Below are 89980 nucleotides of genomic sequence, written 5' to 3' on the forward strand. Positions count from 1 at the left end.
CCTAACTGATAGGCCTGCTCTGGAAATTCAGAGCGTTCGATTAGAGGTCTGCTGCCGCAACCTACGGCTAATACCGTGCCGATATCTTCCCAGCCGAGATATTTCATTAGGGTCTGGTAATGATGGGTTAGCGCCGACATAGTCCAATCCTTGGAATCATAGGCAGTTGCCATGAGAATGGCTTTTTTACCGCTGCCGCATAATTTTATGTTGCTGGCATAGAAACGGTCAATGACGGTCTTTAATTGGGCTGATATACCCCAATAATAGAGTGGCGTGACGAATACAACGAGGTCGGAAGCAATGAGATTAGACTTCAGCTTCTTGTCGATGGCATCCTGATGCACGCAAGGGCCGTTCATCCCGCAGCGATCACAGCCAAGGCATGGATGAATGTCTTCAAAAGCCGCATTGAAGCGGAAAACTTCATGGCCTGCTTGTTGCGCTCCTTCAATGAATTTGTCGGCTAATAGAGCCGATGTCCCGTTTTTATGCGGGCTGCCGGTGATTACCGTGATTTTCATTTTGTTGCCCCCTTTAAAAGTGTTATCAGCTATCTGAGCAGTCGTCGATCCTGCGGACATATTCTGCAGTTTAAGGCCGCAGCCGCTCAGTAGGAGTGTTATGAATCCCGCGGCGGTTCCTTGGATGAAAACTTTCCTATCCATAGTGGTCCTCCTTTTTGCTTAAGTTCAGCGACCAAAGAATTCATTGGCTTCGCGCATGCGTTTCAGTATATCCACATGGAACGGATAGCGCGGTACACATACGCCACAGTACGTGCAGTCCCTGGCTGTCCGCCTCAATTTGAAATAGTGGTCTCTAGCCAGTGCGTCACCGGATTTGGCGAGGTAAATGCAGACGCCGTTCATGTCCTGATGTTGTGCACTAGCGATAAAGGAGTAGTCGCGCTCCTCTCGTGAGGTTTTATAATAGGCGAGCACACCAGTGAGATCATCCATATTGCGCACACCTGGCAGACAGGAGACAACGGCTGGACAGTCCAGCGTACTGGATGCACTGCGGCACTGACATAGCGCGCCCGAATGGCGAGGAACTGGCATTTAACAGGCGACCGCCACCATAGGCCTTCATGACAGTAATGGCTGCGCCTCGTTTTCAGCCGCGCTCTTCGGACAGCATCAGCTTGCCATCAACCGGAACAAAGTCATAGGCCGGGTTGAGGTTAAACATAAAGACATCCATGACACCGGTTTCAAGAAAACGGCGGGAGATATCCACCGAATGCGAAGAAAAACCGAGATAACGGATGGTTCCATCCTGCTTGAATTTCTGGGCGTAATCCAGGATGCCGTCGAACATTATACTCTCAAAATCATCGGAATGGTCGACATAATGGATGAGTCCGATATCGCTGTAATTCGTGCCGAAGCCTTTGAGCTGCTGCTCGAAGCCCTGCTGTACCTCTTGTAAATCACGCGTTCTTGTATAGATTTGGCGCGGATATATGACGCCGATATGCATCTGTGTCATTAGTTTGTCGCGCCGTTCCTTTAGTGCACGGCCCATAGTTTCTGCCGGTCCAAAGTTCGACATGACGGTGTCGATCAGATTGATGCCTTGGTCGGAAGCATAAGCAATCATTTTTTCAATCTGAGCCGCAGACGACTCATGCAGGGCACTGGCACCGAGTCCGAGGGTGCTGATTTTTGCTCCGGCCTCCATTTCTTTCCTGATAAATATACCGTATCACTTAAAGTCAACTCAAGGTCAAGCTATTTTTCAAAAAAAGTTTAAAACGCCGAAGCCTTTTATAATGGCTCCGGCGTAGTCGAGCTGTAAAAAAAATCTTAAAAAAACCTAAAAGGTTCTTGACTTGGAGTTAGATCAAAGTGATAACCTGTGACCGTAGAATAAATCCCAAGCTTGTGAGGTGATATCAATGAAGAGACTTTTGACGGTTTTTCTTGCCCTGACGGTATTCTGTATTATGGTGGCAGGCTGCGGCATGGAGGCAGCGAAAAGCACTGCCGGAGCTGAAAGCTCTGGCAGTGTACAATCGGCTTCTGGCAAAGTACAAACTACATCTTCTGATGATGTAAGACCTTTCCAAACCACCAAAATAAGGCTGATTTTTGATGGCGGCGATGCAGTTGCAGAACTGTACGACAATCCGACGAGCCGCGACCTTGTGTCCATGCTGCCGTTGACACTGAGTTCAAGGACTTCAACGCTACAGAGAAGATTAGTTATCCGCCACGTAGCCTTTCTACGGAAAGGGCACCGGAGGGATTTGAACCGTCAGAGGGCGACTTGACTTTGTTCACTCCATGGGGCAACCTGGCGATCTTCTACCATGATTTCCGCTATTCTAAAGGGCTAGTCCCGATAGGACATTTCACGTCCGGACTTGAGACATTGGCAAAGATGAACGGCGATTTCACTGTCAGGATTGAAGCTGCAAAGGAATGAAAGGAGTTTATTAGATGAGCAAAAAGATTTTGATTGTGTATTATTCTCATTCTGCGAACACGCGTAAGCTGGCGAAGCTGATCGAGCAGGAGACCGGCGGGACGCTCTGCGAGTTGCTGCCGGAAAAAGCCTATCCTGTCGACTACAACACGGTTGTGGAACAGGCGAAAAAAGAAATCCAGGCGGGCTTCCGCCCGGACCTTAAAACAAAAGTCAAAGATATCGCATCTTATAATACGGTCCTTATTGGCACGCCGAACTGGTGGAGTACGATTGCCCCACCGATTGCTACTTTTCTGGAAAGCTATGATTTGTCAGGAAAGAACGTTGCTCCGTTTTGCACCCACGGCGGAGGTGGCTCCGGTCATATCGAAGCTACAGTCAAAAAACTCTGTCCTGATTCGACCGTGCTGTCTGCCCTTTCTGTTTACGGTGATACGGCAAAGGGCGCACAGGTAGAATCCTGGCTGAAAAAAATTGGCGTAAAATGAGCTGAAGGAGAGACTGAAATGAGTGATTTAAACAATAGTGTAATTTTTCCAAAAGGTAACAAAATGCCGGAGCCATTCAGCAAAAACTTTATCGGTCAGGCATATCTTCATATGCTGGTACCGGGCGACAAGGAATTCAATTGCCCAATCGGAAACGTAACATTCGAACCGGGCTGCCGCAATAACTGGCATAAGCATCTAGGAGGACAGATCCTCTTAGTCACAGGCGGCAGAGGCTGGTATCAGGAAGAAGGTGAAACAGCGCGCGAGCTCAAGGCAGGAGACGTTGTAAAGATTCCGGCAAATGTGAAACATTGGCACGGTGCTGCGAGAGACAGCTGGTTCGTACACCTTTCCGTTGAAACCAATAGCCAGGCAGGTCCAGCAGAATGGTTGGAGCCTGTTGCTGATGATGAGTACAATAAATTAAAATAATCCTTTTATATGTCGATGACAGTATGACGGGGTGCTGTGCTGATAAATTTTGTAAGCACAGCACCCCTTTTTAAGAATAAAAGATGGATAAAAACTATTGACTTTAAGCTGACTCAAGGTGATAGGTTTTAGAGATAGAAAAAAGTGCAAATTTGCAGGAGTGAAGGGAAGATGCTTGCATTGAAAAAGCTGTTCCGTGCTGTTGCTGTTATAGTGGTGATTAGTGTAGTCAGCCTGTTTTGCCTGATCTATTATGCTCGGAGTAATTATGTGTCAGACAAGGAGTATGCCCGAATGGAACAGAAAATTGTAAACCAGAACATAGACTATAGTACTGATCAGAACAAGAAAGATAATTGTTTGGGCATGCTGAGATATTGAAATGTAGGGCGGTTTTCCATATGAATGGGGGATGAAATTTGATTAGAAATATATTGCATATAACAATGACGGTGCTTTTGCTATTGATCCTGGATTACCGTTTTACGGGAAATGCCTTCCATGAAATCGGCGGGGTGGTACTCACTTTACTGATCATTTTCCATAATGTGCTGAATCGACGCTGGTATGAGGTCTTCTTCAAGGGCAGGCAGAGCCTTAGTAGTGTGCTCTTGACTCATGTCAATTTGCTATTGGCTGTTGCGATGGTCACGGTATTCGTTACCGGCGTGCTGATTTCGGTGACGGTGTTTGCCCCGCTAGGCATGCGGAGCGGCGGTCTCTTCTTGCATGATTTGCATCAGGGGGCAACCTATGCGAGCCTTATTCTCGTAGCAATACATCTGGGGATGCATTGGGAGATTCTCATGGCGAAGCTGAAGAACTGGCTGCATATTGATAGTTCCAGTCTTGGTTGGACCATCACAAGCAGAGGAGAGAGATAATACTAAAGCCGGACCCACGGCGGTAATGTTTCCGATGATAGCGTGATTACGAAAGAAAGTTATGTAGGGTAGGGGGAAGTATTTATTTTTGTGATAAGTGTCAGATAGTTTAAAGAAACAATGGTCCAGTGTGGTCCAAAATTATATACTGAACATACCAAAAAGAAAGCCAGGAGGACGCAAAATTGCGCCAGGCCTGGCTTTTGTAATTCAGTTTTTCTTTTATCCCACTTTCGTGAGCCTCTGTCATTTGGCAATTTTCTCCCGCGAAAGATGAACTAAAGGAATTTGCCTTTATCAAAGCGACGCCGGCTGATAAAAGACCTATGTCCGGATCTATTTTAATAAAATAAATAAAACAGGGAAACTTTTTTCGGTTGTAGTATTAATAGAGACATGCGTCCTTATAAATTGTCCGCTGGATATTTTATAATAAAGGAGAACGTTATGAATATTCATAATATCATTCAAATTATGGAAAGGGAACCGGAAATTTATCGAATGCTGAAAGGTTGTCCGTACCATTTGCTGCAGCAATGGGAAATACATTCTTACACCAAAGGAAGCATGATTGGCTGCCAAGGAGAAAAACAGGAGTATTTTTATATTATCATTTCGGGAAAAGTTGATATTTACATAATTGCTCCAAATGGTAAATGCTACTCGCAAGCCATTTATGAAAAAGGCGATTATATTGGCGAACTGGAGCTATTTGACAAATTGCCATATATTTGCTCGGCAAAGGCGATTGATGATGTCTTAACTTTTCGGATAAAACGGCAATACTTTTTGGAATGGCTGGAACAGGATCATAATATTAATAACCATATTCTGCAAACATTGTGCAGAAAATTTTATAAACTTTCCTTAAAGGCAGGTGAAGACATCTTATACCCGCTAAGATGGCGTGTATGTAAGTATTTGCTGCAGATCAGGGAAGAAGGAAAACGAACAGAGCAGGGGATTGAAGTAAAAGTGAATAAAGAAAAACTGAGTGAAAAACTGGCCGTTACCGAAAGAAGTATCAATCGAATTCTGAGTTCTTTGCGCGAGTCCGGAATTTTGGATATCCGAAATAACTGCATCCTTATAAAAAGTGTGGAAAAACTGGAAGAAGATTTAAAAAACAGCTGCTATGATTGAGTATTCGGAGGTTATACAGTGGAACAAAATACAATGCAGCCGCATATTCGCTGCAGTAAGGAAGTTGGAGCCGCCTATGCTATTTTACCGGGCGACCCGCAAAGAATAGACCGGGTTCTCCCGTTCCTGGACAACCCCGCTGAGATATCATACAACCGGGAGTTCAGAACCGCGGTTGGATTTTTCCGGGGAATCAAGGTCATGATTACTTCCACCGGAATTGGCGGTCCTTCCCTGGGAATTGCAGCGGAAGAACTTGGAAAAATCGGCGTAGAGACACTAATTCGTATTGGCAGTTGCGGCGCCTTGCAGCCTGGAATCAAATTGGGTGATTTGATTATACCGGCCGGGGCCGTACGGGATGAAGGCACCTCCGCAACTTATATTGACAAAGGTTATCCGGCAATTCCCGACCCTGTATTAATGCAGGCTTTGCTTTATTGCGCTGAAGAACTGGGTTACACTTATCATTGCGGCCGTATTCGAAGCCATGACAGCTTCTACACAGATATCGAATCCGAGGTGGACCGTTTTTGGGGGGAAAAGGGAATTCTTGCCTCAGATATGGAGACAGCTCCTTTATTTGTAATTGGCGGCCTGCGCAACTTGAAAACCGCTTCTGTTTTAAATGTTGTAGTGGAGAAAGAGGGGGAACTGGAGAAAGCAATTAATTCCTATGTGGATGGTGGACAAGCAATTTTAGGGGGGGAAGAAAAGGAAATCAGGCTTGTTTTGGAAATGATTTACTATCTTGAGCAAAGAAAAAGGGATAATCAGCAAATATACGAGGAGTGATTGAATATGAATAAGAAAAACATGTGGTCCTTTCAATTTTCAACAGCTTCTTTGGTATTGATTCCAGCGGCAGTTGGCATCAACTATCTCGGTAAATTATTTGCGGGCGTTTTAAAACTTCCCCTGTGGCTTGATTCGATTGGCACCATGCTATCGGCAATGCTGGCTGGTCCCATTGTAGGCGCTCTTTGCGGAATCATCAATAATGTAATTTACGGCCTGACAATGGATCCGATTTCCTTCATTTATGCTTTAACCAGCATGGGAATCGGCCTTGCGGTCGGCGTTATGAATTATAAAGGCTATTTAAAGAATATCGGCAGTGTAATTGCCTGCGGTTTCCTTGCCGCTTTGGTTGCCGCGGTTATTTCCACTCCGATCAACGTAAGTTTTTGGGGCGGGCAAACCGGCAATGTCTGGGGAGATATCATCTATGCTTATTTTATCGCCCACGGTTCGCCGGTATGGATCGCATCGTTCCTGGATGAAGTGATTGTGGACATTCCGGATAAGATTGCCACAGTGCTGATTGCTTATGCCATTTTTAAGGGCTTGCCGCGCAGCCTGACGGTCTTATATAGAAATGACCAGCAAATTGAAAAGTTATAGTAAATGTCCATGCGCGCAGGAGTGTGATATTGGTTGAAGTCTTTGAGCTTGTTTGTTGAAAAAAATACCATGTTGCATCGCCTGAACCCGCTCAGCAAGTTATTGTACGTTTTTGCCGCTATCATTGTTCCGCTGCTGAGCGGCAGCAATGCAGTGTCGTTATTGGTCGCTGTTGTTAGCTTGTTTCTTTTGCTGTGGGGAAAGATATTCAGGAAAATTGTTCCCCTGATGGGTTTTAGCCTTCTTATTTTGCTTTCTATTGTTGTAATTCAAGGCATGTATAAAGCGGGCAATCATACTCCTCTCTTGACACTGGGGTCTGTTGTTTTTTACAAAGAAGGGATCCGGTTTTCCGCAGAGATTTGCCTGCAAGTCCTCAATATGCTGGAGGCTTTTTCGCTGCTTGTACTGACAACAAAACCGACCGATTTGATTGAAGCTTTGGTAAGCAAGGGATTATCCGCAAAGTTGGGTTATGTATTAAGCTCCGTTCTGCAAATTATCCCGCAAATGGCAGCCTCCATGGATACCATTATTGATGCGCAGCGTTCGCGCGGCATGAAGATGGAAGGAAATCTGCTAACGCGGGTACGTGCCTTTATTCCGCTTATCGGGCCGGTTGTCATGACTTCTTTAATCAGTGTCAAGGAAAGAGCCATGGCATTGGAAGTGCGCTGCTTTAACTCCAGCCATAAAAAGACATTTCTTACGATTTACCAAGTTACCCCGCAGGATCAATGGTTCCGGGGAATGGTGTTTCTCAGTATGGCCGGAGCCCTGGCGTGGAGGATAATGAAATGACAAAAATCACAGTGAACGACTTAAAGTACAAGTATCCCCTGACAAATGAACTTGCGCTCAAAGGCTTTTCCTTCACCGTGGAAGCAGGTGAATTTATCGGCATTATCGGCAAGAGCCGTTCTGGGAAATCCACCCTTTGTCAGGCTCTGGTCGGTCTGGTACCTCATTTTTTTAAAGGTGCTTACGGCGGGTCAGTTCATATCGGCACCATGGAGGTGGCAACAAGTAAAATTGCCGATCTGGCCTTAAAAGTCGGACTTGTTTTTCAGAATCCATTCACTCAGGTTACCGGCTCGAAACTGACCGTATATGAAGAAATCGCCTTCGGTCTAGAAAATATGGGGATTGACCGTGGGGAAATGAAAGAGCGGATTGACCATGCTTTGTACTTATTAGATATTTATAAATTTAAAGAAAGAAATCCTTTCGATTTATCCGGCGGGCAAATGCAGCGTATGGCAATTGCCGGAATTATTGCTATGCGTCCGGAAGTTCTCGTTTTGGATGAACCCACCTCCCAGCTTGATCCACAAGGATCGGAAGAAGTGTTTAAGGCCATTCAAACCTTAAGCAAAGAGGGCATGACGGTCGTTATGGTTGAACACAAGATGGAAAAAATGGCGAAATATTCCGACCGGGTCATATTGATGCATGAAGGGGCAATCATTGACATTGACACCCCCGGGAAAATTTTTTCGCGCAGTAATCTAATGACTTATGGTGTTGAAGCACCGATTTTCACTCAGATTTGCCAGGGATTAGGATTACGTAACCAGACGGACAGTCTCTATCCGGTTACATTACAGGAAGCGCATTCAGCGGTGGTGAACAACAGAAAATGATTTATATTACAATCAACGATTTACATTTTTCTTATCCGGTTGGCGAGGAAGTTATCCGAGGAATAACGCTTTCTTTTGGTGAGGAACCAACTGCAATTATCGGGCAAAACGGCGCAGGCAAAACGACCTTTGTGAAGCTGTTAAAAGGTTTATTGCAACCTTCCGGCGGGGAAATTACTGTTTGCGGCCATAACACAAAAAATACAACAGCGGCGGAGCTGGCAAAACATATCGGACTTGTTTTCCAAAATCCCAACGATCAAATTTTCAAAAATAAAGTGCTCGATGAAATTATGTACGGCCCGCGCAATATCGGCCAGACGGAAATGGAAGCCCGTGAAAACGCACTGCTTGCCCTGGAGTGGGTAGGACTGGCTGAAAAAGCGGATGCTAACCCGTATGACCTTAGCCTCAGTGAAAGAAAAATGGTTACGATTGCCTCCATTATCGCAATGAATACGAAAATTGTCATTTTTGACGAGCCTACCATTGCCCAGGACTATGGCGGCAAACAAAAAATAAAGTCCATTATCCGGCGCCTGCAAGAAAAAGGGACCCTGGTGCTGACCATTATTCATGATATGGATTTCGTAGCCGAAGCCTTTGAGCGAGTTATCGTTTTTCAACAGGGGAAAGTGCTGTTGGACGGCCATAAGAAAGAAGTTTATGCGAAAGCCGCTTTGTTGAAACAAGCCTATCTGGAGCAGCCCCATGTCACTCAATTGTGCAACGAATTGGGGTGGAACGACATTTACCTGACCGTGGAAGAGTTTTTATCTAATCCATCAATAGTACCCTAAATCAGATAGCCCTCCGAAATGGAAGCAACTCCTGTCAAGTAGACAGAAAATAAGAACACAAGATGGTATGCTCCCTCGAAAATCCTGCCTTAATATGTATGAGTTTGGCAGGATTTTTGTATTTTATGGGAAATAAGATTGTTAAAAGGTAATTTGAAATAAATGTCACAATTATTGGGGTTAGCTTTACGTTGTATACAAGTAATACTTCGGGCGTAGGCGCAGCCGCTGCTTTAGATTTAAGCAATTCTTCCGCCAATAGTAATGTAACGAAAGCAAGCTCAGATTCTCAAATGGGTGGCTTATCTACTAATCAATGTCCGCGAGGTAATATTTTTATGGGGTGAATCCTGATTGGAATTGTCCAACAGAAGATGGGTTCATTCCAGACTGCGGTTCTATTAAAGAAGATGAAATTGCGATAATTGGCGATAGGCTATATACAGATATAGCTATAGGGCACGGCAATAAGATGGTCACGATTCTTGTGTTGTCAGGCGAAACTAAACTGGAAGACGTGCCTCAATCTACAGTAAAGCCAAAAATGATCTTTAAATCAGGAAGCCCTGGAAGAAATTTATCATGGTCCAGTAAAGAACCCTTGGAGCAGTATTAAAGACAGAGGGCGTTATTGACTGTGATGAATAAGGCTGTTTTATGAGCAACATATAGGCCATCGGGGAGAGCCCTTGGCCTATATGTTGCTTTAATCTGAGCCTGCCGGGATAATTAAAATTGGTAGCTTGACAAGTGAGAATATTTCAATTTATAATTGAATCATAATATGAATACGTATACAAAAACGTTTTTATATTTAAAGGGGTTGGTATAATTAACTCAAAAGAATTTGCTAAAATATTGGGTGTTTCCCAAGCGACTGTTTCCAGAGCGCTGAACAACAGCTCCTTAATAACAGAGGGTAAGAAGAAATACATCCAACAAAAAGCGGCTGAATATGGGTTTGTTCTTAACAGTCAGGCCCAAAGTCTTAAAACAAACCGTACAGGTACTGTGGGTATTCTTTTTCCTAAACATTATGATAGTATGAATCATAATCTTTTGCTTGCCCACATGTATGATCTAATACAACAAGAACTTATTAACTATGGTTATGATATTATGGCAATTTATGATAACGAAAACTGTCATAATATGAATAACGGCATTTCGACTTTTGAACGTGTTATCAGAGGGCGTAAAGTAGATGGGGTTATTGTGTTGCGGGTTGGCGGGGTAACCCAAAGAGAGATGGAACTACTAAGATATTATAATACTCCTTGTGTGTGCATGCTTCTTCCTGCCCAAAATACGAATTTTGTTAATTATTTTACTTCCGATACCGAATATAGCGCTTTTGTTGCGGGGACATATCTTGGCAAGTTTAAGAACTATTTACCCATATTGTTGATTAGTAAAATTAAAGATGAGATGGCTGAAACGAATAGAAGAATTGCCGGTTTTCGCCGAGGACTCTTTGAAGCAGGCGGGACTTTACCGGACAAAAATATTATGACCTGTGATTTGTCGATTGAATCTGCCTATAATTATGTTGTGGCTAATCAGGATTTTTTTAAAAGACAGAAGATTGCAATTTTCGTATCAAGCGACGTTATGGCATTAGGTGTTTGTAATGCAATGATTTCTATTGGGCTAAAAATGCCTGAAGACGTTCAAGTTTTGGGTACGGATGATGTTCCTATGGCGGGTTGGTTACATCCGCGCCTTTCCACCATGCATATTCCGGTAGAAAATATAATACCTAGGGGTTGCTCGGTGTTGCGTCAACTAATTGAAGGCGAAGAGAATCAAAATTTAAATGAAATCTTTAAACCTTACCTTGTTATTCGCGATACAACTTTACCTGTGTAGACTCGTAAAATTCTTCTGAATTTTAATAATTTACTTTATCATTTATGAATACGTATGCACGACTGTGAATTTAAAATGTTTTTAGCTGGAATGATGAGTGCAGCTATAAATTCCAATTGTATTATAATTCCTTTAAATTTTAAAATAATTTTTTTATCATTTATGTATACGTATTCATGAACCGTTTGAGTGGAAATTTTAATAGTTTATATCAATTTGAAAGTGTTTAGGTTTGCTTGTTTTCCGATAGCACTAGATACAGGTAACATTTAGGTTTTACATAGCCCGGGATTGTGAATTTCCCTTTTTAAGGATGTGATATATGGCAGTAAGTAACAGTCATCCGAAAGACATAATAGCACGTTGGAGGGGGGATAGTGCACTATGTAGTTGCCTGTTATCTGAAATTCTAAAATATAAATAAAAAATGCTCAAGGACAATAGGCTTTTTATCATTTTGTGCTTTGAGCGGATCGAAAGGGATGGACATAAATGAATGTAATTTTAGTAATTTCCGACACTTTCCGTCGTGACAACCTTTCCTGTTATGGGCCGACTAAGGTTAAAACTCCGAATCTTGATAAAATGGCCAGTGAATCGTATGTTTTCGATAACGCCTATATGGGGTCATTCCCAACATTGCCGAACCGTATGGATATTATGAGTGGGCGCTTCAGTTTTATTGAACATCAATGGTCGCCGCTTCCAGCCGGTATGATAACTCTTCAACAGATTTTGAGCGCTTCCGGTATTGTTACTCAAGCAGTTGTCGACAATCCACACTTGGTTGAGAGCGGCTTCAATTATGAACGGGGTTTTGACGGCTGGGAATGGATCCGGGGGCAGGAATCGGATCATTGGCAAGCTATGCCGATAGATATTCAATTACCTGCAAATCCTGATAAATTAAATAGAGCCGACTGGTTGTTGCCCAACTACTTACGTAACACGTCGTGGTGGAAGTCTGAAGAGGACCGCTTTGCACCAAGAACTATCAAAGAAGCTTGCCGGCGATTAGAACAAATGGAAAATGGCGAAAATTTCTTTATGTATATCGATCTTTTTGATCCTCATGAACCTTGGGATGCACCGCAAGAATATCTCGACATGTATGAGACGAATTATACCGGCGAAAATGTGATGTATCCTTACAGTGGTTATTGGAAGGAATACCTTACAGAGGAAGAACTGAATCACATTCGTGCACTTTATATGGCGGAAGCCAGTATGGTTGATCACTGGGTTGGCGTACTTCGAGACAAGATGGAGAAATTAGGTTTGGAAGAAGATACAGCGCTAATTTTCACTAGTGATCACGGTTATTTATTTGGCGAACATGATCGGATTGGAAAAGGGTTTAGTTCTAAAGACGATCATTATGAGTCATTCAGGATGTTCAGTGAACTACGTAGACTTCCTTTGTTGATTCATCTTCCCGGCCAAAAGTCTAACAAACATATTTCAGCGATGGTACAGCCGCCAGATTTAATGCCGACAATTCTCGAAATGTGCGGTCTGGTAACGACTGAATCGGTAGGTGGTAAGGCAAACGTCCAGGCACTACAATGTGGCGTATTTTATTCTGAAAAATGGCAATTCGATCCTAATTTTATTCATGGAAAATCTTTGATACCGATTATTCGTGGCGAAACTGAGAAGTTGCGGGATATAACTGTCAGTTCGCAAACAATTATTCACCATACGGAAGTATTAGCAAAGTGTGCGATAGTTACTGAGGATGGCTGGTGTTTACATTATTCCGGCGCATACGAAGAGGAATTGAAGGAACCTGCTAAGTTGGATGTCACATTGATCGAAGCAAAGCCGCGATATGAACAAATTGAACCGGCATTATTTTACCTCCCGGATGATCCCAAGGAAGAAAACAATTTGATCAAAGGTAACGAGAAATTAGCCGAAGAGATACACCGAAGATATGTTGAGTGGCTTGAAGAGGTTGGTACGCCCGAAGAACACCTGGCAGGCCGCCGCAGGCTTGTACTAAAAAAGTAAACTGTCTATACGGAACAGGCTCCTATATAAAAACTGGTCGTCCAGGGGGTATATGCCATGAATGAAATTGACCATAGGTTAGAAATGATTACTCGCCAACTGTCCGTGGATACAGCAGTTCTTAACACTATGGCGGCCAAGTTTACCGTAGCATTGGAAAGTGGGCTGAAAGGAGACCAAAGTTCACTGAAAATGTTGCCTTCTTATTTGGCGACGCCGACAGGGGATGAAACGGGATCATTTCTTGCTCTGGATTTTGGCGGCACAAACGTGCGAGCGTTGCGTTTGAATTTGCTTGGGCGGGGACAATATGTCCTTCAAGAACAACTCAGCCGTCCTTTACGCGATACCGAGGGCGAATATGACTACTTGTCGTCAAACACTACCGCAAGTCAATTATTCGATTTCATAGCGCAGCAAATTGCGACCATTTTACCGGTTGCGTGCGAGAATTGCATTTATCCATTGGGACATACCTTTTCTTTTCCTTGTCTTCAGGAAAATGTAAATAAAGCTGTGCTTATGCATTGGACCAAGGAAATTCAGACAATGGGAGCGGTAGGTGAGGAAATCACTGGATTGCTTAATGCCGCTTTATCTAGACAGCACTTATCACAAATAGTGCCCAAAGCAGTTATCAATGATACGGTGGGTACCCTGTTGACCGCCGCGTACGGTAATACTACGACTGACATTGGTTCTATCTGTGGTACCGGCCACAATACCTGCTATCTTGAGAAGAGTTCACCGCTTACAGGAAAACCTATGATTATCAATCTTGAGTCAGGTAACTTTGATCAAGTGCCGCAGGCAGATGTAGATAAATTAGTGGATGCCGGCAGCGAACGGCCGGGAGAACAATTGCTTGAGAAAATGACTGCCGGCCGCTATATTGGAGAGATATTTCGCGTTCTTGTTGCGGGGTTAGTAAAAGACCGGTTGCTTTTTGACGGTCAGATGGACCGGATGGATATACCCTATAGCATCAGCGGTGCAGAAGTAGCGCTTTTTATTAATGAGACTAGCCGTTGGTTAGCAGAACGTTACAGGATTGTTGAGTGCCCAGCAAACTCCTGGCAAGCACTATGCCGCATAGCCGAATTGGTGGTTGCCCGTTCGGCGCGACTGGTAGCTGCCAGTTATCGAGGTATTCTTGCCCATATCGATCCTGATCTGGCTGAACAACATACGATTGCCATTGATGGTTCCTTATATGAAAAAATGCCGGGTTATGCCAGGCATTTGCAGGAGACGTTAGCGAATTTGCTGGGGAATAAAGCGCGGCAAGTAAAAATTCAGCTAAGCAAAGATGGTTCAGGTATTGGAGCGGCCATCGCAGCTGCTATAGCCAAAGGAGGGTAATCTAAAGTGACCCGTAAACCGGTTTTGGAACCCGGAGTTAAGGTACCCAAGATTATATTGACCGCCGTTAATAATGCGCAAGAAGTCGCTGTAGGCGGTGAATCTGAAAATATTAGAGTTCTGGTGTGTGTTCAACCTAACCTTACCGATGAAGTTGCTGATTACTTTACCGATTACCAGAACCGCATGGAAGATTATGCTGCAAAAAAAATCGAAATTATTGGTCTAACGGCTGCTGCCGCTGACGAAGTAAAGAAACTGGCAGAAGCCGGAAAAATTAAATTTCCTATGGTTAGTTCTGGAGAAGCGGCAGCCAGCTATGGGATAGTTGATAATCTATCGGCTGTATTTGTTGTCGACCAGGATGCATTAATCCGCAGGGTGTTTAGCGCCGGCAAGGTTACCGATTTGGCTAATCCGGCGGCTGTACTCCGTGCTGTAAATTGTCTTAATAATACGCCCAAACCACCTGCGCCGAGAGCTGACGACTGGCGGATGGGTTCACCGGATGCACCGATTGTTTTCATTGAATACGGTGATTATCAATGCACCCACTGTGGCGACCTTTTCGCTGCTATTCAGCAAGTAATGCCGCTGTACAAAGATAAATTCCAGTTTATTTTTCGACATTTCCCAATGCGTCAGCGCCATCCGTTCGCCATTCAAGCCGCCCAGGCTGCTGAGTTTGCCGGTGCGCAAGGAAAATTTTGGGAGATGCACGTTCGAATGTTCGAGGCCCGCAATGCTTTGGAGACGGAAAACCTGCTCTGCTATGCCAGAGACGTCGGCTTGGATGCTGATAAGCTGGCCGCTGAACTTAAAAAAAGTACTTATGAAGAAACGGTCATAGAGGAATATCGCGAAGCGGTTAAGCACAAGGTAAAATCTCCTCCGACGCTATTCATTAATGATATCCTTTTTGAAGGACAGCATAATGTGGAGACTCTGAAAGCCAAAATCGACGGACTTCTCGCCTGTTTGGACTAGAAATATTTTTAAAAAGGAGAGGGGAGCGAATTTTCCTCTTCTCCTTTTAAAAGAAACAGAGAAAGGAGGGAACGCCATGGCTGATAAGAAAAAAACTGTAGAAGAATTAGTTTTCCTTGATCTCTACTACCATCCGGAACATACCTGGGTTCGGGTTGAAGGCGATATAGTTCTGGCTGGAATCACTGATTTTGCTCAAGACCAATTAGGCGATATAGTATTTCTGGAATTACCTAGTGTTGGTGATACTTTTGCCAAAGACGATGTGTTTGGTCAAGCAGAATCAACAAAATCCGTATCAGCGCTCTACATGCCAATTAGTGGAGAAGTATTTGCTGTGAACGATAATGCTGAGGAATCTCCGGATTTAGTTAACAAAGATTGCTACGGCGAAGGCTGGATGCTTAAAGTTAAGCCGCGAGACTTGGAAGAGCTCAAAGAACTGCTGTCCAGGGAAGAATACTTGGATTTATTAAAAGAATCCTAATCAACCTTTGGCTGAATACACCAAAAGACTCAAGCAAAAGAATGTGGCCTTATTTCTATGCCACAGAGTACGGCTTTAATGGGACCGAAGGCTATGCTGGTTATGACGTGCTATGCGAATCATGAAACCGGATGCTATGCAGAAAACTGGGAACATTCTGCAAAGTTAATAAAATAGGAAACAAAGGGGGAGAGATAAGAAGAAGGTAATCTCCAACCATTTTAAGGAGGGATGAGGATGACTGATTACAAAGTTAGGCAAGGCATTACAGTCTTAGTATTTGTTTTCAGCTTGTTATTGTTTTTCACAGGCAATGCTGAGGTTTGTGGAGTACAGACAATTTCAGGACGTACAATTACTGTAAAGCAGGATGGCACCGGTGGTTATACCTCGATCCAAGCTGCTGTTTATGCCGCTCATCCGGGGGATACCGTAGTAGTCTACGGCGGTACATATAGGGAAACTGTAGTATTTCCTCATGGGGGAAAGGACGCGAAATCGAGGATAACTTTGAAAGCAGCTCATGATGAAAAGCCGATCATCACCGGTTCTAATATTGTACAGCCTAAAGAATGGAGGCCCGACAGCGGGAATGTGTACACTCTCGTAAAAGATAACACATATTTCGGAGATTTCAATCCTTTTGCAGAAAAGTGGATGGCTAAAGGCAGTCAGTATTCCGACTTTTTCACCTGCGGCTGTGTTTACATCAATGGGAACGTTCTGTCACAGGTTTTTAAGAAGGCAGATGTTTATACAACTTCCAATTCTTGGTATGCAGATGTAAGCGGCGGCAAGACTACAATTTGGGCTAACTTTAACGGACTGGATCCTACCAATATAGCCAACTCCACGGAAATCAACGTAAGAAAGCAGTGTATTACGGCTGCGTGGAACCAAGGCTATATCACCATTGACGGTATGACCGTTATTCATGGTTGCGGTCCCAAGACCATTGACTTCTGGATGTCCACTGCAAAGCCTATGGCTGGCGCAATCAGCACCAATGGCGGCTATTACTGGATCATTCAAAACTGCGAAGCGTATCAGAACCGTGGGGTGGCCATTGATTTTGGCAATGGCTCCCATATGCAGGAACTTATGAACGGCGGTGAACCCAAACTGTACGGCCACCACATTATCCGTTACTGCAATGTTCATGACAACGGTACCAACGGTATGATGGCATACCGGGGCGCATATACCGAGATTTACGGATGTACTCTTGCCGATAACAACACCTTGAATACCGGACTGCTGTCTGAAGCGTATATCAAGGACGTTAGCGGTGGCTTCGGCATCTACATCCATAATAACTACTTCTACAGCGATCAAGATTGGGCCGTTTTTCCCATTTGGCTTGACAGCGAATGTGATGGCTGCCGTGTTTCCAAAAACTTATTTTACTGCAAGGGGAATGGTCACGGATTTACCTACCTTGCTTCAGAATGTAACAGTGGTTGGCAGTTGTATGATAACAATATCTTAGTCGGTGTCGGATGGGATATCATGGAGTCCAGCCATAACTATTTTGTTCACAATCTTTGGCTAAATACACCAAAAGATTCAAGCAAAAGAATGTGGCCTTATTTCTATGCCACAGAGTATGGCTTTAATGGGACCGAAGGCTATGATGGTTATGCACGTGCTATGCGAATCATGAAACCGGGTACTCTGAAACCAATTACTACCATTCAGAACTCAACCAGTCGTTTCGAGACTTTTTCGAGATTCAACAAGATGCTGAATAACATCTTCTTTGACTATGGTCCGTATGGCACTAGATCGGCTAATGAAGTAAGGGCAGATAAATACAATGGCGTATATGCGGAAGTTTATCTTTCAACTGCACCTGGAGTTGACCCCGATTATAGCGGTGGTTCTTGGAAAGATGAAAACCATAAAAATTATCCCATCGCATGGGTCGAAGCATACCCCGGCACTGTAGGCAAAGGTACGATCTACTGGGGCAACGAATGCGATTATAACGTATACTACGGCGGCGCAAATAAGATCGACTACCAGTATGCGACTGCTCGCGGTTATGAAGCAGACAAGAACAGTAAAGTCGTGGCAGGTTCAGGAAATAGCTACAAAGTTACGGCTACCAGAAATTCCTTTAAGCTGACGCTGAATGTTGATGATAGCGCTTCTACCCTCAATGCTCCGGCGATCACCGGTACATATCTTGGTAATACAACAGCCTACAAGCAGCTAGGCTATGACTTCTATGCCCCTGGCGTTGACACCGACTTCTTCGGCCATAAAAGGAACAGCAAAAATACAGTGGCAGGTCCTTTCGCAAACCTGAAGGCAAGAATCAATACGTTTGAATTATGGCCCGGAATACAGCTAGACAAGTAGCAGATTAACTATAAGGAGTGTAATGAATTGCAACACTTTCAAGTCGTATTCTTAGGCGGGGGTCCTGGCGGATATGTTGGCGCACTGCGGGCCGCACAATTGGGACTTTCTGTTGCTCTTATAGAAGAGTTTCGTGTAGGTGGAACTTGCCTGAACCGTGGCTGTATTCCAACGAAGACTTTATTGAAGAGCGCTGAATTATGGAATGAAGTCAAGAAAGCCAAGGAATTTGGCATTCATTTAGGCGAGATTTCCTTTGACTACGCTGCGGTAATGGAACGTAAAGAGACAGTTGTTAACAATTTGGTTATCGGGATTGAACAACTGTTAAAGGCAGCAAACGTGGCCGTGTTCAGAGGCGCGGGCACAATTTGTGAACCTAGCCGCCTGGAAGTCAAAACCGAAGAGGGTGTTGAAACAATAACCGCTGATAACGTTGTTTTGGCCACTGGATCTGTGCCGGCAAGGCCACCTATCCCCGGAAGTGATCTGCCTGGTGTAGTAACCAGCGACGAGCTTCTAAGCGAGAGCTCCTTGCCCGAAAGCCTGGTTGTTATCGGTGGGGGGATAATCGGCTTAGAAATTGCCTGCCTGTATCAGACTTTCGGGGTTAAAGTATCAATTATAGAAATGCTGCCGACTTTATTACCAAATATTGATGCGGAAATAGTGAAACGGCTTGTACCGCTATTAAAGCGTAGCGGTATTGACATTTACACAAAAACTGTGGTCAAAAAGATAATTAAAGAACAATCACTTGCTATAGTAGTAGAGGAAAGTAACGGCGCTATTAAAGAGATTCCGGCTGAGCGGGTTCTGATTGCCACCGGTCGCAGACCTAATTTGCGTGGTATTGATGTTGAGGTGCTTGGACTTAAAACAGAACGTGGCGCAATTGTTGTTAACAACCAAATGCAAACTAGCATCCCCAATGTGTATGCGATCGGTGATGTTGTTGGCGGTATTATGCTTGCTCATGTTGCTTCGGAAGAAGGGATTGTTGCTGCCGAAAACATTGCGGGGTATAAGGCTGCAATGGATTATCGGGCAATCCCCAGCGTTGTTTTCGTATCGCCGGAAGTTGCAACGGTAGGAGTTAGTGAACAGCAGCTTAAAGCAGATGGTGTTCAGTACAAAGTTAGCAAGTTTCCGTTTTCCGCCATTGGCAAAGCGGTTGCGATGGGTGAGACCCTTGGTATTGTGAAGATTGTTGCCGATGAACAAGGTGTTATTCTTGGCGGGCATATCATGGGACCTCAGGCCGGCAACCTAATTCAGGAACTAACCGTAGCTGTAGAGAAAAGGCTTACTGCCGATGAGCTGGCAAGAATGGTTCATGCTCATCCTACCTTAGCAGAAACGGTTATGGAGGCTGCATATGGGATAAATGGAAAACCACTTCATATAAAATAGTTTAAGAAACTTAACAATAAAACGAAGATAGGGTTGTTTGGGTGTAAATTTTTTCGGTGAAATATTTATAATGTTCGCGTAATTATGACTCTAGTTCTATCTCTCTGCTAGAACGGAGGAGGGGGAATCACACTGATATATTTCTAACAGAGTGCGAGATATAAACCTAACCGGTAAGAAATTCTCAACTCAATAAAATTTGTTCGAGGAGGAGAAATTGTGGAATCTGGAATGACTAAACGTGATGAATTAGATGGAAAAATGACTTCAATGAGAAAACTTGCGGTGGTATTAATTGCTTTAGGTGAATTTGTTGATGGCTACGACCTATTAATAATTGCCAGTGCACTAATTATGCTTAAGCCGGCATTCAATTTAACAGCCAGCATGACTGGTTTGCTTGGTTCAATAGCTTTTATTGGAGCAACAGTAGGTTTAGTTATTTTTGGTGATCTTACTGACAGATTAGGAAGGCGTTGGGTTTATACTTTTAATTTGGGGTTTTTTGTTATATTTTCACTCCTTTCAGCATTTATCACGAATGTAACTGAACTTTTTGTTTTACGTTTTCTAATTGGAGTAGCGATTGGAGCAGACATTTCTGCAAGCATGGCTTTATTGGCAGAGATTTCTCCGAGCAGTAAACGCGGAGCATTGAGTGGGGCGCTACCTCAAATTTTTTGGACAATTGGAGCCATGGCATCGCAAATAGTAGCGATATTCTTATATATGAAGTTTGGTAATGAAGCATGGCGTTGGATGTTTGGGGTTTCTGTTCTTCCCGCTTTTCTTCTCTTAATCGGCCGCAGTTTTTTGCCTGAATCTCCACGCTGGTTAATTCTAAAGGGGAGAACAGAGGAAGCGATTCAGGCATTTGACAGACTTGGATTACCAGGAGAAGCATTGGTTCAATCTTATAGTAATATAAAAGAGGAAAAGAAGGCTTCCTATCTAGATCTATTTCGGCCTCCTTATACTCGGCAAGCGATACTTGCCTTTGTTATAGTTGGGTTTTCGCCCTTGTTTGCAGGCGCAAGCAGCGTGGTTGGACCGTATGTGTTTCGTTATGTCGGTGCACTGTCACCTATAGCTTCCCTTTTAAGCGGTACCATGATTTGGATTGGGGGGCTAATTGGAGCGATTATTGCGTTTTTCACTGTGGATAAAATTGGGCGTATTCCATCAACAATTATAGCATGTCTGGGGTCCTTCCTATGCTCGGTTATGTTAGCATATTCGATTAACATACCGTTGATATTTGTTACTACATTTATAGTTTTAGCCGTGTTTACTTGGTTCGGTGCATCTTCATTCTGGTTGTTTCCGACGGAATTACTGCCGACACATTTACGAGGAAGAGCGCAAGGATTTGGTAATGGGATAGCGCGATTAGTTGTAGCTGCAACAGCTGTTTTAGTAACATATGGGACAGCACATTTCGGTTTTAAAACTACAATCATTGCACTAGGCTCAACAGCTATTCCTATTTGCCTATATGCATTAACGTGTACCCAATTCGAGGCTAAAAATAAAGATCTGGAAGAGGTTAGTTTAGATACAAATTCGTATGTAAATGAAAAGAAGATTTCTCGAAATTAGATTTAATATTTTTCGCAATTGGGGATTTTGTTTCAGGTAGGGTTAATCTGATTCCGAAAATATCGATTATAACGGCAGCAATGTTTTTCATGTATCTTTATCTTTGTGGATGTTACGGTATGCGTGCTGCCGTTATAGTCGGTTAAGGTTTAGCGGTACTGGAGGCTGTAAGGGAAAATGGCATATTTAAGAAAGCCCGATTGGTTAAGGATGGAATTAGGAGAAAGAAAATTTTTTAGTAATGTGAACCGTGTATTAGATAGATACTCGTTGAACACGATTTGTAATGAAGCAGACTGTCCGAACAAAGGGGAATGTTTTAATAAAGGTACTGCAACTTTTTTAATTATGGGTAAAAATTGTACAAGAAATTGTCGCTTTTGCAAAGTTACAAAAATACTATCGCCTGAAGAGTTAAATCCTATGGAACCCTTAAATATTGCCAATGCCATCAAAGAAATGAAATTAAAACATACAGTGATCACCTCAGTAACCAGAGATGACATTCCGGATGGTGGAGCAGAGCATTTTGTAAACACTATATTAGAAATTAAAAAGCTTTGCCCAGACGTAGTTATTGAAGTGCTTATACCTGACTTTAGTGGTGATCATAAGGCCTTGAGTAAGGTAGTCAATGCAGCCCCTGACATAATTAGTCATAATGTTGAAACAGTGCCTAGTCTTTACTCCACAGTGAGACCAATGAGCCTGTTTGAACGTTCGGTTAAATTATTAGGGAGAGTAAAAAAAATTAATAGTAACATATTTACGAAGTCTGGATTTATGGTCGGGCTTGGCGAGAAAGAAGAAGAGATTGTCGATTTATTATGCGTTTTACGAAACGTAGATTGTGACATCGTTACTATCGGACAGTATCTTCAGCCCTCAATAAAGCATTATAATGTGAAAGAATATGTTCATCCGCTTCAATTTCAAAAGTATGCAGAAATTGCCAGAAATCTAGGCTTTAAATATGTGGCCAGTGGTCCATTGATTAGAAGTTCCTATCATGCTGAAGATGGGTTTAACTATTTAAAAAGCGGTATATGAGATTTGGCAAAAACCTCCATTGCCGATTTAACATTATTTTTCATCGCTTCACAGCCCCAGATTGCAATATTATGGTAAAATGCAATCTCATTAGAGTGTTCAAGAAGCTTAGTTTTAACTGTTTCACCACCGGCTTTAGACATATAGGTATAATAATTTATTTTTCTTATACCTTTTTCGATCGCAACCAGATAGTCTTCATCACTGACACCCGAGCCGCCATGCATAACTAAAGGTATATTTACCTTTTCTTTGATTTTTCCTAATAAATTCATATCTAATTTAGGCTTCTTCAGATAGATGCCATGTGCAGTGCCAAAAGAACAAGCCAACGCGTTTACCCTTGTTTCCTGTACAAATCGAAACGCCGTATCGGGATCTGTATAAATATCTTTTGCATCCTCTGGAAGTTCACTGCTGTTCCCGGTTTCTCGTCTGCCCAGAACACCGATTTCTCCTTCTACAGATACGCCTGCTTTCGAAGCCATGCCTACAACAATTCGGCTATTTGCCGCATTTTCTTGATAAGGCAGTTGAGAACCGTCATACATAACAGAGGTAAACCCCAGAGAGATTGCTTTATTAATCAATGCCAGATCGCTGCCATGATCAAGATGTACACACACCGGCACACTGGCATTGCGAGCTAATTCGAGCATAATTGGACCAATAATTGACAATGGAATTAACTCTTCGTGGACCTGTGCATGCATAATAATAACCGGTGTCTTAAGCTCCTCGGCAGCGTCAATAACGGCCAATATACTTTCCAGATTGGGGGTGTTAAACGAACCGATTGCACATTTTTTTGCTTCCGCAATGCCAAGAATATCTGATAAATTTACCAACATTTTATTTTCCTCCCTTATATTTATACTCATTTTCTATTATACGAAGGTTGACATGATAAGTAACTTCTTCACCTGGGCGAATAAATTTTAATTGTCCTTTTTTCCGCATTACATCACGACCGTCCGGTAAGCAATTACCCGGCTCTAATCCCATAACGTAGTCTCTGATGCCCATCATCTTCCATTGAGTAAAACAATCCAATTCTTGAGTATCAAAGTCAATGGCTAAACCCGCTTTGATGTTAGGGTTATAAATAGCTGCAAATGCTTTATTTGAATTCTTAGCAAAAGAATGATAGTAGCATTGTTCTTCAAAATCTGCTTGCGGCGGTAATACTTGATTCCATATTGCAATATCTTTTTCAGCATGTTCGTTTCTTGGCAACACCGAATCGGAAGGAATAAATAACCGGGCCTGTTCGGCTAACAACGGGTACCCGATATTAAAATGATAAAGAATCATTAACGGAGATGGTTTGCAGCCGTTATTTTTTACTATGTCAGTTATTTTAATTTCATTCACCGCAGTACTACAGCGAATTTCCCGTCTTAACTCTAATTTTTCAGCAAATATCTTTGCTTGTCTGATGGTAGCCCGTAAGACAAGTTCGGGAATTTGGTTTTCCCGGTCAATATAATAATATGCTTCTTCGGAAGGTATATTGCTGATTTCACCATGCAGCGGCAATTCCTCCCCCTCATCAACACAGGGACTGCCGACTGCCGTTAATCCGCAAGTTGTTAAAAATCCAGCAGTAAATGATTTCAAAAACCCGGCCTTGTTATCATCATAATACTGTGGCCCAACGTAGCCGCACGGTGCAAAATAACCCAAGTTATTTCCTTTAAAGCTCATTCTTGATATGTCAGCACAGCGGTCCAATGAAATTGTGAATTCTAATCCTTTACCATTTTTAGCCTGAAGCAGGCGCATTCCGTCGCCGCGGCCACCACACAACCGGTGTTCTTCAAAACCGAACAACTGCGAGTCATGACCGAGATAGCTATGTAAATAATCTGCCATGTTCCTCATCCCATCACTGCAAAATTTTTAGATTATATCCCAGATAGGTTGTAAACGCATCTTCGATTGCCACTAAATAATCGCCGGGAGTAGTTGTAACATGATGCCGGTAGCCGTTTTTCCCTATATAAATTAACTTTTCTTGCAGATTCTTAATCTTGACTACACCGCCACAGCCAAAATATTCCTGCTCAATGGGCTCACCGGTAAATTCTCCTTTACCGGCATAAAAATACATTTGACCGTTATCTGTTCTCATACTGGCGTAAGTCATTGGTGTTGCCGCAATTCTACCTTCATTAACACCCCAGCCATAATCGGAACCGTTGCCTTTCGCAAACATCTTGTGGATACCAACCGTTCCCTTTCCGTCCATGAGAGTTTGCGCAACCGGCCCACAGTGAAACAGAATACACCTATCAGGATCATCACCATAGTTGTTATTCCAATCCAGACAAGCTGCCGGCAATTGAGAGGCCGCACTAAGCGCACGCATAGCGACTGCATTACAAATGTCCATTTCGCAAGAAGCTGCAATTCCTCTGTCATTTAATTCGCTTAAAAGTACACACGGAGCTATCCCAAACTCTTGATGCATCTCATTCCAGCAGCGAATCGATACTGCATCCAACTGATACTCACCAATCATATCGTCAATAGCTACCGCCATTTTTGACAACACATTCATTTTATCCACCGGTACTTTGGTAAAGTTGCAATATTGATATAAGACTTCTTGTTTCATCGCTATTTCTTTACGGCTGTCACTCATTTTTCTTATCCTGGCGAATAATTCACTCAGGTCATAGGATTCCATCGTAATTCCTGCTTTTTGCATCGCTAATTCGTCAAACCGCACGGTTTTAAATGCCGTTGTACGCGCTCCAATCCCACCAATCGTAAAACGTCGCATACTTTTCACGATTCTACAGACCGCTGCGAAATCACGCAGATTTTGGGCAAATGCATCGGAGAGAGGATGAACTACATGGAGCGGGTAGACGGAGAAAGGAATATTGTATTGGCAGAACATATCTTCCATACTAAACTTACCGCAGTAGGAATCCCGGCGCGACGCAAAATCCATTTTTCCGATTTCGTCCGGATAAGCTTGAATCAGTATGGGAACACCGGCATCTCTCATAGCAGGGACAGCACCGTTTTCATCGCCAAAATTGGGCAAACAGAGAATAATCCCATCATAGGTCCCTTCATGTTGTTTGAGCCAAGCAGCATATTTTCTACCTTCTTCTGCTGTTTCAATCGCTCCATTCCGTGTTTCATTTGGTTCCATAGCAATATATTCAAACCCCGCCTTAGTGACCGCATCCGTCATTTCTTTTCTGGCCCCGGCGATTAATGTTTCCGGGAAAAATCCCCGGTTAGCAAAATACAATGCAAATACTTGTTTTTTCATTTAAAGTTCCTCCTCCAATTCAGCCGTTATCTTACGAATAGCCGTATACATCTTTTTATATTTTTGATAAAGTTCCCTATACACTTTATGTCTTTCTTGACAGGGGATAAATGTCTTCGTTTCACGAACAAATAGTCTTGCTGCCGCTTTCAAATCTTTATAAATGCCGCAAGCCGTACCGGCTAACATGATGCAGCCCAAAGTTCCCGCTTCTTTTGCTTCCATTGCAGTAATTGGGATATTTAATATATCTGCTTTCAGCTGCAGCCACTCTTGAGAACTTGCCCCGCCTCCGGTTGCCAGCAATCGTTGAATTTCAATGCCGGCTTTCCGCAGCCACTCGATATTTACCAACATTTCAAAAGCGACTGCTTCCATAAGTCCCTGGTATATATCTTCTGAAGTCGTTTCCAGCGATAAACCAACGATAGCACCTGTGGCTTTTGGATCCATATAAGGGGTTGCCGCACCTGCAAAATAGGGTAGGATAAGTATCCCGGACGGTTTTTCTTTTACCTTCCGGTTGAAAGACTCATAAGGATTTTCTCCTCGCGTAATAGCAGCCGCTGCTTCCGCCTTTGCAAGATTATCCCGGTACCATTTTAGCAATGCACCTCCGGTAAACGAAAATGCATAACAAACATAACTACCTTGTTGCGCATGGGGAACAACGGCGTAGTTTCCTTCGAATAAAAATCGATTCTTGGGAAGGGTATTCAACACAGGAGTAATACATTCTACGGTTCCGGCGCCATCTACAGCCACTCCTTTTTCCAGTGCACCGACTCCAATTGCGGCGGCTACTTGGTCATGACAACCGGAAACAATCGTTATGTAATTACTCAACCCCAACTTTTCGGCCCATTCTCGCTTGATTAAAGCTGCTCGGGTTCCCGAAGGAACTACTTCGGAAAATAAATTCTTATCAATACCTGCCTTTGAGAGAATTTCGTCACTCCACTGCAATGCATTGATATCAAAAGCCATGGTTCTTGATGCCAGGGAATAATCAATTTGCGTTTTTCCCGTCAGCATATAGACGATGTAATCTTCGAATAAAACAATTCTTTTTACCTGTTCAAATATTTCCGGGCGATTTTTTTTTACCCACATAAGTTTAGGCAGGGTATACATAGGATGTGGTTTTACGCCGGTGATTCCGCCAATTCGTTTTGCGCCTAATAACCCGCATAATTCCTTACATTCTTTTTCCCCTCTTGTGTCGGTATACAGCATCGAGTTGATAAGGGGATGATCAAACTCATCCAATAAAACTGCTGTTTCTCCAAATGACGTGACTCCGATTGCCTGTAACGCACCGCACTTTGGCGCAATATCCGACAACACTTTTTGTACGCTATCCCAGACTACTAACGGATCTAATTCATGCTCGCCGGCATTCCGGCTCAAATCATATTCTTGATACGACTGAGCCAAAAAGACACCCGCTTCATCATAGACGGTACATTTGCACCCGGTTGTTCCAATATCTATTCCGCCAATTGACACTTTTTCGATCTCCCTTCCTTGTATTTCTTTAAGTACTTGCTTTCATTATAAAAATTTGTTCGATATACTAATAGTAAGAATAGTTTTAAAAATAGTGAATTTGTTTTAATGGGGGACAAATGTTATCTAAATTTGATATTCCCAAACTGGAAGAATTATTGGCTGACTTTTATACATTGACCCAAGTGCGGATTGTAGTTTTTGACGATAATTTTATTGAAATTGCATCCTATCCATCGAATCCATGTAGTTTTTGTAAGATCATACGTAAAGATAAGCTTGCAAATCGCCATTGCGTAAATTCGGATGAATATGCCTGCAAGCAATGCAAAATAACAGGAAAGCCGCTCATTTATCAATGTCATGCCGGATTAACGGAAACGGTCACTCCAATCAAACATGATCATATGATCATCGGCTATATGATGTTTGGTCAAATTATTGCATCAGAAAATAAAAGCGACTATTGGAAAGTTATTTATGATCAATGTAAAAACTATCATTTGGATATGAAGGAATTAGAAGAAGCCTATAAGCAAAATAAGTACATTAACATACATCAGATAAAGTCGGCTGCAAAAATTTTGGAAACCTGCGCGGCTTATGTTTGGTTGTCTAAGCTTGTTGCGTTAGATGAGGACAACTTAGCTAAGCAACTGGAAGAATATATAAATACCCATATTTGTGAACCAATAACGGCGCACCAAATTTGCAAAGCACTAAAAGTCAGTAAAAACCGGTTATATAAAATAGCCGGACATAGTTATGCTGCAGGAATTGCAGAACATATACGAACGAGACGGATTGAAATTGCCAAAGAACTATTAAAAAAAGACCGACAGGCAATTGCAGAGATTGCAATTCAAGTCGGTCTGCCAGATTATAATTATTTCTCTAAACTTTTTAAAAAATATACCGGATATACACCTCGACAATATCGAAAGAAAAATATTGAAGAATAGTTAAACGGGGATAGGGTCTCGGATTACGTACTAATCTCTAAATTTTTTATTATCGCTTCGATCGCTTGGCCATTATGGATGATTTCCTTTTGTACTTTATCCGGGTTATCAACCAATACATCATCCGGATTTTTATAAAGTTTTTTATATTCAGCAGGAGTACAGCCGAATTCTTTAAGAAACAATTTATTTAAATACCTGTAGTCGGAAAAGCCGCATTCAATACTAATGTCTAAACACTTTCGATTCGTACCAAGCAGTAACCCTACCGCTTTTTCCAGGCGAACTTTATTTAAATACTCTTGAAAAGATATTCCCAAATGTTTTTTAACAAAACGGGATAGATAGAACATATCAAGATTTTCTTTTTCGGCTAGTTCCTTAAGCGATAATTTATGCATATAGTTTAGTTTTACATATAAAATAATACGATTTAATCGGTCAAGATTCTTTTGCAGCGAAGTTTGTTCTTTTTCTGTTGCATCTTCATAATCAAGATTTTCAACCAAACAGCAAATAACTAAATGAAGAGTGCTCATCAATTTTAATGTGTACCATTTTTCCTTCAGGTAACAATCCTTAACAATTTGCAAAAAGTAGCGTTTGAGCTGGGTCCAACATTTTAAATTGTTTTTATCAGTAATATATTGACTTCTGAAATATATTTGCTGGAGCTGTGGAAAATATGTCTTGCAAAATTTAGGATCAAATTGAATAGCCAAAATTGTGTTAGTCTCATTTGTTTTAGTAAGGCTATGAACTTCGTTTGAGTTCAACAAAAAAATATCATTCTTTAATAATTTGAATTTTTGGTTTTTTGTTTCTAGTGTTACAGAGCCATCAACAACTAATAATATTTCAATATCATTATGCCAATGATATAACCTATGTATCATGCTGACAAAGAAAAATTTAAAGGAAGTAGCTTCTATATGTCTTATAAATTCGTATTCATAGTTCATAACTTGACCTCAATATTGCTATAAAATTACTTATAAAAAAGCAAAATGATCCTATATCGGATTGTTTATCATAATATAAACTTATATTCAGTATAAGACAGTATTTCAGCAAGATCTACTGTTTTTTGTTGTTTTTAAGATTGTAAAAATGCACAAAGTTATCGTATAAAAGTGGCAAACTTATACGGTATTTTAAAAGGTATCGATGCTACAATGAATTCAGGTGCACATCTAAATCGAAGAATAGCATATTTATTAAATGGGGAGGAATTGAAATGTCAAGATTTAAATTTTCGGTAGGTCCATGGAATGTACATAGCGGAGCCGATGCGTATGGTCCTGCAGTTAGAAACGAAATTTCTCTCGGAGAAAAATTCAAAAAATTTAGTGAACTTGGATTTTCAGCGATTCAGTTTCATGATGATGATGCAGTCCCCAATATCAATGATTTATCCGAGAATGAGATTAAAGCTGAGGCTGGAAAAGTTAAACAACTGCTAAATAAATACAACCTTGCTGCTGAATTTGTAGCACCAAGATTGTGGATGGATCCGCATACAACCGATGGCGGTTATACCTCTAACAGTAAAGAAGACCGTGAATTTGCTATCTGGCGTTCCCTTAGAAGTATTGATATTGCCAAAGAATTAGGCTGTGACAAAATTGTATTATGGCTGGCGCGGGAAGGTACATTATGTTCAGAAAGTAAAAGTGCAGTGGATGCAGTCAATCATTTAATCAGCGCCATTAACAGTATGCTAGACTATGATAAAGACATCAAAATATTGATTGAGCCTAAACCAAATGAGCCGGTTGACCGGTCTTTTTGCGGTACGATAGGCCATGTTATGGGTGTGTCCGCAGCTACAAAAGATCCTAAAAGAGTGGGTGGCTTGTTAGAGTCTGCTCACGCGATTTTAGCAGGGCTTGATCCGGCTAATGAAGTTGGTTTTGGCTTGGCTATGGGGAAATTATGGAGTGTTCACTTAAATGACCAGAATGGCATGAAATTTGACCAGGATAAATCCTTCGGTGTAGAAAACCTCCGGCAAGCATTTAATCAAATAAAGATTTTGATGGAAAACAATTATGGTGCAAATGGAGAATACATTGGTTTGGATGTTAAAGCAATGAGAACTACGAGAGATGCAGACAGCTATAAGCATCTGGAGAACAGCTTAAGGATTGCAAAAATGCTGGAAGCAAAGGTGGAAAAATACGATTATCAATTCCAGAAACAATGTATGGAAAACAGAGATTACGAAGCTCTTGAAATGTATGTACTAGAACTTTTAATGCAGGGATAAACATAATTTTATCAAGGCTATAACGAATCTGTTATAGCCTTATTCTTCAAAATAAAGAAATAATTTTAGGGAAGGATGAACTATGAGAAAAGGAATTGCAGTTGCCGGCAATATGGTTGTTGATACCATTTATCCCATAGAACATTATCCGAAAAGCGGCGATCTTACTTCCATTGAAGATAATATTACAAAGGCTACAGGAGGTGCGGTTTGTAATGTTATCATTGACTTGGCAAAATTGGACGAAACGTTACCGTTAACTGCTTTGGGTGTAATTGGGAATGATGATAACGGAAGATTTATCGAAGAAAATTTATCAAACTATAAGCATATTGATTTATCGCAAATTGCCCATGACGGTACAACCTCTTTTACCGTGGTTATGAGCGATAAAACCAGTAAACAGCGGACTTTTTTTCATTATCGCGGCGCCAATGCCAATTTTGCAGAGAAACATATTGACTTAGACCATTTAGATATTGATCTTCTTCATATAGGCTATATTTTATTATTAGATGAGCTTGACAAGCCGGATAAGGAATACGGAACTAAAATGGCGCGGCTCTTGGCGTCGGCGCAACGTAGAGGAATAAAAACATCCATAGATGTAGTAAGTGGTTCAGAAGAATTCTTTAAAACAATTGTTCCTCCATCCTTAAAACATACAAACTATTGCATTATCAATGAAATAGAAGCCGAAAGAACAACAGGTATTACCTTGCGGGACGGCAGTGGAATGATAGACGAAAATATTGCCTTAGCTCTTACTGCGTTAAAAAATATGGGAGTTTTAGAATGGGTTGTTATCCACGCGCCGGAGGGAGGATATGGATTGAATTGCCAAACAGGTGAAATCGTTTTGAAGCAAAGCCTATGTTTGCCGGAAGGATATATAAAAGGAGCGAATGGCGCCGGGGATGCTTTTTGTTCCGGTGTCCTTTATGGAGCTTACTTTGAAAAATCATTGTCAGAAGCAATCGAAGTGGGTATTGCCTGTGCTGCTTGTTCGTTATCTGAACCGGGAGCATCGGAAGGTATGCGAAATTATGGTGAAGTAATGCAATTGTATGAAAAAATGAAATAATGGAGAGGAGAGGTTATCAATGCTTGTTACATTAAATGACGTTTTAATAGACGCGCAAAAAAACAAATATGCGGTGGGACTTTTTAATACTGTGAACTTGGAAATGGCCAAAGGCGTTCTTGCTGCCGCTGAAGAAACAAGATCCCCGGTTATTATCGGAACGGCTGAAGTATTGCTTCCCTATGCGGGGTTGGAGGACTTATCTTATTTTCTGGTGCCAATGGCTAAGAAAGCAAAGGTTCCTGTAGTGCTGCATTTCGATCACGGTTTAACGCCGGAACTGATCATTAAATCAATGAGTTTGGGCTTTCGCTCTATTATGTATGATTGCTCCGTAAATACGTTGGAAGAAAACATTACAAAATGTAGAGAAATGGCAAAAATAGCTAAGATTTTCGGGGCTTCTATTGAGGCTGAATTAGGCCACGTCGGAGCAGCAGGCTCCGATGCCGCTGAAGCGGATGGTCATGACAGCATATATACGGATCCATTACAAGCTAAGGAATTTGTTGAATCTACCAATGTCGATGCTTTGGCTGTGGCTATTGGCACGGCTCATGGCGCATATAAAAGTAAACCCCAATTAGATTTGAAAAGGTTAAAGGAAATTGCCTCCACAATAAATACCCCGCTAGTATTGCATGGCGGATCTGGTCTATCTGATGAAGACTTTAAAAATTGTATTAATAATGGGATTGCTAAAGTAAATATTTTTACCGATATTAACTGCGCTGCGGCGAAAGCCGCTGCTGACGGCTATAAAAAGGGATGCGGAATGACAGATTTAATGGGAAATATAATAGACGAGATTAAAGAAGCCACAATGAAAAAAATGAATATATTTGGCTGTGTCCGAAAAGCCTGATAGTAAGCGTCTAACTTGAATCGGTTATAGACGAAGAATACAATAGGTTAAAATGACAGGTTGAATTTTTGAGACTGGTGCTGTTTACAAGCTACCGGTCTCATTCATTTTTAAGAGGAGTAATTATAATGCTTTGCCACTTCAGGATTGAAAATATTAATACGGCGTGATAAGGGGAATTTGGTGATATTTTTAAAATGTTGGGACTGGAGTTATGAAAATTTTTAAAAAGCCCTTGACCTTGAGTTAACTCCAGAGTGTAATATTGTTTCTGTAGACGGAGAAATGAGAAAAGTATTAACCATAAAAAACATTGATAAATGTTAAAAAATTAAAAGGGGAAGAGTAGCATGGAAAAAAAGTTGGGTTTTGGCTGTATGAGATTACCGCTTCTGAACAAAGAAGACCAAACGTCTTTCGACACAGATACATTGAACAAACTGGTAGATACGTTTTTAGAAAGAGGATTTACTTACTTTGATACAGCTTATACGTATCATGGATATCATGCTGAAGAAGCAATGCGTAAGGCCTTAGTAGAACGTCACCCCAGGGCTTCATTTCAATTAGCTACAAAATTGCCGCTGCGGGACTTCAAAGATAGTGCGGATATGGAACGCATCTTTAACGAGCAGCGCACGAACTGTGGGGTTGATTTTTTTGATTACTACTTGTTGCATAACATGGGCTCCAATGTTTATGAAAAGTGTCGCAAATATGGTGCGTTTGATTTTGTTGCGAAAAAGAAAGCAGCGGGGAAAATCAAAGTTGTTGGTATGTCTTTTCATGACATGCCGGAGCTATTAGATGAAATTTTATCAAAGTATGGCGATGGATTGGATTTCGTCCAATTGCAAATTAACTACATTGATTGGGAACAGCCAAATGTCCAATCCCGCCGTTGTTTGGAAATTGCCAACAAATACAATAAGCCGGTCATTGTTATGGAACCTTGCAAAGGTGGCACTCTTGTCAATGTACCCCAAGAAGCTGAAAAATTGATGAAAGCTTATAATCCTGCCGCTTCTACCGCAAGTTGGGCCCTTCGTTTTGCAGCCAGTCAGCAGGGAGTATTTCGCGTGTTGAGCGGAATGAACAGTATGGAACAGGTAGAGGATAATACTTCCTTCATGGCCAATTTTCTGCCTTTGAATGAAGAAGAAAATGCCATTATTGAAAAGGTTACTAAAATCATTAACGAAAAAACAGCCGTCCAGTGTACCGCCTGTGAATATTGTACGCATGGATGTCCCAAGAACATTCCTATACCTAAATATTTTGCATTATATAACAGCATTATGCGTACAACAGGTAGTTTCTCAAGTCAGATGGTATATTACAACAATATTGCTATTAATCATGGAAAAGCTAGTGAATGTATTGGCTGTAAACAGTGTGAGCGTGCTTGTCCGCAACATCTGCCCATTACTAAGTATTTGAATGATGTGGTAGAAAAGTTTGAAAAGAACAGCATGATCCCTATTAGAAAATGATTTATTGTTGATCTCTACGGCACCGGCGTAACGTGTACGGTTGCCCGTTTATGGGAAAAGCTACGCAAGGGCAGAAAGTTTAATTTTGGGAGGAATTTATCTATGGCAATCACAGAAAAGGCAAAGGCATATCACGAAAAACTGTTTCCCGGCTATGTGTCCGGCTTCCTCGTCACCGACCCGGAGTTTATCGAACGTTTTGACAACTTCGCCTTCGACGAGGTGGTAAACTGCGACGACTTGGACGACCGCACCCGTTTTATGGCGATTTTGGCGACGCTGCTGGGCTGTCAGGGAACGGACGAGTTCCGCGCCATGCTTCCTGCAGCCATGAACTTCGGGGTAACACCGGTGGAAATCAAGGAAATCGTCTATCAGGCGACAGCTTATCTAGGCATCGGACGAGTTTTTCCATTCCTGAAAATTACAAACGAGGTATTGGCTGAAAAAGGAATCTCTCTGCCGCTGGAAGGTCAGGCAACTACCACGACGGAAAATCGTCTGGAGGCGGGCAGTCAGGCGCAGGTGGATATTTTCGGTGAGAATATGCGGGAATTTTACAAATCCGGCCCCGGGGAGAGCCGCCACATCAATTACTGGCTGACGGATAACTGCTTTGGCGATTATTATACCCGCAAGGGGCTAAACTACAGGCAGCGGGAGATGATCACCTTCTGTTTCCTTGCGGCTCAGGGCGGCTGTGAACCGCAACTTACTAGTCATGCGGCGGCAAACATGAGAATCGGTAATGACAAGGCGTTTCTGATAAAAGTCATATCTCAGTGTCTCCCCTATATTGGCTATCCCCGAAGCTTGAATGCGCTCCGGTGTGTCAATGATGCCTGCAAATAAAGGCGGATTTAAAATGAACAAACAAAGAAGCGAACTTTTTAAGACAGGCGCTCCGCTGCCTGAAATGTTTTCCCAATACTTCATCGGCCAGGCTTATTTGCAGCCGCTGACGGATAAGGGTGGCCCTATTTTCAACGTGACTTTTGAGCCGGGCTGCCGTAACAACTGGCATATCCATCACAAGGGTGGGCAGATTTTGCTCTGTACCGAGGGGCGCGGCTGGTATCAGGCGTGGGGGGAGGAACCCCAAGAACTGCATCCCGGCGATGTGGTTAACATCCCGCCTGAGGTCAAACACTGGCATGGTGCGGCAAAAGATAGCTGGTTTGCCCATCTGGCGATGGAGATCCCCGCCGAGGGCGCTGCCAACGAATGGCTGGAACCGGTGGATGATGAAACATACGGCAAGCTGAAGTAATCAAGAGGTGCGCCCATGGACAGACCGTATATCATATGTATCATATGCCATATGATGACATCGCTATTGACTCGCGGGGCAAGCTTTGGCGGGATGACCGCGCTATTGTCGACACGGACGACGGTTATGATGGTGCGCACATCATCGAGGTATTGATACAGATCGTTTCCGACGCCTTTTTAACGCATTTGCGGAAAAAGGGCGTTTCCTATCTCTTCGACGGTAAAACTGAGCTGACATAAGAAGAAAACAGTTGTCTACGGAAAATCAGTTGATTGGCGGCCGAATTATCTTAGAACTCAAGTAGTTGCTATTTTACGTTAGACAAAGTAAATGTAAAACGGAGTGAATGTTCATTTCGATGGATGGATAATACAAATTAGGAGATCATAACGGAAAAGCACTTATGAGTTCCGTTTAATGTCTACGCTTATGAGAAACCAAAAGTTACAGTTTTTTAGAGATAATAAATCTAGAAAATATAGTTTAGAAGGAGTTTTTAAATGCTATCTTTCAATAATATATTAGAACCGCACTATTTTCAAAGCTTTCACTGTATCGCAGCCGAATGTCATGATAGCTGCTGTATTGGCTGGGATGTTGTTATTGATCAAATTACCTACGAGGCTTACCAAAAGTGTCAAGATACAATTCTAAAAGCGCTCTTTCGTGAACATATTTCAATTAATGACAAGTGTGTTGGGAATTCTACGTATGTCCCGTATGCTCTCGTAAAATTGAACCATCATATTTGTCCGTTCCTGACAGATGAAAGGCTTTGTATTATTCAAAGGACATTAGATGAGGAATCATTATCGATTACCTGTGCTACCTATCCGCGTACTTTCAATGATGTTGACGGGGTATTGGAACGGTCACTGTGTGTATCGTGCCCGGAAGCAGCCAGATTGGTACTTTTGAATAAAGAACCAATGCAATTTGACAGTAGTGAAAGCATGGTTACTGTTCGCAGTCCTCAAATACCTGTGTTAAATACATTATATGATGCTCATAATAAACCATATCGTTATTTTGGGAAGGTACGAGCCTTTATTATCGCTCTTTTGCAAGATAGAACATATCCATTGTGGCAACGCTTAATTATTCTCAGTACTTTCTGCAATAGGATTGATCAGGTGACGGCGGAAAAATACGAAAAAGATATTCCTTATCTTATTTCGTATTTTGCGGACAAAATTCGGGGGGGTGAATTCCGGGAGCCAATGGATAATGCCGCTACGAACTTAGAAATACAGTTACAAGCAATGAAGATACTGATTGATCATAGGTTACAAGGAGAATGTGTAACAACTCAGTTTCTTGATTGTATAAGAGAGTTTACGCAGGGACTTGGTTTTACCGAAGGTGCTTCGCTGGATGTTGCCGTTAAGAGGTATGAAGAAGTTTATAATGTCTATTATCATCCATTTATGAACAAACACGAATATATATTGGAAAATTACCTGGTAAATTACATGTTTAAGAACTTGTTCCCATTTGGTCCACAGAAAAGCATTATTTATGAACCCAAAAGCATTTATACGGAATATACCTTGTTGGTACTCCATTATTCCATGATAAAATCGCTGCTGATTGGTATGGCTGGTTATCATCGGCAAGATTTCAGCGCCGGACATGTGGTAAAGCTTATTCAAACATTCGCTAAAGCGATTGAGCACAATCTTCCTTATCTTAAACAAGCTGTGCAGTTTATTAATGCAAGCAATATGAATAATACAGGTGGCATGACCGTATTGTTGAAAAATTAACTATTTAGGGGTGCAGAATAGAAAAAGAAAAGGTGATTTAGTACCAATTTAAAAAGTACTAAATCACCTTTTATAATTACAAAAAAGTACTTGACTTGGAGTTAACTCCGGGTATTAGACTAATTTTCAAGGAGGTAAAACACTGCGGAAGTAAATGAGCAATTAATAAGTTGAACATGGATATGACTCCAGCGTGGGAATTTCTTTATTTTCTATTATTCCTGTACCCGTAACGGACCGTACAGAAACGTTGCTGGGCCTGACAAGATTGTCAATTTCACATAACGATCCGGAAATCGTGAAATGGCTTTGTTTCGTAAAATTGATATTTAATAGATAGATGAAAAGGTGGTTTAGAGGTCTCAGCGATTATGGCTGAATCTAAAAAGGAAAGCTAAGTTAAAGTTCAATGCAGAATCGAAATAGATCGAAGGAGATGTTTGAAACTATGAGTTTTACGATGTATGTTCCTACGAAAATTTTATTTGGTGCAGGAATGCTCGATGAGCTCCACAAACAGGAACTGCCGGGTAAAAAGGCGATGATCGTTATTTCCAACGGTAAGTCAACAAGAGCCAACGGCTATTTGACGCGAACGGAGGAACAGCTCCGCCTGGCTGGCGTGAAATTTGTTGTGTTTGACAAGGTACAGCCGAACCCGGTGAAGGACCAGGTGATGGAAGGTGCTGCTTTTGCCAAAGAAAATGGCTGTGATTTCGTAGTGGCTCTTGGTGGCGGCAGCTGCATCGATTCGGCCAAGGCAATTGCTATTATGGCAGTAAACGACGGCGATCTTTGGGATTATGTCGCCAGTGGCACCGGCAAGAAAAAACCGATTGCCAATGAGCCGCTGTCGATTGTCGCCATCAGCACAACAGCGGGAACAGGTTCCGAGGCAGATGCGGGCTGCGTAGTTACGAATCCAGAAACAAACGAGAAGCTCGGCATCAAGACGCCGGTTCTTTTCCCGAAGCTTTGCATCGAAGATACGGAGCTTATGAAGAGCGTGCCGCCGACGTTTACGGCTTATCAGGGGTTTGACGCGCTGAGCCATAGTTTGGAAGGCTATGTTTCCAAATTTGCCAACCTCATGAGCGATATGTATGCCATCACAGCGATTGAAAATGTTGGACGTTATTTAGCTCGCGCAGTTAAGGACGGCAGCGATATGGAAGCTAGAGAACATGTGGCTTTCGGCAACATTCTGTCCGGTACGGTCATGTGCGTCGGCACAACCTCCAGTCAGCATTCTCTGGAGCATGCTTTATCGGCTTATCATGAAAATCTACCGCATGGCGCCGGCCTCATCATGCTCAGCCGGGCCTATTTCACGAACCTCATCGAATATCATGTATGCGACGACCGCTTCATTCGCATGGCTAAAGCCATGGGCATGGAGGAGGCCAAGAATCCAATGGATTTCATCACAATGCTGGAAAAGTTTTTGCAGGACTGCGGCGTAGCTGATTTAAAGATGAGTGATTATGGCATTACGCCGGATGAATTTCCGAAGATGGCCGATAATGCGATGGGTCCGATGGGAGGGCTTTTCGCCTGCGACCGTGTACAGTTGACAAAAAAAGACTGCATCGCAATCTATGAGAAATCGTATAAATAACGGATAGGAGGAGAAAAATGAGGAAGCTCTTTATCCTGGCGCTGTCCAGCCTTATTGTAAATATCGGCATATAAGAAATATCCCCCAAATTATAACCGAAAGAAAGCGGTGAAAAAATGGAAAAACATATTTTAGGCAAAAGCGGTTTAGCGGTTTCATCAATTGGGCTAGGTTGTATGGGCATGAGCCACGGCTATGGTCCGGCCTCGGACAAAAAAGAAGCAATTGCAGTCATTCATAGGGCTATTGATTTGGGCGTAACCTTTTTTGATACGGCAGAGATTTATGATGACAATGAACTCTTAGTAGGGGAAGCTTTGGCTTCCTATCACGATAAGGTAGTCATTGCAACGAAATGCGGTATTAAAAACGTCAATGGGAAACAGGTGGTGGACGGACGCCCCGAAGAAATCCTCAAATCGGCAGAGAAATCCCTGAAGCACCTGGGGATTGATACAATCGATCTTTATTATCTGCACCGGGTGGATACAAACGTTCCAATCGAGGAAGTGGCGGGAACCATGAAGGATTTGATGCAGCAAGGAAAAATTCGTCATTGGGGACTTTCGGAGGCCGGAGTGCAGACCATTCGCCGTGCCCATGCAGTCTGTCCTGTGACGGCGATTCAAAGTGAATATTCTATGATGTGGCGCCAGCCGGAGGAAGAATTGCTGCCTGCACTGGAAGAGCTGGAAATCGGCTTTGTTCCGTTCAGCCCATTAGGAAAGGGATTCCTGACAGGCGCCATTCAAAAGGATGCGAGCTTCGACAATTTAGATTTTCGCCGCATGGTTCCGCGCTTTACGCCGGAAAACATTGCGGCAAACCAAGAACTTGTAAACCTCGTAGAAGATGTGGCTGCCGTTAAAAACGCAACGCCGGCGCAGATTGCTCTTGCCTGGGTACTCATGCAGAAGCCGTGGATCGTTCCGATTCCGGGAACCCGCAAGATGAAGCGTCTGGAAGAAAATTTAGGAGCGGCCAACGTACATCTGTCTGAGCAGGAACTTACCGCTTTAAATCAAGCCCTTGACAAGATCAAGGTGTCGGGAGACCGTTATCCGGCAGGCTCCGAAGCTGCCAAGCGGGTGGGAAAATAAAAATGTTTACAGTGAATAAAATCATCAACGATTTTTACATGGAGAGTGAGAAACGATGAAAGTATTGTTGGTTAACGGCAGTCCGCATGAAAAGGGCTGCACCTACACGGCGCTTATGGAAGTAGCTGATACTTTGGAAAAGGAAGGTATCGGCACGGATTTCTTTTGGCTTGGCAATAAACCACTGTCTGGCTGTATTGGCTGTAAGACCTGTGTAGAGAAGAAAAAGTGCGTTTTTGACGACAGAGTCAATGAATTTCTTGATATTGCAGCAGAATATGACGGCTTCATTTTTGGAACGCCGGTTCATTGGGCAGCTGCAGGCGGCGCGATTACTTCATTTTTGGACCGCGCATTCTATGCTGATGTATGCGGCGGCAGGAAATCCTTTTATCTAAAACCGGCCGCTGCGGTCATGTCGGCAAGACGGGCCGGAACGACGGCGACGTATGACCAGATGAACAAGTATTTCGGATTAATGCAGATGCCGATAGTATCATCGCAATATTGGAATATGGTGCACGGAGCTAAGCCGGAGGACGTAAAAACGGACTTGGAAGGCTTGCAGATCATGCGCACCCTGGCACGGAATATGGCATTCTTCTTGCAATGCAAGGAAGCTGGTCTAAAAAACGGTGTATCACTGCCGGAACAAGAAAGCGGTATTTTTACAAATTTTATTCGTTGAAGGAGAAACTTTATGAAATTGAAATATCCACTGGAGTACGAAATGGGAAGAAATATTTGACTTAAAGTTAACTCCAAATGTTATAATAGCGGGTAATAGGAGGTGAAACTGCATGACAATTGCTGAAGTATGTGAAAAATATGATCTTTCCCAGGATACGCTCCGCTATTATGAACGCATTGGCCTGATTCCCCGTGTGAACCGCAATAAAAGCGGTATTCGGGATTATACGGAAGAAGACTGCCGGTGGGTCGAATTTATCAAATGTATGCGAAGTGCAGGTCTTCCGATTGAAGTATTGATTGAGTATGTTACTTTGTTTCAACAGGGCGAGGAAACCGCGCAGGTTAGAAAAGAGCTGCTCATTGAGCAGCGCAAGCAACTTATGATACGCATGAAAGATATGCAAAAAACGCTGGAACGCCTAAATGATAAAATAACAAGGTATGAACAAGCCGTAGTTGGCGCAGAAAAGGCGCTGAAAAGGCCAGAAGACTAGCGTTTTTAAAGGGGCGCAACATGATTTCAGCCTGAAGTGATGCAAGTGGTAATTGAGTTTTTTAATAAGCATTTAAAATAATATAGAGAAATAAAACGGGAAGTTAGGGCTTATTGGCCTTAACTTCCCGTTTTGACATAATACGCGCGCTCACGGTTTCGTCGGAGCGAGTTCACCATACCAGTATGCGGCCGTGACGCCGCCATCCATGAGAAAGTCACTGCCGGTGATAAATGCGCCGTCCTGGCCCATAAGGAGTGCCCCGACGCTTCCTACCTCGTCGGGCGAGCCAGCACGGCCGACCGGACACAACTCGATCATGTGCCGATATCCTTCGCCGCGCGGACCGGTCAATTCATCCTTGGCGAGCGGGGTTATAACGATGCCGGGACTGATTGCGTTGATTCGAGCGCCGCGCTTATCCCACCGCACCGCCTCGGCCATCACCCGTAACACGTTTCCGCGTTTTGTTATATTTTTTCCGCAGTCACTACAGGGTGACTAATTCGTAATCACGACTGCCCATGCCGATTTCTTCCCCGTGACGCATCTGGACCGTACCGTCGATATGGGAGCGCAGACCGTGGAATTTATCCGCGCCGGCCTCATGATTGCATGAAAGAAGGGTGTGAGCGAACCCAAGTTGTTTGTTCACCAGATCATAGCTTGCCTGATCGATAGCCACGGGATCTGTGGACGCCAGGAAGCCGATATCGGGAACGATCGGAGCGTCGCTCCACGACGCACAATCACAATCCGGCGTGATATTCAAAAGAAAGTTTATATACCCGATCCGGTTCTCGTGGGCCTTGGCAAAGCCGTATCCATATTCGGTCATCCGTTCAAGAAATGCCGTCAGATCGGTCGCCCAGTCCATACCAGCGGCCTTGACAGGGCAAACCGTTAAACATTCACCGCAGCCAATGCATTTATCAACAGCGACACTCGCCTTCTTATTGCTCACCGTAATCGCCCGTTCCGGACAAACCGCGCTGCACTTTCCACAGCCAACGCATTTATCCTGATCGACTACAATTTTGAGTGCATGCTGATCTTTTTTACCAATCGCCGGCGCTCCGCCCATGGCGAGGTTTTTGATCGCCCCGCCGAAGCCAGCCATCTCGTGTCCCTTAAAGTGGGACAAGACAATTGCGCTGTCGGCGCTGACAATGTCTGTAGCCAGTTTTACCTTGTTAAAGTGTTTTTTATTAATCTGTACTTCAGTAACATTTTCACTGCGCAATCCATCGGCTATGATGAGCGGTGCCCCGGTAACCGTGTAATCGAAGCCATGTTCCAGTGCGGTCAAAAGATGATCGACCGCGTTGTGCCGGCTGCCTGAATAGAGCGTGTTGGTATCAGTCAAAAACGGGTTGGCACCCTTTTCCTTTATCTTATCCACCACCTGGCGCACAAAAACAGGACTAATAAAGCCATCGCTCCCCCGTTCGCCGAAGGTCAGCTTGATAGCGGTGAGGTCACCCGGTTGAATCAGTTCGTTGAACCCGGCACGGTCAAACAAGTTCCTTATTTTACTGATTTTATTACTTTTGTCTGTTCTGGCTCTCAAATTTGCAAAATATACTTTGCTGGACATGTTTTCTTTCCCCTTTCTAATTGTTTCACATTTTATGCTACAACTTTGAGTCAACTCAAAGTCAATAGGTTTTATAAATATTTTTTTGCCAAAATTCAGCCCAATAATTCAGATAAATCTCTATTCGTTTTTATTTTCTACAGCATCGCGTGCATTTGACTTAAGCGATTTTGTTTGATTAAAAAGATACATATTTTCCAATGTATGTTATTTCCGCAGTAAATACTTTACCATGAGGATGCTGATTTCATATAAAAGAATCATCGGGACTGCAATCATTGTCTGCGAAAATACATCAGGTGTCGGTGATATGAAGGCGCCAACCACAAAAGCCAGCACCAAAACCACTTTGCGCTTTCTACTTAAAAAAGCAGAATTGATAATTCCCATTTTTGCCAGTACCAGAATAAACAAAGGCAACTCAAAAATAAAACCAAACGGCAGCAGAAAAGAAATAACAAAAGACAGATACTCACCTAATGAAAACATAGGTTGCAGACTTTCCGTAGCAAAACTCAAGAAGAACCGTATGCCAGCCGGCAAAACAAAAAAATAAGAAAAAAGAATGCCGACAAAAAATAAAACTACGGATGATGGTGTCAAAAGGAAGGATAAGGACCGCTCAGTCTTCGTTAGTGCCGGTACGACAAAAGCCCAAAGCTGATAAAGTACAACAGGCAGTGCGGCCAGAAAACCGGTGAAGAATGAAACCTTGAGATAAGTAAAAAAAACTTCTGCCGGATTTATAAAATACAGTTTTCCGGCAGGAGCAGCAATAATCTTTACCAAATTTTCGGCACAAAAATAACTGACCGTACTGGTGAGGGTAACGGCAATCAAACAAATAATAATCCGCCGTCGAAGCTCCTGCAAATGATCTACCAGAGACATTGCGCCCACAGAGAGCAAAGTATCGTGGGGTTCTTGGGTCGGCTGAGATGGTGTGGTCACCAAATGCCTCATTTTTTTTCTTCTGCTTTTACTTCGTTATTTAATTCCTGGGGCTCTTCTTTCGCATTTTCCCCGCTGGTAGCTTTGCGAAATTCCTGAATACCTTTCCCCAGCGCCTTGCCAACCTCCGGAAGTTTTCCTGGCCCAAAAACCACTAAAGCAATGACCAAGATTAATATTAATTCCGTCATGCCAATATTAAACATACCCACATCACCTTCATTAAGTATTCACATGAGTTTATTTTTTTCCGATTTATTACTCTAATTTGATCTTGCTCAAATTAGAGTACATGCTTCCTTTCCCCTTTCTAGTACAAATTAAAGTATTGTTTTACAATTATGCTACAACCTTGAGTTAACTCAAAGTCAATAGGTTTTATAAATTATTTTTTTACCCTATGGCATTTTGGGGAGTGCAGCTTAACTGCACTCCCCAAAATGCTTGACTTGGAGTTAACTCCGAGTGTTAGACTCAATTTTAAGGATGTAAAAAAGGATGTAAAAATGATGATTAACACAAAAAAATACTTGACATGGAGTTAACTTCAAGTAGTAGTCTCAATTTCAAGAAGGTAAAAATGACGATTGCATAAGTAAATTTAAAGGAGGAACATGGAATGAATCGCCGGGATTTTATTAAAACTGCTGCATCCGCAGGCCTGGCTTCGGTAATTTTGCCTGGTTGCTTTTCCCAGTCTGGTAGCCCGGTTTTACCGGATCAAAGTCAGAAGAACAGCCATCAAGGGAGTCAGCGGCCTGAAGTGGCATCGCCCGCCCGTTCAAGACTGGCTATAGCGGAAGGAACGGACCCGGAAACTTTAATAGAAAAGGGTCTTGGGGCAATGGGAGGAATAGGGCAGTTTGTCAAGGCAGGGAATATTGTTGTTATCAAGCCCAATTTTAGTAATACCCGGGGACCGGAGGCTGCGGTAACTACTAACCCAATCCTGGTGGGAGCTTTGGTTCGGCAGTGCGTTCAAGCTGGGGCGAAAGAGGTCCGGGTGATTGATCACACATTCTATTCCGGTGAAATGTGCCTGGAAGCGAGCGGTATCCGTACGGCAGTAGCCGGCGCCGGCGGGCGGGCTTATACCATTAATTCACGTAACGATTATAATGCTGTAAACATAAACGGTGAAATATTAAAACAAGCTGATTATTCCAAGGATGTTTTGGAAGCAGATGTCTTTATCAATATGCCAATCTTAAAACAATGTGATGCTACAGAAATATCGGCGGGACTGAAAAACTTGATGGGTGTGGTTTGGGATAGGGGCTTTTTCCATCGGACCGATTTACATCAGACCATTGCGGAATTAGCTGCGTATAAGAAACCGACGCTGACAATTCTGGACGCTATCAAAGGGATTATCGCCAATGGCCCTTCCGGGCCGGGTCCAATCAAGGAATGGAAGCAAGTTGTATTGGGAACGGATATGTTGGCAGTCGATGCATACGGTGCTGGTTTGCTGAATTTTAAACCGGCGGATGTCAGACATTTAGCCATTGCGGCTAAGCTAAGGGTAGGCAACCCGGACTGGCAAAGCCTTGAAATAGTGAGGGTCTAGGGGGTAATGCGGGGTAAAGAGTTTGTCAATCGACAATTGCAGTTTTGGCGCGTTGCCATTCCCACTATGATATTTGTCCTCTGTGTTTACGCCGTGGACGAGATGCGGTATCCGCTTGGCCGGGGTGCCGACATGGTATGGTGGCTTTCACGGATGGATCCCCTCCTGCTCATTGCTCATATGCGTTCCGCTTTGGCAATACCCGGTTGGATCTGGCTTCCTATCCTGGTAATCTTATTAACGGCGTTTATAGGACGAGTCTTTTGCGGTTGGTTTTGCCCATTGGGAGGATTGCTGAACTTCGTGTACTATACTAGACGCCTATTTTCCCAGGGCCGCCTGGCAAAAGGAACAGACACGAAATGGTTCTCATTTCTCAAACTGGCAAAATATTGGTGGCTGGCACTTATCGTAGTATTCGCCAGTGCAGGAGCAGGTATCGTTTCTGTCTTTACGCCGTTGACTTTGTTTAGCCATGAAATAACCAGATTGTATCTGGAAAAATTTCCGTGGCTGTTGGCTGCGGCAATACTGTCGGGATATATTTTTTTTCCGAGATTCTGGTGTACCTGCGTTTGTCCCACCGGGATATTTTTTACGCTGGTGGCCGGTTGGCGCCGGGTAAAAGTACAGGCAACGGATGAGTGTGTGAATTGTGAGTATTGCAAGAGTGTTTGTCCGGTTAACGCGGTTGACACCGGTCCGGAAGGGAGCGGCGACGAATGTTTGGTGTGTGGACGTTGCTGGTCCGCTTGTTCTCGGCAGGCAATTAGCTGGACTGGCCGGAGACACCCGCCGGCGTCAGGCGGTATGCGGACACGGCGCAATTTTTTAAAGCTTGGTGCCGCTATTGCAGCCGGTAGCCTGATTAATTTTTCAGCACACAGATTATTTGCCGGCTCCAGTGCTTTACCAGGCTTAAGACCACCCGGAGCAATACCTGAGGGCGATTTTTTGGCAATCTGCAACCGCTGCGGCCGCTGTGTAAAGGTTTGTCCTACGGGTGGACTTGTGCCAATGCCTTTTTCCAGCGGGATTATGACGTACGAGACACCGGAACTGATTCCCCGTAAGGGTTGGTGTGAATTATGTATGCTATGTTCCAAGGTTTGCCCAACGGGCGCAATCCGGCCGGTAAAAATGGAAGAAGTAAAAATCGGCGTTGCCAGACTGAATGAGCTAAGTTGTTTGGCTTGGACCCAGGGGAAAGCATGCCTGATATGTAAGGAGCGATGTCCGGCAAATGCTATAACAATCGACGCTAACAAGCGTCCGTATATAAATTCGCGAAACTGTATCGGGTGTGGTGCTTGCGAGAATGCTTGCCCGGTGGCGGAAGCGGCAGTGAAGGTTGTTCCATGCCAATAAGAAGTGCGAATATATTTGAGATATTTCAGAAGGAAATAATGAATAAGGTGGATATAAGAAAACTGCTGAAAAAACTGAAGAACAAAGAAAATGGATGTCTACGGATTATCTGAAGCGGTAACTTTGACCGAAGATGGACTGAGTGTCGGGCAATTTAGTTAAGGAGGCGTGAAAATGGAATACCGGATTTTAGGAAGAACCGGCATCAAAGTAAGTGCCATTGGTATTGGCGGCGAAGGATTTGAAAAAAAAAGCTATGAAGATTGCCAAGCAATTATTGATTGCGCATTCAAAGAGGGCATTAATTTTATTGACATATACAATTCAAATCCGGAAGTTAGAAATAATGTTGGCAAAGCGCTGCGTAAATATCCTAGAAGGAGTTTTGTTATTGAAGGGCATCTATGTTCCACCTGGGATGATGGACAGTACCGGCGAACCAGGAACTTTGATGAAACGGTCAATTCCTTTGAAGACTTGTTAACTAGAATGCAGTTAGACTATGTCGATGTAGGAATGATTCATTATGTTGATGAGCAAAAAGATTTTGATACCATTTTTGCCGGAGAAATAATTAAATATGCCAACGAATTGAAAGAAAAGGGACTTATTAAGGCGATAGGAATATCAAACCCATAATACTGATATTGCGTTTAGAGCAGTAGAAACCGGAATCATTGATGTAATTTTATTTAGTGTCAATGCTGCCTATGATATGTTACCAGCCAGTGAGGATGTAAACATACTATTTGAAGAAAGTACTTTTAAAAGGACCTATGAAGGCATTGATCCCAAACGGGATAAGTTGTATCACACCTGTGTAAATGCGGGTGTCGCGTTAACTGTTATGAAAGGATATGCTGCCGGAGTGCTATTAAGTGACCAGTCTCCTTTTGAAAAAGCACTGAGTCCGGTACAATGCTTACATTACTGTTTAACCAGACCGTCAGTTGCTTCCGTAATGGTTGGCGTGGCCAACCCGCAGCAAATATTTGCCGCAACCGCTTATATTACGGCAAGCAATAAAGAAAAGGATTACAGTGAAGTGCTTGCCGGCGCCCCAAGAAGTTCATTTAGCGGGCATTGTATGTATTGCGGACATTGTGCGCCATGTTCGAAAAAAATTGATATTGCATCAGTAAATAAATATTTAGACTTAGCATTAATTCAAAAAGAGGTTCCTGAAACATTAAAGAATCATTATAGTTTACTGGAGCATTACGCCAGTGAATGCATAGAATGCGGATTATGTATGAAAAACTGTCCCTTTAATGTAGATATTATTAATAAAATGAAACAGGCTGCTGAACTTTTTGGTAAATGAATTTGCAGTTTACAAAATAAAAAAGATTGATTAGGAGGTAAGGAAAATGGCAAACTCAACGAGCCTCATCGCCTATTTTTCACGCAAAGGGAATAATTACGTAGGTGGCAGTATTGTAAAACTGCCAATCGGCAACACCGAAGTCATCGCTGAGAAAATACAAGCGCTGACAGGAAGCGATATGTTCCAAATCGAGACAGAAAAATCCTATCCGGAAGATTATACGGAAACAACCAATATAGCCCAGGAAGAAAAGAAGAAAAATGCCAGACCTAAGCTTACAGCAAGGGTAACTGACCTGGAATCCTATGATGTGATTTATCTTGGATATCCGAATTGGTGGGGCACAATGCCGATGGCGGTATTTACCTTTTTAGAGGCGTATGATTTTTCGGGAAAGACCATTGTTCCATATTGCACACACGAAGGCAGCGGAATGGGAAGCAGTGAGCGCGATATCAAGAAGTTCTGTCCGAATGCCAAGGTACTGCCCGGATTAGCGGTACGAGGCGGTAATGTTGACAGCGCAGATAAAGATCTTGCAAACTGGCTGAAAAAACTTAATTTAAATAACAAATAGAAAAATAGTAAGGGAGGTGAAGCAGCGTGACAATTGCGGAAGTAAGTGGAAAATTTGATATTACCCAGGACACACTCCGCTATTATGAACGCATAGGACTGATTCCTCATGTGAACCGCAATAAAAGCGGAATCAGGAATTATACGGAAGAAGACTGTAATTGGGTTGAATTTATCAAATGTATGCGAAGTGCAGGTCTGCCGATTGAAGTATTGATTGAGTATGTTGGGCTGTTTCAACAGGGTGATGAAACTATTAAGGCAAGAAAAAAACTCTTTATCGAGCAGCGTAAGCAGCTCATAGCAAGAATAGAAAATATGAAAAAGATGTTGGAACGCCTGAATTATAAAATTGCCAGCTATGAACAGGCAGTAGTCAAAAAAGAAAAAGAACTACAAAGATGAAAGGATTAATTCAGTGGCTAAAAGGTAACCATGGAAGTTCGCAAAAAGGTCATTTTAGAATATAAAAACGGAGTAGCTATGGTTTCCTCTCAGCTGAGATGGGATAGTCACACCAACTTTTCTTTGCTCTTGCAATATTGCGTTTTAAAATTTGTGGTGAACGACTGCAAAAGGAATAAAAAAATACTTGACTTGAAGTTAACTGCAGGTGCTAGACTGAGATCGAGGGTAAATTATGGAAGTTTATCATAATGTTGGAAAGGAATGATGAATTATGGATAGACGCCAATTTATCATTGGAGCCGGATGTGGAGTATTATCGTTAGGATTAGCAGGTTGTGGACTGAACTTTTCCGAGAAAGGCGATGATACGAAAAAGGCGCAAAATTCTCAGGGAAATCAAGGAGCCCCTGCGGCAGCAAGTGTATATGACCGTACGAAACTAATTGTATCGCAGGGGAATGATCCTAATTCCCTCATCGAAAAAGGCTTTGCCGCTCTTGGGGGGATCAGCGCCTTGGTTAAAAAAGGGGCTACAGTAGTGCTAAAGCCGAATTTCAGTGTGCCCCGGAAACCGGAAGAAGCCGCAACTACCAATCCGCAATTAGTTGCCGCTGTAGTGAAACAGTGCTTGGCGGCAGGGGCCAAGGAAGTTAAAGTAGTTGATTATCCTTTTCAAAGTCCGCCTGTATGTCTGACTAATAGCGGAATTAAGGCCGCAGTGGAGGCGGCGGGCGGAAAAGCATATGCCATCAATCGGCAAAATTTCTATACACAGGTTGATGCCGGAGGTAAAATCCTGAAAACTGCCTTGTTTTCCAAAGATGTGTTAAATGCCGACGTATTTATTAACTTTCCTATTCTTAAACATCACAGTATGACTCAACTAACGTTAGGTATGAAAAATATGATGGGGCTTGTATGGGACCGCGGCTACTTTCACCGGACGGACCTTACGCAATGTATTGCTGAACTTGCAGCCTTTCGGAAACCTCATCTTACTATCGTCGATGCGACAAGAGGGATTATTGATAATGGCCCTACCGGGCCGGGAACCATCCATGAATGGAATCAGGTAATCTTTGGCGTGGATCCTGTTGCTGTTGACACTTATGCTGCGATCTTATTCGGGCAAAAACCGGCGGATATTGGGTATATAACGACAGCTGCGCAGTTGGGCGTGGGCGAAACGGATCTCTCAAAAATTACTGTGGTGAAGGTGTAATTGAATGAAGAGATCGTTATTACTGCGCTATACGTTGCAGGCTACCTCGTTAGTATCGTTTGTATTGCTCATTGCCAACTTATCATATCCTCTTGGACAAGAAAATGTAGTATTACAAAGGTTTTCGCGGCTTGATCCCTGGCTGCTATTAAGTCAGCTCCGGTGGCAGCAGAAGATTCCTGCCTGGTCATGGCTGCCGCTATTGACGCTGGCATTCACCTTGTTGTGGGGGAGGATATTTTGCGGTTGGCTATGCCCTTTTGGCGCTTTCCTGGCGCTGACGGATCAAATTGGCCGGGCTGTTTTCAAAAATCTGACGCTGGCCAGAACCAAAGTGTTGCCCGCTTTGCAGCCTATGCGGTATTATTGGCTGTTCTTCTTACTGATTGTTTTTGTCCTCGGGTCAAACTGGGTCTTTTTTTTAACCCCTTTTGCTTTGTTTAGCCATGAAATTGTAAGGTTTTTACAGGGGCAAGTTCCCTGGATGCTCGTTGGGATAACAGCCGGTACTCTGTTTCTTTCCCGCCTCTGGTGCAGTGTGTTCTGTCCCACGGGCGTTCTCTTGTCATTCGCAGCCCGGTTGCGGTTTTTTCGTTACCGGATTATGGGAAGCTGTGTGCAATGTGAGAAATGCACGGCAGCCTGTTCTGTCGGCACCGCACCATTGAGCACCGGCGTTGCGAAGGAAGGGTGTTTAGCCTGCGGGAATTGCCAAAGGGTTTGTCCCACCAAAGCGATCAAATGGCAGTGGAGCTTTTGGCGGGATAAAAACGATCGTCTTGCTTCGGCTGATGATGTTGCCGCAACAAGGCGTCAAGAGTCGCGGCGACAGTTCTTCAAAGCTGCTTTCACGGTTGCTCTGGCTGCTGCTTTATGGAAAAAGACTGTTTGGGCGGCGGAGAAAGCGTTACGTCCTCCAGGAGCCCTACCGGAACCGGAGTTTACCGCCGTTTGTAACCGGTGCGGAAGGTGTGTTCAGGTATGTCCCAGCAATGCGTTGCATTCAATGCCGATTACTGACGGCCTCGCGAACTTTGAAACACCTTATATCATCCCTCGCATAAAACGTTGTGATTTATGCCTGGCCTGCCAGGAAGTATGTCCGACCGGAGCCATTGCCAAGGTTCCTCTGGAAAAAATCCGGATGGGCAGGGCGGTTATTAATAAGTCTCGTTGTATCGCCTGGTCTGAGGGAAAATCGTGCCTTATTTGCGGTGAACAATGTCCTGTTCTGGCAATTGCTGCGGATGAATATCATCGGCCTAGCGTTCTGACTGACAAGTGTGCGGGATGCGGCTCTTGCGAGAATGCTTGCCCGGTCGATGGCGAGGCTGCTATTCGTGTATTTCCCAGTTAGATTTGATAGGAAGTAATACCAGAGTAGTTTAATCTGGAGTTTAAGACAAAGAAAGATCCTTTCTAGGAACCACCTGATTAGCAGGTGGTTTATTGTTTAAATTCCTGAGAAAGATAGACTTAGTGGATATATTGTAAAATATTAATTTTTATAGGATTATTTTTAATTCTTTGCTTAAAAACCGGTTAGAAATTGAGAAAGTGCAATAAATTGAGAAATATTGATAGAAGGAACTGTACGGTTTCGATATGATAACTGCATAAAACGAGTTTCAAAAACAACGTTTATTTGAAAAGGGAGGAGTCTTCATTGAAACGGAATATGTATCAATGGCTGGAAGAACTGACCCGCTCCAATAGGAAAGCCGCACTGCCCATTATGACTTATCCGGGACTGAATATGATAAACAAGACGGTAATGGATGTAATTACCAACGGGCAGAGTCAATACCTGTGTATTGAAGCGCTAGCGCAAAAGTTTCCGGCAGCCGCAACCGCGGTTATTATGGACTTATCCGTTGAGGCAGAGGCGTTTGGCAGTAAAATCAAATACTCCGAAAATGAAGTGCCGACTGTAATTGGTAAAATAATTGCCGGCACAGACGATGCGGAGAAGCTTAAAGTACCTGACGTAGGGGAAGGCAGGACAACGGTATATTTAAATGCCGCCCGGCTTGCTGCTGAGAACATTAAGGACAGACCTACTTTTGCAGGACATATTGGGCCATTCTCTCTTGCCGGGCGTTTGATGGATATGACGGAAATCATGATTGCGATGATGGAAGAACCGGAGATTGTCCATTTGGTATTGGAAAAATGCACAACATTCTTGATAGAATATTCAAAAGCTTTCAAAGCGGTTGGCGCCAATGGTGTAATCATTGCCGAACCGGCAGCCGGACTTTTGTCGCCCGAAAAGTGTGACGGGTTTTCTTCAAAGTACGTTAAACGAATTGTCGAAGCCGTACAAGACCAGGAATATGTAGTAATTTTACACAATTGCGGTAAAACCGTTAAGCAGGTTGATACAATGATTTCAACCGGCGCCAAGGGACTTCATTTTGGAAACGCCGTAAATATGACGGATATTTTGCCGCAGGTGCCGGATGACCGGGTTGCTTTCGGTAATATTGATCCGTCCGGTGTCTTTCTCAATGGAACTGCGGAAGAGATGAAAACAAAGGTGGATACATTACTGAACGCCATGAACTCATATAAAAATTTTGTTTTATCGTCAGGCTGCGATATTCCCCCCGGCACTCCATTAGATAATATAGATGCTTTTTTTCAAGCGTTAAGTAACTATAATGCGTTACATCAGGGAAATTGAAAGTAAGGAAATCTTATTCAGGGAGTGGTTGACTATGACGATCAGTATAGAAGAAAAAAAGGTGTTGCGGGACCTGGCCAAGCAGGTTAATGAGATTTCCCAGAATCCTGTTTGGGATGAAAAAAGAACTCTATGGAAACAAAAAAATTCATTAAGAAAAGTTAGACCGCTTATTTTATGCACCCTGCCGGAAGAAGCCTGGATGGAAATCATCCCCGAATCTCAATTGCAGGTGAAGGAGCCGTTGTTAAAAACATACGAATGGGAATTGAGAAAGCGGATTTACCGTTGGGAAAAAATCAAGGATGATGAAATAATCAATAATACTGTTTATGTACCGGTTCAAAGAAATTTAACTGACTGGATGGAGGGCCACGTTAGGCCGCATAGCGCATCGGCCAATCAGGCGGCAAAGTTTACTCCCTGTATCAATGAATGGAGCGACTTTAAAAAAATGAAATTTCCCCAAATGGAGGTAGACTGGAAGACTACCGATCAAAACTTTGACCGCGTGCTGGATGTTTTCGGAGATACTCTCCATGTCATTAAGGGGGAACCTTTTTATGCGGCAACGGACCGTGAGGTCATGGGCTGGGGCAACAGTCTTATTGACGTTTTATGCGAATTGCGGGGATTAGAAAATATTTTTTACGATTTTGTAAATGAACCGGAGTTCATTCATGAGGCAATGGAATTCTTAAAACAAGGTACGATGAAATATCTGGACGATTTGGAAAAGAACAATCTCCTAATGCTGAATAATAATGACTTTCTATTTAATTCAAACAGTCCGTGTGGATCCAACGGATTAGGGTGTACCGATGAATTACCGCAAGCGGGGTTTAATCCGGACCACGTTACTACCGGGCATTTGTGGGGATATTTTATGGCGCAGGAGTTAACCAATGTTTCTCCCGCTATGGTGGAAGAATTTATCCTGCCCTACCAAAGGGAGGTCGCACAAAAATTTGGACTGAATTGCTATGGCTGTTGCGAGAAACTTGATAAAAAGTACGATATCATTCTGAAGCATATCCCGAATTTACGGGAAGTGGCGGTAAGCCTGGTATCGGATCTACAAATTGCGGCGGAAAAGCTGAAAGATAAATATGTCTATTCGTGGAGACCCCATCCTACGAGTATGATTTCGCTGTATGATGAAAATTACATAAGAGGTGAAATAGCAAGAGCCTTTGAAATTACCAAGGACTGTCATGTCATCGTATGTCTGAGAGATACCCAAACGCTGCATGGGGAGCCTTACCGGGCTTCAAGGTGGACGGAAATCGCCATGGAACTGGCAAAGAACTTTTAATTTTGGGAACTGAGCGCCTCAATAGCCGCATAAATACAATTAAGGCCACCCGTCAAACGGGTGGTCTTTTGGATTGAGCCTTATTTGCATAGTACTAGCTGATAACAGGCGCTAGAATTGAATACGCCTGAATTGATTCGGGGTCATGCCGGTGTTTTTTTTAAAAGCCCTGATAAAATGAGAGGCATTATTAAAGCCACAGACAAATCCAACATTTTCAACCGAATCATCCGACATAACCAGCTTTTCCTGTGCTTTTTTCAAACGAACGTTCAACAGATACTCATGGGGGGAACAATTCGTATACTTATTAAACAGTCTGGTAAAGTAATAGGGTGACAGATTAACCTGCGCTGCCATATCACGGAGCGACAGGTTTTCGGCATAATGCTGGCTTATAAATTCAATCGCCCTGGAAATGGAATTATTGGAGGCATACGGGAGTCTACTCTGCGTATTGCTTAATTCGCCAAGGATTTGATGAATATAGACAGATGCCTGATGCTCATTAATTACATTCCGTTCTACCATAGATAGAAGATTATTTACTGTTTTGTCGATTGTGGAAGAAGTGTCAAACACACTTCCATACCGGTTATAGAGCTGATCACAATATGCCTGGCTCCCGTTGCCTGAAAAATGAATCCAGCGAAACTTCAATTTGGTAGCAGCCTTGTATAGATGCTGGTATTTGCAGTCCATTAAAATTATATTTCCGGACGATACAGTTTTATTTTGCCCGCGGTATTCTATATACATTTCCCCATAATCAATCAGCATAAGTAAATACAAGTTTAAAAAATTACGCTGTACTCTGTAGTCTTCCGTACAGTCGAAAATTCCCGCGTATTGTAAATAATAAAGTACATTTTGGGCAAATTCCGAGGGAATGAGAAAATACATATTTGAGGAGGACAATACTCCTTCGTCAGAGATTTCCATTTCATCAACCTCCACCGCTAATTCCCAGGGCAAGATATGTATATTTTAAGGCAACTCTGTGAAATGACTTATAAACAAATTCATTATATACTAGAACCATATTGAGGGCAATAATAATCAAAATTAAGGAGGTCGAATAAATGAAAAATCAGAATTTTAAAATTGTTGAAACTCCGCAGAGTCTAATGCTGACGCCGTCTGTGATAAATTAAGTTTTATCCAAGAGAAAGAGTGATAATATGGCAGCAGCCTACGAGGATATCAGCTTCGATCTTGATAAAGTCAAAAAGAGTCTTTACGCCTATAGCCGGTCCACAAATATTGAGAGTTATATCCTTGATATAAAGGGAAAGTTTCTGTATAAAGCGGGTATCAGTAACAACCTTTGCCAGTTCTGCGGTAAACTTCGCTTGGGACCGTCTTCCCAGACAAGTTGTGCCAGTGTCCATTTATATGGCAGTTACCAGGCAGAAAGATTTGGCGGAAAATATATTTATTTTTGTCCCATAGGCATGGTACACTGGGCCTCGCCCTTAACAAGTAACGGCGTCATACAGGCTGTTCTGATCGGCGGGCCGGTATCCATGCTGGAACCGGAAGAATTCCTGTTGGAAGATATTATGAAACAGAACGGTATTGGCGAATCCCAATTGAAAGATATGAATGCGTATGCGCAGCAAGTCCCGGTAATCCAGCCTGAAATGGTAAACGACTTGTCGGAGTTATTGTTTTTAGTAGCTACCAGTCTTTCCGCGCATAAAACATCAAAGCGGGAAGACCAACGCCAGTATCACAAGACCCAGGCGGACATTTCACAGTCGATACAGGATAGTAAGCTTTTGAAAAATAATACAAAGTATCCCTTTGGAAAGGAAAAAGAACTGCTCTCGAAGATAGCTTTAGGGGATAAAGCCGCTTCGCAAAAAATTTTGAATGAAATACTGGGTTATGTTTTATTTTCGTCAGGTAAAGACTTTGAAATCATTAAAGCAAGAATACTGGAACTGGTGGTCTTACTTTCCAGGGCCGCTGTCGAAGGCGGCGCCGACTCCTCTGAAATTTTCGGATTAAATTATAAATACCTTTCCGATATTAATCATTTAAAAACGGTAGAAGAATTAACCCATTGGCTTTCCAGGATCATGGTAAGATTTACTGATTGTGTATTTAATCTGGCGGATGTGCGCCATAAAGACGTCCTTTACAAAGCAGTGGACTATATTAAAAGAAATTACATGAAACGGCTGACGCTGGAACAGGTTGCCGGCTATGTATACCTGAGTCCGGGCTACTTCAGCAAAATATTTAAAGATGAAATGAAATGCAGTTTCGTTTCTTATATAAATGCCTTGCGTGTCAAAATTGGCAAAGATCTTTTGCTGGATGTATCGATTCCGTTGACAGATGTCTCCAGTCTAATTGGTTATGAAGATCAAAGTTACTTTACCAGAGTATTTAAGAAAGAGACCGGAATAACTCCGGGAAAATTCCGGGAAGCAAGAGGGCAGCAAATTGCTCGATAAGGTGATAACATGCTTAGACTAAAAGTCATTGCCTGTGATGTTTTGAATAGAGAAATTTCTTACTTAAGCAGCCAGTCCTGCTGCTATGTTGACGTTACTTTTTTGCATTAAGGCTTACATGATACTCAGGAGAAATTGAAGACCCTTTTACAGCAGGAAATTGATCAGGTTAATTAAAGAAAAAATTAAGTATATTGAACTGTCGGCTTGTAAAGAATTTAACGATTTTTTTATTGACGCCATGCTGTTTACAGAAGAGCAATCGACCCAGTAGTGCCGGTATAATAAATCAGCATAAATTGATAAGGAAAGTACAAAAAAACTGAAATATTTTTGATACAAACAATTTACTATATTTTAAAATTACTATATTACACGTATCCCCTATATATAGACCCTGCAGGCACTTTTTATCTGCAGGGTTCTTTTTTGTGGGTTTAGTGAACTTCATGAACAGATTATTAATTAAAAAGTGCAAAAAAGCGGCAATATTTCCAATACAAACAATAAACCCTTACATTAATATATAAATATGATGTGTTTAAATTTTCATAATATAGAGAATTATATTGATGATTACTCGCGAAGAGGATAATCAATAAGAATTGGTAAGAATGGCTGGAAGGAAAAAATAGAAGTTTTTGATATCTGAGGGGGTGGTCAAATATATAAGAAGACGTATAGCGAATAGGGTTCAAGAAAAGCACCAAAGTAAAAAAGGGGGAATTTTAGAATGAAAAAGTCTTTATTTTTGTTGATGGCGTTGGTTTTAATGGTTACTTTGGTAGTTGCCGGCTGCGGTGGTTCCCAACCACAAAGCGATGCCCAAAAGACTCCTGGAAAAATGAGAATTGGTGTAATAGTTAAAGCTTTGAACGGCGATTACTGGAAAACCGTAGAAGCCGGGGCAAAAGCTGCAGGTGAAAAATATGGCGCTGATGTCACCGTATTAGGTCCTAGTGCCGAAACGAATGTTACTGAGCAAATTTCCATGATTGAAGACCAAATTACCAAGAAAGTAAATGCTTTGGTGGTTGCCCCTTCCCAGCCGCCCAGTGCGATCCCCGCATTTAATAAGGCCAAAGCAGCCAAGATTCCTGTAATATTGCTTGATACGGATGCGAAATGGGATGATAAAGTTTCTTTTGTAGGTACGGGGAATTATAATGCCGGTAAATTGGGCGGCGAATATTTGGCGAAAAATCTGGTTCATAAAAAAGGCGCTAAAGTATTAATTCTGCGCGGTGCTTTAGGGGATCCGACCCATGATGAACGCGCCAACGGTTTTATCGAAGCGATAAAAGCAGCCGGGCTTGAAGTAGCCGCTGTTCAACCTGCCAACAGTGAACGCGCTATGGCCGTAACTGTAATGGAGAACGTTTTGCAAAGCCAGCTGCCGTTTGATGCAGTTTTCTGCACAAATGAGGAAATGGCTCTTGGTGCTGTAAAAGCGTTAGAAACTGCCGGTAAAAATATTCCTGTTCTTGGGTTCGACGGTTCGCCGGATACTCTTGCTTCGATTGCTGCCGGGCAATTAAACGCAACGATTGCTCAAAGTCCGTTTAACATGGGATTTAAAAGTGTAGAAGCCGCTATTAAAGCAGCTAAAGGTGAAAAGGTTGACAAACGGATTGATACCGGGACAGAGATTGTTAATAAAGACAATGTAAAACAAGTACAAGAAGAAGTTAAAAAGCTGGTTGATAAATATACAAGCAATAGTTAGGAAAACCATCCTGGAAAAGGGGGCAAGCGCTTACTTTCTTTGGAGATAATTCGGATGATGGCTAACGCAGTCAGGACCACCCGTTTATCGGTGGTCCTGACTGATGTGGGATATTAGCGAAATTACCCTAAACTTCGTGTTAAACGATATTTAGAACTATATTGTTGCTTTCTATCAGAGCTTTAGCATCTACAGGAATCGAATTATTTGTGAATAAATAATCCACTTTGCTTAGAGGGAACAAAACAACCAAACTACGTCGGTTAAACTTGGTTGCATCGGTGAGTAATATAACTTTTTTGGCGGATTCCGCCATAGATTTCACTGCTTCAGCCCTCATTAGATCACTACTCATAAATCCCGATTCTGCTGAAAACCCGTCGACTCCCACAAAAAGCTTATCTACGTAAAATTCGCCGGCGCACTTTCTGGTGATGGGGCCTACATTTACCTGAGATTCCTTTTGATACTCGCCGCCAAGTAAGATCATTTTGCAATTAGCGTATTGTCTGATATAAGAGGCAATAAAAGCGGAATTGGTGATGATTGTGATATCCCTTTTGTTTTTTGCCAATTCTTCGGCAAAAATAGCGCAGCTGGATCCTGACTCAATCATCACGGTTTCTCCATTTGAAACTAAGTTGGCGGCCTGTTTAGCAATTTTTTGTTTTATATCATAATTGATTGCGAGGCGATTGTTAATGTCGTCACTGTCATTCAAAACAGCATAGCCATGTTCCCGGCAAATAAGTCCCTTATCAACTAAGATATCTAAATCCTTACGAATTGTTACCTGAGAAACGCCTAGAAGGTCGGAAAGCTTGGACACTTCTATTTTTTTATTTTCATTGATTATATTTAATATCTTAGTCATTCTAGCCGTCATATTTTCCTCCATAGAAACGGGATTTCTACTAATTATAGCATAATAGTTTTTATTATTACAATAAGTGAATATAACATATTAGTAATACGGATGAAACTATTTTATTTACAAATGAAATGAATTGATTTATGCTGGTTATAGTATTGAAAAAAGGGATGTGGCCTATGCAGCAAAAGAAAGCGTTACTGTTTAATATACAAAAATTTAGTATCCATGATGGCCCTGGAATTCGAACCGCCGTATTTTTTAAAGGGTGTCCGCTTAAATGCAATTGGTGCTCCAATCCGGAATCTCAAATGGGGAAAATTCAAATTGCCTGGGATGCCGCAAAATGCATTGGTTGTAAAAAATGCGTGAAAGGATGTCCGGAAGGAGCTATATCGGAAGGCGAAAACAGGATACTGATCGATAATGAAAAATGCAAGGGATGGCAAGAATGCATGAAAGGGTGTCCGGCCAATTGTTTTCAAGTGGAAGGCGAATATAAAGCAGTCGATGAGATTGTCGCGGCAGTGTTAAAGGACCGGGACTTCTATGAGGAATCAGGGGGAGGCGTTACTTTAACCGGCGGAGAGGTTCTGCAACAAGCGGATGTTGCCATGGAACTTTTAAAGGAATTGAAAAAGCATACCATTCATCGGGCGGTTGAAACGACCGGTTACACAACTTCCGAGGTATTTGAAAGATTTTTGGCACAGGTTGATTTAGTATTATTTGATTTGAAACACTATGATACGGTCAAGCACAAAGAGGGGACCGGTGTAGACAATGCTATAATCCTGGAAAATATGAAACTGACTGTGCAAAAAGGCAAGCAAATAATTGCCAGGATTCCCGTGATTCCTAAGTTTAACGATAGCCTTCAGGATGCGGCAGGCTTTTGCAGGCTTTTAATGGATGTGGGTATTAAAGAAGTTAATTTGTTACCATTTCATCAATTTGGCCAAAAAAAATACGAATTACTAGGCATGAAATATAAGCTGAATAATGTGAAGCCGCTTCATCCGGAGGATTTGCAGGATTATCAAAAAGTCTTTCTAGGTAACGGGTTGGATTGTAAATTTTAATTTGAATTATGCCTGTTTTATTTATCTTGTAAACGGTTCTATTTTAAAAATAAGATTATTGCAAATGTAAAATATATATTTACGAATGTAATAAAAGCATTTGATCTATGAAATGATAAATGATATTATTTAATTAGCCGATAAATTATTGATTTATATGTAATCAAATGATTGGGAAGGGATATCAATGAGTGAATATTTTGGACAGTTAACAGAGAGAATGTCTCGCTTTAGAGAAGAAGTATTAAGGGCAAAACCCAAAGTATGCGCCGAAAGAGCCGTTTACACCACAGAAAGCTATAAGCAGAATCTTGATAAGCCGGTTATATTAAAAAGAGCCTGTATGCTGGAAAATGTTTTGAAAAAAATGAGCATTTTTATCGAAAAAGATACTCTTATCGTTGGCAACCAGGCGTCAGAAAACCGGGCGGCTCCTATTTTTCCGGAATATGCCATGGATTGGGTGATAAAAGAGCTTGATGAATTTGAAAAAAGAGAGGGAGATATCTTTTACATTACAGAAGAAACGAAACGGCAATTGAGGGAAATCGCCCCTTTCTGGCAACACAATACAACCAAGGAGCGCGGGCTTGCCGCAATGCCGCCGGCCAGCAAAGTTTTTTACGACTTAGGAATCATAAAGGCGGAAGGAAATATCACATCCGGCGATGCGCATATTGCCGTAGATTATGGCAGATTGATGAAATATGGTTTAAAAGATTATAGGCAAAGAACGCTGGCTATGATGGATTCCCTGGATTTAACCGATTTTAAGAATCTGAAGAAACTGTATTTTTATCAGGCAATCCTCCTTGTCATTGATGCAACGTCGGCATTTGCCAAAAGATATGCCGACTTAGCAATTTCCATGGCGGAGAGAGAAGAAGATTCCGTAAGAGCAGCGGAATTACGTGAAATTGCCAGAATCTTAATCAAAGTTCCTTATGAACCGGCGGATTCATTCTATGAAGCCATTCAATCGATGTGGCTGGTTCATTTAGTTCTGCAAATTGAGTCGAATGGTCACTCCCTGTCTTATGGACGAATGGATCAGTACCTGTATCCTTATTATAAAAAAGATATGGATGCCGGCATAATTACTGAGGAAAGCGCCGTGGAATTACTCTCCAATCTGTGGATAAAAACACTGACGGTCAATAAAATTAGAAGCTGGTCGCATACGCAATTTAGTGCCGGAAGCCCTTTGTATCAGAATGTCACAATCGGAGGACAGACTGTAGATAAGAAAGATGCCGTAAATCCGCTTTCTTATTTGATATTAAGAAGCGTTGCCCAAACCAAGCTGCCTCAACCGAATCTGACAGTGCGTTATCATGCCGGGTTAGATGACCGGTTTATGAAAGAATGTATCGAAGTGGTTAAAATAGGATTTGGTATGCCGGCTTTTAATAACGATGAAATTATCATTCCGTCCTTCCTCGAAAAAGGGGTCAAAGAAGAGGACGCGTACAATTACAGCGCCATTGGCTGCGTGGAAGTGGCGGTTCCGGGAAAATGGGGCTATCGCTGCACCGGAATGAGCTTTCTGAACTTTCCTAAGTCCTTGCTGATTGCCATGAATAATGGCGTGGATCCTAAATCCGGGCTAAAAGTAGCGGCAGGGGTTGGGCACTTTAAAGATATGGAAACCTTTGATGATCTGCAAAAGGCGTGGGATGTGCTTATCCGGGACGTTACCAGACACAGTGTAATCATTGAGAATGCTTGTGACATGGTTTTAGAGGAAGATGTTCCGGATGTGCTGTGTTCGGCATTGAGTGAAGATTGCATTGGCCGCGGAAAAACGCTGAAAGAGGGCGGCGCCATATATGACTTTATTAGCGGGCTGCAGGTAGGGATTGCCAACTTGGCAGACTCTTTGGCGGCAATTAAAAAATGTGTATATGAAGAGAAGACGGTCGGGCGTGAGGAGTTATGGAATGCATTAATGAATAACTTTGCAGGACCGGACGGAGAAAGAGTTCAAAACTTGCTGCTTGCGGCGCCTAAATACGGCAACGACGACGATTATGTAGATTTACTGGTTACGGAAGCTTATCGCAGCTACATTGACGAAGTAGTAAAATATCCGAATACGCGGTTTGGCAGAGGACCGATAGGGGGAACCCGCTATGCAGGAACCTCTTCTATTTCTGCTAACGTTGGTCAGGGCCTGGGAACGATGGCTACTCCCGATGGAAGAAAAGCCTATACGCCGCTTGCCGAGGGCTGCTCTCCCACCCATGCCATGGACAAGAACGGCCCTACAGCGGTATTTAAATCCGCTGCCAAGCTTCCTACGAAAGAGATTACGGGCGGAGTACTGTTGAATCAAAAAGTAACGCCCCAAGTACTGGAAAAAGAGGCAGACAAGATGAAATTAGTAGCGCTGCTGAGAACATTCTTTAACCGGTTAAAAGGATTTCACGTGCAATATAATGTGGTTTCCCGGGATACATTAATCGATGCCCAGAAGCATCCGGAGAAGCACAGGGATCTGATTGTGCGGGTGGCAGGCTACTCCGCATTCTTTAACGTATTATCGAAAACTACCCAGGACGATATTATCGAAAGAACGGAGCATCTAGTGTAATTTTTAGCAAGGGAGAGTAAAATAATATGAAATTAATCGTGGATTTTGCCAATTTAGGTCAAATTAAAGAATTATATGCTTATTATCCGCTGGATGGTGTTACAACCAATCCGGCGATTCTGGCGAAGGAAGGAAGAAATCCTTATGAAGTATTAAAAGAAATCAGGGAATTTATCGGAGCGGAGGCTGAACTCCACGTTCAAGTTATTTCTTTGGATGCCGAATCGATGATTCAGGAAGCGCATAAAATTCAAGCGGAATTGGGCGCTGCTACGTACGTCAAAATTCCCGTAACCAGAGAAGGTCTTAAGGCCATAAAAACGCTTGCGGCAGAAAACGCCAAGATTACGGCAACGGCCGTATACAACCCCATGCAAGCCTATCTGGCGGGAAAAGCGGGCGCTAACTATGCGGCGCCTTACGTAAACAGAATTGACAACCTGGGAGCCGACGGCGTGAAAGTTGCTAAGGAAATTCACGATATCTTTAAAAAGAATGATTTAAAAACCGAAGTTCTTGCGGCAAGTTTTAAAAATTCGCAGCAAGTATTAGAATTGGCAAAATACGGGGTGGGTGCTGCGACAATTTCTCCCGACGTAATGGAAGGTCTAATCAAGCTGGATTCCGTTACCTGCGCAGTAGCCGCGTTTGTAAAAGATTTTGAAAAGCTATGCGGTGAAGGGAAAACGATGCTGAATTGTTGCTAGCTTGGTAACCAATCTGAGTCCTGGTTATGGTCCGGCTGAGCAAAAAGAGGTTGACAACGAGATCATTTTAGGGTAATTTATATATAAAAATGAATGGTCATTCCGGCACTACTATTACTTATTTGGAGACTATTATGCAGGAAAAAATACAGGATAAGAAAGCAGCTGTGTTGCAAGCTACCCTTGAATTGATCTCCGAACAGGGGTTTCACGCTACGCCCATGTCGCAAATTGCTCAAAAAGCAAATATAGGAGTCGGTACGATTTACCGTTACTTTCCCAGTAAAGAGGACTTGATTAATAGCCTCTATATTCAGGTTAAGTCTCGTCTTGCTCAGTTTGTTTTTAAAAATTATTCAGAGAACATGCCTGTCCGCAGAAGTTTCATAATACTATTACGCAGTATTGTCGATTACTTTATTGAAAATCCCAAGGAATTTCTTTTTATGGAGCAATATGCCAACTCTCCTATGATTACGGTTGCCACCCGGCAAGAAGGCCTGCGTATGTTTGAACCGGCAAGCAAATTATTTATTCGGGCCAAAGAGGAGACTTTATTAAAAGATCTTCCCATGGAAATGATAAATACGCTTGCTTTTGGTGCGACGAAGGCCCTTGTAAATCTTTACCTGTTTAGTGAGGTGAAACCGGATAGCGCTACTCTGGATAAGGGGGTAGAGGCCGTATGGGACACAATCAGACGCTAACTTATGGGTTTATTTTTCATATATGGGAGTGAACGTTCATTCCTTTAATTATAAAATAAAAAGGTGGGGTTATTTTGCTGTATAGAAAATTTGGCAGAACGAATGAGATGGTTTCTGTATTAGGTTTTGGTTGTATGAGACTGCCGGTTATTGACAACGATCCAACGAAAATCGATGCAGAAAAAGCGATACCTATGATACGGCATGCGATTGATGCGGGAGTAAATTATATTGACACGGCTTATCCTTATCACGGAACCGGTTTTAATCAGGGGGGAGCCAGTGAGCCTTTTGTTGCTAAGGCGCTGAAAGATGGCTATCGGCAGAAAGTCAATTTAGCAACCAAGCTGCCGACCTGGCTGATTAAAACGCGGGCAGATATGGATCGTTATTTAAATGAACAACTGGAACGGCTTGAGACAGATGCAATTGACTTTTATTTACTCCATTCTTTAAATCACAAGGTTTGGCCTCAGTTAAAAGAGGCCGGATTTAAAGACTTTTTGGAACAGGCGATGAAAGCTGGTAAAATCAGATATGCCGGATTTTCCTTTCATGATCAAGGCGAGTTATTTAAAGAAATCGTCGATGCCTATGATTGGTCATTTTGTCAAATTCAATACAATTATTTAGACGAAAAATTCCAGGCGGGAACAGAAGGGTTGGCATACGCTGCTAAGAAAGGGTTGGGCGTTGTCATTATGGAACCGCTAAGAGGCGGTAGCCTGACCAAGCTGCCCGAACCGGCAAAAGCGGTTATTGACCGGGCCGAGGTCAAAAGAACCCCGGCCGAATGGGCATTGAGATGGGTATGGAATCACCCTGAGGTATCTGTTGTATTAAGCGGCATGAATAACATGGATCAGGTTACTGAGAATGTCCGGGTGGCCCAGGAAGCGGCAGCCAATTCTTTAACGGCAAAGGAATTAGCTAGCATTGAAGCCGTAAAGAGAATTTTTAAAGAAAAAGTAAAAGTCAATTGTACAGGCTGTGCTTACTGTATGCCTTGTCCCGCCGACATCAATATTCCGATGTGCTTTTCTACCTATAATGATTATTGGATTTTTGACGGCGCACCGGATGCAAAATTTATGTACGGGGCCTGGTCGCAAATGGGAGCTCCTGCTTCTAAGTGCGTCGAATGTGGCAAATGCGAAAGTCATTGTCCACAGGGGCTTGAAATTCGTAAGCAATTAAAGAACGTCGTAGAACTGTTTGAATAGCCGTCAGAAAGCTGCAGTTATATTAGAATCGAATTATAATGCAGTAGTTAAAAAAGAATTAAGAAGATCAAAAGTTTAGGCGCAGGTAACAAGCCGGTTTTAGTCAATTTTGCAGACTAAAGCCGGCTTGTTTTTTTCCACTATTCCAGGCTAAGATTGGCCTTTGGCCAATTCATTTCGCCCCAGTCACACATGAGGTCCAAAATAGGAATGAGTGTCTGTCCTTTTTCAGTTAGCGAGTATTCAACTTTGGGCGGAATTTGGTGATATTCTTTGCGGGCAATCAATTGTTCCGTTTCGAGTTCTTTTAGTTGCTGGCTCAGCATTTTGTGGGTAATACCTGAAAGTCTTCTTTTCAATTCCCCATATCGTAAGGTCCCCTGCTCGCATAATAGATAAATAATCAGCCACTTCCATTTGCCGCCGAGCACAGACAACGTATATGCCACAGGGCAGTCGAGGGTAATTTCCTCAGATTTTGCCACATTGACACTCTCCTTTAGTATAGTATCTTCCTTAGTATATAGTATCTACCATAAAAGTGCATACTTTTATATTGAAAGCTAACAACGTCAGATTTTTCGGCAATGACCAGGCCGCTCTGCAACGCGCCCTTGATTTTGTCGCTACTTACCCAAACCTGCAAAACCTGCAGCATCCGATTACCTTGAAGGAGGCAGTTGACGGCGAATTGGATCAATATGCAGCCATCTATGTTCCCGGCGGGCACGCGCCAATGAACGATCTGATGCAGGATCCCAATCTCGGTGAAGCGCTGCGTTATTTTCATCAGCAATCGAAACCGACTGCTTTATTGTGTCATGGGCCCATTGCATTACTGGCGGCGCTGACCGATGCGCCGGCCTATCGGCAGGCGCTGGCGGACGGCGATTTTGATGCGCAAAAAGAGGCTAGTGCAGGCTGGCAGTATGCTGGCTAGCATTAAACAAAAAACAAGCCGGTAAGTAATCTTTCGGCAACCATTGGCCTGATTCTCAAAAAAGTGGTTTAAGCGGAATTATTTGCTTTGCCGGAATCTGTTTTGCCGTTTGCTGTAGTGCCGGCAGGATATCCTGAGACAGAAAATAAATATATTGACCGCTACGAAAAAGCAAAAGTTCATTATGGCAAATATTAAGAGGACGTCAAACTTTCCGGCCATGCTGCTCCATTGCCATGATCGGTGCTAGCGCCGGCGGAACCGTTGATTTATTAGTAAACTTCTGCCTAAACTCGGCAGAAGTTTTGTTTTAATACTTTTCCTGATGACTTCTTGGGCGGTCTTAGCCACTATTCATTGGTTTTTAGATGAGCGGTTTTTTTAAGTTAATCAGTTTTGAACCGTTAAAAAATTCGCCGTTTATGAATGTATCTAAGTGAAGACCGATATACGGGAAAAACACATTAACTATAAGAGTTCCTTTGCCATATCGGCTTTAATTAAAATAATTTAGGAGGTTAACAAATGGCATACGATTCGACCTTACCGTTAGACAATACGGCAGGTATCAGAGAAAATTTTAGAGCGTTGAAAGAAGACAAGATTGTCGCTGCAGAAAGTGCCAATACTGCAGATTCAGCAACGACGGCGGCAAGCTGCATTGGGAATTCGGCAACGGCCACCCAGTTGGCTAAGGCTAGAACGATTTCTCTTACGGGTAATGCCACTGGCAATGCATCGTTCGATGGTTCAGCAGATGTATCAATCACTGTGGATGTGACTAGTGCAGATACTGCCGCTGCCTGCTCCGGCAATGCAACGACTGCCACAAAGTTGGAAACTGCAAGAACTATTAATGGTGTATCCTTTGATGGTACTGCGGATATTACTATTTCAACTGACGAATATGACAAGGCACATTTATTTTCGGCAAACGGCTATCAAGAGCTGGGCAATGGATTGATTTTGCAGTGGGGAAGCTCTAATCTACCTGCAAGTGGTACGACGGTAGCAGCAAAAACTGTTACCTTTCCCATAGCCTTTCCGAATGCTTGTTTGCAAGCATTCGCTACGGCCGCAGGAGCAGTTAATACTGCCAGTGGATACGTACCGGTAATGATATGTGGAACGTTGACGGCAACGTCTGCCAGTTTTGGCGGCGATAGTAATGGTACGGTTAAATTTACTAATACTCCAGGCTTTAACTGGTTGGCTATCGGGTATTAATGCATTAATTTAGCTCGGTTAATCGCCGAGCTTTTTTATTTAGGACTATTTTCCTATTATGATTTGCCATAATTTGTCGATATAATGTATAACGTGAAAAGAAGAACATTATTGTGAGGGTATTTTTTGCAAAAATACTTCGGTGGGCCGAGGATTATTACTAAATATATGCTTGTTTTATAACTATACTATCGTTTGGCTCACCTAGTTTATAAGGAGGAAAGGAAAATGCTTTTAGATATTATTTGCGGTTTTATTGTTGTTGGTGGAATAACTATCGTTGTGATGCTTTCCATGTGTTTTCGGTTGCCATGATATCTTACTCTTTTTTACCCTGCATACAGAAGACGATGCCGTTTTTACTGCGATGGAAATTGATGCATTCACAACACTTGCCATGTCTTTTACAAGTCGTATTGAGGCAGGGACAATTCTCATTAATATTACAGTTGTTCTTTGCTCCTGCTTTTTTTAAATACTTTAGAAAGAGATTCAATGTTAACATCTCCAATATCTTTTTTATAATTATTCTAGGTAGAAATTTTAGCCCCTTTATTTCCAATAATTAAAGCCGCCTATCCGTAGATAAGCGGCTGTTTGATATGACTTTAATTACTCGATGAACCAATTGCGGCCCCAATCAGAAAAGCTTCAATTTCCTTAAGCACCTCATCATGCCGCTGCCTTTCCCGTTCTTGCCGTTCATGCCATTCCCTGTCGCTTTCCCCTTTGTGGCGCTGCATCTCTCGCTCGTGGCGTTCATTTTCTTCGCGTAGGCGTCTGTCGTGCTCACGTTGCCGGTCATTATCACCATTATGATGATCCAGTTGAACGATTCGCTGGGGTTCATTATATATGGGGGAAGCCGATGCTATTGTTGCACCGAAACTTATTTGTATAATGCCTGCCATTGAATATACTATTATTTTTTTTACGATGTTTTTCATGGGATATCCCTCCTCATTTCTTATTTTTTAGTATAACTGGGAAGTATGACAAAATCATGACGAAACAAAATTTATCAAACTCATTTGCAGGATAAGCATATGCGTCCTGAGCTAAAGGGAGAGTCAGATAGAGAAATAACAAAACACGGTCTATGCCGTGTTTTGGAATGGAAAAGGTACTTTGATAAGTAGGAAATAATTACTAGTAAATTTTTTTATAGAATAGCTCATAGCGGTTGCTTTCAAAACCGATGCCAATGTTTCTATTGTCGAGAAATTTTTGAACGTTTCCGATGAAGGAGAAACCGGAAGGATTATTGACACTTTTGCCATTGAATGAATCCGCCCATGGATGAGACTGATTTTGATAACTCTGCGACGGCAAGTGCATTGGAAGGCTGATTGTCGTTACGGGTGCCAGTATCATAACGGATATAGCGATAATAATATGTATTCGCAAAATAATTACCCCCCGCTATCTCTAGTGTAATCAATCGAAAGTGTCTTGACAAATGGTAATATATCTCACAGTCTGCTGTTCCCTCGTCTTTTTTGCAACTTACTAGGCATAGTGGCTGCCGGAACCTCTTTATGCCTCTTAACATAATATATATAAAAAGCATATTGGAGGGAATAAAAATGTTGCACCGTGATGCCTGTGATGAAGAAGACATCGGCGAATGCGACTGTGGCTGCGGTGAAGTATCAGAACCATTATTGAATAAAATTATTGTCCTCGACCCTGGTCATGGAGGTATTTATTCGGGAGGCGTACACTATGGGTTCCGGGAATCTGATATTAATCTGTCGGTCGGTCTTAAACTATGCCAAAAACTAGCCAGGTTAGGCGCTAAAGTTATTATGACGCGAACGCGTGATGTTAACCTGGCCCCGCCTGGCTCGACTCTTGACGCCGATCTCCAAGCCAGAGTAGATGTTGCTAAAACCTCCGGCGCAGATATTTTCGTAAGTCTGCATGTTGACGATGTTCCCAATATCAATCTTTCGGGTGCTGCCAGTTACTTCCCGATGGGACGTTCTTCCGGCCTTGCCAGTACTATCCAAACTTCTTTAATAAATGAAACCTGCGCCGTTGATAATGGTGTTAGCCCGGCTGATTTTTATGTACTCGTTCATAATGACATACCCGCAGCATTAATTGAAATGGGGTATCTATCCAATCCTGCGGAAGCATTGTGTCTTATGAATAACTGCTATCAAAATCTAATAGCCAACGGGATTTTAAACGGTATCATTAACTACTTTCTGTGCCAATAATCCTATATTACTGCTAAGTGTAGCAGCAGTACGCCCTCGTTTCGGCTGGAAGTCAGGGATACCAGCCTTATAAAAGACGCCTATAACTTTAGCAGGTTATGAGCGTCTTTTTGCCGTGTAAAATTTCCTTTTTAAAAAACGTATTGACACATACAAAAAAATAATATAATCTAAGTTTAGTTTGTTAGTACCGATTTTGTCATTTCGGTACAAGAATAGTCGAGGTGATCTTATTTTGCGAAATCGTATTCTTATGGCCGCGGCCGAAGAGATGAAAGTTCGCGGTGTAAAATTTACCATGAGCGATTTGGCCAGACGTCTTAGTCTCAGTAAAACTTCCTTATACGAGCATTTTGCCTCTAAAAATGAACTTATACATAATATTTTGGTGACTACTATTCAGGACTTTCAGGAACAGGAACAGGAAATTTACAGTAACTGTGAGTTGTCTGCTGCGGACAAAATTCAGGCCTTGCTTAAAATTGCACCCAGGGTATTTGGCCCTATTTACAATCGTAGTCTTTATGATGACCTCCGCCATTATTATCCTAATGAATGGCAGTTGGTGTCAGATTTTCGGGAGGAGCATCTTAATAACCTGACATCTTTCATCGTCCGGAATATAGAAACCAATTCTCTTCGCCCCATCAATATATCGGTATTCAGGCAAATTATTACCAGTACAACAAACGATTTATTTAACTTTCGATTTCTTGAGGAAAGTAATTTAACGCATGCCGATGCATTAACAGCCATGGCGGATATTATTGTATACGGTTTACTTCCTCACAACAGATAATTATTTTTTACTTTTTTATTTTAAATCGCACTTTAGTGCGATTTAAATATACCTTTTTGTACTACGTGTACCAATAATGTAATTGTAGTACAATAAATAATTAATGTTATTCGCTACAATCTTTATAAATAACTGACCAGAAGATATGGAGTGATGAAAAAGTGTAAGCAATAAAGAAGATTGTTTTTGCCTAGAACGGATAATGGATTTGTGTTTTTTTTCTAAAAAAAAACAAAAGTGAGGATGAAACGATGCAATACTTACCTAAAACACCAAAACAAAAATTATATTATGGTTTAACTGCAATCGCAATCGCCTTGGGTATTGCCGGCGTCATGGTATGGAACGGGCATCAGCAGCCTAAAGCAGTTACAGAGGATATTCCCGCCGTCCAAACCGCCGTAATTAATACGACGGCAGCAACGCAAGAATATACCTATTCCGGCGAAGTCCGCGGACGATATGAAAGCCAGCTGGCTTTTCAAGTCAGCGGCAAAGTAATTAAACGGTATGTAGAGCGTGGCAGTACCGTCAAAGCCGGCGATTTATTAATGAAAATTGACCCCAAGGATTTGCAGCAACTGGTTAACAGCAATTCAGCCCAGGTGTATTCCGCAGAATCGAATCTAAAACTGGCGGAAGCCAATTTAAAGCGTTTTCAACAGCTTTATCAGCACGGGGTGGTCAGCAAAGCTGTACTTGATCAATATCAAACTGCCTATGACGTAGCCGTTGCCGGTACCCGCCAAGCCTCTGCCCAATTATCGGCAGGCGTAAATCAGCTCGATTACAGTTCGTTATACGCAGACCATTCGGGTGTAATTTCCCAGATTAACGTCGAAGCCGGGCAGGTAGTCGGCGCCGGACAGCCGGTTCTGACCATTGTACTGGATGGAGAACGGGAAGTGGAAATCAGCGTTCCCGAGAACCGGATCGAAGAGCTGCGTAAATCACCTAAGATTCAAGTATCGTTCTGGGCGCTGCCCAATATTACAACCGAGGGCAAAGTGCGTGAAATTGCGCCTATGGCCGACCCGGTAACCCGTACTTATAAGGTGCGCATTACTTTACTCAATCCATCCCCGGAAATCAAATTAGGCATGACCGCTTCCGTAACCCTGCTGGGTAATGAAACACAGGCTGCGGCGATTGTTCCGCTGTCTGCCATTTACCAAACCGGCGATACTCCCTGCGTCTGGGTTGTAACCGGCGAGACCGTTACCTTACGTCAGGTTAAAACGGGAAAATTCGGCAATGGAACCGTTGAGATTGTGTCGGGTTTGCAGCAAGGTGACCGGATCGTAACAGCGGGAGTACATAAACTCAGGGAGGGGCAAAAAGTAAACCCGGGCGGTGATACGTTATGAATCAATTCAATCTGACCGAATGGGCGCTAAAGCATAAGCAGTTTATTTACTTTTTTATCGCCCTCTTTTTCGTCGCCGGCATATTTTCTTATATTAATATGGGGCGGGCGGAAGATCCCGATTTTGTTATTAAGCAGATGGTCGTCGCTGTTCCCTGGCCGGGAGCGACCGCCCGCCAAATGGAAGAGCAAGTCACCGATAAAGTTGAAAAAAAATTGCAGGATTTGCCGGGACTTGACTACTTAAAAAGCTACTCCACACCGGGGCTTACTGTTATTTATGTCAATCTAAAAGACAGTGTGCCGAAAAAAGAAATAAGAAACCATTGGCTGGAAGCCAGAAATATGGTCAATGACATTAAGAGCACTTTTCCGACCGGCGTCATGGAACCGATATTTAACGACCGTTTTGATGAAGTTTACGGTATTATGTATGCGCTCACCGGCGACGGTTATTCTTACGAGACCATGCGGCAAAAAGCGGAAAAAATCCGCCGGATTATGCTGGATGTTCCCAGCGTGAGCAAAGTCAAGCTAATCGGCGTGCAGACTGAAAAGATTTATATTGAAATTGAAAATAGTAAACTGTCTCAGCTGGGAATTCCTCCCGCGTTAATCATATCCACCCTTCAGGCGCAAAATGCCATGGTTCCCGGGGGAATGCTTCAGACCTCAACAGACAATGTATATTTGCGAATTTCCGGCATGTTTGAAAATCTGGAAGAGATCCGTAATACCCCCATTGAAGCAAACGGCCGCAGCTTTCGTCTGGGGGATATTGCCAAAGTAACCAGAGCCTATTCCGATCCATCCGATCCCAAATTCTACTACAACGGCCAGCCGGCGATCGGCATTGCGGTGGCCATGGAAACCGGCGGCAACATACTGAACTTGGGGAAGAATATGGCAACAACCGTGGCACACATCCAAAAAGAACTTCCGGCCGGTTTGGAACTTCACCAAACGGTGAATCAGCCCCAGGTTGTGAAATCCTCCATCGATGACTTTGTAGAATCGCTGGTTGAAGCCGTTATTATCGTGCTAATTGTCAGTTTAATCAGTTTAGGCTTCCGCTCCGGAATGATCGTGGCGCTCTGTATACCGCTGGTCATCGCGGCCGTGTTTACGGTCATGAAAATCACCGGAATTGATTTGCAACGAACCTCGCTGGGCGCCCTGATTATTGCGCTGGGTCTACTGGTCGACGATGCGATTATCACCATAGAAACGATGGTTGTAAAGCTGGAAGAAGGCTGGGACCGCTTGAGCGCCGCCAAATTTGCCTATATCTCGACGGCGTATCCCCGGCTGACCGGTGAATTGGTCACCGCCGCAGGCTTTATTCCCGTCGGTTTTTCTAACGGAAACGCCTCGGAATACTGTGTGACCATGTTCTATGTGATTGCCATGGCGCTCCTCATTTCCTGGCTGGTGGCCGGTACCGCTACGCCGCTTTTTGGCTATTTAATGATTAAAGTCAAGCCGCATACCGGAGAGGGTACCCATGATGTTTATGATAAACCTATTTACCATAAATTTCGGCGCCTTCTTTCCTGGTGCCTCAACCACCGCGGCGTAATGCTGGGAGGCACTGTCGTTTCCTTTCTTTTAGGCGCGCTTTTACTAACCCATATTACACAGCAGTTCTTTCCGTCGTCGACCCGTCCGGAATTGATTGTGCAGCTAAGACTTCAGGAAGGCGCTTCTCTCGAAAATACGGAAAAAGTAGCCCGGGAGTTTGCGCAAAAAATTAGTAAGGATCCCGGAATTGATTACTATACCTACCATGTCGGCGAAGGCGCCCCGCGCTTTGTTCTTACCTTAACGCCGGAACTGCCCAAATCTAATTTTGCCGAATTTGTCATTGTCGCCAAAGATTATAAGTTGCGGGACGAACTGCGCGCCAAATTTGCCAAAATGTTAAATGATGAATTCCCCACGGTACGGTATCATACCAAAGTCATTAGCATCGGCCCGGCAACTGATTATCCGGTCATGCTCCGCGTGGAGGGGTATGACGTGGACAAGGTCCGTAAAATTGCCGAACAAATGGAAACGGTTATGGCTGCCAATCCGAATGTTCAAAATGTGAATTTAAACTGGAATGAGAAAAGCAAAATTATGCACCTCTCGATTGATCAGGATAAAGCCCGGACCCTCGGAGTCTCGTCCGGAGCGCTGGCGGCAGCGCTGCAAACTCAGCTTTCCGGCTTGCCCATATCGCAATTCCGGGAAGCAGACCGAACCGTGGATATGGTCTTCCGGTTTGTCCCCCAAGACCGCAACAATCCTCAATTCGTGAAAGATATCAATATTCCTACAGGGAATGGCCGCTATGTGCCTTTGGATCAAATTGCCAAAATTAGCTATGACGCCGAAGATGGCCTTATTTACCGCCGGGATTTAAAGCCAATGATCATAGTTCAAGCGGAACTTAAATCTGAAAATGTATCCGGCCAGGATGTGACCACACAAATATACAAGCAACTTAAACCGTTGCGCGACAGCCTGCCCTTCGGTTACAAAATAGAGTATGACGGCTCTAACGAAGACAGTGCGAAAGCCCTTAACTATCTCCTGCAGCCGGTACCGGCCATGTTCATTATCATTATGATCATCTTGATGGCCCAGTTGCAAAGCATCCCGAAAATGATCCTTACTTTACTGACCGCGCCGCTGGGCATCATCGGCGTAGCCGTGGGCCTGTTCTTTTCCGGCAAACCGATGGGCTTTGTTGTACAGCTGGGCATTTTAGCCCTGTCCGGCATAATTATGCGCAATTCGGTCATTCTTATCGACCAGATTGACCAGCAGCTAGCCGCCGGAGTCTCCCCTTGGAATGCCGTAATTGAGGCGACGGTCATCCGTTTGCGGCCCATTTTGCTGACAGCGGCAGCGGCAATCTTAGGGATGGTTCCACTGCTGTCCAGTGTTTTCTGGGGACCGCTGGCGGTAACGATTGCCGCCGGCTTGTTAGGTGCCACCGTACTGACTCTCCTGGTTTTGCCGGTTATGTATGCCGCCTGGTATAAGGTTAACCGCTCGGACCCGGATAACAGCAATTTACCTGCCAAGAACATCCTAACCGGGCTGCCTTCCTGACAACACAGCAGGTCAGTCACGTAATCCATTTCTGAACTAACATTCTAGATTGGGAGGTTTTTCTTTGAAACCGTACTATAGAGCCTGTATAAGTTTTTTATTATCAGCCTGCCTCTTTGTACTCGGACATAGCGTTCAGGCCGAGGCCCGCTTGACACTGCCGGAAAGTATTTCTTTGGCAATGAAAAATAATCCGGCAATGCAAATTGCGGCGGCAAATATCGAAGAATCCAAGTGGTCCCTTAAAGAGGCCAAAGCCTATAATGGCGTTACCTTTAAATATGATTTTAATTATGGAAGATCAGATCAAGCGCCTTCCTGGTATAATAACACGACCGCGCAGTATCCCCTCCCGGGCGTCAGTTTCCCGGCCTGGTCCGATACCTATACCTTTTATCAACATCAGTTCAAGCTGGCATTGCCGCTTTATACCGGACGAAAACTGGAAAGTATGGCCGATATGGCCGGCCGCGGCCAAGCCGCCATGGAATTTGCTCATAACGCAACGAAAGAGCAATTGGCTTTGGAGGTTACAACCTCCTATTATAATGTTTTGCAGGCACTGAATTTGCGCAATATTGCCAGACAGGCTGTTGATGACTTCAGCGGCCATCTGACCAATGTGCAACAACAATATGATGTTGGCAATGTAGCCCTGTCCGATGTGCTGCAAACCGAGGTGCGTCTGGCGAATGCCCGCAACAATCTGATTAAAGCGCAGAATGCCGTCAAGATGGCCCGTTATAAGTTAAACAAGGTCATTGGGCTCAACCTGACGGATGATACTGAATTGGAGGACAGTGTCTCCCATGATCCCTATACGGCCACCCTGGAGGACAGTCTGGCGGAAGCCTTTAAAAGTCGTCCTGAAATACAGCAAGCCAAGCTTAAAATAGCCATGGCCCAAGATAAAATTAAAATCGCCCAAAGCGATTCTCTACCGGCTGTAGGCGCCTTTGCTGTTGAAAATATCAGCGACACTTCTCCTTCCACCAGCAAGCACAATACCGACTGGACAGTTGGCCTAAACGTATCGTATGACATTTTTGACAATCACATTACCAAGAATAAGGTCGAACAGGCTAAAGCGGGGCTTACTATTGCCACTCAACAGGAACGGCAGCTTGAAGATGCGATTACCTTGGAAGTCAGCAATGCCTTTTTAAACGTCAAAGAAGCAGCCGAACGCATCAAAAACAATCAGGTGGCCGTCAATCAATCCGAGCATGATTACGCTATGGCCAAGGAACGTTATTTTGCCGGCATTGGTACAAACTTAGATGTAATGGACGCCGAAGTGGCTATGACCCAGGCCAAAACCAATTATGTCGTGGCGGTCTACGATTACTGCAACAGCATCGCTCAGCTCAAAAAAGCCATGGGTAAGATTTATTAGAACAAACTAAAAGGGCAGTCTCCGATAAGGCAGGCTGCCTTTTTATAAAAACTCGTTAAAGGCTATCTTGAAAATTTTTGATTGCCTACGGACTGTCTCCGCCAGTCAAATCCAGAATGAAAGCAATTACAGTTTAAAGGAGGGGCAAAAAGTGGATGATATAAAAAATTTTATTCTGGATAAAGCGAAAGAACGGTTTGGTCATTTTGGTTATAAAAAAACGACTATGGATGAGATTAGTCAAGATTGTAAAATTTCAAAGAAAACGATCTATGAGCACTTCAATAACAAAGAGGATTTGTTTACCAATCTAATGGCAAGAGAATTTTATAAAGCACGTCAAGTTTTGTTTGACGGTATTCACGGGATTCCGGATCCTCTGGCAAAACTTATTCAAGCAGCCAAAGCAGTGATTGCCTTCTTTAATGAAGATAGTTTTTTAGCAGGATTATTTGAAGCAAATGAAATACTTTTCCCCCCTTTTGCAAGTCAAAAATACGATTCCATGATTAGAGCAGATTTTATTTCAATCGTAGCTGAAATTATTAGGGAGGGAAAAAAACAGGGGAAGTTTCGTGATGTTGATGAAAAGATCGTCGCCAATGCGGGGGTAAGATTGTTTCAAATATGTAGTTATGTGGATTTTCCCCAGGACAAAGAACAGAAAGACTATTATACTGCTGTATTGGTTGATTTTATCGTAAATGGTATTGTTAAAAAGAATAACCAATGAAGTTTACTGCAGGGAGGGCCTTATGCGAGTACTTATCTGGAAATATGAAATTTCCCCGGAGTGGGAGTTGCTGGAACAAAGTTTAAACCAAAAGAAAACAGTCATTTACCCGACGCGGGAAAATGAAAAAGAACGGATTGCATACCTTTTTGAAACTACGGATAGTCAGCATATGCTGCTCCTCATCGCCGGCGTCCAAACAGAAAAGGTCGCCAAAGCCTGGAGTGGCTATTGCCTGCCTGAAGCATATACTTTTGCGTTGCATATTGACTGCATCAAGCAATTAAGCAATAGCGAAATCAGCCTGCTAACACAGCTTTATGAATTATCCACGGTGGAATCCGCCCGTCATAACCTGGAAACAAACCCCACGTATTTTTTTACTGCCGACCTGCCGCAAAAAGAATTGTTCGCTATCTTCTTTGATACAGAACGTTATTCGCTCAAAAAATATTTCGCCGTCGAATACGACTGGAAAAGTGCTCCACTCCTCCTTCCCCTGAATTTTTTTCAAGCCTACCACCAGCAAGAAGACCATTTAGACAGTCTGGCCCAAAAAAGCCAATATGCCCAAAGACCAATTGCCCTTGACCGCCCCCACCCATACCGCAATGAATTTCAGCGGGATAAAGAACGGCTTATTCACTCAAAAGGGTTTCGCCGTATGGTTGATAAAGCCCAAATTTATAATACAACCAAGGGTGGCCATTACCGTAAGAGACTTACCCACTCCCTGGAGGTCTCGCAGATAGCCCGGGCCGTTGCCCGACAGTTGCGCCTGCACGAAGACCTTACCGAGGCAATCGCGCTTGGTCACGATGTCGGACATACACCTTTTGGCCATGAGGGGGAGCGCCAACTGGATCTGATTATGTCCGGCGGAATCAAGCTGGCACCGCAGCATCAGCCGGAGAACTTGGGTGGTTTTAAACACAATTACCAGGCCCTGCGTTTACTCAATTACATTGAAGAAAAGTATCGGGAATATGAGGGTTTAAACTTAACCTACCAGGTTTTAGAAGGTATCCTAAAGCATACCAGCCTAAAAAAATGCAAAAAAGAAAAGCGCCACTGCGCAGTCTGTTTACATCAATGTTTCGATATAAATGAGTTCCTTATCATCGGTAATATAGAGAAGCTGCATTTAGAGGTGGATTTTTGCTCGACGTTGGAAGGACAAGTCGTCGAAATCGCCGATGAAATTGCCCAACGCGGGCACGACCTGGATGACGGACTAGCCAGCGGTGTTATTACCATAGACGAATTGATGGAAGAATTAAATACCCCCATACTCAGGGATTTGCATCATAACCTCCATAATATTTTACAGCCATCTATTGCGAGAAAAATTGTAATTAATCGCAAAGATTTACAAAACTCCATCATGACACCGGCCATTTTGAATTTCTTTATTGAACGATTGATTAAAAATGCCCGGATGGCTATTGAAGAATATAAATCTCAATGTACAATTTCCCGTGAACTCGGTGTCATTGGCAGTAAACTTATTTTTTTCCATGAAAACGAGCAACGCATGCTGGATTCTCTAGAGCAAATTATCAGAAACAGGATTATCAACTCGCAAGAAATCAATTGCTTTGACGGCAATGCGGCATACATCATCCGCAAGCTATTTAAGGCTTACTACTGCAATCCGCGACAACTCCCGGATAACACACTTAGCCGGATTAACAAAGATTTAGAGCTGCTCAATATTCCTCATATAGAAATTCGACGAAGCAATAAAGACGCAATAGCAACCGAAATCCTCCTGTATCAAGGCAATTACCCCTATGGCATGGAAGCCCAAGGATATATAAAGCACAAGATCTTCATGCGCAACATAGCTGATTTGATCGGTGGCATGACTGACGAATTTGCCAGAAGTCAGTTTAAAAAATTATACCTTCCATAGTGAAATACCATTTAATACAGAACATCAAGTGAATTAATCCTTGGTATATGATTAGGGATTCCATTTATAAAAAAGATAAAAGCCTCCGAAAACTCGGAGGCTTTCCAATTCATCAGCAGTATTATGCTTTAATCGATTTGCCAGTTACCATGCCGCGAGTTTGTTTGAGTCTCCAAATGTAGCATACCGTTGCCAAAACGATGAGGGTGATTCCCATTAGCAATAAAATCAGGCTATTCCGGTAGAGAAAGGGTGAATATCCGGCAAGCATCAGGTCGCGGAGCGTATTATTAAAATAAGATAGAGGGAAGAGGGAAGATGCTGTCTTGCCGATGAGATCCATGGATTCTTGCGGGAAGGAGTAGCCGGACACTACAAAAGCAGGTACGGTATAAATAATTGATGCTCGCGTGAAGGTTAACTCGGTGTTGCAGATTGAGGCCAAAAAACTACCGAAGGCAACGGCTGCAAAAATAAAGGTCGACGATAGTAAGAATAAATCGGGTATAGATGCCTTAACGGGAATCCCAAAGATGTGAACAGCAGCTGCGATAGTAATGAAAAAAGCTGAAATGGCCGAAAGCCAGTAAGGGAACAACTTACCGGCCATAATCTGTAAAAAACCGGCATTTCCCAGTTCCTCCGGATACCGAAATTCACTGTGAAGACTTGCGCCGACAGGCAGAAAGACGCCCTGCTGGAAAGCCGCCATGCTTAACCCCATAACAAAGAAGCCGAGGTAGTCCTGAGTTGGATTGTTGAGCACCCGGAAGCGCAGAGCAACCGGTCCTGTTTTGTTCATTGCCGGAGCGGGCAATTGTCCATAATTGGTTTCGGTGAGTCCGGTTCCCGTTTCTTTGGTAAAGGCGGCAACGATTTCCTGGGCTGCGGCGGTGACCGTGTTGGTAATGATAATATTGGAGCCGTTAACCATTACCAGAACGGTGGAAGACATCCCGGATTTGGCGTCTTGAGCAAATATCCGGGGAATGTGCACGGCGGCATAGGCCTTTTTTTCGCGCAGTTCCCGTTCCATATCTTCCTGTGTTGTAACATAACTAACAATTTGAAATTTTTCGGAATCGTAAAATTCCTGAATAAGTTCCCGGCTGAATTGGGTTTGATCTTCATCATAAATTACTAGCGGTACTGAGTTTACTACGTGTGGGCCGTATAACAGGCTAAATAAAATCAGGTAAGCCAGGGAGGCCCCGAAGAGAAAGACGGCTCGCCGCCGGTCTGTAATAAACATCTGCCTGAGTTCACGCTTAATTATGTGCCTCCAATTCATACAAGCATCTCCTTCGCACTGGGGAGTTGGCCTTTTTTCCGGCGGTAGGAAAAAACTAAACCGGTAATCAGGCCGAGACCGCTGCCGCCGGCAAACATAATAACAATATTTTTCAGCAGGGTTGGCGAGTAGCCGGCCAGCAACAGGTCCCGCAACGTATCGCCCATATACGTAAGCGGCATAAGTGAGGAAAAAAATTGGGCAAAATGATTCATGGCAAACGGGGGCCAACTGACTCCGCTGTATAAAAGCCCGGGCATAATATAAAGCAAGGGTACTTGCACTGAGGAAACTTCATCGTGAGTAATAGCGGAAAACAAAAAGCTGAGATTAGTTACCAGAAAAGTAAAGGCACTGCCTAATAGTAAAATGCTGGCGAGGTTCCCGCGGCAAGGAACACCAAAAGATGCCGTGAGATAACCCAGGCCGGTAATAAAGGCGCCTATGGCGCAAAGCCAGCAGGGGAGCAGTTTGCCGGCGACGATTAGAGCCGAGGAAGTTCCCCGCCAGCGGGAAAGGCAGCTGTATTCTTTGCTTATGAGAGTACCGGCGACTAATAGAATTGCGATTTGTAACCCGTTGGCCATTAGTCCGCTCAACATGAAATCGGTGTACGACGCAGTGGGATTATTCAGAATCCGTACCCCTAATCTGACAGGCAGGGCTGACTGTAAGGCCGGTGCAGGCATTTGGTTGATCCCTTCCAGCAGTTTTTGACCGGTGCCCGCTGCAAAAGTTTGGACGATCTCCTGGCTGGAGGCAATTACGGCATTGGCAAACATATTGTTGCTTGAGTTCGCTTCAACCAAAACTTCCGATCCTATACTCAACTTGATATTTTGGGCAAACTTGGGTGGTATGGAAATGGATACAAGGGCTTTCTTTACACGCAATAATTGTTCCATTTCCTCCCGAGTTGTTACCTGAGCAACCACCTGAAAACGTTCCGAATCAATAAATTCCTGGGTTAATGCACGGCTGGCAGCGGTCTGATCCTGGTCATAGATCACAGCAGGAATATAATTGACTACGCCGCTCTTATAAGCATGCCCAAAGAGGAAGACATACAAAATGGGTATACCGAAAAGCAACAACGCCGTAGGAAATTTGCGCCGGAACAGCCCCTGCAGTTCCAGCAAAATAATTTTCTGCAGTTTCATTTTTATTTACCCCAATCAATTACTTTAAACCGCATGCCCGGACGTATTTTTTCAGAATTAACCTGGATTTTTACATTAAAACTAATAATGTCCTGGTCGTCGCCCCGGTCGCTGGTAGCCCGGTAGGTTGCAAATTCCGGTTTTTTACTGATATCCACAACTGTTCCGTTCAGGATAAGATTACCGTCCCGGCCTTGTAGTTTTAACGGCTGATGAAGGGAATAGCGGGAAAGCTCCGTTTCCTTCACTTTCAAATTGACCCAATTATCCGACGGGTCCTGAATGGCAACCAGCGGCATGCCCTGGGACACCATAGCTCCTTCTTCCACATATTTTGCGGTGATAATGCCGTCAAAAGGCGCGCGTATTTCCGTTTCATCCAGGGAAACCTCTACCTGTTGTAAGGTAGCCTGGGCCTGAGCAACTTTGCTGCTCACAGCTTCTTCATTCGCCGTATCAACATTGGTTTGCAACAGCCCGGCTTGGGCGGCTGCCACAGTGGCCTGCGCCTGGGTGTAAGCAGCCTGAGCCACTTCATATCTAGTTTTGTAGGTGTCAAATAATTGTCTAGAGACGGCGCCCGATGCCACCAGTTCGCTGAACCGTTTATAATCGCTTTTCGCCAGGTTTAAATCAGAGTTGGCTTTTTCTAATTGTGCCTGAGCAGTATGTAAAGCCGCTTTTGCAGTTCGGTCCTGTAGAACGGTAACGGTGGCGGCCTGGGCCGTCTGCGCGTCCAAGGCTTTAATATTGGCCCGGGCTTGGTTTATTTGGGCGACAATATCACGGTTGTCAATGTGGGCTATTATTTGCCCCCTGGTTACCCGGTCGCCTTCTTTAACGAGCAGGCTGACAACCCGGCCCGGTATTTTGGAATTAATATCTACCTCTTTAGCATCTGCACGCCCCCATACTTCCGGGGTGGCCGCATTGTTTCCGCAGCCGGCAAGCAATGTGACAGCCAGAATCACCAAAAGAGCATACGTTAAACTGCGAACAAAATTGGAAATAGGTTTTGCCATAAACATTCATATCACTCCTTCTAAAAATACAGTTGATATTATTCTTTTTACCAATAAGAAACGTCCAAGTCTGACGGGTAATGTACTCCCAAGAAATTTTTGTACTGTAATATACCAATTTGGTATCTTTGGTATCGGGGGACATAAGTAAAGCGCGCTATTAGCGCGTTCTACTTAGAGATCTTGCGGTTGTAAAATTTAGCTTAGTTATTCTTTTACTATTAGTCCCTGAATGATTACATCCAGCATAACGGCAATGGCATCTGGATAGGTCATGTTATTTTCGGTAAGAAAACGGTAACTGCCCAAGTCATTCATGGTACTAACGATTATTTGGCGAACGACACCTAAGTTTACATGCCGGATGACACCAGCATTCACTCCCTGCTGGAGCAGGCTGGTTAGGCGGTCCATCCGTTCTTTGCGAAAACTAATTACTTTTTCCCATTTTTCCGGATATGTCAAGCGAAGGTCATCATACACCCGGTTATGAAACGGTTCAAAATTTTGCAGTGTAATTGTCAGAGCGGCTTTTAGCTTTTCAATAACCGGTAAATTGGAATTAAAGATTTTTTCTTCCTGCGCCAGGTAGTCATTCAAAACCATATCCAGGATGGTGGCAATCAGCTCATCTTTGGAAGAAAAATGCTCATAGATGGATGACTTGCTTATGCGAAGCCGTTTAGTGAGATCATTCATACTAAATTTAAAGCCTCGCAAATTGATTTCTTCTACAGCGGCCATAATAATTCGGTTTCGCAAAAATAATCACCTCATAATGCTTTTGTACCAACTAGAACTATATTGGTATTTTAATTACAATATTATACTATGTCGTTTATTTTTCAATGTCAATATAAAAATAGAAAACTATAAATAATTTAACAGTGCCATAAAATGTTATAGGGACGGAGTTGTCGATAACTCCGTCCTCGCGACATCCCTGTTAGTCTGGGCGAATACTCTGTGCGAAGTGGAACAGCAGTGCTGACTATTATACGGAAGTTGCCGGTACTCTCGGAATATGTTATTCTCATGATAGGCTTGTAGATTGTGCGGAAGTGTTTGGAGGGTATATGAGGAAAATAAAGTTAGCGGTAGTTGGACCATCGGATTCAGTAGATTTGATTGCCGAAGTAGCAAAAGAATACGATGAAACAATTGAGATTATTGCATTGACCTATAATGATGCAGCGGAAGTATCGGCGCTTCTTGTTGAATATGGTGATTTGCCGGATGGATGGGTTTTTTCGGGCAAGGTACCCTACAATCATGCCGTGGCGGCAAATATGACAAAAAAACCGCTTTTGTTCATTCCTCATACCGGCTCAAGTTTATATCGGGTATTGTTTGAAATTGCGTATGTAGAAAAACTGGACATCAGCGCCATCAGCTTTGATATGATAAGTAAGCAAGAAATTGAGGAAACTTTCACGGATATGCAGCTGCCTGCCGACGGCATCCATGTATTTGATTGTGATGGAATTGTTTCGTCTGCAGACATGACAGAATATCATTATCAATTATGGAAAAATGGAAAAACGAAAATGGCTGTTACTTCGTTTCAGTCTACTTTTATTGATTTGAAAAAAAGAGGAATGACCGCTTTCCGAATCAGGCCATTGCGGGATAATATCCGCACCACGCTGGATATGGCATATAGAACCGTAGAAGCTGCTGCATTTAAAGGCAGCCAGATTTCGATTCAGCAAATTGTTATTGATGATTATGCCAATATAGTCCGTGAGGCTGCTTCCACCTATGAGGTTAAAAGAATTGAAGCGAAACTGTATTCCTTACTTATAAATTATACCGAAATGGTGAAAGGGTCCATTGACACACACGGTCCGGGGCATTATACGATCTATTCCACGCGCGGAGCGGTGGAAGAAGTTACGCAGGGGTTTACCATTATTCCAATCCAGGAGGAAATAACGCGTTTTTTATCCGTACCGGTAAGCGGCGGCATCGGTTTTGGACAAACAGCTCATGCGGCGGAAAAAAATGCGTACAAAGCATTAGGTTTTGCGAAACACGGAGGAAAAGGCAATTGGATGGTTGTTTTGGATGACAAAACAGTGATTGGTCCACTCAGTTCGGAAAATTATCTAAAATACTCCTTGCGGCCGGATATAAACTATTCCGGAAGAATGGCCAGACAGCTAAAAGTCGGCGTAACTACCTTTAACAGACTTTTGGCGACTATGGATAAATTGGGTACTGATGTAATCGGGGCTGACGAACTGGCAATGTCTTTATCCATAACCCCCCGCAGTGCGCGGCGGCTGCTGGGTACTTTGGTTGAACAGGAGCTGGCGCAGGTCTCGCACGAAGAGACACTTTATAAAGGGAGACCGCGCAAATTATATAAACTTCTGATAAAGGAAATTTTATACAAGGTAAATAAACCTGTGGTAAATTAAACCCGGTAAATTCAATGCGGGGATCCTATATTTAATTTATAATATTACGGAAATGTCTTTTAATGGTCCGTATTATGTTTTATAATAAAGATAAGTCAATTTGTTTTTGCGAGGTTGCTTCTGCCGCGCTTGACAGCGGCAAGCTTTCAAGGAGTAATTTATTTATAGAAGAAAGGTCGAGGATATCATGACGATGATTAGCTCCCTTGCCCAAAAGTACCACCAATCGATTATTGACTTGCGGCGTCACTTCCATACTTATCCCGAGCTTAGTACTAAGGAATTTAAAACGCAGGAACGGATTATGAAGGAGCTTGCAGCGATTGGACTTGTATGCCGTCCTATTGCCAAAACGGGTGTTATTGCTGAAATAAAAGGTTCAAAGCCGGGTAAAACAGTCGCTATCCGGGCGGATATGGACGCGCTGGAGCTTTTCGATGAATGCGGTAAGACATATCAGTCGCAAAACCCGGGGATTTGTCATGCTTGCGGTCATGACGGCCATACGGCAATGCTGATAGGAACAGCAAAGATTCTGACTGCAATAAGTGGTCAATTAGCCGGTAACTTTCGTTTTCTGTTCCAGCCAAGCGAAGAAATACTTCCCGGCGGGGCGCAAATTATGATTGAAGAAGGTGCATTGGCGGGAGTTGATGCCATTATTGGGGCACATCTCTGGGAGCCATTGAAGGTCGGAACCATTGGGGTTTCTTATGACCGTCTTATGGCTGCGTCAGACCGATTTTCTGTTACGGTAAAGGGACGCGGCGGCCACGGTTCTATGCCTCATCAGACGGTGGATTCGCTTTTAGTGGGAGCGCAATTAGCAGTGGCGCTCAATACCATAGTTAGCCGTAATATTGATCCCCTTAAACCGGCGGTTGTTTCGCTGGGGACTTTTAAAGCGGGCGAAACCTTCAATATAATTCCCGATACTGCATTTCTTACCGGAACCGTCCGTTCGTTTGAACCTTCTATACGCTCGACCGTTTTTGAACGGATTGAGCAAATCATTAAAGGGGTTTGCGAGACTTACGGTGCTGCGTATCAATTCGAAAAAGCGCTGGGGCTGCCTGCGGTTGTTAATAACCCCGAATGTAGCAAAGCGATTGCGGCAGCGGGTGAAAAGGTTTTAGGCAGATCTAACGTATTGACAATCAATCCGGTGATGGGCGGCGAGGATTTTTCCTATTATCAAGAAAAAATACCGGGGGCTTTTTTCTTTATCGGTGTTGGTAATCCGGAAAAAGGAATTATTTATCCTCAACACCATCCGAAATATGATATCGATGAGGATGCGTTGCTTTATGGTATGGAAATTTTAGTGGCGGCTGCTGTTAAATTGGCGCAGGAATGAAATTGAGCCATTAGCAAAGAGTTTAACTAAAAAAGCCATTTGATCAATTGGTTGATCAAATGGCTTTTTTTAGTTTGTTACCGGGCAATTGGAGCTTTTCTGTTTTTATCCTGGACAGAATTATTTGTAAATAAGCTTACCATGACAAAAACAGTCAGATTCATAGACAAAGCAACGAACCCCGCGTTTAAGTTCATTCCGGCAAAGACAAAGGGATCCATGTGTCCCAGCATTAGTGTGAATACTAAAATTTCACCCACGCACAATCCCGCATAGGCGCCCCAACGGGAAGCTTTTTTCCAATAGAGACCCAATACAATCATGGGGAAAAACTGGCTCACCCCCGAATAACCCGTAATAAGCAAGTTAACCAGCATGTTAGGCAGGAAGATAGCCAGGCAAAGAGCGATGGCCGTAAGCGCAAGCACTACAACCCGGGCTATGCGCCCCATATCATTGGCAGTCGCATTTTTGGCGATTGTCTTGCAATATATATTACGGGTAAAAAGCATGGAAGTAGAAAGCAGCAAATCAGCAGCCGGAATCATACATGCCAGGGCTCCGGCACCGCCAACCAGTCCAACGGCCCAACCGGGGAATACTTTTTGGACAATTGTCATAAACGCCATATCCGGTGTCTTTAAAGGGGCTAACACTAATAATGCTGTAAAACCAATTAACATCGGAAATATTAAACATAATTGATATAAGGGTAAATATATGGCATTATGTCGCAACACATCCGGGTTGCGGGCGCTGAAGCTGTTGGGTGTAAAATGCGGCCACATATAAAACCCCATACTGAATACGGCTAAAGTAGACATGACCCAGCTGGCATCCAAATTTTTTGTGCCCCCCGGCAGTGCTAAAAATCCAGGCTTAGCGACTTCTAACGCTTTAAACATTCCGCCCACGCTGCCGAAAAAGTGAATTGGCAGGTAGAGGCCAAAGAAGACGACAGCAATCATCATAGCCACATCTTTGAATACTGCAGTAGAGGCAACTCCCTTTAAGCCACTTAAATAGACGAAGGAAGCAACCAGAGCAAAAGCAATCAGCATAGCGGGGACACGGGGAACCAAACCATAAGAACAAGTTTCAATAATCAGTCCCAGGCCGGTTAGCTGCAACTGTAAATAAGGCAACAAAAAAGCAACCCCGATAATGGCAGTCAAAAGACTTAGTGTTTTACTGCCGTATAAATATCCTACTAAATCGGGCTGAGTCATTAATCCGTGTTTTCTTCCGATTGGCGAAATGGCCGGTAAAATATAGTAGCCAACAATATACGCCAGTGCACCATAACCCAAAATATAGAAAGTTGGGCCGCCGCGGGCATAGGCCCAGCCGCTGGCGCCAAGAAAGGCAAAGGCCGTATAGATTTCGCCGGATAAAATAAACCAGTTCAGCCATCTGCCAAAATTACGGTCGCCAACCGCCCATTCTTCAAGATTCATTTTCTTATTCATACCGGGAATCATACCGACAATTGTTGCAGTAATAACAAATAAAAAGATTATAATCAGGGAGCTAATCGCGTTGTTCATAAGGCACCATCCTTGCTGCTATTGTGATTACAGGTTTCTGACGTTTTTGGAATCGATTCGATAAATACACTGGATACAGAAGAAGGCGACAAAAACACCGGCTACAAGCCAAAAGGCCAAAAAAGGCAAGCCGAATATAAAAGGCGTGACCCTGTTTGCTAAGGGAATCATACCAATTGTCCAAATAAAGGGGATTAAGGTTAAAGTTACCTTTAAAAAATTCATATGTCTCACCTCCATTACCAAAAAATAGAGGTGCCTTTAAAAGGCACCTCTGCATTGAGGCAACATTGTAAACATCTTGTCTCTCGTACAAAAACATTATAGTATTAATTTGAACACATGGCAATTCCGTTGTGGCTGCGAACTTTGCCAAATAAAGCTATTTAGTCGGAATATTATGGTTTAGTAGAGATTGGCGGATTTTTTTCTTTGATTTGGTGAACGGCAATAAATTGAGCTGGAGGATTCTTGTCGAGTATCATGGGGACGGGGTTGTCGACAACTCCCGCCCCCACGACATCAGTCTGGGCGAATACTCTGTGCGAAGTGGAACAGATTCTCCGGATCATACTTGCGTTTAACTTTCACGAGTTCCCGGTAATTGGCGCCATAATATGCACAGGGCCAGTTTTTGATAAAGATGTCAGGCCAATTAACGTAGGTTCCGTCCACATATTTTAGCATGGACTGCCTAAGTTTTTCTACCCAGCAGACATTGGGCGATTCTTCATTATCAGTTTTCCATTGCGTTATATATTGCATAATATAGTTTGCTTCACGATGAAAATAGGCTGTTTTAGCCGGAGGAATCTTGCTGACTGCCCCTCGTAAGCTCTGAAACTGAATGGAGTTATCCTTGCCGGGGGAAATCTCCATATAATAAAGTAAAGTATTAATTGCCGCATCCGATAAACTGTGATACACATAGGCCCCCGTATTTTTAAACTTATGAGGACCCGGACCGCCGTCAAATTTTAATACTGCCTCAATATACGGGATTGTTTGAACTTTAACTTGAATCGGTTTGCCGGCGGCCGTTAATGGTTTTAGCAGGTATTGCAGCTGGTCTTCCTGGCCTAAGAATTCACCGGATGAAGAAATGCGGCCAGCCTTTTGGGTGAATAGCTCTAGAATTGATGTTAAGCGTTCATCAACAAATGGCGCCCAATCTTGCCATACTTTGACTACTTCTTTGGCATCCGGCCAATCCCAGGTGATATTATAAACAGCAACATTGGAAATGGGATGAACCTTAAAAACAAAGGATGTAACGATGCCAAAGTTGCCGCCCCCGCCGCCGCGGGAAGCCCACAAAAGGTCAGAATTAACGTGCCGGTCGGCGTAGACGAGTTCCCCTTTCGCATTGACCATCTGGATTGCCATCAAGTTGTCGCAAAGCAGACCCATCTTTCTTGTGAGCATGCCAAAGCCGCCTCCCAGCGTAAGGCCGGAAATGCCGACAGTCGGACACGTTCCGCCTGGAATCGTAACACCCTTACGCCATAGAGCTTTGTAAAGCGGAAGCAGGGTGGCCCCGGCCTGGATGGTTGCCGTGCCCTTTCTTTTCTCAAGAAAAACTCTATCCATTTCGCTTACATCGATGACAATTCCATTATTTAATATTGAAAAAGCTTCATAACTGTGCCTTCCACAGCGGGCCCGTATAGGTGTATCATTTTCCCTGGCCCATTTTACCGCATTGATTACATCCTGTACCCTTTGGCAAAAAACAATAACGCGGGGATACTTTGAGAATCTCGTGTTAAAATCCATACGGGCCTTCTCGTAACCGGGATCATCCGGGAAAACAATTCGACCGGTAAGTCTCGTATTCGAATCCGCCACTTCGCTATTTCACCTCACTACATCTTCTACCCTATTATATAAATCTTAGATCCGGAAAGTAACAATTGCAGTTCGTAACAACATAGGATAATTGCTTTTAGGCAAGACGAAAGAAACGTCCCGTGCGCCAAGAAGCGCACGGAGTATAGCGGGTGGGAATCCCGTCTGGGAAGGTCTAGCCAACCACCCGGTATCCAGCCTTGGGACTGAAGCGGTAACGCCAGGTCTAAGCGTAGGTAGGAAAGGTAGTAGGCCGAAAGCGAAAGCTGAAGATGTAGAATCCCGAAATTCCTAATGGGAATGGTCGATGCATGGGACGAGCAGAAGACAACACTGGGCTTAGCGATAAAGGCAAGTTAAGTTTGGCGCCCCGGGATCGAAGGTCTTGGCATGCTACACACAGTTACTCCGTGAGAACTTGGGAGACCCTGTTGCTCTCC

Annotated in this window: 85 protein-coding genes and 1 pseudogene (1 of these 86 cut by a window edge); 62 read left to right on the forward strand and 24 right to left on the reverse strand. The window is 43.1% G+C overall.

Features of this window, described 5'->3' with window-relative positions:
- From LUCIF_RS00550 to LUCIF_RS26395, 3 genes are all read right to left on the reverse strand, one after another.
- Nucleotides 1–668, reverse strand: the 5' portion of a protein-coding gene (locus tag LUCIF_RS00550; protein ID WP_122625921.1) for a flavodoxin family protein. 13 nt of this gene lie to the left of the window's left edge; only the first 668 of its 681 coding nucleotides appear in the window; its start codon is at nt 666–668; its stop codon lies beyond the left edge, outside the window.
- A 24-nt stretch (nt 669–692) separates the two neighbouring features.
- Nucleotides 693–962, reverse strand: a complete 270-nt coding sequence (locus tag LUCIF_RS26390) for a hypothetical protein (protein WP_207856750.1) — start codon at nt 960–962, stop codon at nt 693–695.
- 157 nt (nt 963–1119) lie between these two features.
- The gene (locus tag LUCIF_RS26395; protein WP_207856752.1) at nt 1120–1686 is read right to left on the reverse strand and encodes an aldo/keto reductase; all 567 of its coding nucleotides are present in this window, start codon (nt 1684–1686) and stop codon (nt 1120–1122) included.
- 283 nt (nt 1687–1969) lie between these two features.
- Between LUCIF_RS26395 and LUCIF_RS26400 the strand changes: the two are divergent.
- The 20 genes and pseudogenes from LUCIF_RS26400 to lipA all read left to right on the forward strand — a co-directional run bounded on the left by LUCIF_RS26400 (nt 1970) and on the right by lipA (nt 22377).
- Nucleotides 1970–2433 (forward strand): annotated as a pseudogene (locus LUCIF_RS26400) (cyclophilin-like fold protein).
- Between the two features lie 14 nt (nt 2434–2447).
- On the forward strand, nt 2448–2924 hold the full coding sequence (locus LUCIF_RS00565) for a flavodoxin (protein ID WP_122625922.1): 477 nt from the start codon (nt 2448–2450) through the stop codon (nt 2922–2924).
- Nucleotides 2925–2942: 18 nt separating this feature from the next.
- On the forward strand, nt 2943–3359 hold the full coding sequence (locus tag LUCIF_RS00570) for a cupin domain-containing protein (protein WP_122625923.1): 417 nt from the start codon (nt 2943–2945) through the stop codon (nt 3357–3359).
- Between the two features lie 419 nt (nt 3360–3778).
- Nucleotides 3779–4243, forward strand: a complete 465-nt coding sequence (locus LUCIF_RS00580; RefSeq protein WP_122625925.1) for a DUF4405 domain-containing protein — start codon at nt 3779–3781, stop codon at nt 4241–4243.
- A 447-nt stretch (nt 4244–4690) separates the two neighbouring features.
- Nucleotides 4691–5386 carry a Crp/Fnr family transcriptional regulator gene (locus LUCIF_RS00585; protein ID WP_207856756.1) on the forward strand — a complete coding sequence of 232 codons (696 nt, stop codon included), beginning with the start codon at nt 4691–4693 and terminating at the stop codon, nt 5384–5386.
- An 18-nt stretch (nt 5387–5404) separates the two neighbouring features.
- Entirely contained in the window at nt 5405–6181 is a 777-nt protein-coding gene (locus tag LUCIF_RS00590; RefSeq protein ID WP_207856758.1) for a nucleoside phosphorylase, read from the forward strand.
- Nucleotides 6182–6187: 6 nt separating this feature from the next.
- Complete coding sequence (locus tag LUCIF_RS00595) at nt 6188–6790, forward strand: ECF transporter S component (protein WP_122625927.1); 603 nt, start codon at nt 6188–6190, stop codon at nt 6788–6790.
- A gap of 48 nt (nt 6791–6838) precedes the next feature.
- Nucleotides 6839–7591, forward strand: a complete 753-nt coding sequence (locus LUCIF_RS00600) for an energy-coupling factor transporter transmembrane component T family protein (RefSeq protein WP_207856760.1) — start codon at nt 6839–6841, stop codon at nt 7589–7591.
- Nucleotides 7588–8433 (forward strand): energy-coupling factor ABC transporter ATP-binding protein, encoded by an 846-nt coding sequence (locus tag LUCIF_RS00605; RefSeq protein ID WP_122625929.1) that lies wholly within the window; start codon nt 7588–7590, stop codon nt 8431–8433. The genes LUCIF_RS00600 and LUCIF_RS00605 overlap by 4 nt, the downstream gene beginning before the upstream one ends.
- Nucleotides 8430–9233 carry an energy-coupling factor ABC transporter ATP-binding protein gene (locus tag LUCIF_RS00610; protein ID WP_122625930.1) on the forward strand — a complete coding sequence of 268 codons (804 nt, stop codon included), beginning with the start codon at nt 8430–8432 and terminating at the stop codon, nt 9231–9233. The genes LUCIF_RS00605 and LUCIF_RS00610 overlap by 4 nt, the downstream gene beginning before the upstream one ends.
- A 343-nt stretch (nt 9234–9576) precedes the next feature.
- Nucleotides 9577–9849, forward strand: coding sequence for an HAD hydrolase-like protein (locus tag LUCIF_RS00615; RefSeq protein ID WP_122625931.1), 273 nt, complete (start codon nt 9577–9579; stop codon nt 9847–9849).
- A gap of 242 nt (nt 9850–10091) precedes the next feature.
- Entirely contained in the window at nt 10092–11102 is a 1011-nt protein-coding gene (locus LUCIF_RS00620; protein ID WP_122625932.1) for a LacI family DNA-binding transcriptional regulator, read from the forward strand.
- Nucleotides 11103–11594: 492 nt separating this feature from the next.
- A complete protein-coding gene (locus LUCIF_RS00625; protein WP_122625933.1) occupies nt 11595–13115 on the forward strand; it encodes a sulfatase in 1521 nt (506 codons plus the stop codon).
- A gap of 57 nt (nt 13116–13172) precedes the next feature.
- Nucleotides 13173–14477, forward strand: a complete 1305-nt coding sequence (locus LUCIF_RS00630) for a hexokinase family protein (protein ID WP_122625934.1) — start codon at nt 13173–13175, stop codon at nt 14475–14477.
- 6 nt (nt 14478–14483) lie between these two features.
- A complete protein-coding gene (locus tag LUCIF_RS00635; protein WP_122625935.1) occupies nt 14484–15464 on the forward strand; it encodes a thioredoxin domain-containing protein in 981 nt (326 codons plus the stop codon).
- A 76-nt stretch (nt 15465–15540) separates the two neighbouring features.
- Nucleotides 15541–15951: a glycine cleavage system protein GcvH gene (gene gcvH / locus LUCIF_RS00640; RefSeq protein WP_122625936.1), complete on the forward strand. Its 411-nt coding sequence runs from the start codon at nt 15541–15543 to the stop codon at nt 15949–15951.
- 237 nt (nt 15952–16188) lie between these two features.
- Nucleotides 16189–18315 (forward strand): right-handed parallel beta-helix repeat-containing protein, encoded by a 2127-nt coding sequence (locus tag LUCIF_RS00645; RefSeq protein WP_165865828.1) that lies wholly within the window; start codon nt 16189–16191, stop codon nt 18313–18315.
- Between the two features lie 27 nt (nt 18316–18342).
- On the forward strand, nt 18343–19728 hold the full coding sequence (gene lpdA, locus LUCIF_RS00650; protein ID WP_122625938.1) for a dihydrolipoyl dehydrogenase: 1386 nt from the start codon (nt 18343–18345) through the stop codon (nt 19726–19728).
- Between the two features lie 219 nt (nt 19729–19947).
- Nucleotides 19948–21327 carry an MFS transporter gene (locus LUCIF_RS00655; RefSeq protein WP_122625939.1) on the forward strand — a complete coding sequence of 460 codons (1380 nt, stop codon included), beginning with the start codon at nt 19948–19950 and terminating at the stop codon, nt 21325–21327.
- Between the two features lie 177 nt (nt 21328–21504).
- Nucleotides 21505–22377 (forward strand): lipoyl synthase, encoded by an 873-nt coding sequence (gene lipA, locus LUCIF_RS00660; protein ID WP_122625940.1) that lies wholly within the window; start codon nt 21505–21507, stop codon nt 22375–22377.
- Here lipA and LUCIF_RS00665 read toward each other — a convergent pair.
- From LUCIF_RS00665 to LUCIF_RS00680, 4 genes are read right to left on the reverse strand one after another with little or no spacing between them, the layout of a single operon-like run.
- Nucleotides 22356–23228: a class II fructose-bisphosphate aldolase gene (locus LUCIF_RS00665; RefSeq protein WP_122625941.1), complete on the reverse strand. Its 873-nt coding sequence runs from the start codon at nt 23226–23228 to the stop codon at nt 22356–22358. The two genes, lipA and LUCIF_RS00665, sit on opposite strands and share 22 nt — an antisense overlap.
- A 1-nt stretch (nt 23229) precedes the next feature.
- Nucleotides 23230–24252 carry an aldose 1-epimerase family protein gene (locus LUCIF_RS00670; protein ID WP_122625942.1) on the reverse strand — a complete coding sequence of 341 codons (1023 nt, stop codon included), beginning with the start codon at nt 24250–24252 and terminating at the stop codon, nt 23230–23232.
- Nucleotides 24253–24265: 13 nt separating this feature from the next.
- Entirely contained in the window at nt 24266–25669 is a 1404-nt protein-coding gene (locus LUCIF_RS00675; RefSeq protein ID WP_122625943.1) for an L-fucose/L-arabinose isomerase family protein, read from the reverse strand.
- A complete protein-coding gene (locus LUCIF_RS00680; RefSeq protein ID WP_122625944.1) occupies nt 25670–27178 on the reverse strand; it encodes an FGGY-family carbohydrate kinase in 1509 nt (502 codons plus the stop codon).
- A gap of 119 nt (nt 27179–27297) precedes the next feature.
- On the opposite strand from LUCIF_RS00680, the gene LUCIF_RS00685 reads away from it, so the two are divergent.
- The gene (locus tag LUCIF_RS00685; RefSeq protein ID WP_122625945.1) at nt 27298–28140 is read left to right on the forward strand and encodes a PocR ligand-binding domain-containing protein; all 843 of its coding nucleotides are present in this window, start codon (nt 27298–27300) and stop codon (nt 28138–28140) included.
- Nucleotides 28141–28163: 23 nt separating this feature from the next.
- Here LUCIF_RS00685 and LUCIF_RS00690 read toward each other — a convergent pair whose 3' ends face one another.
- The gene (locus LUCIF_RS00690) at nt 28164–29102 is read right to left on the reverse strand and encodes an AraC family transcriptional regulator (RefSeq protein ID WP_122625946.1); all 939 of its coding nucleotides are present in this window, start codon (nt 29100–29102) and stop codon (nt 28164–28166) included.
- Nucleotides 29103–29377: 275 nt separating this feature from the next.
- On the opposite strand from LUCIF_RS00690, the gene LUCIF_RS00695 reads away from it, so the two are divergent.
- The 12 genes from LUCIF_RS00695 to LUCIF_RS00750 all read left to right on the forward strand — a co-directional run bounded on the left by LUCIF_RS00695 (nt 29378) and on the right by LUCIF_RS00750 (nt 40795).
- On the forward strand, nt 29378–30409 hold the full coding sequence (locus LUCIF_RS00695) for a TIM barrel protein (RefSeq protein WP_122625947.1): 1032 nt from the start codon (nt 29378–29380) through the stop codon (nt 30407–30409).
- A gap of 82 nt (nt 30410–30491) precedes the next feature.
- Complete coding sequence (locus tag LUCIF_RS00700; protein ID WP_122625948.1) at nt 30492–31493, forward strand: carbohydrate kinase family protein; 1002 nt, start codon at nt 30492–30494, stop codon at nt 31491–31493.
- Nucleotides 31494–31512: 19 nt separating this feature from the next.
- The gene (locus LUCIF_RS00705) at nt 31513–32358 is read left to right on the forward strand and encodes a class II fructose-bisphosphate aldolase (protein ID WP_122625949.1); all 846 of its coding nucleotides are present in this window, start codon (nt 31513–31515) and stop codon (nt 32356–32358) included.
- Nucleotides 32359–32708: 350 nt separating this feature from the next.
- Nucleotides 32709–33851 (forward strand): aldo/keto reductase, encoded by a 1143-nt coding sequence (locus tag LUCIF_RS00710; RefSeq protein WP_122625950.1) that lies wholly within the window; start codon nt 32709–32711, stop codon nt 33849–33851.
- Between the two features lie 102 nt (nt 33852–33953).
- The gene (locus LUCIF_RS00715; RefSeq protein ID WP_122625951.1) at nt 33954–34703 is read left to right on the forward strand and encodes a carboxymuconolactone decarboxylase family protein; all 750 of its coding nucleotides are present in this window, start codon (nt 33954–33956) and stop codon (nt 34701–34703) included.
- 13 nt (nt 34704–34716) lie between these two features.
- Nucleotides 34717–35121: a cupin domain-containing protein gene (locus LUCIF_RS00720; protein WP_122626004.1), complete on the forward strand. Its 405-nt coding sequence runs from the start codon at nt 34717–34719 to the stop codon at nt 35119–35121.
- 35 nt (nt 35122–35156) lie between these two features.
- Complete coding sequence (locus LUCIF_RS00725; protein ID WP_122625952.1) at nt 35157–35363, forward strand: hypothetical protein; 207 nt, start codon at nt 35157–35159, stop codon at nt 35361–35363.
- A 261-nt stretch (nt 35364–35624) separates the two neighbouring features.
- Nucleotides 35625–36890 (forward strand): flagellin lysine-N-methylase, encoded by a 1266-nt coding sequence (gene fliB / locus LUCIF_RS00730; RefSeq protein WP_122625953.1) that lies wholly within the window; start codon nt 35625–35627, stop codon nt 36888–36890.
- Nucleotides 36891–37338: 448 nt separating this feature from the next.
- Nucleotides 37339–38508: an iron-containing alcohol dehydrogenase gene (locus LUCIF_RS00735; protein WP_122625954.1), complete on the forward strand. Its 1170-nt coding sequence runs from the start codon at nt 37339–37341 to the stop codon at nt 38506–38508.
- A gap of 116 nt (nt 38509–38624) precedes the next feature.
- Entirely contained in the window at nt 38625–39608 is a 984-nt protein-coding gene (locus LUCIF_RS00740; RefSeq protein ID WP_122625955.1) for an aldo/keto reductase, read from the forward strand.
- 55 nt (nt 39609–39663) lie between these two features.
- Complete coding sequence (locus LUCIF_RS00745; protein ID WP_122625956.1) at nt 39664–40296, forward strand: flavodoxin family protein; 633 nt, start codon at nt 39664–39666, stop codon at nt 40294–40296.
- Between the two features lie 112 nt (nt 40297–40408).
- Nucleotides 40409–40795 carry a MerR family transcriptional regulator gene (locus tag LUCIF_RS00750; protein WP_122625957.1) on the forward strand — a complete coding sequence of 129 codons (387 nt, stop codon included), beginning with the start codon at nt 40409–40411 and terminating at the stop codon, nt 40793–40795.
- Nucleotides 40796–40945: 150 nt separating this feature from the next.
- Here the strand turns inward: LUCIF_RS00750 and LUCIF_RS00755 are convergent, their stop codons facing one another.
- From LUCIF_RS00755 to LUCIF_RS00770, 4 genes are all read right to left on the reverse strand, one after another.
- A complete protein-coding gene (locus LUCIF_RS00755; RefSeq protein ID WP_243638633.1) occupies nt 40946–41239 on the reverse strand; it encodes an SDR family oxidoreductase in 294 nt (97 codons plus the stop codon).
- A 46-nt stretch (nt 41240–41285) separates the two neighbouring features.
- The gene (locus tag LUCIF_RS00760) at nt 41286–42446 is read right to left on the reverse strand and encodes a DUF362 domain-containing protein (protein ID WP_207856765.1); all 1161 of its coding nucleotides are present in this window, start codon (nt 42444–42446) and stop codon (nt 41286–41288) included.
- Between the two features lie 153 nt (nt 42447–42599).
- The gene (gene tatC / locus LUCIF_RS00765) at nt 42600–43343 is read right to left on the reverse strand and encodes a twin-arginine translocase subunit TatC (RefSeq protein ID WP_243638625.1); all 744 of its coding nucleotides are present in this window, start codon (nt 43341–43343) and stop codon (nt 42600–42602) included.
- Between the two features lie 8 nt (nt 43344–43351).
- Nucleotides 43352–43549 (reverse strand): twin-arginine translocase TatA/TatE family subunit, encoded by a 198-nt coding sequence (locus LUCIF_RS00770; RefSeq protein ID WP_122625960.1) that lies wholly within the window; start codon nt 43547–43549, stop codon nt 43352–43354.
- Between the two features lie 413 nt (nt 43550–43962).
- Between LUCIF_RS00770 and LUCIF_RS00775 the strand changes: the two genes are divergently transcribed.
- From LUCIF_RS00775 to LUCIF_RS00815, 10 genes are all read left to right on the forward strand, one after another.
- Nucleotides 43963–44913, forward strand: coding sequence for a DUF362 domain-containing protein (locus LUCIF_RS00775; protein ID WP_122626005.1), 951 nt, complete (start codon nt 43963–43965; stop codon nt 44911–44913).
- Nucleotides 44914–44919: 6 nt separating this feature from the next.
- Nucleotides 44920–46281, forward strand: coding sequence for a 4Fe-4S binding protein (locus LUCIF_RS00780; RefSeq protein WP_122625961.1), 1362 nt, complete (start codon nt 44920–44922; stop codon nt 46279–46281).
- Nucleotides 46282–46455: 174 nt separating this feature from the next.
- Nucleotides 46456–46920, forward strand: coding sequence for an aldo/keto reductase (locus LUCIF_RS26410; protein ID WP_207856767.1), 465 nt, complete (start codon nt 46456–46458; stop codon nt 46918–46920).
- Nucleotides 46921–46996: 76 nt separating this feature from the next.
- The gene (locus LUCIF_RS26415; protein WP_207856770.1) at nt 46997–47605 is read left to right on the forward strand and encodes a 4Fe-4S dicluster domain-containing protein; all 609 of its coding nucleotides are present in this window, start codon (nt 46997–46999) and stop codon (nt 47603–47605) included.
- Between the two features lie 46 nt (nt 47606–47651).
- Complete coding sequence (locus LUCIF_RS00790; RefSeq protein WP_122625962.1) at nt 47652–48185, forward strand: flavodoxin; 534 nt, start codon at nt 47652–47654, stop codon at nt 48183–48185.
- Nucleotides 48186–48211: 26 nt separating this feature from the next.
- Nucleotides 48212–48589 (forward strand): MerR family transcriptional regulator, encoded by a 378-nt coding sequence (locus LUCIF_RS00795; RefSeq protein WP_122625963.1) that lies wholly within the window; start codon nt 48212–48214, stop codon nt 48587–48589.
- A gap of 274 nt (nt 48590–48863) precedes the next feature.
- A complete protein-coding gene (locus LUCIF_RS00800; RefSeq protein WP_122625964.1) occupies nt 48864–49814 on the forward strand; it encodes a DUF362 domain-containing protein in 951 nt (316 codons plus the stop codon).
- Between the two features lie 4 nt (nt 49815–49818).
- Nucleotides 49819–51171 (forward strand): 4Fe-4S binding protein, encoded by a 1353-nt coding sequence (locus LUCIF_RS00805; RefSeq protein ID WP_122625965.1) that lies wholly within the window; start codon nt 49819–49821, stop codon nt 51169–51171.
- Between the two features lie 309 nt (nt 51172–51480).
- Entirely contained in the window at nt 51481–52500 is a 1020-nt protein-coding gene (locus tag LUCIF_RS00810) for a uroporphyrinogen decarboxylase family protein (RefSeq protein WP_207856771.1), read from the forward strand.
- 34 nt (nt 52501–52534) lie between these two features.
- Nucleotides 52535–53815: a hypothetical protein gene (locus LUCIF_RS00815; protein ID WP_122625966.1), complete on the forward strand. Its 1281-nt coding sequence runs from the start codon at nt 52535–52537 to the stop codon at nt 53813–53815.
- A 111-nt stretch (nt 53816–53926) separates the two neighbouring features.
- Here the strand turns inward: LUCIF_RS00815 and LUCIF_RS00820 are convergent, their stop codons facing one another.
- Complete coding sequence (locus tag LUCIF_RS00820) at nt 53927–54757, reverse strand: AraC family transcriptional regulator (protein ID WP_122625967.1); 831 nt, start codon at nt 54755–54757, stop codon at nt 53927–53929.
- 239 nt (nt 54758–54996) lie between these two features.
- Between LUCIF_RS00820 and LUCIF_RS00825 the strand changes: the two genes are divergently transcribed.
- The 3 genes from LUCIF_RS00825 to LUCIF_RS00830 all read left to right on the forward strand — a co-directional run bounded on the left by LUCIF_RS00825 (nt 54997) and on the right by LUCIF_RS00830 (nt 58006).
- Nucleotides 54997–56280 (forward strand): PocR ligand-binding domain-containing protein, encoded by a 1284-nt coding sequence (locus tag LUCIF_RS00825; RefSeq protein ID WP_122625968.1) that lies wholly within the window; start codon nt 54997–54999, stop codon nt 56278–56280.
- Between the two features lie 160 nt (nt 56281–56440).
- Nucleotides 56441–56554 (forward strand): ATP-binding protein, encoded by a 114-nt coding sequence (locus LUCIF_RS26925; protein WP_165865829.1) that lies wholly within the window; start codon nt 56441–56443, stop codon nt 56552–56554.
- Nucleotides 56555–57013: 459 nt separating this feature from the next.
- Nucleotides 57014–58006, forward strand: coding sequence for a sugar ABC transporter substrate-binding protein (locus LUCIF_RS00830; protein ID WP_122625969.1), 993 nt, complete (start codon nt 57014–57016; stop codon nt 58004–58006).
- 139 nt (nt 58007–58145) lie between these two features.
- Here the strand turns inward: LUCIF_RS00830 and LUCIF_RS00835 are convergent, their stop codons facing one another.
- A complete protein-coding gene (locus tag LUCIF_RS00835; RefSeq protein ID WP_207856773.1) occupies nt 58146–58904 on the reverse strand; it encodes a DeoR/GlpR family DNA-binding transcription regulator in 759 nt (252 codons plus the stop codon).
- 116 nt (nt 58905–59020) lie between these two features.
- Between LUCIF_RS00835 and LUCIF_RS00840 the strand changes: the two genes are divergently transcribed.
- The 5 genes from LUCIF_RS00840 (at nt 59021) to LUCIF_RS00860 (ending at nt 65189) form a co-directional block, all read left to right on the forward strand.
- A complete protein-coding gene (locus LUCIF_RS00840; RefSeq protein WP_243638627.1) occupies nt 59021–59959 on the forward strand; it encodes a glycyl-radical enzyme activating protein in 939 nt (312 codons plus the stop codon).
- Nucleotides 59960–60146: 187 nt separating this feature from the next.
- The gene (locus LUCIF_RS00845; protein ID WP_122625972.1) at nt 60147–62552 is read left to right on the forward strand and encodes a glycyl radical protein; all 2406 of its coding nucleotides are present in this window, start codon (nt 60147–60149) and stop codon (nt 62550–62552) included.
- Between the two features lie 26 nt (nt 62553–62578).
- Nucleotides 62579–63259: a transaldolase family protein gene (locus tag LUCIF_RS00850; protein ID WP_122625973.1), complete on the forward strand. Its 681-nt coding sequence runs from the start codon at nt 62579–62581 to the stop codon at nt 63257–63259.
- Between the two features lie 134 nt (nt 63260–63393).
- A complete protein-coding gene (locus LUCIF_RS00855) occupies nt 63394–63966 on the forward strand; it encodes a TetR/AcrR family transcriptional regulator (RefSeq protein ID WP_122625974.1) in 573 nt (190 codons plus the stop codon).
- A 74-nt stretch (nt 63967–64040) separates the two neighbouring features.
- Nucleotides 64041–65189, forward strand: a complete 1149-nt coding sequence (locus LUCIF_RS00860; protein WP_122625975.1) for an aldo/keto reductase — start codon at nt 64041–64043, stop codon at nt 65187–65189.
- A gap of 140 nt (nt 65190–65329) precedes the next feature.
- Here LUCIF_RS00860 and LUCIF_RS00865 read toward each other — a convergent pair whose 3' ends face one another.
- Nucleotides 65330–65674, reverse strand: a complete 345-nt coding sequence (locus LUCIF_RS00865; protein ID WP_122625976.1) for a winged helix-turn-helix transcriptional regulator — start codon at nt 65672–65674, stop codon at nt 65330–65332.
- Between the two features lie 56 nt (nt 65675–65730).
- On the opposite strand from LUCIF_RS00865, the gene LUCIF_RS00870 reads away from it, so the two are divergent.
- On the forward strand, nt 65731–66129 hold the full coding sequence (locus LUCIF_RS00870; protein WP_207856775.1) for a DJ-1/PfpI family protein: 399 nt from the start codon (nt 65731–65733) through the stop codon (nt 66127–66129).
- 525 nt (nt 66130–66654) lie between these two features.
- Nucleotides 66655–67356 carry a gp53-like domain-containing protein gene (locus tag LUCIF_RS00875; protein WP_122625978.1) on the forward strand — a complete coding sequence of 234 codons (702 nt, stop codon included), beginning with the start codon at nt 66655–66657 and terminating at the stop codon, nt 67354–67356.
- Nucleotides 67357–67964: 608 nt separating this feature from the next.
- Here the strand turns inward: LUCIF_RS00875 and LUCIF_RS00885 are convergent.
- Together LUCIF_RS00885 and LUCIF_RS00890 are read right to left on the reverse strand one after the other, a co-directional pair.
- On the reverse strand, nt 67965–68303 hold the full coding sequence (locus LUCIF_RS00885; protein ID WP_122625980.1) for a hypothetical protein: 339 nt from the start codon (nt 68301–68303) through the stop codon (nt 67965–67967).
- Nucleotides 68304–68505: 202 nt separating this feature from the next.
- Nucleotides 68506–68763 carry a hypothetical protein gene (locus tag LUCIF_RS00890; protein ID WP_122625981.1) on the reverse strand — a complete coding sequence of 86 codons (258 nt, stop codon included), beginning with the start codon at nt 68761–68763 and terminating at the stop codon, nt 68506–68508.
- 179 nt (nt 68764–68942) lie between these two features.
- Between LUCIF_RS00890 and LUCIF_RS00895 the strand changes: the two genes are divergently transcribed.
- The 7 genes from LUCIF_RS00895 (at nt 68943) to LUCIF_RS00925 (ending at nt 78892) form a co-directional block, all read left to right on the forward strand.
- Nucleotides 68943–69581 (forward strand): N-acetylmuramoyl-L-alanine amidase family protein, encoded by a 639-nt coding sequence (locus LUCIF_RS00895; RefSeq protein WP_165865830.1) that lies wholly within the window; start codon nt 68943–68945, stop codon nt 69579–69581.
- Nucleotides 69582–69816: 235 nt separating this feature from the next.
- Nucleotides 69817–70380 carry a TetR/AcrR family transcriptional regulator gene (locus LUCIF_RS00900; protein WP_122625983.1) on the forward strand — a complete coding sequence of 188 codons (564 nt, stop codon included), beginning with the start codon at nt 69817–69819 and terminating at the stop codon, nt 70378–70380.
- 251 nt (nt 70381–70631) lie between these two features.
- Nucleotides 70632–71747 (forward strand): efflux RND transporter periplasmic adaptor subunit, encoded by a 1116-nt coding sequence (locus tag LUCIF_RS00905; RefSeq protein WP_122625984.1) that lies wholly within the window; start codon nt 70632–70634, stop codon nt 71745–71747.
- Nucleotides 71744–74848 carry an efflux RND transporter permease subunit gene (locus LUCIF_RS00910; RefSeq protein ID WP_122625985.1) on the forward strand — a complete coding sequence of 1035 codons (3105 nt, stop codon included), beginning with the start codon at nt 71744–71746 and terminating at the stop codon, nt 74846–74848. Before LUCIF_RS00905 ends, LUCIF_RS00910 begins: the two co-directional genes overlap by 4 nt.
- Before the next feature lie 64 nt (nt 74849–74912).
- Nucleotides 74913–76244, forward strand: coding sequence for a TolC family protein (locus tag LUCIF_RS00915; protein WP_122625986.1), 1332 nt, complete (start codon nt 74913–74915; stop codon nt 76242–76244).
- A gap of 151 nt (nt 76245–76395) precedes the next feature.
- Complete coding sequence (locus tag LUCIF_RS00920; protein ID WP_122625987.1) at nt 76396–76977, forward strand: TetR/AcrR family transcriptional regulator; 582 nt, start codon at nt 76396–76398, stop codon at nt 76975–76977.
- Between the two features lie 22 nt (nt 76978–76999).
- A complete protein-coding gene (locus LUCIF_RS00925; RefSeq protein WP_165865831.1) occupies nt 77000–78892 on the forward strand; it encodes a deoxyguanosinetriphosphate triphosphohydrolase family protein in 1893 nt (630 codons plus the stop codon).
- 121 nt (nt 78893–79013) lie between these two features.
- On the opposite strand, the gene LUCIF_RS00930 is transcribed toward LUCIF_RS00925, so the two are convergent.
- The 4 genes from LUCIF_RS00930 to LUCIF_RS00945 form a co-directional block, all read right to left on the reverse strand.
- The gene (locus LUCIF_RS00930) at nt 79014–80183 is read right to left on the reverse strand and encodes an ABC transporter permease (RefSeq protein ID WP_122625989.1); all 1170 of its coding nucleotides are present in this window, start codon (nt 80181–80183) and stop codon (nt 79014–79016) included.
- Nucleotides 80180–81343: an ABC transporter permease gene (locus LUCIF_RS00935; RefSeq protein ID WP_122625990.1), complete on the reverse strand. Its 1164-nt coding sequence runs from the start codon at nt 81341–81343 to the stop codon at nt 80180–80182. The genes LUCIF_RS00930 and LUCIF_RS00935 overlap by 4 nt, the downstream gene beginning before the upstream one ends.
- A 2-nt stretch (nt 81344–81345) precedes the next feature.
- Nucleotides 81346–82371: an HlyD family secretion protein gene (locus LUCIF_RS00940; protein WP_243638629.1), complete on the reverse strand. Its 1026-nt coding sequence runs from the start codon at nt 82369–82371 to the stop codon at nt 81346–81348.
- Nucleotides 82372–82572: 201 nt separating this feature from the next.
- A complete protein-coding gene (locus LUCIF_RS00945; RefSeq protein ID WP_122625991.1) occupies nt 82573–83127 on the reverse strand; it encodes a TetR/AcrR family transcriptional regulator in 555 nt (184 codons plus the stop codon).
- A 314-nt stretch (nt 83128–83441) separates the two neighbouring features.
- On the opposite strand from LUCIF_RS00945, the gene LUCIF_RS00950 reads away from it, so the two are divergent.
- Both LUCIF_RS00950 and LUCIF_RS00955 read left to right on the forward strand, forming a co-directional pair.
- Nucleotides 83442–84788, forward strand: a complete 1347-nt coding sequence (locus tag LUCIF_RS00950) for a helix-turn-helix domain-containing protein (protein ID WP_122625992.1) — start codon at nt 83442–83444, stop codon at nt 84786–84788.
- Between the two features lie 187 nt (nt 84789–84975).
- A complete protein-coding gene (locus LUCIF_RS00955; RefSeq protein WP_122625993.1) occupies nt 84976–86145 on the forward strand; it encodes a M20 metallopeptidase family protein in 1170 nt (389 codons plus the stop codon).
- 77 nt (nt 86146–86222) lie between these two features.
- Here the strand turns inward: LUCIF_RS00955 and LUCIF_RS00960 are convergent, their stop codons facing one another.
- The 3 genes from LUCIF_RS00960 to LUCIF_RS00970 all read right to left on the reverse strand — a co-directional run bounded on the left by LUCIF_RS00960 (nt 86223) and on the right by LUCIF_RS00970 (nt 89540).
- Complete coding sequence (locus LUCIF_RS00960; protein WP_122625994.1) at nt 86223–87692, reverse strand: sodium:solute symporter family protein; 1470 nt, start codon at nt 87690–87692, stop codon at nt 86223–86225.
- Between the two features lie 27 nt (nt 87693–87719).
- Nucleotides 87720–87932, reverse strand: coding sequence for a DUF3311 domain-containing protein (locus LUCIF_RS27255; RefSeq protein ID WP_370744437.1), 213 nt, complete (start codon nt 87930–87932; stop codon nt 87720–87722).
- Between the two features lie 282 nt (nt 87933–88214).
- Nucleotides 88215–89540, reverse strand: coding sequence for an FAD-binding oxidoreductase (locus LUCIF_RS00970; RefSeq protein WP_207856778.1), 1326 nt, complete (start codon nt 89538–89540; stop codon nt 88215–88217).
- Nucleotides 89541–89980 lie beyond the last annotated feature (440 nt).

Origin of the sequence: Allolucifera butyrica, assembly GCF_900476375.1 — a bacterium.
GTDB classification, from domain to species: domain Bacteria; phylum Bacillota; class Negativicutes; order Sporomusales; family UPPP01; genus Lucifera; species Lucifera butyrica.

Excerpts from the sequence above, each read along its gene's own strand:
- LUCIF_RS26390 (WP_207856750.1), bottom strand. The coding sequence starts at position 962 with ATGGATGATCTCACTGGTGTGCTCGCCTATTATAAAACCTCACGAGAG.
- LUCIF_RS26395 (WP_207856752.1), bottom strand. The coding sequence starts at position 1,686 with ATGGAGGCCGGAGCAAAAATCAGCACCCTCGGACTCGGTGCCAGTGCC.
- LUCIF_RS00565 (WP_122625922.1), top strand. The coding sequence starts at position 2,448 with ATGAGCAAAAAGATTTTGATTGTGTATTATTCTCATTCTGCGAACACG.
- LUCIF_RS00570 (WP_122625923.1), top strand. The coding sequence starts at position 2,943 with ATGAGTGATTTAAACAATAGTGTAATTTTTCCAAAAGGTAACAAAATG.
- LUCIF_RS00585 (WP_207856756.1), top strand. The coding sequence starts at position 4,691 with ATGAATATTCATAATATCATTCAAATTATGGAAAGGGAACCGGAAATT.
- LUCIF_RS00595 (WP_122625927.1), top strand. The coding sequence starts at position 6,188 with ATGAATAAGAAAAACATGTGGTCCTTTCAATTTTCAACAGCTTCTTTG.
- LUCIF_RS00605 (WP_122625929.1), top strand. The coding sequence starts at position 7,588 with ATGACAAAAATCACAGTGAACGACTTAAAGTACAAGTATCCCCTGACA.
- LUCIF_RS00610 (WP_122625930.1), top strand. The coding sequence starts at position 8,430 with ATGATTTATATTACAATCAACGATTTACATTTTTCTTATCCGGTTGGC.
- LUCIF_RS00625 (WP_122625933.1), top strand. The coding sequence starts at position 11,595 with ATGAATGTAATTTTAGTAATTTCCGACACTTTCCGTCGTGACAACCTT.
- LUCIF_RS00630 (WP_122625934.1), top strand. The coding sequence starts at position 13,173 with ATGAATGAAATTGACCATAGGTTAGAAATGATTACTCGCCAACTGTCC.
- gcvH (WP_122625936.1), top strand. The coding sequence starts at position 15,541 with ATGGCTGATAAGAAAAAAACTGTAGAAGAATTAGTTTTCCTTGATCTC.
- LUCIF_RS00645 (WP_165865828.1), top strand. The coding sequence starts at position 16,189 with ATGACTGATTACAAAGTTAGGCAAGGCATTACAGTCTTAGTATTTGTT.
- lipA (WP_122625940.1), top strand. The coding sequence starts at position 21,505 with ATGGCATATTTAAGAAAGCCCGATTGGTTAAGGATGGAATTAGGAGAA.
- LUCIF_RS00665 (WP_122625941.1), bottom strand. The coding sequence starts at position 23,228 with ATGTTGGTAAATTTATCAGATATTCTTGGCATTGCGGAAGCAAAAAAA.
- LUCIF_RS00670 (WP_122625942.1), bottom strand. The coding sequence starts at position 24,252 with ATGGCAGATTATTTACATAGCTATCTCGGTCATGACTCGCAGTTGTTC.
- LUCIF_RS00675 (WP_122625943.1), bottom strand. The coding sequence starts at position 25,669 with ATGAAAAAACAAGTATTTGCATTGTATTTTGCTAACCGGGGATTTTTC.
- LUCIF_RS00685 (WP_122625945.1), top strand. The coding sequence starts at position 27,298 with ATGTTATCTAAATTTGATATTCCCAAACTGGAAGAATTATTGGCTGAC.
- LUCIF_RS00690 (WP_122625946.1), bottom strand. The coding sequence starts at position 29,102 with ATGAACTATGAATACGAATTTATAAGACATATAGAAGCTACTTCCTTT.
- LUCIF_RS00695 (WP_122625947.1), top strand. The coding sequence starts at position 29,378 with ATGTCAAGATTTAAATTTTCGGTAGGTCCATGGAATGTACATAGCGGA.
- LUCIF_RS00700 (WP_122625948.1), top strand. The coding sequence starts at position 30,492 with ATGAGAAAAGGAATTGCAGTTGCCGGCAATATGGTTGTTGATACCATT.
- LUCIF_RS00705 (WP_122625949.1), top strand. The coding sequence starts at position 31,513 with ATGCTTGTTACATTAAATGACGTTTTAATAGACGCGCAAAAAAACAAA.
- LUCIF_RS00710 (WP_122625950.1), top strand. The coding sequence starts at position 32,709 with ATGGAAAAAAAGTTGGGTTTTGGCTGTATGAGATTACCGCTTCTGAAC.
- LUCIF_RS00715 (WP_122625951.1), top strand. The coding sequence starts at position 33,954 with ATGGCAATCACAGAAAAGGCAAAGGCATATCACGAAAAACTGTTTCCC.
- LUCIF_RS00720 (WP_122626004.1), top strand. The coding sequence starts at position 34,717 with ATGAACAAACAAAGAAGCGAACTTTTTAAGACAGGCGCTCCGCTGCCT.
- LUCIF_RS00725 (WP_122625952.1), top strand. The coding sequence starts at position 35,157 with ATGTATCATATGCCATATGATGACATCGCTATTGACTCGCGGGGCAAG.
- fliB (WP_122625953.1), top strand. The coding sequence starts at position 35,625 with ATGCTATCTTTCAATAATATATTAGAACCGCACTATTTTCAAAGCTTT.
- LUCIF_RS00735 (WP_122625954.1), top strand. The coding sequence starts at position 37,339 with ATGAGTTTTACGATGTATGTTCCTACGAAAATTTTATTTGGTGCAGGA.
- LUCIF_RS00740 (WP_122625955.1), top strand. The coding sequence starts at position 38,625 with ATGGAAAAACATATTTTAGGCAAAAGCGGTTTAGCGGTTTCATCAATT.
- LUCIF_RS00745 (WP_122625956.1), top strand. The coding sequence starts at position 39,664 with ATGAAAGTATTGTTGGTTAACGGCAGTCCGCATGAAAAGGGCTGCACC.
- LUCIF_RS00750 (WP_122625957.1), top strand. The coding sequence starts at position 40,409 with ATGACAATTGCTGAAGTATGTGAAAAATATGATCTTTCCCAGGATACG.
- LUCIF_RS00755 (WP_243638633.1), bottom strand. The coding sequence starts at position 41,239 with ATGGCCGAGGCGGTGCGGTGGGATAAGCGCGGCGCTCGAATCAACGCA.
- LUCIF_RS00770 (WP_122625960.1), bottom strand. The coding sequence starts at position 43,549 with ATGTTTAATATTGGCATGACGGAATTAATATTAATCTTGGTCATTGCT.
- LUCIF_RS00775 (WP_122626005.1), top strand. The coding sequence starts at position 43,963 with ATGAATCGCCGGGATTTTATTAAAACTGCTGCATCCGCAGGCCTGGCT.
- LUCIF_RS00780 (WP_122625961.1), top strand. The coding sequence starts at position 44,920 with ATGCGGGGTAAAGAGTTTGTCAATCGACAATTGCAGTTTTGGCGCGTT.
- LUCIF_RS26410 (WP_207856767.1), top strand. The coding sequence starts at position 46,456 with ATGGAATACCGGATTTTAGGAAGAACCGGCATCAAAGTAAGTGCCATT.
- LUCIF_RS26415 (WP_207856770.1), top strand. The coding sequence starts at position 46,997 with ATGTTACCAGCCAGTGAGGATGTAAACATACTATTTGAAGAAAGTACT.
- LUCIF_RS00790 (WP_122625962.1), top strand. The coding sequence starts at position 47,652 with ATGGCAAACTCAACGAGCCTCATCGCCTATTTTTCACGCAAAGGGAAT.
- LUCIF_RS00800 (WP_122625964.1), top strand. The coding sequence starts at position 48,864 with ATGGATAGACGCCAATTTATCATTGGAGCCGGATGTGGAGTATTATCG.
- LUCIF_RS00805 (WP_122625965.1), top strand. The coding sequence starts at position 49,819 with ATGAAGAGATCGTTATTACTGCGCTATACGTTGCAGGCTACCTCGTTA.
- LUCIF_RS00815 (WP_122625966.1), top strand. The coding sequence starts at position 52,535 with ATGACGATCAGTATAGAAGAAAAAAAGGTGTTGCGGGACCTGGCCAAG.
- LUCIF_RS00820 (WP_122625967.1), bottom strand. The coding sequence starts at position 54,757 with ATGGAAATCTCTGACGAAGGAGTATTGTCCTCCTCAAATATGTATTTT.
- LUCIF_RS00825 (WP_122625968.1), top strand. The coding sequence starts at position 54,997 with ATGGCAGCAGCCTACGAGGATATCAGCTTCGATCTTGATAAAGTCAAA.
- LUCIF_RS00830 (WP_122625969.1), top strand. The coding sequence starts at position 57,014 with ATGAAAAAGTCTTTATTTTTGTTGATGGCGTTGGTTTTAATGGTTACT.
- LUCIF_RS00835 (WP_207856773.1), bottom strand. The coding sequence starts at position 58,904 with ATGGAGGAAAATATGACGGCTAGAATGACTAAGATATTAAATATAATC.
- LUCIF_RS00840 (WP_243638627.1), top strand. The coding sequence starts at position 59,021 with ATGCTGGTTATAGTATTGAAAAAAGGGATGTGGCCTATGCAGCAAAAG.
- LUCIF_RS00845 (WP_122625972.1), top strand. The coding sequence starts at position 60,147 with ATGAGTGAATATTTTGGACAGTTAACAGAGAGAATGTCTCGCTTTAGA.
- LUCIF_RS00850 (WP_122625973.1), top strand. The coding sequence starts at position 62,579 with ATGAAATTAATCGTGGATTTTGCCAATTTAGGTCAAATTAAAGAATTA.
- LUCIF_RS00855 (WP_122625974.1), top strand. The coding sequence starts at position 63,394 with ATGCAGGAAAAAATACAGGATAAGAAAGCAGCTGTGTTGCAAGCTACC.
- LUCIF_RS00875 (WP_122625978.1), top strand. The coding sequence starts at position 66,655 with ATGGCATACGATTCGACCTTACCGTTAGACAATACGGCAGGTATCAGA.
- LUCIF_RS00885 (WP_122625980.1), bottom strand. The coding sequence starts at position 68,303 with ATGAAAAACATCGTAAAAAAAATAATAGTATATTCAATGGCAGGCATT.
- LUCIF_RS00895 (WP_165865830.1), top strand. The coding sequence starts at position 68,943 with ATGTTGCACCGTGATGCCTGTGATGAAGAAGACATCGGCGAATGCGAC.
- LUCIF_RS00905 (WP_122625984.1), top strand. The coding sequence starts at position 70,632 with ATGCAATACTTACCTAAAACACCAAAACAAAAATTATATTATGGTTTA.
- LUCIF_RS00910 (WP_122625985.1), top strand. The coding sequence starts at position 71,744 with ATGAATCAATTCAATCTGACCGAATGGGCGCTAAAGCATAAGCAGTTT.
- LUCIF_RS00925 (WP_165865831.1), top strand. The coding sequence starts at position 77,000 with ATGCGAGTACTTATCTGGAAATATGAAATTTCCCCGGAGTGGGAGTTG.
- LUCIF_RS00930 (WP_122625989.1), bottom strand. The coding sequence starts at position 80,183 with ATGAATTGGAGGCACATAATTAAGCGTGAACTCAGGCAGATGTTTATT.
- LUCIF_RS00935 (WP_122625990.1), bottom strand. The coding sequence starts at position 81,343 with ATGAAACTGCAGAAAATTATTTTGCTGGAACTGCAGGGGCTGTTCCGG.
- LUCIF_RS00940 (WP_243638629.1), bottom strand. The coding sequence starts at position 82,371 with ATGTTTATGGCAAAACCTATTTCCAATTTTGTTCGCAGTTTAACGTAT.
- LUCIF_RS00950 (WP_122625992.1), top strand. The coding sequence starts at position 83,442 with ATGAGGAAAATAAAGTTAGCGGTAGTTGGACCATCGGATTCAGTAGAT.
- LUCIF_RS00955 (WP_122625993.1), top strand. The coding sequence starts at position 84,976 with ATGACGATGATTAGCTCCCTTGCCCAAAAGTACCACCAATCGATTATT.
- LUCIF_RS00960 (WP_122625994.1), bottom strand. The coding sequence starts at position 87,692 with ATGAACAACGCGATTAGCTCCCTGATTATAATCTTTTTATTTGTTATT.
- LUCIF_RS27255 (WP_370744437.1), bottom strand. The coding sequence starts at position 87,932 with ATGGAGGTGAGACATATGAATTTTTTAAAGGTAACTTTAACCTTAATC.